At 67.1% G+C, this 110424-nt stretch carries 98 protein-coding genes, 3 tRNA genes and 1 pseudogene; 41 read left to right on the top strand and 61 right to left on the bottom strand.

The features are described from left to right. Positions 1-636: 6-phosphofructokinase (locus AC1DFE_RS12050; RefSeq protein WP_476906109.1), on the top strand; the 636-nt coding region annotated here is incomplete at its 5' end. Between the two features lie 181 nt (positions 637-817). Beyond that, positions 818-1534: a GNAT family N-acetyltransferase gene (locus AC1DFE_RS12055; protein ID WP_476906110.1), complete on the top strand. Its 717-nt coding sequence runs from the start codon at positions 818-820 to the stop codon at positions 1532-1534. Between the two features lie 12 nt (positions 1535-1546). Here the strand turns inward: AC1DFE_RS12055 and AC1DFE_RS12060 are convergent, their stop codons facing one another. The 6 genes from AC1DFE_RS12060 to AC1DFE_RS12085 all read right to left on the bottom strand — a co-directional run bounded on the left by AC1DFE_RS12060 (position 1547) and on the right by AC1DFE_RS12085 (position 7063). Beyond that, on the bottom strand, positions 1547-3067 hold the full coding sequence (locus AC1DFE_RS12060) for a DHA2 family efflux MFS transporter permease subunit (protein ID WP_476906111.1): 1521 nt from the start codon (positions 3065-3067) through the stop codon (positions 1547-1549). Positions 3068-3071: 4 nt separating this feature from the next. After that, on the bottom strand, positions 3072-3521 hold the full coding sequence (locus AC1DFE_RS12065) for an ankyrin repeat domain-containing protein (RefSeq protein ID WP_476906112.1): 450 nt from the start codon (positions 3519-3521) through the stop codon (positions 3072-3074). Continuing rightward, a complete protein-coding gene (gene ygfZ, locus AC1DFE_RS12070) occupies positions 3518-4603 on the bottom strand; it encodes a CAF17-like 4Fe-4S cluster assembly/insertion protein YgfZ (protein ID WP_476906113.1) in 1086 nt (361 codons plus the stop codon). Before ygfZ ends, AC1DFE_RS12065 begins: the two co-directional genes overlap by 4 nt. A gap of 41 nt (positions 4604-4644) precedes the next feature. After that, on the bottom strand, positions 4645-5367 hold the full coding sequence (locus AC1DFE_RS12075; protein WP_476906114.1) for a flavodoxin family protein: 723 nt from the start codon (positions 5365-5367) through the stop codon (positions 4645-4647). 106 nt (positions 5368-5473) lie between these two features. Beyond that, positions 5474-6106 carry a nitrobindin family protein gene (locus AC1DFE_RS12080; RefSeq protein ID WP_476906115.1) on the bottom strand — a complete coding sequence of 211 codons (633 nt, stop codon included), beginning with the start codon at positions 6104-6106 and terminating at the stop codon, positions 5474-5476. A 165-nt stretch (positions 6107-6271) separates the two neighbouring features. After that, positions 6272-7063, bottom strand: a complete 792-nt coding sequence (locus AC1DFE_RS12085) for a permease (RefSeq protein WP_476906116.1) — start codon at positions 7061-7063, stop codon at positions 6272-6274. A gap of 220 nt (positions 7064-7283) precedes the next feature. On the opposite strand from AC1DFE_RS12085, the gene AC1DFE_RS12090 reads away from it, so the two are divergent. The 4 genes from AC1DFE_RS12090 to AC1DFE_RS12105 all read left to right on the top strand — a co-directional run bounded on the left by AC1DFE_RS12090 (position 7284) and on the right by AC1DFE_RS12105 (position 12566). Continuing rightward, a complete protein-coding gene (locus tag AC1DFE_RS12090; protein ID WP_307104363.1) occupies positions 7284-7982 on the top strand; it encodes a winged helix-turn-helix transcriptional regulator in 699 nt (232 codons plus the stop codon). A 274-nt stretch (positions 7983-8256) separates the two neighbouring features. Next, a complete protein-coding gene (gene mshD / locus AC1DFE_RS12095; RefSeq protein WP_476906117.1) occupies positions 8257-9228 on the top strand; it encodes a mycothiol synthase in 972 nt (323 codons plus the stop codon). A 105-nt stretch (positions 9229-9333) separates the two neighbouring features. Continuing rightward, positions 9334-11583: an RNA degradosome polyphosphate kinase gene (locus AC1DFE_RS12100; protein WP_476906118.1), complete on the top strand. Its 2250-nt coding sequence runs from the start codon at positions 9334-9336 to the stop codon at positions 11581-11583. Between the two features lie 11 nt (positions 11584-11594). After that, on the top strand, positions 11595-12566 hold the full coding sequence (locus AC1DFE_RS12105) for an NUDIX hydrolase (protein WP_476906119.1): 972 nt from the start codon (positions 11595-11597) through the stop codon (positions 12564-12566). A 163-nt stretch (positions 12567-12729) separates the two neighbouring features. On the opposite strand, the gene AC1DFE_RS12110 is transcribed toward AC1DFE_RS12105, so the two are convergent. Next, a complete protein-coding gene (locus AC1DFE_RS12110) occupies positions 12730-12912 on the bottom strand; it encodes a hypothetical protein (protein ID WP_476906120.1) in 183 nt (60 codons plus the stop codon). A gap of 602 nt (positions 12913-13514) precedes the next feature. Between AC1DFE_RS12110 and AC1DFE_RS12115 the strand changes: the two genes are divergently transcribed. The 9 genes from AC1DFE_RS12115 (at position 13515) to asd (ending at position 19841) form a co-directional block, all read left to right on the top strand. Further along, positions 13515-14324 (top strand): hypothetical protein, encoded by an 810-nt coding sequence (locus AC1DFE_RS12115; protein WP_476906121.1) that lies wholly within the window; start codon positions 13515-13517, stop codon positions 14322-14324. Beyond that, the gene (locus tag AC1DFE_RS12120; protein ID WP_476906122.1) at positions 14321-14758 is read left to right on the top strand and encodes a GntR family transcriptional regulator; all 438 of its coding nucleotides are present in this window, start codon (positions 14321-14323) and stop codon (positions 14756-14758) included. Before AC1DFE_RS12115 ends, AC1DFE_RS12120 begins: the two co-directional genes overlap by 4 nt. A 9-nt stretch (positions 14759-14767) precedes the next feature. Then, entirely contained in the window at positions 14768-15571 is an 804-nt protein-coding gene (locus tag AC1DFE_RS12125) for a thymidylate synthase (protein WP_476906123.1), read from the top strand. Then, positions 15568-16152, top strand: coding sequence for a dihydrofolate reductase (locus AC1DFE_RS12130; RefSeq protein ID WP_476906124.1), 585 nt, complete (start codon positions 15568-15570; stop codon positions 16150-16152). The genes AC1DFE_RS12125 and AC1DFE_RS12130 overlap by 4 nt, the downstream gene beginning before the upstream one ends. A gap of 3 nt (positions 16153-16155) precedes the next feature. After that, a complete protein-coding gene (locus tag AC1DFE_RS12135; RefSeq protein WP_476906125.1) occupies positions 16156-16374 on the top strand; it encodes an NF038396 family protein in 219 nt (72 codons plus the stop codon). 117 nt (positions 16375-16491) lie between these two features. Further along, complete coding sequence (locus AC1DFE_RS12140) at positions 16492-17571, top strand: WXG100 family type VII secretion target (RefSeq protein ID WP_476906126.1); 1080 nt, start codon at positions 16492-16494, stop codon at positions 17569-17571. A gap of 9 nt (positions 17572-17580) precedes the next feature. After that, positions 17581-18228 carry a hypothetical protein gene (locus AC1DFE_RS12145; protein WP_476906127.1) on the top strand — a complete coding sequence of 216 codons (648 nt, stop codon included), beginning with the start codon at positions 17581-17583 and terminating at the stop codon, positions 18226-18228. Further along, positions 18221-18622: a hypothetical protein gene (locus AC1DFE_RS12150; protein WP_476906128.1), complete on the top strand. Its 402-nt coding sequence runs from the start codon at positions 18221-18223 to the stop codon at positions 18620-18622. Before AC1DFE_RS12145 ends, AC1DFE_RS12150 begins: the two co-directional genes overlap by 8 nt. Before the next feature lie 76 nt (positions 18623-18698). Continuing rightward, complete coding sequence (gene asd / locus AC1DFE_RS12155; protein WP_476906129.1) at positions 18699-19841, top strand: aspartate-semialdehyde dehydrogenase; 1143 nt, start codon at positions 18699-18701, stop codon at positions 19839-19841. 162 nt (positions 19842-20003) lie between these two features. Here asd and AC1DFE_RS12160 read toward each other — a convergent pair whose 3' ends face one another. The 7 genes and pseudogenes from AC1DFE_RS12160 to AC1DFE_RS12190 form a co-directional block, all read right to left on the bottom strand. Continuing rightward, a complete protein-coding gene (locus AC1DFE_RS12160; RefSeq protein ID WP_476906130.1) occupies positions 20004-21110 on the bottom strand; it encodes a winged helix DNA-binding domain-containing protein in 1107 nt (368 codons plus the stop codon). A gap of 45 nt (positions 21111-21155) precedes the next feature. Continuing rightward, positions 21156-22223 (bottom strand): UDP-N-acetylmuramate dehydrogenase, encoded by a 1068-nt coding sequence (locus AC1DFE_RS12165; RefSeq protein WP_476906131.1) that lies wholly within the window; start codon positions 22221-22223, stop codon positions 21156-21158. 127 nt (positions 22224-22350) lie between these two features. After that, on the bottom strand, positions 22351-22788 hold the full coding sequence (locus AC1DFE_RS12170; protein WP_476906132.1) for a MaoC family dehydratase: 438 nt from the start codon (positions 22786-22788) through the stop codon (positions 22351-22353). 2 nt (positions 22789-22790) lie between these two features. Then, entirely contained in the window at positions 22791-23252 is a 462-nt protein-coding gene (locus tag AC1DFE_RS12175) for an FAS1-like dehydratase domain-containing protein (protein WP_476906133.1), read from the bottom strand. A gap of 35 nt (positions 23253-23287) precedes the next feature. Next, complete coding sequence (locus AC1DFE_RS12180) at positions 23288-23512, bottom strand: DUF3188 domain-containing protein (RefSeq protein ID WP_476906134.1); 225 nt, start codon at positions 23510-23512, stop codon at positions 23288-23290. Positions 23513-23545: 33 nt separating this feature from the next. Further along, positions 23546-24486: pseudogene (locus AC1DFE_RS12185) on the bottom strand (DUF2797 domain-containing protein). A gap of 27 nt (positions 24487-24513) precedes the next feature. Then, the gene (locus tag AC1DFE_RS12190; RefSeq protein ID WP_476906135.1) at positions 24514-25377 is read right to left on the bottom strand and encodes an HpcH/HpaI aldolase/citrate lyase family protein; all 864 of its coding nucleotides are present in this window, start codon (positions 25375-25377) and stop codon (positions 24514-24516) included. A gap of 317 nt (positions 25378-25694) precedes the next feature. On the opposite strand from AC1DFE_RS12190, the gene AC1DFE_RS12195 reads away from it, so the two are divergent. Then, positions 25695-26732 carry an ABC transporter substrate-binding protein gene (locus AC1DFE_RS12195; RefSeq protein ID WP_476906136.1) on the top strand — a complete coding sequence of 346 codons (1038 nt, stop codon included), beginning with the start codon at positions 25695-25697 and terminating at the stop codon, positions 26730-26732. A 42-nt stretch (positions 26733-26774) separates the two neighbouring features. Then, positions 26775-27695 carry a TauD/TfdA dioxygenase family protein gene (locus tag AC1DFE_RS12200; protein ID WP_476906137.1) on the top strand — a complete coding sequence of 307 codons (921 nt, stop codon included), beginning with the start codon at positions 26775-26777 and terminating at the stop codon, positions 27693-27695. Positions 27696-27790: 95 nt separating this feature from the next. Here AC1DFE_RS12200 and AC1DFE_RS12205 read toward each other — a convergent pair whose 3' ends face one another. The 5 genes from AC1DFE_RS12205 to AC1DFE_RS12225 all read right to left on the bottom strand — a co-directional run bounded on the left by AC1DFE_RS12205 (position 27791) and on the right by AC1DFE_RS12225 (position 33797). After that, positions 27791-28756 (bottom strand): aldo/keto reductase, encoded by a 966-nt coding sequence (locus tag AC1DFE_RS12205; protein WP_476906138.1) that lies wholly within the window; start codon positions 28754-28756, stop codon positions 27791-27793. A gap of 125 nt (positions 28757-28881) precedes the next feature. Next, positions 28882-30591, bottom strand: a complete 1710-nt coding sequence (locus AC1DFE_RS12210; RefSeq protein WP_476906139.1) for a glycoside hydrolase family 13 protein — start codon at positions 30589-30591, stop codon at positions 28882-28884. Positions 30592-30643: 52 nt separating this feature from the next. Then, positions 30644-31537, bottom strand: a complete 894-nt coding sequence (locus AC1DFE_RS12215; protein ID WP_476906140.1) for a carbohydrate ABC transporter permease — start codon at positions 31535-31537, stop codon at positions 30644-30646. Next, positions 31537-32484, bottom strand: coding sequence for a carbohydrate ABC transporter permease (locus AC1DFE_RS12220; protein WP_476906141.1), 948 nt, complete (start codon positions 32482-32484; stop codon positions 31537-31539). Before AC1DFE_RS12220 ends, AC1DFE_RS12215 begins: the two co-directional genes overlap by 1 nt. Positions 32485-32507: 23 nt before the next feature. After that, complete coding sequence (locus AC1DFE_RS12225) at positions 32508-33797, bottom strand: ABC transporter substrate-binding protein (protein WP_476906142.1); 1290 nt, start codon at positions 33795-33797, stop codon at positions 32508-32510. 248 nt (positions 33798-34045) lie between these two features. Between AC1DFE_RS12225 and AC1DFE_RS12230 the strand changes: the two genes are divergently transcribed. Further along, positions 34046-35248: an ROK family protein gene (locus AC1DFE_RS12230; protein WP_476906143.1), complete on the top strand. Its 1203-nt coding sequence runs from the start codon at positions 34046-34048 to the stop codon at positions 35246-35248. A 39-nt stretch (positions 35249-35287) separates the two neighbouring features. Here AC1DFE_RS12230 and AC1DFE_RS12235 read toward each other — a convergent pair whose 3' ends face one another. The 3 genes from AC1DFE_RS12235 to AC1DFE_RS12245 all read right to left on the bottom strand — a co-directional run bounded on the left by AC1DFE_RS12235 (position 35288) and on the right by AC1DFE_RS12245 (position 38358). Beyond that, positions 35288-36859 carry a Na+/H+ antiporter gene (locus AC1DFE_RS12235; RefSeq protein WP_476906144.1) on the bottom strand — a complete coding sequence of 524 codons (1572 nt, stop codon included), beginning with the start codon at positions 36857-36859 and terminating at the stop codon, positions 35288-35290. Between the two features lie 239 nt (positions 36860-37098). Then, positions 37099-37758, bottom strand: a complete 660-nt coding sequence (locus tag AC1DFE_RS12240; protein WP_476906145.1) for an SDR family oxidoreductase — start codon at positions 37756-37758, stop codon at positions 37099-37101. A 36-nt stretch (positions 37759-37794) separates the two neighbouring features. Further along, on the bottom strand, positions 37795-38358 hold the full coding sequence (locus AC1DFE_RS12245) for a dihydrofolate reductase family protein (RefSeq protein ID WP_476906146.1): 564 nt from the start codon (positions 38356-38358) through the stop codon (positions 37795-37797). Between the two features lie 228 nt (positions 38359-38586). On the opposite strand from AC1DFE_RS12245, the gene AC1DFE_RS12250 reads away from it, so the two are divergent. After that, on the top strand, positions 38587-39402 hold the full coding sequence (locus tag AC1DFE_RS12250) for an HNH endonuclease family protein (RefSeq protein ID WP_476906147.1): 816 nt from the start codon (positions 38587-38589) through the stop codon (positions 39400-39402). Positions 39403-39606: 204 nt separating this feature from the next. On the opposite strand, the gene AC1DFE_RS12255 is transcribed toward AC1DFE_RS12250, so the two are convergent. The 4 genes from AC1DFE_RS12255 to AC1DFE_RS12270 all read right to left on the bottom strand — a co-directional run bounded on the left by AC1DFE_RS12255 (position 39607) and on the right by AC1DFE_RS12270 (position 43282). Beyond that, positions 39607-39680: transfer RNA gene (locus AC1DFE_RS12255), tRNA-Met, on the bottom strand. 61 nt (positions 39681-39741) lie between these two features. Further along, positions 39742-39813, bottom strand: a tRNA-Thr gene (locus tag AC1DFE_RS12260). 283 nt (positions 39814-40096) lie between these two features. Then, positions 40097-42220: a DEAD/DEAH box helicase gene (locus AC1DFE_RS12265; protein WP_476906148.1), complete on the bottom strand. Its 2124-nt coding sequence runs from the start codon at positions 42218-42220 to the stop codon at positions 40097-40099. A gap of 408 nt (positions 42221-42628) precedes the next feature. Continuing rightward, positions 42629-43282, bottom strand: coding sequence for an MOSC domain-containing protein (locus AC1DFE_RS12270; protein WP_476906149.1), 654 nt, complete (start codon positions 43280-43282; stop codon positions 42629-42631). A gap of 192 nt (positions 43283-43474) precedes the next feature. Here AC1DFE_RS12270 and AC1DFE_RS12275 point away from each other — a divergent pair, with 192 nt between their 5' ends. Genes AC1DFE_RS12275 through AC1DFE_RS12295 form a run of 5 tightly spaced genes read left to right on the top strand, consistent with a single transcriptional unit; the run spans position 43475 to position 48743 of the window. After that, positions 43475-44143: a Tat pathway signal protein gene (locus tag AC1DFE_RS12275; RefSeq protein WP_476906150.1), complete on the top strand. Its 669-nt coding sequence runs from the start codon at positions 43475-43477 to the stop codon at positions 44141-44143. A 2-nt stretch (positions 44144-44145) separates the two neighbouring features. Then, positions 44146-45366 carry a glutathionylspermidine synthase family protein gene (locus AC1DFE_RS12280; protein ID WP_476906151.1) on the top strand — a complete coding sequence of 407 codons (1221 nt, stop codon included), beginning with the start codon at positions 44146-44148 and terminating at the stop codon, positions 45364-45366. Continuing rightward, positions 45363-46886, top strand: coding sequence for an APC family permease (locus tag AC1DFE_RS12285; protein ID WP_476906152.1), 1524 nt, complete (start codon positions 45363-45365; stop codon positions 46884-46886). Before AC1DFE_RS12280 ends, AC1DFE_RS12285 begins: the two co-directional genes overlap by 4 nt. Before the next feature lie 56 nt (positions 46887-46942). Further along, positions 46943-48163: an acyl-CoA dehydrogenase family protein gene (locus tag AC1DFE_RS12290; RefSeq protein ID WP_476906153.1), complete on the top strand. Its 1221-nt coding sequence runs from the start codon at positions 46943-46945 to the stop codon at positions 48161-48163. A 52-nt stretch (positions 48164-48215) separates the two neighbouring features. After that, a complete protein-coding gene (locus tag AC1DFE_RS12295) occupies positions 48216-48743 on the top strand; it encodes a methyltransferase family protein (RefSeq protein WP_476906154.1) in 528 nt (175 codons plus the stop codon). A 79-nt stretch (positions 48744-48822) separates the two neighbouring features. Here AC1DFE_RS12295 and AC1DFE_RS12300 read toward each other — a convergent pair whose 3' ends face one another. The 7 genes from AC1DFE_RS12300 to AC1DFE_RS12330 all read right to left on the bottom strand — a co-directional run bounded on the left by AC1DFE_RS12300 (position 48823) and on the right by AC1DFE_RS12330 (position 57085). Further along, positions 48823-49566: an SDR family oxidoreductase gene (locus AC1DFE_RS12300; protein ID WP_476906155.1), complete on the bottom strand. Its 744-nt coding sequence runs from the start codon at positions 49564-49566 to the stop codon at positions 48823-48825. After that, the gene (locus AC1DFE_RS12305; protein ID WP_476906156.1) at positions 49563-50969 is read right to left on the bottom strand and encodes a glycosyltransferase 87 family protein; all 1407 of its coding nucleotides are present in this window, start codon (positions 50967-50969) and stop codon (positions 49563-49565) included. Before AC1DFE_RS12305 ends, AC1DFE_RS12300 begins: the two co-directional genes overlap by 4 nt. 90 nt (positions 50970-51059) lie before the next feature. Continuing rightward, positions 51060-52523 (bottom strand): MFS transporter, encoded by a 1464-nt coding sequence (locus AC1DFE_RS12310; RefSeq protein ID WP_476906157.1) that lies wholly within the window; start codon positions 52521-52523, stop codon positions 51060-51062. Continuing rightward, positions 52520-53068 (bottom strand): winged helix-turn-helix transcriptional regulator, encoded by a 549-nt coding sequence (locus tag AC1DFE_RS12315; protein WP_476906158.1) that lies wholly within the window; start codon positions 53066-53068, stop codon positions 52520-52522. Before AC1DFE_RS12315 ends, AC1DFE_RS12310 begins: the two co-directional genes overlap by 4 nt. A gap of 123 nt (positions 53069-53191) precedes the next feature. Next, complete coding sequence (locus AC1DFE_RS12320) at positions 53192-54526, bottom strand: glycosyltransferase 87 family protein (protein ID WP_476906159.1); 1335 nt, start codon at positions 54524-54526, stop codon at positions 53192-53194. After that, positions 54523-55686 (bottom strand): cystathionine gamma-synthase, encoded by a 1164-nt coding sequence (locus AC1DFE_RS12325; protein WP_476906160.1) that lies wholly within the window; start codon positions 55684-55686, stop codon positions 54523-54525. Before AC1DFE_RS12325 ends, AC1DFE_RS12320 begins: the two co-directional genes overlap by 4 nt. A gap of 13 nt (positions 55687-55699) precedes the next feature. Then, positions 55700-57085, bottom strand: coding sequence for a cystathionine beta-synthase (locus tag AC1DFE_RS12330; protein WP_476906161.1), 1386 nt, complete (start codon positions 57083-57085; stop codon positions 55700-55702). A 92-nt stretch (positions 57086-57177) separates the two neighbouring features. On the opposite strand from AC1DFE_RS12330, the gene AC1DFE_RS12335 reads away from it, so the two are divergent. Further along, a complete protein-coding gene (locus AC1DFE_RS12335; RefSeq protein WP_476906205.1) occupies positions 57178-58338 on the top strand; it encodes an SLC13 family permease in 1161 nt (386 codons plus the stop codon). Between the two features lie 126 nt (positions 58339-58464). Continuing rightward, on the top strand, positions 58465-58896 hold the full coding sequence (locus AC1DFE_RS12340; protein WP_476906162.1) for a VOC family protein: 432 nt from the start codon (positions 58465-58467) through the stop codon (positions 58894-58896). A gap of 12 nt (positions 58897-58908) precedes the next feature. Here the strand turns inward: AC1DFE_RS12340 and AC1DFE_RS12345 are convergent, their stop codons facing one another. Continuing rightward, positions 58909-59322 carry a VOC family protein gene (locus AC1DFE_RS12345; protein ID WP_476906163.1) on the bottom strand — a complete coding sequence of 138 codons (414 nt, stop codon included), beginning with the start codon at positions 59320-59322 and terminating at the stop codon, positions 58909-58911. A 152-nt stretch (positions 59323-59474) separates the two neighbouring features. Between AC1DFE_RS12345 and AC1DFE_RS12350 the strand changes: the two genes are divergently transcribed. Continuing rightward, on the top strand, positions 59475-60485 hold the full coding sequence (locus tag AC1DFE_RS12350) for a DNA-3-methyladenine glycosylase family protein (protein WP_476906164.1): 1011 nt from the start codon (positions 59475-59477) through the stop codon (positions 60483-60485). 78 nt (positions 60486-60563) lie between these two features. Here the strand turns inward: AC1DFE_RS12350 and AC1DFE_RS12355 are convergent, their stop codons facing one another. Next, positions 60564-61481: a hypothetical protein gene (locus AC1DFE_RS12355; RefSeq protein ID WP_476906165.1), complete on the bottom strand. Its 918-nt coding sequence runs from the start codon at positions 61479-61481 to the stop codon at positions 60564-60566. 149 nt (positions 61482-61630) lie between these two features. Continuing rightward, a complete protein-coding gene (locus tag AC1DFE_RS12360; RefSeq protein ID WP_476906166.1) occupies positions 61631-63304 on the bottom strand; it encodes an AMP-binding protein in 1674 nt (557 codons plus the stop codon). Positions 63305-63409: 105 nt separating this feature from the next. Between AC1DFE_RS12360 and AC1DFE_RS12365 the strand changes: the two genes are divergently transcribed. Further along, positions 63410-63688, top strand: coding sequence for a putative quinol monooxygenase (locus tag AC1DFE_RS12365; RefSeq protein ID WP_476906167.1), 279 nt, complete (start codon positions 63410-63412; stop codon positions 63686-63688). A 121-nt stretch (positions 63689-63809) separates the two neighbouring features. Here AC1DFE_RS12365 and trxA read toward each other — a convergent pair whose 3' ends face one another. Further along, a complete protein-coding gene (gene trxA / locus AC1DFE_RS12370) occupies positions 63810-64244 on the bottom strand; it encodes a thioredoxin (protein WP_476906168.1) in 435 nt (144 codons plus the stop codon). A 450-nt stretch (positions 64245-64694) separates the two neighbouring features. Between trxA and AC1DFE_RS12375 the strand changes: the two genes are divergently transcribed. Continuing rightward, positions 64695-65777: a LysM peptidoglycan-binding domain-containing protein gene (locus AC1DFE_RS12375; RefSeq protein ID WP_476906169.1), complete on the top strand. Its 1083-nt coding sequence runs from the start codon at positions 64695-64697 to the stop codon at positions 65775-65777. 69 nt (positions 65778-65846) lie between these two features. Here AC1DFE_RS12375 and AC1DFE_RS12380 read toward each other — a convergent pair. Both AC1DFE_RS12380 and AC1DFE_RS12385 read right to left on the bottom strand, forming a co-directional pair. Continuing rightward, positions 65847-65928, bottom strand: a tRNA-Tyr gene (locus AC1DFE_RS12380). Positions 65929-66046: 118 nt separating this feature from the next. Continuing rightward, positions 66047-66301 (bottom strand): hypothetical protein, encoded by a 255-nt coding sequence (locus tag AC1DFE_RS12385; protein WP_476906170.1) that lies wholly within the window; start codon positions 66299-66301, stop codon positions 66047-66049. Positions 66302-66501: 200 nt separating this feature from the next. On the opposite strand from AC1DFE_RS12385, the gene AC1DFE_RS12390 reads away from it, so the two are divergent. Then, positions 66502-66993, top strand: coding sequence for a YajQ family cyclic di-GMP-binding protein (locus tag AC1DFE_RS12390; protein ID WP_476906171.1), 492 nt, complete (start codon positions 66502-66504; stop codon positions 66991-66993). 298 nt (positions 66994-67291) lie between these two features. Here the strand turns inward: AC1DFE_RS12390 and htpX are convergent, their stop codons facing one another. Together htpX and AC1DFE_RS12400 are read right to left on the bottom strand one after the other, a co-directional pair. Continuing rightward, positions 67292-68161 carry a zinc metalloprotease HtpX gene (htpX, locus tag AC1DFE_RS12395; protein ID WP_476906172.1) on the bottom strand — a complete coding sequence of 290 codons (870 nt, stop codon included), beginning with the start codon at positions 68159-68161 and terminating at the stop codon, positions 67292-67294. 40 nt (positions 68162-68201) lie between these two features. Further along, positions 68202-69473, bottom strand: coding sequence for an MFS transporter (locus tag AC1DFE_RS12400; protein ID WP_476906173.1), 1272 nt, complete (start codon positions 69471-69473; stop codon positions 68202-68204). A gap of 76 nt (positions 69474-69549) precedes the next feature. Between AC1DFE_RS12400 and AC1DFE_RS12405 the strand changes: the two genes are divergently transcribed. The 3 genes from AC1DFE_RS12405 to AC1DFE_RS12415 all read left to right on the top strand — a co-directional run bounded on the left by AC1DFE_RS12405 (position 69550) and on the right by AC1DFE_RS12415 (position 72344). Next, positions 69550-70023, top strand: a complete 474-nt coding sequence (locus AC1DFE_RS12405; RefSeq protein ID WP_476906174.1) for a Fur family transcriptional regulator — start codon at positions 69550-69552, stop codon at positions 70021-70023. An 18-nt stretch (positions 70024-70041) separates the two neighbouring features. Beyond that, complete coding sequence (locus AC1DFE_RS12410) at positions 70042-71523, top strand: catalase (RefSeq protein ID WP_476906175.1); 1482 nt, start codon at positions 70042-70044, stop codon at positions 71521-71523. Positions 71524-71708: 185 nt separating this feature from the next. Next, positions 71709-72344, top strand: a complete 636-nt coding sequence (locus AC1DFE_RS12415; protein WP_476906176.1) for a DUF2461 domain-containing protein — start codon at positions 71709-71711, stop codon at positions 72342-72344. A gap of 39 nt (positions 72345-72383) precedes the next feature. Here the strand turns inward: AC1DFE_RS12415 and AC1DFE_RS12420 are convergent, their stop codons facing one another. The 8 genes from AC1DFE_RS12420 to AC1DFE_RS12455 form a co-directional block, all read right to left on the bottom strand. Beyond that, complete coding sequence (locus AC1DFE_RS12420) at positions 72384-73937, bottom strand: amino acid permease (RefSeq protein WP_476906177.1); 1554 nt, start codon at positions 73935-73937, stop codon at positions 72384-72386. A gap of 215 nt (positions 73938-74152) precedes the next feature. Next, entirely contained in the window at positions 74153-79519 is a 5367-nt protein-coding gene (locus AC1DFE_RS12425; RefSeq protein ID WP_476906178.1) for a peroxidase family protein, read from the bottom strand. 345 nt (positions 79520-79864) lie between these two features. After that, positions 79865-80299 carry a DUF779 domain-containing protein gene (locus tag AC1DFE_RS12430; RefSeq protein WP_476906179.1) on the bottom strand — a complete coding sequence of 145 codons (435 nt, stop codon included), beginning with the start codon at positions 80297-80299 and terminating at the stop codon, positions 79865-79867. Then, on the bottom strand, positions 80299-81321 hold the full coding sequence (adhP, locus tag AC1DFE_RS12435; protein ID WP_476906180.1) for an alcohol dehydrogenase AdhP: 1023 nt from the start codon (positions 81319-81321) through the stop codon (positions 80299-80301). Before adhP ends, AC1DFE_RS12430 begins: the two co-directional genes overlap by 1 nt. Before the next feature lie 219 nt (positions 81322-81540). Further along, complete coding sequence (gene exaC, locus AC1DFE_RS12440; protein ID WP_476906181.1) at positions 81541-83064, bottom strand: acetaldehyde dehydrogenase ExaC; 1524 nt, start codon at positions 83062-83064, stop codon at positions 81541-81543. A 208-nt stretch (positions 83065-83272) separates the two neighbouring features. Next, the gene (locus tag AC1DFE_RS12445; RefSeq protein ID WP_476906182.1) at positions 83273-84649 is read right to left on the bottom strand and encodes a GAF domain-containing protein; all 1377 of its coding nucleotides are present in this window, start codon (positions 84647-84649) and stop codon (positions 83273-83275) included. Positions 84650-84892: 243 nt separating this feature from the next. Then, positions 84893-86329 (bottom strand): FAD-dependent oxidoreductase, encoded by a 1437-nt coding sequence (locus AC1DFE_RS12450; RefSeq protein ID WP_476906183.1) that lies wholly within the window; start codon positions 86327-86329, stop codon positions 84893-84895. 174 nt (positions 86330-86503) lie between these two features. Next, positions 86504-87502 (bottom strand): DNA topoisomerase IB, encoded by a 999-nt coding sequence (locus AC1DFE_RS12455; RefSeq protein ID WP_476906184.1) that lies wholly within the window; start codon positions 87500-87502, stop codon positions 86504-86506. Positions 87503-87618: 116 nt separating this feature from the next. Between AC1DFE_RS12455 and rarD the strand changes: the two genes are divergently transcribed. Next, entirely contained in the window at positions 87619-88692 is a 1074-nt protein-coding gene (gene rarD, locus AC1DFE_RS12460; RefSeq protein ID WP_476906185.1) for an EamA family transporter RarD, read from the top strand. A gap of 85 nt (positions 88693-88777) precedes the next feature. On the opposite strand, the gene AC1DFE_RS12465 is transcribed toward rarD, so the two are convergent. From AC1DFE_RS12465 to AC1DFE_RS12475, 3 genes are all read right to left on the bottom strand, one after another. Next, positions 88778-89644 (bottom strand): universal stress protein, encoded by an 867-nt coding sequence (locus AC1DFE_RS12465; protein WP_476906186.1) that lies wholly within the window; start codon positions 89642-89644, stop codon positions 88778-88780. Positions 89645-89928: 284 nt separating this feature from the next. Continuing rightward, positions 89929-91284: a 4-aminobutyrate--2-oxoglutarate transaminase gene (gabT, locus tag AC1DFE_RS12470; protein ID WP_476906187.1), complete on the bottom strand. Its 1356-nt coding sequence runs from the start codon at positions 91282-91284 to the stop codon at positions 89929-89931. An 82-nt stretch (positions 91285-91366) separates the two neighbouring features. Then, positions 91367-92797, bottom strand: a complete 1431-nt coding sequence (locus tag AC1DFE_RS12475; protein ID WP_476906188.1) for an aminobutyraldehyde dehydrogenase — start codon at positions 92795-92797, stop codon at positions 91367-91369. Positions 92798-92938: 141 nt separating this feature from the next. Between AC1DFE_RS12475 and AC1DFE_RS12480 the strand changes: the two genes are divergently transcribed. Further along, complete coding sequence (locus AC1DFE_RS12480; protein ID WP_476906189.1) at positions 92939-94375, top strand: PucR family transcriptional regulator; 1437 nt, start codon at positions 92939-92941, stop codon at positions 94373-94375. A gap of 43 nt (positions 94376-94418) precedes the next feature. Here AC1DFE_RS12480 and AC1DFE_RS12485 read toward each other — a convergent pair whose 3' ends face one another. From AC1DFE_RS12485 to AC1DFE_RS12495, 3 genes are read right to left on the bottom strand one after another with little or no spacing between them, the layout of a single operon-like run. After that, positions 94419-95102, bottom strand: coding sequence for an alpha/beta fold hydrolase (locus AC1DFE_RS12485; RefSeq protein ID WP_476906190.1), 684 nt, complete (start codon positions 95100-95102; stop codon positions 94419-94421). Between the two features lie 3 nt (positions 95103-95105). After that, positions 95106-95555, bottom strand: coding sequence for a DUF1003 domain-containing protein (locus AC1DFE_RS12490; protein WP_476906191.1), 450 nt, complete (start codon positions 95553-95555; stop codon positions 95106-95108). A gap of 52 nt (positions 95556-95607) precedes the next feature. After that, positions 95608-97317 carry a CYTH and CHAD domain-containing protein gene (locus AC1DFE_RS12495; protein ID WP_476906192.1) on the bottom strand — a complete coding sequence of 570 codons (1710 nt, stop codon included), beginning with the start codon at positions 97315-97317 and terminating at the stop codon, positions 95608-95610. A gap of 142 nt (positions 97318-97459) precedes the next feature. Here AC1DFE_RS12495 and AC1DFE_RS12500 point away from each other — a divergent pair, with 142 nt between their 5' ends. Both AC1DFE_RS12500 and AC1DFE_RS12505 read left to right on the top strand, forming a co-directional pair. Beyond that, a complete protein-coding gene (locus tag AC1DFE_RS12500) occupies positions 97460-98710 on the top strand; it encodes an MFS transporter (protein WP_476906193.1) in 1251 nt (416 codons plus the stop codon). A gap of 6 nt (positions 98711-98716) precedes the next feature. Continuing rightward, positions 98717-99397, top strand: coding sequence for a FadR/GntR family transcriptional regulator (locus AC1DFE_RS12505; protein WP_476906194.1), 681 nt, complete (start codon positions 98717-98719; stop codon positions 99395-99397). A gap of 108 nt (positions 99398-99505) precedes the next feature. Here the strand turns inward: AC1DFE_RS12505 and AC1DFE_RS12510 are convergent, their stop codons facing one another. After that, a complete protein-coding gene (locus tag AC1DFE_RS12510) occupies positions 99506-100039 on the bottom strand; it encodes a hypothetical protein (RefSeq protein ID WP_476906195.1) in 534 nt (177 codons plus the stop codon). 167 nt (positions 100040-100206) lie between these two features. On the opposite strand from AC1DFE_RS12510, the gene AC1DFE_RS12515 reads away from it, so the two are divergent. The 3 genes from AC1DFE_RS12515 to AC1DFE_RS12525 all read left to right on the top strand — a co-directional run bounded on the left by AC1DFE_RS12515 (position 100207) and on the right by AC1DFE_RS12525 (position 102742). Continuing rightward, the gene (locus AC1DFE_RS12515) at positions 100207-100497 is read left to right on the top strand and encodes a hypothetical protein (RefSeq protein ID WP_476906196.1); all 291 of its coding nucleotides are present in this window, start codon (positions 100207-100209) and stop codon (positions 100495-100497) included. A 111-nt stretch (positions 100498-100608) separates the two neighbouring features. Then, complete coding sequence (locus tag AC1DFE_RS12520; protein ID WP_476906197.1) at positions 100609-101334, top strand: DUF1206 domain-containing protein; 726 nt, start codon at positions 100609-100611, stop codon at positions 101332-101334. 34 nt (positions 101335-101368) lie between these two features. Further along, positions 101369-102742: an SRPBCC family protein gene (locus tag AC1DFE_RS12525; protein WP_476906198.1), complete on the top strand. Its 1374-nt coding sequence runs from the start codon at positions 101369-101371 to the stop codon at positions 102740-102742. Positions 102743-102834: 92 nt separating this feature from the next. Here AC1DFE_RS12525 and AC1DFE_RS12530 read toward each other — a convergent pair whose 3' ends face one another. Together AC1DFE_RS12530 and cobA are read right to left on the bottom strand one after the other, a co-directional pair. Then, positions 102835-104301 (bottom strand): FAD-dependent oxidoreductase, encoded by a 1467-nt coding sequence (locus AC1DFE_RS12530; protein ID WP_476906199.1) that lies wholly within the window; start codon positions 104299-104301, stop codon positions 102835-102837. A gap of 101 nt (positions 104302-104402) precedes the next feature. Next, a complete protein-coding gene (cobA, locus tag AC1DFE_RS12535) occupies positions 104403-105674 on the bottom strand; it encodes a uroporphyrinogen-III C-methyltransferase (RefSeq protein WP_476906200.1) in 1272 nt (423 codons plus the stop codon). 277 nt (positions 105675-105951) lie between these two features. Here cobA and AC1DFE_RS12540 point away from each other — a divergent pair, with 277 nt between their 5' ends. Next, a complete protein-coding gene (locus tag AC1DFE_RS12540; protein ID WP_476906201.1) occupies positions 105952-108081 on the top strand; it encodes a hypothetical protein in 2130 nt (709 codons plus the stop codon). A gap of 66 nt (positions 108082-108147) precedes the next feature. Here AC1DFE_RS12540 and AC1DFE_RS12545 read toward each other — a convergent pair whose 3' ends face one another. The 3 genes from AC1DFE_RS12545 to AC1DFE_RS12555 all read right to left on the bottom strand — a co-directional run. Further along, positions 108148-109167 (bottom strand): ABC transporter permease, encoded by a 1020-nt coding sequence (locus tag AC1DFE_RS12545; protein WP_476906202.1) that lies wholly within the window; start codon positions 109165-109167, stop codon positions 108148-108150. Further along, positions 109157-109882: an ABC transporter ATP-binding protein gene (locus AC1DFE_RS12550; RefSeq protein ID WP_476906203.1), complete on the bottom strand. Its 726-nt coding sequence runs from the start codon at positions 109880-109882 to the stop codon at positions 109157-109159. Before AC1DFE_RS12550 ends, AC1DFE_RS12545 begins: the two co-directional genes overlap by 11 nt. Before the next feature lie 56 nt (positions 109883-109938). After that, positions 109939-110424 (bottom strand): ABC transporter substrate-binding protein (locus AC1DFE_RS12555; RefSeq protein WP_476906204.1); only part of this gene is annotated, 486 nt, incomplete at its 5' end.

A 110424-nucleotide genomic window follows, 5' to 3' on the forward strand; every position in this document is an offset into this window, starting at 1 on the left:
GACGCCACCGACTACACCTTCGGCTTCGACACGGCGGTGCAGATCGCTACTGAGGCAATCGACCGGCTCCGGACCACCGGCGAATCCCACCACCGCTGCATGATCGCCGAGGTCATGGGCCGCCACGTCGGCTGGATCGCCCTGCACGCAGGTATGGCCTCGGGCGCCCACGCCATCCTGATTCCTGAACAGAAGACCAGCATCGAGCAGATCACCAAATGGGTGACCGAGGCCCATGACCGTGGCCGCGCCCCGCTCGTCGTGGTGGCCGAAGGCTTCGTGCCGGAGCACATGGAATCACCGCACTCCGAGCGCGGCCTGGACACCTTCGGCCGGCCGCGGCTTGGCGGGATCGCAGACCAGCTGGCTCCGGAAATCGAAGCCCGGACCGGCATCGAGACCCGCGCCACCATCCTGGGCCACATCCAGCGCGGGGGTGTTCCTTCTGCCTATGACCGCGTGCTGGCCACCCGGCTGGGCATGGCCGCCGTCGACTCCGTGGTGGACGGCCGTTGGGGCACCATGGTGGCCCTCAAGGGAACGGACATCGAACACGTGGGCTTCGACGCTGCCCTAGGCAAGCTCAAGACCGTCCCGCAGCACCGCTACGACGAGGCCGCGGTCCTCTTCGGCTAAGCCTGCTCGGCTTCCCCGCTCCCTGTGTTCCAGCAGCGCGAACCGGCAGATAATGCCCTGTTTTCTTGTTTTTGAGGGCATTATCTGCCAGTTCGCGCTTTGTTACAGGGCCGCAGGTATCCGTCACTCGGGGCGGCGAGGGCTGGGCACGTGGGGCGGCGGGGATCGGTAGGCTGGGATCATGAGTCTTGACCCCGGATCCGCCGCCATCATCCAGCTTGCCTGGGCGCGCCGCCTGGAGCTCGACGACGGCGCTTTCGCCCGTGCGCTGGAAACCGGCGAGCGGATCACCAGGGTTGACGATTCCGCGCACTCGGTCGAGTTCGTGCGATTGTTCGGCAGTTCAGCCCTGGTGGGCCCGCAGTGGGCGCTGGACGCCGCGGCCGACATCGCTGATGAGGAGATGGCCCAGCACGTCACCCTGCTGACCATCACCCGCCAGCACGGCGGGCACGGCCAGGGCTCGGCGGCGCTCTTCTTCGCCGACGACCTGCCGCTGCTGCAGCTGGCCGAGGAGCTGACGGTCTCACACGGCAACCCGGAGGCCATCGAGCTGGAGGGCTTGTGCCCGCCCGACGATGTGAACGAGGTGGGCCTGTCCGACCTGGAGAACCGCTACACCATCATTCACGACGACGAGGGCCGGCGCGTGCCGGTGGCGTGCGGCGCCTACTCGGAATGGGAAGGAATCCTGGCCCACATGGGGGTTCTCGTGGCTCCCGAATGGCGCCGCCGCGGGCTGGGATCGCTGGCGGCGTCGGTGGCCGCCCACGAAGCCCTGGCCTCCGGCCTGACGCTGCAATGGCGCACCGACGTCAGCAACAAGGGCTCGCTGGCCACGGCACGCAGCCTCGGCTTTTCCACCGGCGGCATCCAGACTAGCGTGCTGCTCGGCTAGCGTGCTGCTCGGCTAGCGCGAAGTAGCCTCCGCGTCCTGGCCGGCGGCCGGACGCTGGCTGCCGCCCCAGCCCTGGACCGCCTTGGGCCGGGCGAAGAACAGGGCCACCGCGGCGCCCAGCACGATCACAGCTGCAGGCAGCATGATCGACTGGCCCATCGCCGTCGCGAAGCCGTCATGGAGGGCCGGCGGCAACTGGCCGCCGAAACCGCCGGCCTCACCGCCGCTCCCGGACGTTCCGCCGGGTGCCGCCGGAAGTTCGGCAGCGAGCCTGGACTGCATGAGGACGGCAATGGCGGCGCTGCCAAGGACGGCGCCGATCTGCCGCGTGGTGTTGTAGACGCCCGCGCCGGCTCCCGCCTGCCGCATCGGCAGGTTGCGGGTGGCGGTGGAGCTCAGCGGCGCCCAGATGCCTGCGTTCGCGAAGCCCAGCACGGCGCTCGGCAGCAGGAACAGCCACACGGGGGTGTCCGGATGCATGAGGGCAGAGTTCCAGAACAGTGCCACGGCCATCAGCAGCAATCCCGTGGACGTGATGTATTTGGGGTTGACCCGGTCGATGATCTTGCCCACCAGGGGCGCCAGGCCGCCGGAGATCAGCGCCATGGGCGCCATCATGAGGGCAGACTGTGTTGGGGTCATGTCCCGCACGATCTGGTAGTAGAAAATCAGCGGCAAGCTAAAGGCGGTGACGGTGAATCCCACGGTGGTGATCCCGATGTTCGCCAGCGAGAAGTTGCGGTCCCGAAAGAGGTCCAGCGGGAGCAGCGGCTCACCCTTGTTCGCCGCCTGCCAGCCGACAAAAAGCGCCAGCACCACGATTCCGCTGATGATCAGGCCCCATACCGTGACCGGCCCCGCGATGGTTCCCCAGTCGTATGTCTCGCCTTCCTGGATGCCGAACACCAGCAGGAAAAGCCCGGCGGCGCTGAGCACCACACCGGGCACGTCGAACTTGTGCGGGTGGGTGGTGAGGGACGGAACGAAGCGCCAGGCCAGGATGAAGCCCACGATCCCGACGGGCACGTTGATGAAGAAGATCCACTCCCAGCCAAGGCCGTCCACGAGCACGCCGCCCAGGATGGGTCCAACGAGCGTGGCCACCCCGGCAGTGGCACCCCACAGGCCCATGGCGGCGCCGCGGCCGTTCGGGGGGAAGATCCTGGTGATGACGGCCATGGTCTGCGGGGCCATCAGCGCTGCGCCGAGGCCCTGCAGGACGCGGGCGGCGATGAGCATCCCGACCGTGCCTGACAGCCCGCACCACAGCGAGGCGAGGGTGAACACCACGAGGCCGGAAAGGTAAAGCCGCTTCGGCCCGAACCTGTCGCCGAGCCTGCCGGTGATCAGCAGCGGCACCGCATAGGCCAGCAGATAGGCGCTGGTGACCCAGATAACGGCGTTGATGTCCGTATCCAGGCCCTCCATGATGCGCGGGTTGGCCACGGAAACGATCGTGGTGTCGATCAGGATCATGAAGAAGCCGATGACGAGGGACCAGAGTGCAGGCCAGGGCCTGTTGACGTTCTCCAAAACCTCAGCCCAACAATTCCAGGATGTCGGCGCGGGCGAACATCTGGGCGGCGGCACGCGCGGAGGGGGTGCCGGCGTCGGGATCTGCCCCCGCGTCGATCAGCACCCGGGCGACGTCCGAGTACCCCTTGAAGACGGCACCGGCCAGCGGGGTCTGTCCGCGGTCGTTCGCGGCGTTGGCGTCCCCGCCGTGGTGCAGGATCAGCTGCACGGTTTCGGCGTGGCCGTGGTAGGCGGCGAGCATGAGCAGCGAGTCACCGGCGGAGTTGGTCAGCGTGGCCGGCGCACCGGCGCTGAGGTAGCTGCGCAGCAGTTCGGCGTCACCATTGCGGGCGGCGTCGAAGAGCGTGTGTGCCAGGGCGAGGGTTTCCTCGTCGGGCTGCCCCGGTGTGGGCTGCTCCTGCGAAGCCGGCTGCTGCGAAGCGTTGGCTCCGGACGTGGTGGAGTCTGTCATTTGTGGGTCCCCCTCAGGAATCCTGTCTGCCTTCCGACGACCTGTCCGGCGTCGGGCGCCACGATCACTTCCTGCGCGGCTGTGTACGGTTCGTCCCCGTCCATAATCGTCAGTATTTCATCCGGGGCGACCGAACGCTTGATGACGGCCAGCGCGATGGGGCCCATCTCGTGGTGCTGCGCCACGGAGGTCACGGTACCCACTTTGCGCTCCCCCACCCGGACTTCGCTGCCGGGGGCCGGCATGGTGTGCTGGGAGCCGTCTAGCTGCAGGAACACGAGGCGCCGCGGCGGGTGGCCGAGGTTGTGCACGCGGGCAATCGTCTCCTGGCCCTTGTAGCAGCCCTTCGCCAGGTGCACCGCAGTCCGGAGCAGGTCCAGTTCGTGCGGAATGGTCTTGTCGTCCGTTTCGGCGCCGAGCCTCGGACGCCAGGCAGCCACGCGCAGGGCCTCGGCGGAGAGGACGCCGGCGAGCTTGCGGTCCCCCACCGTCTGCACAAGTTCGGGGGCCGGCACGAGGTACTCGAACCAGGGGCGTTCAGCGCCGGGGTGGGTGTCCTCGGGGACCACGGCGTAGGAGTAGCCGCCGGCCCCCACGTGCGGCCAGGGGTCCTGCCACACCAGCAGGGCTGACCATTCGGGCACAGCCTTGGTGGATCCCACCACAGCCCAGTCCGCGGAGACGTCCGCTACCTCAACCCGGAGCATGAACTTCATCCTGGTCAGCCACTCGGCCAGCGGACCCGCTTCGGCCGCCTCGACAATGAGCCAGGTGGTCCCGCCGTCGTCCACGACGCGCGCATCAAACTCGATGCGGCCCTGCACGCTCAGGAGCAGCAGCTCGCTGGACTCACGGGGCTGCAGATTGGTGACCTGCTGGGAGGACAGCGTGTTGAGCCAGCTGAGGCGGTCCGGTCCGGTGACCGTCACCACGCCGCGGTGGGAAAGATCAACGACGGCGGTTCCGGCCGCGAGGGCGCGCTGCTCCCGGAGCGGCTCGCCGTAGTGGGACGCGACGCCGGCGTCGGCGCCGCCCGCTTCAACGGCGCCAGGGCGCGACAACAGAGGGCTCTTGATAGTCATATGAAGGGGAACGTCCTTGGCTGGGAGGGTATTCCGGCCACCTAGCGGTACTCCGGGTTTTCGAAACCAAACTTGGTTCCGGCCTTCCATTCTTCCGGAAGGTTGCCGTAGGCGGGAATTCCGCCGGCGTCCTTGAGTGTCCGGGCCAGGTGCAGGAGGTTCCACGTCATGAACGTGGTGTTCCGGTTCGTGAAGTCGCTTTCCGGTCCGCCCGAGCCCTCGTCCAAATAGCTGGGCCCCGGCCCTACGGGACCGATCCAGCCGGCATCGGCCTGGGGCGGGATGGTGAAGCCGATGTGCTGCAGGCTGTAGAGGACGTTCATGGAGCAGTGCTTGATGCCGTCCTCATTGCCGGTGATCAGGCAGCCGCCCACCTTCGGATAGAAGGCCCACTGGCCCTTCCCGTTGAGCTGTCCCGAGTGGGCGTAGAGCCTCTCGATGAGCTTCTTGGTCTGCGAGGAGTTGTCCCCCAGCCAGATGGGCCCGGCCACCACCACGATGTCCGCTTCTTTTACGGCCGGGTAAAGCTCCGGCCACGCATCGGTTGCCCAGCCGTGCTCGCGCATGTCCGGATAGACGCCGCTGGCGATGTCATGGTCGACAGTCCGGATGACCTGGGTGGCCACACCCTGCTTCTCCATGATCAGCCGGCTCACCGTGATCAGGCCCTCGGTGTTGCTCTTCTCCGGCGAACGCTTGAGCGTGCCGTTGAAGTACACCGCCTTAAGGTCGCTGTAGTCAGCCGGGGGCTGGGATTCATCCATCGGTCACTCCATCGGTTGCTGTGGACTCAGGCTGTGAGACCTGAGGCCAAAGTAGCCGAAGGGAGCGCCGGCGAACAGAGGGTGTGGAACAGCAGGGTGGCGGCGGTCAGGAGACCTTTTTAAGAAAGGCCGAGGCGTGGGCTTCGAGGCCGTTGCCGGCCTCCGAGACCGTGCCGCTGACCGAGGGGCTGCCGGTGGCCACGTCCCAGCGCCACAGCAGGTTGCCGTCAACCAGTCCGAAGATCCGGGTGGCCGCGCTGTAGTCCTTGGAGTGGCTGCCGCGCATCACCATGTCGGTGCTGAGCTGGATCTGCGGCCCCTTGATCTGGCCGTAGTACAGCTCTGAAATGCCGCCCGGGTGGCTGATCGAAACCGAGATGTCGAAGCCGCCATCCTTGTTGCGGAGGACTTCGACCTCGTCGGCGCTTTTCAGCACGGGCACGATGTCCCCGGGAACCAGGCCGGGGCCGCTGTCGGCCTCCAGCTGTTTGCGCTCCAGAGCCCAAAATCCGGTCTCAACTGTGAGTGGCCGGAGCTTGGTGCCGTCCTCGTCGGTCAACCAGCTTTCCGCACGGTACTGCAGGTAGGGCAGACCGTTGTGGGTGAAGGAAACATGCTGCAGGAAGTGCTCTGAACTTTCATCACCGGCCCCGAGCCGGCCACGGCCTTCCCACTCGCCAATGAGCCAGGAGAGGGGAACCAGTTCGGGGGTCAGGTCTGTAGGAATCTCAATAGGCACAGCCGCTACCTCTCGAAACCGCTAAGCAGGGGTTCTACCGCTGTCCTTTGAACAGGCGGTAAACAACAAAACCGGCAAACCAGGCCATGGAAAGGCTGGCGACGCCGAGCAGGACAAGGAAGAAGATTTCAAATGCAAGTACGGACATGATGCCATCCTAACGCGTCAGGAGATGAGTAGTTTGTCTATGAAGTAGGCGAGCGAACCGACCGCCGCGATGGGCGCCAGACCCATTCCCAGGGCAGCCGGAAAGTTCAGCGGAGTGCCCCGGAGAGTCACCAGCCTGCGGAAACTGACCAGGACCGCGCCCACCACCACGCCGAACACCGCGGCGGGCAAAACCGCAATGTCGGAGAACACCAGGCCGGCAAGCGGCCCGGCGAGTCCGGCCAGGGTGATGCCGAGGGGCGCAATGATCCGGTCCGGCCAGCGGATGAGCCCGGTAAGCAATGCGACGGCGGCGCTGATGCCGGCCACCAGCACCATTTCCTTGACGCCGTTGAACCTCGCCCCGGCGATCCATCCCGAACCCAGGCAGGACAGGAGGACGCCCACGCAGCAGCCGAGCGTCGACTCGAGGCGCTGCGCCTGGCCGGTGCCGCGCACCAGCTGGACGAGGAAGACGGCGGTGACGCCCAGGGCGATGAAGCCGGGCGTCCAGTTGAGGTAGCCAGGGGCTGCGGCGAAGGCGGCGGCAACGGCCGAGCCGGCCCCTGACAGACCGATCACGGCGGCGAGGGTCTTCTTGGCCGGGATTTCCAGGTAATGCGGCCAGCCGACGCCGATGGCCAGCGCAATCAGTACGGCAACGGCGAGGAGGACGTCGGGGGTCCGGAAGACGCTGGCCACGAGCGTGGCCAGGCCAGCCAGGCCAACGATCCCGATGCTCCACGACTTCAGCGTCCGGCCTGCAGCAGCCGGAACACCCACGTCCGGAGCGGGCCCCGGCGTTCTCATTTCGGACTCTGCACTCAATCTGCTGCGACCTCATCCTGGCTGTGCCGTTGACGGGCAGGGCTCTGCCCCCTGACGGTTTCAATCCTGCCCTATGTGAACGCCATATGTCGTAAATAAGGCACGTGGGTGAGCCAGACCAGTATCCGTCCGGGGGCCGTTGGGTATACTCAAACATCAGCTCAGTCGCCCGACGATGCGCGGACAGCCCCATGGAGGAACAATGTCGCACATCCTGTTACTGACCAACAGCACCGGCTCATCGGTGGACATTCTGCCTGCCTTGGAGCTCCTGAACCACCGGGTGCATATCCTCCCCGCCGAGCCCACCGCACTGCTCGAGACAGACCCCTGCGACATCGTGCTCCTGGACGCGCGAAAAGACCTCGTCGGCGCCCGCTCCCTTACCCAACTCCTGAAGGCCACCGGCCTGAGCGCGCCGCTGGTGCTGATCCTCACAGAAGGCGGCATGGCCGCCGTCTCCTCCGCCTGGGCCGTCGACGACATCGTGCTCGACTCCGCCGGCCCCGCCGAAGTGGAGGCCCGGATCCGGCTGTCCGTTGCCCGTGCTGTACCGGAGCAGGAGGAGGCCCCCTCCGAGATCCGGGCTGCCGGCGTCGTCATTGACGAGGCGAGCTACACGGCGCGCGTCAACGGGGCAGCCCTGAACCTGACCTTCAAGGAATTCGAACTCCTGAAGTACCTGGCGCAGCACCCTGGCCGGGTATTCACCCGGCAGCAGCTCCTCACCGAGGTGTGGGGCTACGACTACTACGGCGGCACCAGGACCGTGGACGTGCACGTCCGGCGGCTCCGCGCCAAGCTGGGCGCAGACCACGAGAACCTCATCAGCACGGTGCGCAACGTCGGTTACCGGCTCACGCTGATTCGCCAGCAGGAGGACGAGCTCACCGAGGCCTAGGCCCCGGCGCCCTGGCCGCAAGGCCCCTGCCACAAGCGGAATTAGGCATCAGAAAATGCAGAACGGCCCGGCTCACCAGAGCCGGGCCGTTCTGCATCGAAACTGAATTCAGATAACTGAGTGGAGGACATACGGGTCGAACGTATCGAGGCCACCCCAGTGGTGGATCCCCCTCACAACTGCCATAAATGGCGGCTGAGGTAACGACTATACGGGGCGCCACGGCCTGTTCCAAATCGGGCATGCACGCGCGGCGTCCGTATAGCCTTACAGCATGAGTTCTGCGCACCCGGAGAAATGGCCCGTCCTTGTCATCAAGGGCGGTGTGGACGAAGAGCTGCTGCGGGACGTCGGGGCACTATTGGCGGCCGCGGAAGAGTCGGACGGCAATCCCCCCGTCTCCGAACAGACCCTCGTGACCATGCGCGCGGCGGACGCAGGGCCGCACACTCTGCTGACGCTTGCCCTCTACGCACCCGACGAGCAGTCAGACCCCGCCACGGCGCAGGACCTGGCCGGTTTCGCCGTGGTTGTCGAGGAACCGGACGGGACGGGTGTGGTGGAAATCGCAGTGCACCCCAGCTACCGGAACCAAGGCGTGGCGGACCGGCTAGTCGGCACGCTCAAGTCCTCCCGCGGACTGGAGGGGCTCAAGGCCTGGTCCCACGGAAACCACGAGGCGGCAGCGGACCTGGCCGCCCGGTACGGCTATGGCCCGGTACGGGAGCTGTGGAAGATGCGGCTCACCACCGCGGCCGCAGAGCTGCCCGACGCCGGCCTACCGGACGGTGTAACGCTGCGCGCCTTTGTGCCGGGCAAGGATGAGGACGCCTGGCTGGCGGCCAACCGGGAAGCCTTCGCGCACCACCCGGAGCAGGGGTCCCTGACCAGGGCCGACCTGCAGGCCCGGATGGACGAACCCTGGTTCGATCCCGCAGGCTTCCTGCTGGCCGAGGACCGGGACGGCCGGCTGCTCGGCTACCACTGGACCAAGGTGCATCCGCAGCACGGGCCCCACCCGGCCATCGGCGAAGTGTACGTCGTCGGCGTTACGCCCGCCGCCCAGGGCATGGGCCTGGGCAAGGCGCTGACCATCGCCGGGATCCGGCACCTCCAGCAGCAGGGCCTGCACGCCGTCATGCTGTACACCGATGCGGACAACACCCCGGCCGTCTCGCTATACCGCAGGCTGGGCTTCACGCGGTGGGATATGGACGTCATGTACGGACCGGTTGGGGAACGCTAATCCGGCTCCCTGACGCTTGGTCCGGCCGCCCCGAAATCTTCGGGTCCCGGACCCGTGAATGCTTGTAAGGTTGAAACTAAACCCGCCAGTACTCAAGGAGAGCGCATGCAACCGGAATCCGCCGGAACAGCCACGACCGAAATCAAGGCGGCCCCCGTGCGTGCCCGGTTCGGTTCCTCCGAAGTGCCGGCGTCCCGCGCCACGCAGGACCGGATCGACATCCCCGAGTTCGCCGCCATCCTGGAACCCGAAGGCGAGATCAGCCCGGACCGGTTCCTGGACCGCGAGCTGAGCTGGCTGGCGTTCAACGCCCGGGTCCTCGAACTTGCCGAAGATCCCGACCTGTACCTGCTGGAACGCGTCAACTTCCTCTCGATCTTCGCCTCCAACCTTGACGAGTTCTTCATGGTCCGCGTGGCCGGCCTGAAGCGCCGCATCGCCACCGGACTCGCCGTCCCCTCCCCCGCCGGGCTGAGCCCCGTCCAGGTCCTGGAACAAATCGGCGAGGCTGCCCACCGCCTGCAGCAGCGGCACGCCCAGGTCTACGCTGAGCAGATCAGGCCGGCCCTGGCCTATGAGCACATCCACCTCGTGCACTGGGACGAACTCGACGACGAAGCCCGGCACCGGCTCAGCGCCATGTTCGCGGAAAAGGTCTTCCCCATCCTCACCCCGCTGGCCGTGGACCCCGCCCACCCCTTCCCCTACATCTCGGGCCTTTCCCTGAACCTGGCCGTGGTGGTCCGGAACCCGGTCAGCGACAAGGAGCTTTTCGCCCGCGTCAAGGTGCCGGACCAGCTGCCCCGCCTGATCTCCGTTGACGGCCCCCGGGCCGGCTCGGTGCCCGGCCGCGTGGCCCGGTTCATCGCCCTCGAGGAAGTCATTGCCGTCCACCTGCACCAGCTCTTCGCCGGTATGGAAGTCCTGGAGCACCACACCTTCCGCGTAACCCGCAACGAGGACGTCGAGGTGGAGGAGGACGACGCCGAGAACCTCCTGCAGGCGCTCGAGAAGGAACTGCTGCGCCGCCGGTTCGGCCCGCCCGTCCGGCTGGAGGTCACCAACGACATCAACCCGAACATCCGGGCGCTGCTGATCCGTGAACTCGGCGTGGAGGAATCCGAGGTCTATTCCGTTCCGGCACCGCTGGACCTGCGCGGCCTGTCCGTGATCGGCAACATCGACCGCGCGGACCTGCACTACCCCAAACATGTGCCCCACACCTCCCGGTACCTGAATGAGTCCGAGACGTCCAAGGCCGCCAACGTGTTCGCCGCCATGCGCCGCCGCGACATCCTGCTGCACCACCCCTACGATTCCTTCTCCACGTCCGTGCAGGCATTCCTGGAACAGGCGGCGGCGGACCCCAAGGTGCAGGCAATCAAGCAGACCCTGTACCGCACCTCCGGTGACTCCCCCATCGTCGATGCCCTCATCGACGCCGCCGAGGCAGGCAAGCAGGTGCTGGCCCTCGTGGAGATCAAGGCCCGCTTCGACGAGCAGGCGAACATCTCCTGGGCCCGCAAGCTTGAGCAGGCCGGCGTCCACGTGGTCTACGGCATCGTGGGCCTGAAGACCCACTGCAAGCTCTCCCTGGTGGTCCGCCAGGAGGTGGACGGGTTGCGCCGCTACTGCCACATCGGCACCGGCAACTACCACCCGCGGACCGCGCGCTACTACGAGGACCTTGGGCTCCTGACCGCCAACGAGCAGGTGGGCGAGGACCTCTCCAAGCTGTTCAACCAGCTGTCCGGATACGCTCCGAAGTCGACGTTCAAGCGCCTCCTCGTGGCGCCCCGGTCCGTGCGTTCGGGACTGATCGACAGGATCGAAGCCGAAATCCGCAACGCCCGTGCAGGCATTTCCGCGCGCGTTCAGATCAAGGTCAACTCCATGGTGGATGAGTCCATCATCGATTCCCTGTACCGCGCTTCCCAGGCCGGCGTGAAGGTGGACGTCATTGTCCGCGGCATCTGCTCGCTGCGGCCCGGCATCCCCGGGCTGAGCGAGAACATTACGGTCCGCTCCATCCTCGGCCGGTTCCTTGAACACTCACGCGTGTTCGCGTTTGCAAACGGCGGCGACCCCGTGGTGTACATCGGTTCCGCAGACATGATGCACCGCAACCTGGACCGCCGCGTGGAGGCGCTGGTTCAGCTGTCCGGCGGCGAGGACACCTCCTACGTCCTGGATCTGATGCGCCGGTACATGGACCCGGAGACGTCCAGCTGGCACCTGGACAGCGACGGCGAGTGGACCCGGCACCACCTGGGGGAAGACGGCAGCAAGCTCGATGACGTCCAGTCATGGCTCCTGGCATCACGATCCCGGCAGCGCGCCGTCGTCCGGCGGTAGGAACCCGGCCTTTGAAGAGCAGCGACTCACCCATAGCGGATCAGACGGATCACCCGGGCGAGCCGGTCGCCGTCACGGCCGCCGGCGCCCTGCCTTGGCGCGTCAAGAAGGACCAGCTTGAAGTCCTCCTGATCCACCGGCCGCGCTACGACGACTGGTCATGGCCCAAGGGAAAGATTGACCCGGGCGAAACGGTGCCCGAGTGCGCAGTCCGCGAGGTGGACGAGGAGATCGGCCTCCGCGCGCCGCTGGGCATCCCGCTCCCGCCCATTCACTACCACGTCTCCGCCGGGCTGAAGATTGTGCACTACTGGGCCGTGGAGGTCACCGACAATTCCCTCCGGCCCGACGGCAAGGAAGTGGACAGCGTCATGTGGTGCTCGCCGGAGCGTGCGGCGGCGCTGCTGTCCAACCCGTCGGACCGGGCGCCGCTGGAGTACCTGGCCGCCGCGCATGCCCGCAGGGAACTGCACACCTGGCCCCTCCTCATCGTCCGCCATGCCAAGGCCAAACCGCGCTCGTCGTGGACCAAGGCAGAAGGCGAACGGCCCCTGGCCGCCACGGGCATCCGGCAGGCGCAGGCCGTGCACCGGCTGCTGAAGGCGTGGAAGCCGCTGCGCGTGGTCAGCAGCCCGTGGCTGCGCTGTGTGGCGACGATCGCCCCCTACGCGAAGTCCTCGGACGCCAAGGTAAAACTGGTGGATGCGCTGACGGAGCACCGGCATGCCCGCAACCCCAAAAAGACCGCTGCCGCGGTGGACGCCTTGTTCGACAAGCAGCGTGCGGTGGTGCTGTGCACTCACCGGCCGGCCCTGCCCACGGTGTTGGACCAGCTGGCCGGCTACATGAGCCCGCGGCTCAAGGGCCTGCTGCCGGTGGCCGACCCATACCTCGCCCCGGGCGAAATGATCATCTGCCACGTGGCCCATGGCAGCAAGAGCAGGATCGTCTCTGTGGAGCAGTTCAAGCCCTTCGACGACTGAGTCCGCCAGGAAGCTGCTGCACCTCCACCTTGACCGCGCCAGCTTTGTATCAATACTTGGTACAAAGCTGGCGCTTCAAGGGATCATTGGGGGATCTGATGCCGACACAGTTTTACCTGCCGCCCATGGCTCTGTTGGGGCCGCTGATCGCCGCGCTGGGCATTTACGGGCTGCTGCGCTGGCTGATCTGGGCGCCGGGCGGCGGCACCTCGCCGAAGTCGATTTCAGACCATGCGCTCTGGGTCGGCGTCATCGGCTGGCTGGCCAGCACGCTGCAGGGAGCAGCGAACGCCGGCATCATTCCCCTCAACCCCCAGACGCCGTCGCTGCAGCAACCGGCTGACATCCTGGAAACCCTGGCCTGGCCGGTGGCCGGCTGCCTCGGTGTCCACGCGCTGGGCCAACTCAGCTACCCGGGTCCCCGCGGTCCGCGGCGACTGGCAACCCTGTCCGTCCGGCGGGTCAGGGACTTCCTTCCACGGAAGCTCGCGTGGACCACGTTCGGCATTTTCGCCGCCTCGGCCGCGAGCATCGCCTGGGAGGCGATGCAACCGGCGTACCGTCCGTTGCCTTACGGTTCCCCCCACTACGGGGGACCCGGCTCCACGGTTGGCGGAGACGGGCGCATTGCCGGCACCGAGCTGGCGGCCTGCCTTGGCGCGGCGCTCCTGCTGCTGGCGGCCGGAACCACCCTGGTGCTGTGGCTGATTTCCCACCGCCGGCAGCTCGAAGCGCTGGACGCCGGCGACAACGTTCTCCTCCGCACGATTGCGATGAACCGTTTGCTGCGGACGGTCTCCACTGTCGCCGCGGGCCTGGCGGCCATTGCCTGCAACTACGCCACCCGCCCGGATCCCGCCGTCACCACCACATGGATCAACCCCGTCGGACTGTTGCCCGTGGTGTTGCTGTTCGTGATGTGGCTCTGGCAGCCGCCGCAGCTGGTCAGTGTACGTCCGCGCAAAGTCCCGCCGCAGGTCGGCGTCGTCCTCCGGCCGGAAAGGCATCCGGAACCTCCGCAGCGAGAAGCATCCCGCCGCTGCACTCACCGTGTCCCTCGGCGCCCTCCTCGGGCTCGCCGCGGTGGCGCCCGGGTTCGCCGTCCTGTTCCTTCTGGACTCCACCAATCCGGTCCGTGCCACCGTGATCTCGGCCGTGATGGCCGGCTGTGTCCTGCTGACCATCCTGGCCGGCGAACGGCTCCTCGAACGGAATTACGGTGCTTCCCCGGCCCGCCGCGGCTGGCCCGTCCGGCCGGTGGCACCTGCCCTCCTCACCGCCGCCGTCATTGGCCTCCTGCTGCTGGCGGTCGTGATGGTCATGACCGCCGTCGGAGAAGCGGCGCTTGGGTCCGGAACACCGGCGCTGCCGGGCTGGATCCCGACGGCGGTGGCAACGGCCGCCGTCGCCGTCACGGCTGTGCCCGCTACCCTAGCCGTGCGCCGGCGCCGCGGCATCCTCACCCCGGATGACGGACTGGACGCGGCGCTCCGCGCCGTCACCCTCAACAGGATCATGCGAATTCTTGCCGCCTTCCTGCTGGCACAGGCGGGCGGCCTGTTGATATCGGGGAACCGGACGTGGGGTGCCTTGCTCGGATCGCCGACAGTTCCGGCAGAAATGTGGGAAGGGACGGCGGCCGCCGCCGGGTACGTGCTGGTAGCAGCCGCGGTGGCGCTATCCCTGATTCGCGTGACCGCTTTCGGCCCGGGGGGCCTGCCCGCCGTTCGGCGCGCACCGGTGGACCCTGCGCAATGACAGCGGGCATTTCCGTGGACCTCGGCTCCCCCACTCCCCCGTACGAGCAAATCCGGCTGCAGATCAGCGCGCTGATCGCCGCGGGCGGGCTCACGGCCGGGACCCGGTTGCCGGCAGTCCGCCGCCTCGCGGCAGACCTGGGGCTTGCCGCCGGGACCGTCGCCAGAGCGTACAAGGAACTTGAGCAGTCCGGGCTGACTGAGACGCGGCGCCGGAACGGAACCGTCATCGTCGGGCTTCCGGCGTCCGGTGCCGCCGGTTCCGGTGCCGCCGGCTCCGGCGAGATCGCGGCGGAACTGGGTGCCGCCGTCGAACGTCTCATCCAGGCTGGCACCAACGCGGGCCTGCCCGATGAGGAGCTTCTGGCACTGCTCCGTGCTGGCCTGCAGCGGCGCCGCGGCCTGCCTTCGGGCTCGCCGACGAGCTCCGACTAGACTGGACCCGTGAGCATCCCAACGCCCTATGAAGACCTTTTGCGCGACGTCATGGCCAACGGCACGCACAAATCAGACCGCACCGGCACCGGCACCAGCAGCGTTTTCGGCCGCCAAATTCGCTTTGATCTGGGCGAAAGCTTCCCGCTGATCACCACCAAGCGGGTGCACTTCAAGTCCGTTGCCGTCGAACTGCTGTGGTTCCTCCGCGGCGACACCAACGTCAAGTGGATGCAGGACCAGGGCGTCACCATCTGGAACGAATGGGCGGACGCCGACGGTGAACTCGGGCCGGTCTACGGCGTGCAGTGGCGCAGCTGGCCCACACCGGACGGGGGCCACATCGACCAGATCGCCGAGCTCGTGGACAGCCTGAAGTCGAACCCGGACTCGCGCAGGCACATCGTCTCGGCTTGGAACGTGAGCGAGCTCAAGGACATGGCACTCCCGCCTTGCCACGCGTTCTTCCAGTTCTACGTGGCCGACGGCAAGCTCTCCTGCCAGCTGTACCAGCGCTCCGCGGACATGTTCCTCGGGGTGCCGTTCAACATCGCTTCCTACTCACTCCTGACCTGCATGCTCGCCCAGCAGGCCGGCCTCGAGCCCGGCGAATTCGTCTGGACCGGCGGGGACGTGCACATCTACGAAAATCACATGGACCAGGTCCTGAAGCAGCTGGAGCGGGAACCGTACGAATACCCGCAGCTGAAGATCACCCGCAAGCCGGAGTCGATCTTCGACTACACGCTGGACGACTTCGAAGTGGTGGGCTACCGGCACCACCCCACGATCAAGGCGCCGATCGCCGTATGAACACGGAGGGCACTATGGACGGGCAGGCTTTCAGCGAGGACATCGCCGCAGGGATGACCGGAATCGGACTCGTGTGGGCCCAGACGCCTGCCGGGGTCATCGGCAAGGACGGCGACATGCCGTGGAACCTGCCCGAGGACCTGTTGCACTTCACCAGGGTCACCACGGGCCATCCCGTCATCATGGGCCGCAAGACCTGGCTGTCCTTCCCGGAAAAGTACCGTCCGCTGCCCAACCGGACCAACATCGTCATCACCCGGCAGGAAAACTGGGGCAGCTCGCCCGAGGCGGAGGGCGCCGTCGTGGTTAAATCCCTCGATGACGCCCTGCTGGAATCCCAGTTCGCCCCAGGCTGCGAAGCAGTATGGATCCTCGGCGGTGGCGAAATTTTCAAGGAGTCCACCGGCCTGGCCAACGTCGCTGTGGTCACCACGATCGACGTGGACGCCGACGGCGACACGTACGCCCCGGAGCTCGGCGACGGCTGGGTGGCCGGCACTTCCGTGCCCTCCGACGGCTGGCTGACGGGAGCCAACGGCACCCGCTACCGGTTCACCAAATGGAACCGCTCGGAAGGTTAGAAGATGCTGCGTAAACCCGAAACCCTCTTCGTGCTCGGCTACATGCTGCTGCCGCTGTTTGCCCTGCTGTCCGCGATTGTTGGCCTGACCATGATCCTGGGCGGCAACAAGATCGCCGGCATCATCGTGCTGGTGGTAGTGACGCAGGTGTTCACCTTCGGTGCCTTCTTTGCCCTGCGCGCCCGCAAGACCGCGATGCTGGAGGAGCCCCGCCGCCAGTAGCGTCAGCATGGGGAGTGCTGCCCATCGCGGCGGTCTGGCGTCCGAACTAGAGTGATGGCTGGACTTAGCAGCAACCGGCTCCGCGCGGTCGGTCAGGATTTGGGGGGATGAGCCGCAGTGACAGGTAATTTGTGGGGCGCCGACGTCACGCAGCTTCGCACTCTTGCGCAGCAGTTCGGCAAGGTCTCCGACACCCTGCTGCAGACGTCATCGCAACTGACGAACCAGATCAACAACAACCCTTCCTGGACGGGCAACGACGCCACCCAGTTCCGCTCCGACTGGAACGGCAACCACCGGGCGCTCATCCAGCAGACGGCGCGCGTCCTCAAGGACGAATCGCGCAAGCTGCTGGACAACGCCAACGAGCAGGAGAAGGCCAGCGACGCTTCCCCGGGCTCCGCCGGCGGTCCCGTCACCCTTGGCGATCCCGGCGGATCGCTGGCCGGCGTACTGGGCGGGGTGCTGCTCGGGGGCGTCGGCGCGCTCAAGGCTGGCATGACCATCCAGAAGTTCATCAAGGCCCCGCTCACCCTGGCCAAGCACGTCGGCCAGTACGGCTGGGTGCTGAAGAACCAGCGGGCCGATTTCATCAAGTCGTTTCTGCAGGGGCGCCACCGCATTGGTGGCGCTGGCTTTGCTGCTCACAGGCTGCTCGGAAACTCTGCCCTGGACGACCTGCTGAAGGGGTCTGCATCCGCTCATCGCGGGCTCGGGGTGATCGACAAGGCTTCCGACATCGCGTCACTGAAGAACCTGAACAAGCACGTTGGCATTCTTTCCAGGTTGGGCCCTGTCCTGGAAGAGAAGCCTTGGCTCGGCGCCGGCACCAAGCTCGAATGGCTGGGCAAGTCGGGCCTCGCACGCGGACTTGGCTGGGCTGGCGTCGGCTTCAGCGCCTACGACTCCGTGAAGAGCTTTTCTGAGGGTGACATCAAGGGCGGCCTGGGCGGCGCGCTAAAGACTGGCCTTGGCGTGGGATGTTTCATGCCGCCTCCGGCCGGGACTGTATGCCAGGTGGCCAGCGTCGGCATTGCTGTGTACGAGAATTGGGACACCATCAGCAGCGTCGGAAAGAATATCGGCGAGGGAGTGGTCAATGCCGTGAAGGATCCCGGAAAGTTCGTCAGCGACTCGAAGGATACGTTGGTTGATGCAGGTAAGTCCGTGGGCAAGTTCCTCGGATTCGGCGGCTAGGAGAGAAGCATGACTGTTCAGGACCCAACCCAGCAGGAGCCGCGCCTCGGCGTCGACGTCATCGGTTTCGGCGTGGGCGAGTTTGCCTATTTGCTCAACGTTTTCGAGGGCCCGGCCCGCGACCGTTCCGTCAGCGTTTTCCGTGCAGAAGAGATGGTCGACGACGTCACCCTGTCCACCGCAGGTGCATCGTCACTGCTGGCACGGGACCTGGCCGCTGTTGATGACGACGGCGATCTGGGCGTGAAAGGCGTGGCTGCTGCCGTCGCCACTGCGCTGGGCCACGCTATCCGGTGGACTGAGATCTCCCTCCTGACCAGCGAAACGATGGACAACGTGGCGCTGCTGGAAGCTCCTGGGGTTTCCCTGATGCTCCAGCCACGGCTCCTGGGCACCTGGTTCGTCTTTGCCCAGGATCCGGAAATCAGTTCAGCGGAAGCGACCTTGCGCGTTGTGCACCAGCACGTCGAGCAAAAACAAGGCGGTTCCGCGTACCTCGTTTTCAAGACCCTGACTTCAGAGCAGCACCTGCTGATCCGCCGCGAGGCCGACACGTGGTCCACCGGCATTCCGGACTTTGACAACGACAAGGTGGCCGAGACCGCTGGCGTTGACGACGCCGGTTTGCTCGCCGCGATTGAAGATGCCCGTGGCTAGGCACAGCGAAGGAATTCCGCAGGACCCCAACTATGCGCCTTCCGCGCCTCCCGCGGAGCAGCTGATGTATCGGAGGGCAGCAAACGGGGACATGGTGGGCTACTCGCGCGCCGAATACGGAGTGCGCAAGGACGACGGCGGAGGCCTTGTCAAGCCCGTCAACAGCTCCGGAGGCCTGCTCTTCCTCGCCGTCCTGGTGACCATCTGCTTCGGCGGGATGCTGTACGGCCTCGTCCAGATCGCCATCACGGGCCAGTGGCACATTCTGGGCGAAACCTGGTGGATGTTCCTGTTGATCCTTATCCCCCTCTTCGCCGGCTGGTCCGGCTACTTCAGGGAGCGCCGGGCCGAGAAGCTGCGCAAAGCCCGGAGCCTTCCACGGCCCGTCGACTGAGGTCTTTTCACCCCGTGTGGCAGTGGCGGTGACGTAACCGACTGCGGCCTGCCAAATCCAAAGATAAACTGGCTCAATGACTACAGCAGCTACTCCGTCCGTTGGACTGGTCGGTTGGCGCGGCATGGTCGGCTCCGTCCTGATGCAGCGCATGCAGGACGAGGGCGACTTCGCCAGCATCAACCCGGTATTTTTCTCCACCTCAAACGCAGGAGGTGCCGCCCCGGCTATTGCCGGTGCTGCCGCGGGCGCGGCCGGCAAGCTCGAGGACGCCTTCGACGTCGAGACCCTGGCCAAGCTGCCGATTATCGTCACCGCCCAGGGCGGCGACTACACCAAGCAGGTCCACGGCGAGCTGCGCAGCCGGGGCTGGGACGGCCTCTGGATCGACGCCGCCTCCACCTTGCGCATGAACGACGACTCCATCATCGTCCTTGACCCCATAAACCGCGACGTCATCGACAAGGGCATCGCCAACGGCGTCAAGGACTTCATCGGCGGCAACTGCACCGTCTCCTGCATGCTCATGGGCCTCGGCGGCCTCTTCAAGAACGGCCTCGTCGAGTGGGGCACGTCCATGACCTACCAGGCCGCCTCCGGCGGCGGCGCGCGGCACATGCGCGAGCTGCTCACCCAGTTCGGCACGCTCAACGCCGAGGTCAGCACGGAACTGAACGACCCGGCGTCGGCCATTCTGGACATCGACCGCAAGGTGCTGGCCCACCAGCGCAACGGCGTCGACGCCACCCAGTTTGGTGTGCCGTTGGCCGGTTCCCTGATCCCGTGGATCGACGCCGACCTCGGCAACGGCCAGTCCAAGGAAGAGTGGAAGGCCGGTGTCGAGACCAACAAAATCCTCGGCACCTCGGACGAGAACCACGTGATCATGGATGGCCTCTGCGTGCGGATCGGGGCCATGCGCTCGCACTCGCAGGCGCTCACCCTGAAGCTGCGTGAGGACCTGTCTGTTGCCGAGATCGAAAAGCTGCTCGACGAGGACAACGAATGGGCCAAGGTGGTGCCCAACAACAAGGAAGCTTCGATGGCCGACCTGACCCCCGTGGCAGCCTCCGGCACCCTGACCATCCCGGTGGGGCGCATCCGCAAGCTCGAGATGGGCCCGCAGTACATCAGCGCCTTCACGGTCGGCGACCAGCTCCTCTGGGGCGCCGCCGAGCCGCTGCGCCGCATGCTCAACATCGCCACCGGCACGCTGTAGCCAGCTTCGCGTCACTCGACCGGCTCTGCCCCACACGACCGGCCCTCCCCGCACGACCGGCCCCCGGGCCGTCACGCGGGGCAGGGCCGGTTTTGTGTCTGCCCGGGTGAACGTGCCCGGGGACGGTCGCCCCTGGGCGGTCTGCGGCCAGGACGGGGACGGTCAGGACGCTAGGAACCGCTCGTACCGTTCGGCTGCGCGGCGGAAACCCGCCGTGGCCGCCGGGCCCAGGGGCTTCGCATCGTCGAACGGAAAAGGTACGACGGCGGCCGCCCGCCCGCTCCCCAGCCTCGCCCAGGTGCCGGTCACCTCGCCGCCGGCCACGATGGCCTTCTTGAACACCCCGTTGCCGCCGGGGACGATTTTCTGCGCGTGCTCGGCAGGCAGCACGATGCTGCGGTCCGTGTAGCCGAGGACGAACTCATCGAACCCCGGAAGGGCGAGAACCGCGCGCTGCCCGGGCACGCCGCCGTCCAGCAGAGCCGCGGTCTCCGGTGACAGCCAGTACTGCGTTCCGTCATGGGCCAGTTCCACGAGCTCGCCGCTCACCGCAGGCAGGGCCGTCCGCACCTCGGTCAGCGGAATGCTGGACCACCAGGCGAAGTCGCGCAGCGTGGCCGGTCCGTGGCCGCGCAGGTACCTCAGCAGCAGCTCTGCGATGCCCTCCTCACGGGCCAGGTCCCGTGAGCACGTGATCCAGCGGTCGAATGCAACGAACTTCTGCTGGTTGCCCTCCAGCGGTCCGGGCACCAGTGAGGCGCTCTGGCACAGCATCCACAGAAGGTGGATCCCGCGCTGGGCCTTGGTGGCCTGCCCGGCCGCTTCGTAGGCCGCGAAAAGCTCCTCCCGGCTGGCGGCCCGTCCGCCGTCTACCAGGCCGAGGGCTGTCTCCCGGGCCGCCTCCACGTCGCTACCGGTGATTTCCAGTTGCCGGTGCCGGCCGGCCGTGCCCTGGACCATCCGGTCTGTGGTGATGTTCAGGATCCAGCGCAGATCCTCGGGAGCCAGCAGGTGCAGCGTGCCCCGCATGGGCCACGAGCGGACCACGGCCCGGTCATCCAAGGCCCGGCGGACGTCGCTGAGGCCCGCGCCAGGAACCCGGGCGCCCGCAGCCCACAGAGCCGACTGCAGATCCTGGGCCTGCATCGCGGTCATCGCTCGGACGGCCTCCGGCACGCCGTTGAACCCTGGTCCCAGCAGCCCCTGCGATGCCAGCCTCAGCCGGCCCATCACCTTGAGTGAAACCCGGGTCCTCACAGCAGCTGCCATGAACCCATCCTAGGGCGCCGGCAACGCAGCAGGCGCCCGCAACCGCTAGAGCGCGAGCCCGATCAGGAGAGGTTCAGGGTGCAGTTCAATGCCAAAACGCCCGACGACGCCGGCACGCACCTCGCGTGCGATCGCCACCATGTCGGCGGCGCTGGCCGACCCGCGGTTGGTGATGGCCAGTGTGTGCTTGGTGGACAGCGAGGCCCGGCCGCCGGAGACGCTCCCGTTCTCCAGCCCAAAGCCCTTGCCGAAACCGGCGTGGTCGATCAGCCAGGCCGCGGACAGCTTAACCTGCCCGTCGGCACCGCCCGGGTACCTGGGTGCGGATTCGGGTAGCCCTGACGCCACCTCGGAGGGCACGATCGGGTTCGTGAAGAACGAACCCGTGGAATACGTGTCGCGGTCCGCCGGGTCCAGCACCATGCCCTTTGAGGCGCGCAGCCGCAGAACCTCCCGGCGCACGTCGTTGGAGTACGCACGCGCACCCTGTTCGACGCCCAGGACCCGCGCCAGCTCCGCATAGCGGATGGGAGCGCTCATGCGGCCCAGCGGCAGCTGGAATTCGACCGTCAGCACAACGTAGCGCGGAGAGCCGTTGACCGTGGTCTGCTTGAGGATCGAATCCCTGTACCCGAACTTCAGTTCCGAGCTGGTGAAGGTTTTCACGGCGTTGCGCTCCCGGTCCCAGGTGCGCACCGCGGCGATGGTCTGTGAGACGTCCGAGCCGTAGGCGCCAACGTTCTGCACAGGGGTGGCACCGGTGGCTCCCGGGATCCCGGACAGCGCCTCAATCCCCGACCAGGCGTGCAGCACTGCGTGCTTCACGAGCTCATCCCAGTTGTGGCCCGCCTGGACCACCACGGACACGCCGCCGCAGGAGTCCTCGGCGTTGACGCTGAACCCCTCCGAGGCAATCTTCACGACGGTTCCGGGGAACCCGTCGTCGGAAATCAGCAGGTTGGAGCCGCCGCCAATGATCAGCAGCTGCTCCCCGGCCGAGTCCGCGGCACGCACCGCCTCGATGATCTCGGCCTCGGTGCGGGCCTCGACGTAGTCGCCGGCGGGACCGCCGACGGCGGCCGTGGTCAGATCGGAAAGCATTGGAGGGGTCACCAGTCCAGCCTAGGGGAAGTCAGGGAAGCGGGGGAAAGTCGGGGAAGCCTTCGGGCCGCCGGGGACAGCCGGCGCCACAACGTGACGTCCGTGCCCGGACAGCGGCGGAACTCAAAGCAGCATCACGTCAGGCCAGCCGGACGAGGGCCTGCGCCTTCATGAGTACCTTCTGTCCGTCGAACACCACGGTGAGGTCCACGCGCGCGGTGCGCGCCTCGGCATCCAGCGCGCCGACGGCGCCGCTGACGTCGATCACCGCACCGGCGTTGCCGGTTCCCGTGGTGTCGGTGACCAGCACCGGCTTGGTGAAGCGGGTCTGGTAGTCGACGACGGCGGCCGGGTCACCGGCCCAGTCGCTCACCAGCTGCACGGCGGCACCCATGGTGAACATGCCGTGGGCGATGACGCCGGGAAGTTCGACGCCCGTGGCAAAGGCCTCGTTCCAGTGGATGGGGTTGAAGTCGCCCGACGCGCCGGCGTACTTGACCAGGTCCTGCCGGGTCACCTCGATGCTGCGGCTGCCGATGTCCTGGCCAACGCTGAGTTCTTCGAATGTGGGGCTCATGGCTACTGTCCCTCTCCGCGGACCAGAATGGATGACTTGGTGGTGGAAACCGGCTGCCGCGCGTCCCCATCCGTCAGGGCGAAAATCTCGCTGCGCGTGGTAATCATGGCGCCGCCGCCCATGGCACGCACGCCGTCGACGTGCAGTTCGGCCACGAGCCGGTCGCCGGCAAAGATGGGGCGGTGGTGGGTAAAGCGCTGGTCGGCGTGGACCACGCGGGAGAAGTCGATGCCAGCCTCCGGATCCTCCACCAGCCGGGCGTCGGCGCGCTGCGCGATGATGATCGCAAACGTGGGCGGTGCCACGAGGTCGGGGTGGCCCAGGCCCTGTGCGGCGTCAACGTCGAAGTGGGCGGGGTGGGTGGCCTTGACGGCGCGGGCGAACTCACGGATCTTCTCGCGGCCGACGTCATACACCTCTGCGGCAGGGTAGCTTCGTCCCTGCAGGTCCGGATTGATAGTCATGGGTTCAAGCCTATCGGGGCCGGCGTGCGGGTCTCCTACTTGGGGATGTTCTTCCGGACACTTTGGCCGCGGACCACCATTCCCACCATGTGCAGCACCAGGCCCAGGCCGATCACCGGCAGGGACCCGATCATCAGCCCCTGGTTGGCGGTGACGTTGCCTGCGATATTGAGGATGAGACCCACTGCGATGAGGCCCATCGCGGCGAAGACGAGGATTTTGTAGGATTTGGGCGCGGTGGCCCAGAATTGTTGCAGCACTGGGCCAGTTTACCCAGCCAACGCTGTGCCCCCTCAGAAAAGGGCTTCCTGCACCGCCGGCACCTCCGAGCTGTACTCCCCCGGTTCCACCAGCCGCCCCTTCAGCAGCCCGAGATTCACCACGAAGTCCAGCTCCGAACCGTCCAGCCCGGCCAGTCCGTGGCTGCCGCACAGTGCATGGAGGGTGAAGCCGTGGCGTCCGCCGTCCATCCCGTGCGGGTACGTGTGCCGGGCAGCGGCCGCACATAACGCCGCGGCCTGCGCCGGACGGATCCATTGCTCATCCACAAGGGCAAATCCCCCGACGGCGGTGCCCGCCAGGAGCGTCCGGACGTCCTCCGCCCGGCGCCGGTTGAGGAGGTCAAGTTCGACGCCGGGCAGCGGCTCCGTCAGGGCGGCAGCCTTGGCCGCGCCCCGCACCTGCTGGACAAGCCCCGCTTCGCTCGTGGCCAGGTCCTCCAGGACACGCACCACCCGCCCGTCCTCCGCCAGGGCGACGTAGCGGGCAACCACCGCCCCTGCTCTGCCAGCCGGTTCCATTTGCGCGGCTGCGAGGCGGTGCCGATCTTGCTGGTGCCGTTGGCGAACGTGGCGACGTAGAGCCAGTGCGGCTGCATGAGATAGTCCCGCAGGCCTGCCGGGACGCGTCCGCCGCGGTGGAAGTCGTGGATCAGCCTGGTGTCGTCGGCCAGCTGGCAGGGCTCACACTGGGTGCCCCGCACGGCACGGGCAGCGGCCGGGCAGGTGACGTGCCGGCGCTCGGTGGCGGAGAAAACCTTGGTGTGGCCGAGGCAGTGCTTGCCGCTCTCCGCCACCTGGAACCCGAGGCGGGCACCGGCGTCGAGCGTCACCGCACTGAACCCGCCGGCAAGGTGCTGGAGGCGCAGAACCGGCCGGCCGCCGTCGGACGCCGCGGAAACGGGCGGCGGCCCATCCCAAAAGACCCCGTGCACCAGATAGCGGGTATCGGTCACGGGGCCTCCTGTTAATGCTGGTGCCGCTTACAGGGCGGGCTGCACGCCAAACGCTACCGCGAGCTTCATGATCTTCTCTGCGCGGCCGAGGCGGGGCAGGTCGGAGCCGTCACGGATGACCCGGCCGTTGGCCTCGAAATCGGCCATGAAGTCGGTGGCCCAGGCAACATCCGACGGCGTGGGGCTGATGACCTCGTTGATGACGCTGGTCTGGTCGATGGCCAGGCAGAGCTTTCCGGTCATGCCCATCATTACCGTGACGCCGGTCTGCTCGCGCAGGATCGGGTGGTTGGTGCCCACCGTCGGTCCGTCGATGGGGCCCGGCAGGTTGCCCACCCGGCTGGCCACGACGAGCTTGGCGCGCGGGTAGGCCATGGCCTCCTGGGTGTTGGCCATTCCGGTGTCGCGGCGGAAGTCGCCGGAGCCGAAGGCCAGGCGGAACGCACCCTGGGCCTTGGCGATGTGGTTGGCCTCCTCGATGCCGAGCGCGGATTCCACGAGCGGGATGACGGGCGTCTTGCCGTCCATGCGGTGGAAGGACTCGGTGACCTGGTCCGCGGACTCCGTCTTGGCCAGCATGACGCCGAGCAGCCCCGGCGTGCCGCGCAGGCCCGCGAGGTCGTCAGCCCAGAACTTGCTGGTGGCGTCGTTGATGCGCACCCAGGCCTGGCCGCCGGCGGAGAGCCAGTTCACGACGTTCTCGCGGGCGGCGTCCTTCTGCGAGGGGTCCACGGCGTCTTCGATGTCCAGGATGATCGAGTCCGCGCGGGACACGGCGGACTGGTCGAACAGCTCGGTTTTCATTGCGTTGACAAGCAGCCACGAGCGGGCGATCTCGGCGGGGATATTGCGTTCGTGCCGGGTGATCTCGGCTGTGGATGAAGACGTCATGGTTCTACCGTATCGGGCGCGCACCCATGTACGCGACGCAGATCGGCCCTGCCGGGCAGACCAATACGAACAAAAGCCACAGTGTAACGCCTTTCGCAGGGATCTTTGCTGCCGCATGTCACGGGGAAACACCGGCCGCAACGGGGCGCCTCATGTCCCGCTGTTGCGCCGTGTTTCCGCGGATTTCCAACGGTTTCCCGACGTGACCCGGGCACTTTTCTGCTTCGTCCGAGTGCGCTTACATCGATCCATCGGCCGTTGCTGCGGCCGGATCGAACGTGGCGGACCAGCCAACCAACCCCTGAAGGAACCCCCCAATGAAACGACACCTGACCATCCTGAGTGCTGCGGCCGCCGTCGTCATCGCCCTGACGGTGTCCGGCTGCGGCGGGAGCGCCGCCGGCGATGACGCAGCCGGCACCGGAACTCCCGGCGCCAATGAGGTCAAGGAGCTCCGCTACCAGGGCTGGGCCAACAGCGTAACGCTCCCCGAGCTGGCACAGGACCTCGGCTACCTGGGCGACGTCAAGCTGAACTGGGTGGGCAACACCATCAGCGGCCCGCAGGACATCCAGTCCGCAGCTACCGGCCAGACCGATTTCGGCGGCGCGTTCGCCGGCGCCGTGGTGAAGCTCGTGGAGGCGGGAGCTCCGGTGAAGGCCGTCATCAACTACTACGGCGAGGACAGCAAGACCTTCAACGGCTTCTACGTGAAGGGAGACAGCCCCATCAGGACGGCCCGCGACTTCATCGGCAAGAAGATCGCCGTCAACACCCTCGGCGCGCACTCCGAGGCGGTCATCAACACCTACCTCCGCAAGAACGGCCTGAGCGCTGACGAGATCAAGCAGGTGCAGCTCGTGGTGGTTCCCCCGAACGACACCGAGGAGGCCATCCGCCGCGGCCAGGTGGATGCCGGCGCGCTGGGCGGCATCCTGCAGGACAAGGCCGTCGCCAACGGCGGGCTGCGGTCCGTCTTCAGTGACTTCGACCTGTTCGGCTCGTTTGCCGGCGGACCCTACGTCTTCCGGGACGACTTCATCGCCCAGAACCCCAACACGGTCCGGACGTTCACCACGGGCGTGGCCAAGGCCATCGACTGGGAGCGCGCCACGCCCCGCAAGGATGTCATCGCCCGGCTCACCAAGATTTTGAAGGACCGGGGCCGCAACGAGAACCCCGCGGCCCTGCAGTACTGGAAGAGCGTCGGTGTGCCCGCCAAGGGCGAGATCAAGGACGAGGACTTCACCCGCTGGGAGGAGTACCTGAAGTCCGCCGGCATCATCAAGTCCGGCCTGGACACCAAGAAGCTGTACACCAACGAGTTCAACGGACTCCTGACCGATTCAAAGTAAGCCCGATCCAAAGTAACCGCAGCACGAAGTGAGGAAAGAACGATGACTGTCACTACCGAAACAAAGCTCGAATTCTCCAAGCTGGGCTCACGCATCGGCGCCGAGATCCGCGGCCTGGACCTCAGCGGCGACCTGCCCGCACAGACCGTTGCACAGATCCGTGCGGCCCTCAACGAGCACAAGGCCCTTGTGTTCCGCGAAGCCAACATCCTCTCCGACGAGGCCCAGGTGAAGTTCGCCAACCACTTCGGCCCGCTCACCAAGGCGCACCCCACGGTTGCCTCGGTCGAGGGCGAGGAGAACGTCCTGCCGGTGGACAGCGAAAACGGTTCGGCCAACAACTGGCACACCGACGTCACGTTTGTGGTCAACCCGCCGCAGGCGTCCACACTGCGCAGCATCGACCTGCCGGCCTACGGCGGCGAGACGCTGATCGCCTCCTCCGCCGGCGCCTACAGCGACCTGCCGGAGGAGCTGCGGAACTTCGCCGACACCCTGTGGGCCATCCACACCAACGATTACGACTACTCGGTGCCGAAGAACCTGGAGCACGCCAACGCCGAGGAGCGCCGCAAGGAGTTCACCAGGCTCAAGTTCGAGACGGCCCACCCTGTGGTGCGCGTCCACCCGCTGACCGGCGAGCGCGGACTGTTCATTGGCGGCTTCGCGCAGCGCCTGCGGATCGTGGGTCTGTCCAACACCGAATCCAGGGACATCATCCGCCTGCTCCAGGCGTATGTGACCCGTCCCGAGAACGTGGTCCGCGTGAACTGGGAGCCCAACCAGCTGGTGCTCTTCGACAACCGGATCACCCAGCACTACGCCCCGGACAACTACGACGGCCAGCCGCGCAAGCTCAACCGCGTCACCATCGCAGGGGACATCCCCGTGGGTGTGGACGGCAAGCAGAGCCAGGTCCTGAAGGGTGATGCCTCCACGTACTCGGAGATCGCCCCGCTCTAAGTCTTTCGCCCGTCCCAGGCTGTGCGGGCCCAAGTAGGTCGCAGCAGACGGCGTTCTGAGCACTCAGAACACCGTCAGCTGCGACCTACTTGGGTTTAAGGGATGTTGCTGCCCCGGGCCGTGACCCAGAGCCGGTACCACTCAGCCCGGGTCATGGCCTTAGCAGCCCGGGCGGCCCCGGCGCAGGCACGTATCCTGTCCGGGTTGGCCGTGCCGATGACCGGCGCGATCCCGGCCGGATGCTTCATCAGCCATCCCAGCAGCACGGCCTCGGCGGTGGTGTCCTTCTCCCGGGCCATTTCGGCCAGCAGGGCGGCGGTGGCGCTCTCGGCCGGCGTGGGCCGCTCGGGCGGGTTGCCGGTGTAGTGGCCGCGGGCTAGGGCACCGTAGGCCTGCACGGTGATTCCCTGCCGTGAACAGTACTCCAGCGTCCCGTGCGGAAAGCTGTAGTTGTGGGCATCGGGATGGTTCACCAGCACGGTGCTTTCCAGCCAGTCGCGCTTGAGCAGGCTCAGTTCCAGCTGGTTGGCCACCACCGGGGTCTCGAGGCTGTCCTGCAGGAATTCGATCTGGGCCGCGGACATGTTGGACACGCCCAGCGCCCGCGCCTTGCCTTCCGCCATCAGCTTCCCGACGGCGGCCGCCACCTCCGCGGGGTCCATCAGGGGATCCGGGCGGTGCAGCAGGAGGATGTCCACGTAGTCGGTGCGCAGGCGCTCAAGGCTCCCGTTCACGCGCTCGATGATGGCGTCCGGGCTGAGGTCGTAGTGGGTTTCCAGCCCCCGCTCATTCAGCCGGATGCCGCACTTGGTCTGCAGCTGGATGCGCTCCCGCAACCCGCTGGTGCCGGCCAGCACCTCCCCGAACACGGCCTCGGCTTTTCCGTGCCGGTAGATGTCGGCGTGGTCGAACAGCGTGACGCCGATGTCCAGCGCCGCGTCGATGGCCTCAGCCGCGGTTTCGACGTCGGCGATTTCGTGCGGTTCTGCCGACCAGTCCCCGCCCAGGCCCATGCAGCCGTAGAGCAGCCGGCCGTATGGTGCTGATGTCTGTTCAGTCATGGCATCACTCTTTCACTTGTTCCGGGCCCGGCACAGAGGCCCCGGCAGCCGGGTGTTTAACGAGCCGCTGGCGGCCCCCGGTCCAATCAGACCAAGGGCCGCCAGCAGACGGTATTCAGTGAGGATCAGCGCAGCCAGGCCGTGGCGTTGGCCGGCAGCTTGCCGCCTTCCAGCGGCGCGCTGCTCACCAGCACCGTGCCGGCGGGAAGGTCGACGGCGGCGTCCCCGAAGTTGGTCACTGCCTGCCAGCCGCCGGGGCGGCTGAAATGCAGGACCTCCGGGTTTCCGGTTTCGATCCATTCCAGCTCCTCGGCCGCCTGCAGCTCGCGGCGCAGTTTCAGTGCCGTGCGGTAGAGCTCGAGCGTCGAGCACTGGTCGCCGTCCTGCGCCTCGACGGCGTAGCTGCTGAACCAGCGGGGCTGCGGCAGGTGCGCGCCGCCGTCACCGAACCCGAAGGACGCCCCTTCCACGGACCACGGCAGCGGCACGCGGCAACCGTCGCGGCCCACTTCCACTCCCCTGTTGCGGAAGAAGGACGGGTCCTGGCGTTCGGCCTCCGGGATGTCCGCCACTTCCTGCAGGCCCAGTTCCTCGCCCTGGTACAGGTAGGCGGAGCCTGGAAGTGCCAGCATGAGGAGCGTTGCGGCGCGGGCCCGGCGCTGGCCGAGCTCTACGTCGAGGTCCTCCTCCGGTCCGCCGGCCAGCAGCCAGTCTTTGCCGTCCTGGCCCTTGGCGTGCTTGCCCTTGGCGCCCTTGGGCAGGCCATAGCGGGTGGCGTGCCGGACGACGTCGTGGTTGGAGAACACCCAGGTGGAGGAGGCGCCGGTGGCGGCCGCCTCAGCCAGGTTGCGGGTGATGATCTCGTGGAACTCCTCGGCGTCGAAGTCGGCCTGCAGGAGGTCGAAGTTGAACGCCTGGCCCAGGCCCTCGGGGCTGGCGTAGCGGGCACGGCGGGTGGCGTGCACCCAGGCCTCGGCGACGGCGGTGCGCGGCGGGTTGTACTCGTTGAAAACCTCGCGCCACTCGGCATAGACCTCGTGGACCTCGTCGCGGTCCCAGAACGGGTGCGACCCGTCGTCGAACCCGTCCGTGCCTGTGTTGGCGGCGCTCAGCTCAAGCTTGGAGAGCAGCGGCTCGGTGAGGTCCTTGGTGAGGGCGTGCGCCACGTCAACGCGGAAGCCGTCCACGCCGCGGTCCGACCAGAACCGCAGCGTCTTGAGGAAGTCGTCGCGGATTTCCCGGTTGGCCCAGTTCAGGTCCGGCTGCTCCTTGGCAAAAATGTGCATGTACCACTGGCCGGGCGTGCCGTCCGGTTCGGTGATGCGCTCCCAGGCGGGGCCCCCGAAGACGGAGTCCCAGTCCGACGGCGGGAACTCACCGTTGGGGCCCTTGCCGTCCCGGAAGATGTAGCGGTCCCGGGCCGGGGAGCCCTTCGGTGAGGCGAGGGCTTCCTTGAACCATTCGTGCCGGTCCGAGGAGTGGTTGGGGACGATGTCAGCGATCAGCTTGATTCCGGCGGCGTGGAGGGTTGCGGCCATCTCGTCGAAGTCCTCCAGCGTGCCGAGCTTCGGGTCCACGTTGCGGTAGTCATCCACGTCGTAGCCGCCGTCGGCGAGGGCCGAAGGGTAGAACGGGCTAAGCCAGACGGCGTCGATTCCGAGCGTCTTCAGGTACGGGACCTTGGCCGTGATGCCCTTGATGTCGCCCAGGCCGTCACCGTTCGAGTCGGAAAAGCTGCGGGGGTAGATCTGGTAGACGGACGCCTGGCGCCACCAGTTCGGATCGGCCAGGCGGTCGGAATCGGAAAGGGTTGCCAGCGTGGCGGTGGTGGACAAGGGATGATCCTTTTCTTGTGGTTGGGGTTGTTGCTGGACTGGTTTGATGGGTCTACTTGACGGCCCCGCGCATGACTCCGGACAGTACCCAACGCTGGGCCAGGATGTAAACCACCAGGGTGGGTGCCATGGCCATGAGGTAGGACGCGAATGCGAGGCTGTAGTTGGTGTTGAACTCTCCCTGGAAGAGCATCTGCACCACGGGAAGGGTCTGCAGGGCGGGATCGGCGATCATCATCTGCGGCAGCAGGAAGTCGTTCCATGAGCCGAGGAAGGCGAAGATGCCCACGGTGGCGTTCATGGGGGCCAGCAGCGGGAAGATGATCGTGCGGAACACCTGCCAGGTGGTGGCGCCGTCGAGCCTCGCTGATTCCTCAAGCTCCACCGGAATGGATCGGACGAAGGCGATGTACAGCAGCGTGTTGAACGAGATGCCGCCCAGCACGTGCAGGAACACCACGCCGCCCGGGTTGTCCAGGCCGAGGAGGGCCGTCTGCTTGATGAGGGGCAGGATGATCACCGGGAACGGGATGAACATCGCAGAGAGAAGGTACACGAACGAGCCGCGGAAAAATCTCCGGTTCCAGTTCCTGGCGATGGCGTAGGCCACCAGCGAGCTGCAGGCCAGCGATCCCATGACGCTGAGCACCGTGACGAACGCCGTCGACATGAAGGCCCGCGGAAAGTTCGTCGCCACGTAGGCGGCGCCGAAGTTCTCCCAGTTCACCGGGCTGGGCCATTCCAGTCCCGTGCCGGTTCCGATCTGGCCCGCGGACTTCAGGGCCATGGCCACGGTGAAGTACAGCGGGAGCAGCACGGTCAGCGAGGCCACGAGCATCAGCGCAGTGAGCCACCAGTTGACCTTGTAACCCTCCCTGCCGGATTTGCGGGTCCTGCCCGCTGCAGCCGTACGGTTCACTGGCTTGGAAAGTGTGGGTGCTGTCATTAGAGAGAAACCCCCCGGCGCTGGATGAGGCGCAACTGGATGACGGAGATCAGCAGGGTGATCAGGAAGTAGATGACCGCGTTCGCCATCTGGTAGGAGTAGTCCCCGCCGGTGAAGCCGGAGAAGATGCGCATGGCCACGGACTGGGTGGCCATGCCGGGGCCGCCGCCGGTGAGGCCCACGATAATTTCGTAGATACCGAGGAACCCCTTGAAGCCGAGGATCACGTTGATGACGAGGTACCCCAGGATGAGCGGCAGCGTCAGGCTCGCGAACTGCCGGAAGCTGCCGGCGCCGTCGAGGTCCGCGGCTTCATACACCTCGGAGGGGACGCTCTGCAGCCCGGCCAGGTAGATGATGGTGGCGCCCGGAGCCGCCTGCCAGACGGTGACCAGCACGATCGCAATCCATGCGTAGTTTTCGTTGGCCAGGATGCTCGTGGCCAGCGGCGTCACGCCGAGGCTGTCCGCCAGCACGGGCAGGGTGTTGGAGAACAGGTAGTTGAACACGAAGGACACCACCAGGGCCGAGAGCACCATGGGGATGAAGAAGACGGTACGGATGCCGGTGCGCCACTTGATTTTGGCGTTCAGTCCGAGGGCGATTGCGAGTGCAACGATGTTGACCACCACGGTGGTGGTCAGGGCGAAGACGAACGTGAAGATGTAGGACTGCAGGATGGCCGGGTCCCGGAAGATGTTGATGTAGTTGGACAGTCCAATGAACTTCCAGTCCCCGTACCCGGCGTAGTTCGTCAGGCTGAAGAACACGCCCACCAGGGCCGGCAGGGTGATGAAAAAGGCGAACAGTGCCAGGACCGGCACCACCATCCAGTAGTACACGGGGTCGATACGGCCCCTGGCACGGACGGTGCGCAGCGGGCCCTTCGGGGGAACGGTCGAAGCGGTAGCCGGGGCTGCCTGCGCCGACTCTGAAGTTGTAGTCATGGGGGCTCCTGGAGTTGGGCGGGTCAGACCGTGGTGCGCTCGGCGACCCGGCGCCATTCGTCGTCGAGGGCGGTAAGGAACTGCTGGCCGTTCTTGCCGTACACGAAGGACTGGATGTAGTTGTACAGCGGTACCGACGGCGGAAAGTAGGTGGTGGCCCCCTGGTAGTACCGCCCCTCCCGCACGGAGGCGGCGAGGCCAGTGATCTGGGGATTCTCGACGGCGGGTGCTTCCTTGAGCGGTGAGAACGCCGCGTTTTTCCCGTTGTAGGCGTCCACCACCGAGGGGTCCAGCAGGTAGCTGACGAACCGCCGTGCCGCCGCCATGTTCGGGGTGTTGCGCGTGATGGACAGGGCCATGTCCACATTGACCCGGGCCTTGGTGTCCGCGGGGTTGTTGGTGACGGGCAGCGGGAAGCTGCCGAGCCTGACGTTCTTGTTCGCGGCCTCAAGCTGGGACAGCGCCCACGGGCCCTGCAGGTACATGGCCCCCTGCCCCTTGGCGAACGCGGCGTTGCCGTCCGCGTAGTTCCTGCTCGTGGCGCCATTCTGAGAGAATGCCGCCAGCTCAAGCATCTTGGGCAGGACCGGGCCGAAGTTGCTGGTGAACGACTCCTTGGCGTCTTCCGTGACGGCGGCTCCTCGGGCGGCGAGCCTCGCGAAAAAGACGCCCACGTCCAGCGAGCCCCCCGCGAGGTAGTCGAACATGCCCTGTCCGAGGGTCCAGCTGTCCTTGAAGGTGCCGTAGATGGGCGTGATGCCGGCAGCCTTGAACGTCTCGCAGGCCGCGACGAACTCGTCCCACGTGGCCGGAACCTGCACGCCCTCCGCCTCGAAGATGTCCCGGTTGTAGATGACCCCGGCGGCGGCCAGGGAGAACGGGAGGGCACTGGTTTCGTGTCCCTTGTACTGGCCCCAGGAGCTGACCAGGTCCTGCACCTTGGGGTCGATCGTGGCTGCCTCGGGAAGGTCCGAGAGGTCCGCGAATACGCCCTTGCGGACGAAGTCGGCCGTGGCCTGCGCGAAGCCGCGGGTCACGACATCGGGTGGGTCGTTGCGGACCAGGCCCGGAACAAAGTTGCCCTCGTTGAAGTCCTGGATGACGCGGATGTCCGGGTTGAGCACCTCGAAGTCCTTGATCACCTGGTTGAAGTAGGTCACCACCTCGGGCTTGTTTTGCATGAAGCGCAGTGTGGTGACGCCGTTCTGGCTGCTGTGCACGGAACCGCAGCCTGCCAGCGGGAAAACAGCTGCTGCACCTGCGAGCCCAGCGGCCCTGAACAGGGCGCGGCGGCTGAGCGGGGTTGCGCTCACGGCGCGGTGGCCGGTGCGGGGAACTGGCAGCCGGCAGTCCGGGCAGCTCGGGCCGGGCATTGCCGGCTACGGAGGGGGCGGTGCTTCGAAGGGCTGTTCACAGTTGCTCCTTTGCAAAAGGCTGAGGCAAAAGCTGGAAGGAAAATCCACGGGGCCGGCGGCCGTCCGGTCCACAAGAGGGGTTTATATGGAATCTAAATTTAATTCCTCAAGTATTATGTGGGGCAAAGCACAAGGAGGTCAACACCATGTCCGAGATGACGGCGGCAACGCCCCAACTGCTCCGCCGCGTGAGCGCCGGAGCGGTCCTGGATTTCATGCGCGCCTCCGGCGCGGTGACCGTTACCGAGGTCATCCAGGCCACCGGCCTGACCCGGGCCACCGCCATTTCCGTGTGCGAGGACCTCATGCAGCGCGGGTGGATCACGGAGCTGGAGAACCAGCGCGCCTTTGGCGGATACCAGAAGGGACGCCCCGCCCGGCGGTTCGAACTCAACGAGCGGGCGGGCTACGTCCTGGGCATGGACGTGGGCTTCTCCAAGGCCACCGTGGTGGTCTCCGATCTTCGTGGCAAGGCGCTCGGACGGGCCAGCCAGCCGTTTGAGATTGCGGACATCTCCGCCGAGGAACGCGTCGGGGTCATTGACCGGGCCGCCATGATGGCGCTGCACAGCGTGGAGGCCTCCCCTGACGCAGTGCTGGCCGTGTGCGCCGGCATCGCAGCACCGGTGGACCGGAAGGGCAACGTCCTGGCATCACAGCAGTTCTGGGGACTGTTCGACGTCGGCCTGAAGTCTGCGCTGCACGAGCTGCACGGGTGGACCGTCCTGCTCGAGAACGACGCCAACCTCGCCGCCCTCGGCGACCGGTGGCGGGGCGCGGCGGCGGGCGTGGACGACGTCGTCGTAATCCTGGCGAGTGAACGCTTCGGTTCCGGCGTCATCGAAGGCGGCCGCCTGCTGCACGGCAGCGGCGGCGGCGCGGGTGAGCTCGCGTACCTGGACCTGGTGGAAGGCGTGGGTGACACGTTCGGCATCGCGACGCTGGCGCGCGTCTGGGCTGCGGAGACCCTGGCGGGCGCCGCAGAGACGTCCCTCCGCGACTACGCGGCCACGGGGGCCGAAGCCGAGCATGTCTTTGCCGCCGCGGCCGCCGGGGACGCGGCGGCACTGAAGATCCTGGACCGGCTTGCCGAGAGGATGGCGCGGGTGATCGGCTCGATGGCCACCATGATCAACCCCGAGCTCGTGGTGATCGGCGGGGCCGTTGCCAACTCGGCGGGGGTCCTGCTCGAGCCCATCGCGGCCCGCCTGCCGGAATTCACGGCCACCCCGCCGAGGGTGGCGGTCTCGCCACTGGGCGACGCCATCGTCACCGTGGGCGCGGTCCGGCGGGCCCTCGACTACGTGGAGACGAACACCCTGGACCTGGAGCTCAACGTCCCGGCCTAACCCAAAGACAAGCGCATGTTCCCTACTCCGGCATGATCCCTATTCCGGCATGATCATGGTCCGCAGGTCGAGCTGGCGGAGCACCCTGTCCGCAACCTCGGGGTCCATATCCGGCTCGCTGCGGGCCGCGACCACTTCCTGCCGCGCGGCGTCCAGCGCAATGGTCTGGACCGTGATGGCCAGTTCCCTGCCCCGCTCGCGCTTCTCGGCCAGGCTCTCGTTCCGCAGGCTGCCGTCCAGCAGTTCGGCATGGAGCCGCGTCATCTTCTCCTTGACCAGGGCCACCTTCTCCGGCGGCAGCTCCTTCACGAGCTCGTTGCCCTTCAGCGCCGCCACGGCGGCCGCCTGCGCACGGCGGGCCAGCAGCCGGGCCGCATCGCGTTCCTCCGTACCGTCCTGGGATGCGTCCAGGACCCGCATCAGCCAGGGCAGCGTCAACCCCGGCAGCACCAGGGTGGCAAGCAGCACCGCACATGCCGTGACCAGCACCTGGTCACGGGCCGGGAACGGCGAGCCGTCCGCGAGCGCAGTCGGGAGGGCCAGCGCCAGGGCCAACGTGGCCAGGCCACGCATGCCGCACCACGTCAGGATCAGGACTTCCTTCGCGGAGGTCGGCTGCAGCAGGTTCTTCCGTTTGCGTGCGGAAACGGCCAGCAGTCCCAGCCAGCCGAACCGTACTGCGAACACCAGGACGCAGACCACGACGGCGGTTCCCACCATTCCAAAGATCGCAGAACCTTCCGTCCGGACCACGTCCTGGATCTCGAGCCCCACGAGCCCAAAGGCAAGCCCCGTCACCAGAAGCTCCACCACATCCCAGAACGCCGTGCGGGTCACCCGCTCGGCGGCGTCCTGCGGGCGGGTGTGCCGCTGCATCTCCAGGGCGGTGACCACGACGGCGATCACGCCGGAGGCGTGGAATTCCTCCGCGAGGATGTAGGCGGCAAAGGGCACCACCAGGGTCACGGCGCTGCGCGCCACCATGGAGGCCACCAGCCGGGTGATCAGCGACGTCAGCCAGCCCATGGCAATGCCGACCACGACGGCAAGTGCCGCCCCCACGATGAACTTGAGGACGACGTCGGGCCCTATCCTTGTGCCCCCAACGGCGGCGGCAACGGCCGCCTGGAAGATGACAATAGCGGCGGCGTCGTTGAAGAGGCCCTCGCTCTGCAGCACCGTAATCAGACGCCGGGGCATGTGCACGCGGCCGGCAACCGACTCCACCGCAACCGGGTCCGGCGGGGCCACCATGGCTCCGAGCGCGATGGCGGCGGGGACACCAATCCCGGGAATCATGATCCACGCTGCCCCGGCGACCACCGCGGTGGAAATCACCACCAGGGCCACAGCAAGCATGATGAGCGTGCGCCACCGGACCCGGAAGACGGCCCAGGAGCTCCGCTGGGCCGTGGCGAACAGCAGCGGCGGCAGGAAGATCGGCAGGATCAGCTCCGGCGGAATCTGGATATCCGGGAATCCCGGGATGAATGTCAGCGCCACGGCCAGGAGCAGCATCAGGACCGGATAGGGCAGCCGCAGCCGGTCCCCCAGACCCACGGCCACCACGGTGGCGAGCAACAGTCCAATGATGAGTGCCAACTGGTCCATGTGCCCACTTTCCCCGGAGTGCGCCGCGCCCCGATAGAGGGCGGCCGTGCCTTTCAACCCTACCGGGAACACTCCGGCCCTACGCCTGCCCAACGCTGCTGCCGCCCGGCCCGCCCGGAACGGCGCGAACGTACGCTTGCGGCCCTAAAGGGCCCCACTTTTGGGGCGCCAGGTGTCCGTTCGCGCTGCACCGTTCGCGCTGGGTCGCTTCTGCTGTGCGCACCGGATCGCTCGGCCGGCTACGGCAGGGTTTCCAGCGCGGCCGCTACAGGTTGGGTGCCGTCGCGGAATTCGATGGTCCGGCCGGCGGTTCCCGGCAGGTCCAGCACCGCGGCGGCAGCAATGGCCACGTTGCCGCGTGAGGTCTGCGTACCGGCAGAGGTGTCTTCGGGGTTCACATCGATCAGCCCGTTCCCCGGCCCCTCGGTCAGGGCGCCCGGCCCCAGGATGGTCCATTCGAGTTTGGTGCCCCTGAGGTACCCGTCGGCGGCGGCCTTGGCTTCGGCGTACGCGTGAAAGCTGTGCCCCTCGGGGACCCCGTGGTCCGGGCCGGCACCAAAGTAGGACACCATCACATAGCGCCCGACGCCGGCCTCCGCGGCCGCGTCCATCGAACGGATGGCGGCGTCCCGGTCCACCGCGTACGTGCGGGCCGGGTTCCCTCCCCCGGCGCCGGCTGACCAGACCACGGCGTCGTGGTTCCGGAGCGCGGCGGCGATTTCCGCCGTCGTCGAGTTTTCAACGTCAAGGACCGACGGCGAGGCGCCGGTGGCGGCGACGTCCGCCGCATGGTCCGGGTTGCGGATGAAGGACGTAACGCTGTGCCCCTGTTCCGTGAGGAGGGCGGACAGTTGCAGGGCCACCTTGCCGTGGCCGCCGATGATGGCGATGCGGGTCATGCCCCCATTGTGTCGTAAACCTGTGCCGCAGGCGCGTCATCCTGTCCGGTTGGCGTAGCGGAGGAAGACCGTGCCGTTGCCGAACCGGCGCTCCTCAAGGAGCTCAAGCCGGAACCGGACGTCATCCGGGAGGAAGCTCTTGCCACCGCCCACGGCCACAGGGGAGAGGAACATCTGGAATTCGTCCACCAGCCCCGCCCGGATGGCCGCCCCGGCAAGGTCGGCGCCGCCGATCGCCAGGTCCCGGCCGGCGCCTGCCTTGAGCCGTCCGACGGCGTCGGCGCTGAACTCCCGCTCGATCCGGGTCCGGGCGGTGCTCACCTCCTTCAGGGTGCGGGAGAAGACCACCTTGTCCGTTGCCTTCCAGAGGTCCGCGAAGTCCCGGATGTACGCGGGAATCTCGCCGAAGACCTCCGGATGCTCCCAGGCGGCCATCACCTCGTACATCCGGCGGCCGAGCAGGTGAGTTCCCGCCGGCCGCATCAGCTCGTTGACGAAGGAATGCACCTCGGCGTCCGGCTCGGCCCAGTCGAAGTTGCCGTCCCGGTCCGCAATGTACCCGTCGAGTGACATGAGTCCGGAGTAGATCAGTCTGGCCATGCCGGCTCCTCTTGTCCGCCTGCCTGTCTCTGGCTGCCTGTGCAGTCCGACCTTAGGGTCATGCCGCCCGGAAAACAACGGTTCCGCTCGTTTCGCAATGCTTTCGCAGGGTAGCCACAGGATTGCGTCAAGAGCTCATCAAGGACCCGGTTCCCCCGTATTCCGGCTGACATGCTGGTTGACGCATCAAGCACTACATACCGTTCCGGGAACCACCATGGGGGAATCATGCCGCTAGGCACGCTCAATCACACACGCCTGTCCAAGCCGGCTGGGCCGCGCAAACAGGCTGGGCAGTTTAGACAGGCTGGGCAGTTCAAACAGGCCCGGCAGTTCAAACAGGCCCGACGCCGGGCGGCTGCCATCGCTGCGTCCGTCACGTCCGGCCTTTGGGTCCGGCCGCTGTCCGCCGCCGGCCTGGCTGCCGGGCTGCTGCTCACCGGGCTGGCCGTGCCCGCCGAGGCTGCCACGTACTATTCCGCCCCGCTCCGGACCGCCACCCGCTCCCTCACCGTGGCACCGGAGAACAACGCCGGCTACGACAGGTCCCGCTACTTCGGCACCTGGCTGGACACCAACCGTGACTGCCAGAACACCCGGGCCGAAGTCCTGCTGCAGGAGGCGAAGGCCACCGCGACGTACACCACCGCGCGCCGGTGCACCGTGCGCACGTCCCGCTGGGTCACCCGGTGGGACAACCGCACGCACTACGCGGCGTCGGAGGTGGAGATCGACCACACCGTTCCCGTCCACGAGGCGTGGGGCTCCGGTGCCCGCTACTGGTCGCAGGCGCGCCGCGTAGCGTTCTACAACGACCTTGGCGACGGCCGGTCCCTGAACGCGCAGACGGCGGCGCTGAACTCCGCCAAGCAGGCCAAGGGCCCGGAGGCCTGGATGCCACCGGCGAACAGGTGCGAGTACATCGGCAACTGGATCGCGGTGAAGATCCGCTGGGGCCTGCGGGTTGACAGCGCCGAGAAGGCGGCCTTGATCCGCTATGCGGACTCCTGCCCGAACGTGCGCATCAGCGTCACCAGGGCTTAGACGAAAGCGGGTCACGGAGCGAGTCGAAGACGGAACCAGCCCAAGATGGGGCTCTTTGACACGGGACACGCCCGCCGCCGTCGTAACCAACGACGGCGACTCCCCCAAAGTGCCCCATCACGGCTTAGCCCCATGACGACCAGGGGGCCCTCACCGAAAACAAAAGCAGGCCAGGGGCTGAATGCCTCTGGCCTGCTGTTTCCGTAGCGGTGGGGAGGCTCGATCTCCCGACCTCACGATTATGAGTCGTGCGCTCTAACCAACTGAGCTACACCGCCACGAATGAGAAAAACCTGTGTCAAGCCGGTCAAAACCGCCTTGACACAGGCCCTCATTCCGAGCCCCCCACCGGAATCGATCCGGTGACCTCGTTCTTACCAAGAACGCGCTCTACCACTGAGCTAGGGGGGCAACGAGTAAATACTCTACCCGAAGATTTCGCACTCAACAAATCGACGGCGGAAGGGGGTTCGCTGGGCCGGAAAAGCCCGGAAATTCGGGCCTGGTGCGGGGCCGCGCGCACCCTCCGGGCGCCTTCCAGAGGAAGATTGGAACAGAGACGTGACGAAGCGAACACACCGCACACATGGACCGACATTAAATGGGAACGGGCCGGCTGATCAGCCGGCCCGTTCCTAGGTGGATGTGGAATTCACCGCGACGTCATCCATCGCGCGATCCGCCGAAAAGTGGGTTACCACTTGCCCTTGCGGTTGAAGTCGCGGTGGCCGCCCTCGCCGCCGTGGCGCGGCTTCCGTGCGCCGTTGCCGTGACCGCCGAAGCGGGAATCGCTCGCCTGGCCACGGTCTTCCGAGCCGAAGCTGCGCTCGGAACGGTCGCTGTACGCGCGGCCGCCGCGGTCAGCGGAGGAACGCTCGCCGTCGTTCTTGCGGAACTCCTTCTTGAAGCCGCCGCCGCCCTTGAAGTTGCCGCCGCGGCCGCCGCCCTGGTAGCCACCACGGTCCCCGCGGTCGCCGGAGGGCTTGCGGCCGTTGTCGAGCTCAAGGTGGATCAGCTCGCCGCCGATCCTGGTGCGTGACAGTGCCTTCAGCTGGTCGGGGCTCAGGTCTGCGGGCAGCTCCACCAGCGAGTGGTCGGAGCGGATGTCAATGCCGCCGATCTGCGACGACGAAATGCCGCCTTCGTTGGCAATGGCGCCCACGATGGAACCCGGCATGACGCGCTGGCGGCGTCCGACGGCGATCCGGTACGTGGCGTTGCCTTCGGTCAGTGCACGGGTCGGGCCGCGGGAACCGAAGCCGTCCTTGGACCGTTCGCGCTTCTGGAACTCCGGAGCAGCAGGCAGTTCCTTGACCAGCAGCGGCTGGCCGCCCTGCGCCATGACCGCCAGGGCCGCGGCGATTTCTGCCGCCGGCACGTTGTGCTCTTCCTCGTAGGAGGCGATGAGGTCGCGGAATGCCGCCACATCCTCAGACGCAAGCGTCTCGGTGATCTTGTCAGCGAACTTGCCCAGGCGCAGGGTGTTGACGGTTTCAGCGGTGGGCAGGTGCATCTGCTCCACCGGCTGGCGCGTGGCCTTCTCAATGGAACGCAGCAGGTACTTCTCGCGCGGCGTCATGAACAGGATCGCGTCGCCGGAACGGCCGGCACGGCCGGTGCGGCCGATGCGGTGCACGTACGACTCGGTGTCGTGCGGGATGTCGTAGTTGACCACGTGACTGATGCGCTCGACGTCGAGGCCGCGGGCGGCGACGTCGGTGGCAACCAGGATGTCGATGCGGCCTTCCTTGAGCGCGTCAACGGTGCGTTCGCGCTGCTGCTGCGGGATGTCGCCGTTGATGGCGGCAGCCTGGAAGCCACGGGCGCGCAGCTTGTCGGCGAGGTCCTCGGTGGCCATCTTGGTGCGAACGAACGCGATGACGCCGTCGAACTCTTCGACCTCGAGGATGCGGGTCATGGCATCGAGCTTGTGCGGGCCCATGACCTGCAGGTAGCGCTGGCGGGTGTTCGCGCCGGTGGTGGTCTTGGACTTCACCGAGATCTCGGCCGGGTTGTTCAGGTACTGCTTGGACATCCGGCGGATCTGGCTGGGCATGGTGGCGGAGAACAGTGCCACCTGGCGATCCGACGGGGTCTGCTGGAAGATCTGCTCTACGTCTTCAGCGAAGCCCATGCGGAGCATTTCGTCGGCCTCGTCCAGCACCAGGTACTGGAGCTCGGACAGATCCAGGGAGCCCTTGGCAATGTGGTCGATCACTCGGCCGGGAGTACCGACAACAACCTGGGCGCCGCGGCGCAGGCCGGAGAGCTGGGGGCCGTAGGCGGAGCCGCCGTAGACGGGGAGGACGGTGAAGTCATCGATGTGCTTGGCGTACGAGGTGAAGGCCTCGGCAACCTGGAGCGCCAGCTCGCGGGTCGGGGCAAGAACCAGGGCCTGCGTCTTGCGGGACGGGCCGTTGAGGTCGTGGAGCTCGGCCAGGCGGGACAGTGCCGGTACTGCGAATGCTGCAGTCTTACCGGTGCCGGTCTGGGCGAGGCCCACGACGTCGCGGCCTTCAAGCAGCAGCGGGATGGTTGCTGCCTGGATCGGGGAAGGCTTTTCGTAGCCGACGTCCTGCAGGGCGGCCAGCACGCGGCCGTCGATGCCGAGATCGGCGAACTTCACGCCTTCTTCATCATCTTCCTCGGCCTTGGCAGCGGGGGCTTCAGCGGGGGCTGCCGCCTCGGCATGCTCGACAGCGGGGGTCTCAGCGGGCTCGGCTGCGGGGACAGCAGCCTCGGTGAACTCAACCTTGGCGGTGCCGGCGGCCGCGTCCGCGGCTTCGGTGATGTTGGCGTCGTCGTGATTTTCGGGCATAGGGAGATATTCCTCATCCATAGGGGGCCAGGCGGCACAACCCGAGGTGAGCGGAGCCGCAGTACTTGTGCCGTGGGCGCCGGGCAAACATTGACCGGCCGGTCACGTAGAAGTCCGGCGCTTTCGCAATCCCGTGGCAGGACTTCACACTGCATCTCTTGGCTGCTATCCCAGCAGTCTGTACAGCGTTTTCTTCAGCCGGCTCTCCCTATGAAACTGCCCGCATCACATTTGCGGGCCCCAACACTTGCCAGTCCTGCCTCAAAAATTGGGCAGGAATAAGGGATTTCCGGAGTGGGGGATATTTCAAGTGTAGGGCATGACGCCGCGTGCTGGCGAACTGAGGGGCTGGCAGGGGCGGTGAGCTTGCGCACACGCGGCATATCTGCCCCGGTTTCAGCCTGCGTATTACCGGTCCACGCGGCGGAGCAGCTTCTCGAAGCGCTCGTGGTACTCGGGCTGCAGACGGATCTCGCCGTCGGCCTCGGCGTCGCGCAGCGCCTCCATGGCATCGACGTCGGGCTCGCTGAACCAGCGGCCGATTGTCACACCATGCTTCGGAACGAAGAGGCGGTGGATGTGGTCGCCGGCCTGCACGGACCCGGTTTTGATGACGCGCAGATAAGCGCCCACCCGGCCTTCCTCCGTGAAGCGCTTGACCCACTGGGCCTCGTCCATGCGCCGTTGGAAGGTGGCACACGGAACACGCGGCGAGGTGACCTCCACCTCCACATCCAGCCCGATCCGCCAGCGTTCACCGATGACGGCGCCCGTGGTGTCGATCCCTGCCACGCGGAGGTTCTCACCGAAGATCCCCGGCGGCAGCTCGCGCTGCAGCTCCCCGGTCCAGTAGTCGGCGTCAGCCTGGGAATAAGCGTAGAGCGCCTGGTCCTCTCCCCCGTGGTGGATGCGGCTTGCCTGGATGTCACCGTGCAACCCGAGTTTGTGTACCTTCACCGGACCGTCCACGGGACGCTTGTCGATGGCGGTGACGCCCACGCTTCCCTCATCCGGAAGGAGCTGGTGGACCCGGCAAACGGCAAGAACAGTGGCTGTGTGCATGGCAATAGTCTAGGTTCTCGGCCTGACCAGCGCCTTGGTGCTTCCAGTGGACCCTGGTGAGCGGATTATTATTCACCGCAGGACCCTCCAGCCACTAGGCTTGCTGCAGTATTCCGGCTGGACGGACAGCCGGTTCCACCGGCCGCGGCCAAGCGTTCCGGCCGCCAACAGCATGAAGCAGCAGGGGGAACGATGGACCCGGAGAAGGACCCGAGCGATGACGCTGACCGGGACCGGAGCCACGACATGTCCGGCGGGGACCACCAGTCCGGTGGGCCGGCCAAGCCGCCGCCGTGGCAGGTGCCCAAGCCTGAGCTCCACCCCGAGCTGCTGAACCCCGGCACCCCGGGACAGGAACGCCAGGGAAAACCGGGCAGGGGAAAGCCCCGTCCCGAAAGCCACAACCAGCCCGGGTTCCCGGAATCCAGCCCCGTCTTCGATCCGTTCGCCCGTGACCGCGAGCGCGATGCAGCAGCCCGCAAGAAGCGGTCACAGCGCCGCACGGTGGTGGTGGGCCTCGGCGTCACGGCGCTCCTGGCTGGCACCATCACGGCGATCGTGGCCAGCAATGAACAGGACCCTGACTACGCGCAGGTCTGCTTCAACGGGGAAACCGGCGAGCGCGTCGAGGACACCCAGTGCAACAGCTCGGCCGGGCGCGGCGGTGCCCTCTATGCCTGGTACTTCTATGCGCGCGGCGCCAGCGTTCCGGGCATTGGCCAGAACAGGACGGCCTACCCGAACTTCACCAGGACGGTGCCGCAGCGTGCCAGGACGTCCACGGGCTACAGCAGCAAGGGCGGCACGGTCAGCAGGGGCGGCTTCGGCAGCAGCTCCAAGGGCGGAAGCACAGGAGGCTAGGCGTGAAGCGGTTACTCTCGGAGCCCCGGCCGGACTGGAAGCAGAAGATCGAGGAGCAGGGCCTGGTGTTCTCCACCACCACCCTGCCCGGCGGCAAGAAGATCGAGTACTGGAACGAGGCCGCCTACTACGAATTCACCATGGACGAGGTGGAGGCGCTGGAGGTCACGGCCGAGGACATGCACAGGATGTGCCTGGAAGCCGCGAAGTTCCTCGCCACGGGGGCCATGGGCCCCATCGGCATCGGTCCGCAGGCCCTCGAGCTGGCGGCCGAGTCGCTGCAGGCCGCGGACATGGACATCTACGGCCGCTTCGACTTCATCTATGACGGCCAGGGCGGCGCCGCCAAGATGCTGGAGTACAACGCGGACACGCCCACCGGACTGATCGAGGCGGCCGTGGCCCAGTGGTTCTGGCTGCAGGACGTCTTCCCGGAGAAGGACCAGTGGAACGGCATCCACGAGGCGCTGATCCGGCAGTGGAAGAAGCTGCAGTACCGCACCGGGATGAGCACCCTGCACGTGGCCCACTCCGAGGCGGAGGAGTCGGGCGAGGACTGGATGACCGCCGCCTACATGCGCGACGTGGCCAGCCAGGCCGGGTGGACCACCATCGGGATCAACATGTCGGACATCGGCTGGGACCCGAGCCTCTTGCGCTTTGTGGACCTGGACAACTTCATGATCAGCACCATCTTCAAGCTCTACCCCTGGGAGCTGATGATGAAGGAGCCGTTCGGCCACCGACTTCTGCAGCGCGCGCACAATCCCCGCTGGGTGGAGCCGGCCTGGAAAATGCTGCTGTCCAACAAGGCGCTCCTGGCCGCCTTGTGGCACCTCTACCCAGACCACCCGAACTTGCTGCCCGCCTACCTCAACGATCCAGGCCCGCTGCGGGAGTGGGTGGCCAAGCCGCTGCACGGCCGCGAAGGCGACAACATCCGGATCCACGCGGAGGGCATCAGCCTGGAGAAGCCGGGCGGGTACGGCCGCGAGGGCTGGTGCTACCAGCAGTACCATTCCCTCCCCGATTTCGACGGCAACCATCCGGTCCTGGGCCTGTGGGTGGTGGACGGCGAGTCGGTGGGCTGCGGCATCCGTGAATCCGACGGGCCGGTCACCGACTATTTCTGCCGCTTCGTCCCGAACACCATTGACGCGCCGGCGCCGCTGAGCGTCCAGGCGGCACAGGCCAACGCGAACAAGGCAGGTATTGCTTTATGAGAACCCGAACGACGACGGCGGCCGGCGGCGCCGGGGGCCAGTCAGGCGGTGCCGTCCCCGGCAAGGGGTTGCGCGCCGGGATCTTGGACCTCGGCGACTCGGTGATGCTGGGCCTTGCCTCCACGGCTCCGGTGTACTCGCTGGCCGCGACGCTGGGGCTGATCGTGGCCGTCAACGGGAACTACACCCCGCTGATCCTGGTCCTGGCCTTCATTCCCGTCCTGTTCATCGCCTACGCGTTCCGCGAGCTCAACAGCGCCATGCCGGACTGCGGCACCACGTTCATCTGGGCCCGCCGCGCCTTTGGCCCGTGGGCGGGGTGGCTGGGCGGCTGGGGCGTGGCCCTGGCCGGCGTCGTGGTCCTGGCCAACCTGGCGCAGGTGGCCGGCCAGTACCTCTGGCTTCTCATCGGCGACGGGTCCGTGGCGGGGAACAAGGTGGTGGTGACCGCCACCGGCGTCGTTTTCATCGCCTTCATGACCCTCGTCAATTACCGCGGGATCCGGCTGGGTGAGCACGTCCAGCGGACCCTGACGTACGTGCAGTACATCTCGCTGGGGATCTTCGCCGTGGCCATCATCGCCAGGATCGCGGGCCTGACCGGCGGAGCGCCGGCGGGCCAGCCGTTCGACGTCGAATGGTTCAACCCGGCCGGGGCATTCGCGGATCCCGGCGCGGTGGTCCACGGCATCCTGCTGGCCCTGTTCATCTACTGGGGCTGGGACACCTGCCTGGCCGTGAACGAGGAAACCGAAAACCCGGCCACCACCCCGGGCCGCGGCGCGGTGATCTCGGCCTTCGTGCTGGTGGCCATCTACGTGTCGGTGGCGCTGCTGGTGATGATGTACGCGTCTGTGGGGACGGAGGGAATCGGGCTGGCCAACGCCGACAACCAGGACGACGTGTTCCTGGCGATGAAGGACGTGGTGCTGGGTCCGTGGGGCTGGCTGATCGTGGTGGCAGTGCTGGCGTCCGTGCTGTCCTCCACCCAGACCACCATCCTGCCCACCGCACGCGGCACCTTGTCCATGGGCGTGCACCGGGCCCTGCCGCCCAGGTTCGGCGAGGTCCACGAGCGCAACCAGACCCCGGGATTTTCCACCCAGATCATGGGCGCCGCCGCGACTGTGTACTACGTGGCCATGAGCTTCCTCAGCGATAACCTGCTGTCCGATTCCATCAGCTCCATCAGCCTGTTCATCGCGTTCTACTACGCCCTCACCGGCTTTGCCTGCGCCTGGTACTTCCGGGACACCCTGCGTGCATCGGCCCGCAACCTGTGGTTCCGCGGAATCCTCCCCTTGCTCGGGGCCATGCTGCTCACCGCGGCCTTCTTCATCTCGGCTGCGCAGATGTGGGATCCGGCCTACGGGAACACGCAGATCTTCGGCGTCGGCGGGGCGTTCGTTAGCGGCGTGGTGCTGCTGGCCCTGGGCGTGGTGCTGGCAGCGGTCTGCCGGTTCCTGCCGTCAACCCGCGGGTACTTCCTGGGCGGGACGCGGGTGCGCGCCGACCGGTAGGCACGGGCACGGGCACGGGCACGGGCACGGAGGAGTGAGGCACGTAGGATGCTGCCATGAGCAACGACGCCCTTGATCCTGCGGAAGCCACGGCCGAGTACGGACTCCCGGACCCTTCGGATGTCCTGGCGCTGGATTCCCTGCTGACCACCGATGAGCTGGCCCTCCGGCAGCGGGTCAGGGACTTTACCGACCAGCAGATCCGCCCGGAGATCGCCGACTGGTACGACCAGGGCGTCTTCCCCCTGCACCTGCCCGCGCAGCTGGGCGAGCTGGGCGTCCTGGGGATGCATCTGGAGGGCTACGGTTGCCCCGGCCGGTCCGCCGTCGAATACGGCCTGGCCGCCATGGAGCTGGAGGCTGGCGATTCCGGAATCCGGACATTTGTCTCGGTGCAGGGTTCGCTGGCGATGACCGCCATCCACAAGTGGGGCTCGGAAGACCAGAAGCAGGAGTGGCTCCCCCGGATGGCCGCCGGCGAGGTGATCGGCTGTTTCGCGCTGACCGAGCCGACGGCGGGCTCCGACCCGTCGTCGATGACCACCACGGCGCAGCGGGACGGGACCGGCGAGGACGCCGGCTGGGTTCTGGACGGCGCCAAGCGCTGGATCGGGCTCGCCTCCGTGGCCGACGTCCTGGTGGTCTGGGCGAAGACCGACGACGGCATCCGCGGCTTCCTCGTGCCCGCCGGCACGGCGGGCCTCACGGCCACGCCGATCGGCCGGAAACTGTCCATGCGGGCCTCGATCCAGTGCGATGTGACGTTCGACGGCGTCCGGCTGGGTCCGGAGGCACTGTTGCCGGGTGCCCGGGGACTGAGCGGACCGTTCAGCTGCCTCAATGAGGCCCGGTACGGCATCGCCTGGGGTGCCATGGGCGCGGCCCGCGATTCCTATGAGTCGGCGCTGCGGTATTCGATGGAGCGCCTCCAGTTCGGCAAGCCGCTGGCCGGCTACCAGCTGACGCAGCAGAAGCTCGTGAACATGCTCCTCGAGGTGCAGAAGGGTACCATGCTCGCCCTGCATCTGGGCCGGCTCAAGGACAGCGGGCAGCTCCGCCCAGAACAGATCTCGCTGGCCAAGCTGAACAACGTCCGGGAGGCCATCAAGGTGGCTCGCGAAGCCAGGACCATCCTGGGCGGCAACGGCATCACGCTGGACTATCCGCCGCTGCGGCACGCCGCCAACCTCGAATCGGTGCGCACCTACGAAGGGACGGACGAGGTGCACACCCTGGTCCTCGGCCAGCACATCACAGGCCTTCCGGCGTTCCGCTGAGCGCTGGTTGGGCCTCTTGTCCCCGCACGCGCCACGGTCCAAACTGGCCAACATGACACACTCGGCACACACTGCACGCGAGAGGAAACGGGCCGCCGTCGGAACTGCGGTGTTCGCCCTGGCCCCGGCGACTGTTGCGGGCCTGGTCCCGTGGCTGCTGACCCGCTGGGAGGTGCAGCGCCCGGCGCCCGGCGGTGCCGTGGCCCAGGTGGCCGGCGCGCTCCTCGTGGGTGCGGGTGCGTCGGTTATCGCAAACTCGTTCGTGCGGTTCGCCGTTGAAGGCGTGGGGACGCCGGCGCCTTTCGCGCCGCCGAAGCATCTGGTGGTCAGCGGACTGTACCGCCACGTCCGGAACCCCATGTATGTGTCCATTGCCGCCGCCGTCACCGGCCAGGCCCTGCTCCTGGGCCAGCCGAAACTGTTCGGCTACGCCGCGTTGGGGGCAATCCCCGTCGCGGCCTTCGTCATGTTCTATGAGGAGCCCACACTGACGGACAAATTCGGGGCGGAGTACGAGGAGTACAAGAGGAACGTTCCCCGCTGGCTGCCGCGGATAACTCCGTGGTGGCCGGACCGCTGATGCTGCGGCGGGGCGGCCACTGATGCCCGGCCGGCCGCGGGCCGGGCCACCAAAGAGTTCGGACGGTGCGCCAAAAGCGTCAGGCCGAGAACCCGCCGTCGGCCTTAATGAGCTGCCCGGAGACCCAGCGGCCTGCAGGGGACAGCAGGAAAGCCACGGTCCCCGCCACGTCGGCCGGGGTGCCCAGCCTGCCGCCGGGCTGGTGCCTGGCCAGCTCTTCGCGGAGCTGGCCGTCCATCCATCCGGTGTCCACAGGCCCGGGGTTGAGCACATTGGCGCTGATGCCCAGCGGTCCAAATTCACGCGCCGCGGCGACCACAATCCGGTCCAGCGCCCCCTTGGACGCCCCGTACGGCAGGTTGAACGCTGTGTGATCGCTGGTCAGCGCGACGATCGCGCCGCCGTCGTCGGCTGCCTGCTGCGCGAAGGCGCGGATCAGCTGCCAGCTGGCCCTGGTGTTCACGGCGAAGTGCCGCTCGAAACTTTCAAGGGTGGTGTCCAGAATGCCCGAGTCCACGGATTCGGCATGGCTGAGCACCATCCCCTGCAAGGGGCCTGCCTGCGCGGCCACCTCTGCCATCAGCCGCTCCACGGCACCGGGATCCTGAAAGTTGGCGGGCAGCGCCACCACCTTGGATCCGATGGCCTCCAGTTCGGAGGTAAGCCGGCCGACGTCGTCCGGCTGTATTCCCCAGGGCATGCGGGCGTCGTAGTCCTGCCAGTAGGTCAGGACCAGGTCCCAGCCGTCGGCGGCCAGCTGGCGGGCGATCCCCGCGCCGATTCCGGCGAGCCGCCCGGCGCCGGTCACCAGTACTGTGCTCATTGCGCCAGGTCCGCCACGGCACCGCGCCGAAGGGCAACGAGCCAGCACACCATGATGGCCAGCGCACAGAAAACTCCGGCGCTGGATGCCATGATCCACAGAACCGGCGTCTGAAGGTCAAGGTTTCCGGCGCCCAGGGCCGTGCCGATGGTCTTGGGCGAGAACAGGAAAACAAGGGTGGACACCCCCAGGACAGCACCCATCAGCCCGCGTTGCAGCCGGTGCCGCAGAGGGGTTTCGCGCAGCGTCCAGGCGAACGCCGGAAGAACTGCCGCCATCCAGACCCAGTGGTGGGACCACGAGACCGGGCTGATCAGAAGCATGGTGAGTGCGGCGGCGGAAATCGCCACCACCCTGGCGCCCTGGCTGCTGGCGACCCTGATGAGGGCGGCGCCCAGACCCACAACCAGCAGGCTCAGGACCAGCCAGGGTGCATTCACTGCGTCCGCCGGCACGCCGAAGTGAAGCAGCGCACCCTTAATGGAAAGGTTGTCCACGTAGCCGGCGCCGCCGATCCGGGACGTGTCGGGAAGGATCTCGAGCCAGAAGCTGAGGGATTCGGCCGGGCGGAGCAGCCAGCCGAGCAGCACGGTGAACGCGAAGCCGGCGCACATGTTCAGCAGTCCGCGCCAATCCTTGCGCACCAGGAAGTACAGGCCGAAGACCAGGGGCGTCAGCTTGATCCCGGCCGCCACGCCCACCAGGAAGCCACTGCCGGGCAGACCATTGCGCCAGCGCGGGCTCCGGGTCAGCAGGTCCGCCATCATCAGCCCCAGCAGCAGGATGTTGATCTGGCCGAAGGCTAGGGTTTCACGCCACGGCCCCAGATTCAGGACGGCAAGGAGCAGCACCACCGCGCCGAGCCGGTTGCGTGCGGACCGGAGGGTTGGCGAAGCAAAGGTGCCTCGCCAGCTGGGCTTGCTGTTCCAGTAGCGGACGCAGAGCGCCGCCACCCAGGCGGCCACAGCCACACCGGCGGCGTTGAAGAGCAGCAGCGCGGAGGCCTGCGGCAGTTTCGCGAGCAGGCTGAAAAGCAGCGCCGCGAAAGGCGGATAGGTGAACGGCAGTTCCGGGCCGCCGGCCCACTTCACGGTGGGTTGGTAAAGGCCCGACGGCGCCACGCCGGCTTCGTCGAGGATCTTGCCGCCGTACCAGTAGACGCTGAAGTCCAGGCCCTTCTCGCCCCAGGCATCCAGCCGGGACGCGATGAAAATGGCTGCAGCGAGTACGGCCAGAAAGACAACCAGTTCGACGGCGGCCAGTGCGGGCCGGCGCCGGCGGAGCTGCTGGCCGGAAGGCGGCAGCTGGCCGGAAGGCGGCAGCGGTTCGGAGACCTGATCCGGACCCTGTCCGTGCTTTGCGGCGGCTCTCTCGTTCTTTGTTCGGGCCGTAAGCAGTGCCATGTCAGTGTCCCCCAGCTGTAGTCCGGCAATGTGCGCCTCCGGGACGCGTACCGCGTTCTGCCGCAAGAGCGGCGCCCGAGGGCGCCCCGCTTAGTCTACTGAAGCCGTAGCCACCGCTGCGGGCCGCCTTCTTCCCGCGTCTCTGCGGATGGTGGCACTGATCACCGCGGCGATGGTGCACATCGCGGCGGCGCCGAACCATGCATAGGTGTACTGGCCGGTGGCGTCCCGGATGGCTCCGGCGGCCAGGGCTGCCGCGGCGGCGCCCAGCTGGTGCGCAGCGAAGACCCAGCCGAACACCACGCTGCCGTCGGCGCCGAACACCTGGCGGCAAATCGCGGCAGTGGGCGGAACCGTGGCCACCCAGTCCAGGCCATAGATCACCACGAACACGAGCATGCTGGGCTGGACCGACGAGCCCAGCAGCAGCGGGAGCACCAGGAGCCCGATCCCCCTGAACTGGTAGTAGACGGCCAGCAGGATCCGGGGGTTGAACCGGTCGGTCAGCCAGCCGGAGGCGATGGTGCCCACGATGTCGAAGATCCCGACGACGGCGAGCAGGCCGGCCGCGGTGGTTTCGGGCATGCCGTGGTCGTGGGCGGACGGGATGAAGTGGGTGCCGATCAGCCCATTCGTGGTGGCGCCGCAAATGGCGAACCCGGCGGCGAGAGCCCAGAACGTGCGGTTCCTGCTGGCGCTGCGGAGCACCTGCAGTGCCCGGACCGCGGCGTTGCGGCTGGGTTCAGGGGCTTCCCCGGCACCGGCGTTCCCGTTCGCTGCCCCGGCAGGGACCGGCTCCGGCTTCCCGCAGGCCGCGCCGGACGGTTCCTCGGCGCCATAAGGCAACGCCCCGACGTCGGCCGGTGAGTTTTTCAGGAACTTCAGCACCAGCGGAACCACGGCCAGGGCCCCGGCGGCGATGAGCAGCGAGGCCTGGCGCCAGCCCGGGTCCTGGGCGAGCACCGCGATGAACGGCAGGAAAACCAGCTGCCCGGCGGCGCTGCCGGCGGTGAGGATGCCGATCACCAGGCCGCGGCTTTTGGTGAACCACGTGTTGGCGATGGTCGCCGCGAACACCAGCGCCATGGAGCCTGTGCCAAGGCCGATGAGCAGGCCCCATGTGAGGAGGATTTGCCAGGACTGGTTGACCAGCACGGTCAGGGCGCTGCCGGCGCCGATCAGCCCGAGCGCGACGGCGGTGACGGCCCGGACGCCGAACCGCTCCATGAGCGCTGCGGCGAAGGGGGCCGTGAGGCCGAAGAGCACCAGGTTGATGCTCACCGCTGCCGACAGCACAGTGGTGGACCAGCCGAACTCCTGCTGCAGCGGCACCATGAGCACGCCGGGCGCGGCACGGAACCCGGCCGCCCCCACGAGGGCGAGGAACGCCACGGCCGCCACGGCCCAGGCGGGATGCAGGCGGCGCCGTTTCTCCGGCCCCTGCCCTTCCTTCTTCGCCCCGTCCTCTGGAGTTTTTGTCCAGATATCGTCCTCTAATGGCCCCTCGGGGCGCGACATCTGCACAAAAACTCCGGGGTCTTCGGGGGTGGTCATGCCGCTGTTCCTTCTTCTCCGCCGCCTTGAACGCGGTTGGTCGGTTTCTCGGTTCGCTGGGGCGCCATTGCCAGCGGGAGCGGCTCATCGCTGCGGGTCAGGCTGTGCCAGCTGGTGTTCTCCGCGGTGAGCCGCTCACCGCATTCGGTGCAGGTGTCCGCCGAGCCCGTGCGCTGCCCGCAGCTGGCGTGGACAACGTACATGTGGGCCTGCTCCGACGGCGCCTGCAGATGCTTTTCGGACCAAATAACGACGGCGTTGAGCACCGGCAGGGCGTCCTCGCCTTTGGCGGTGAGGACGTATTCCTGGCGGGTGCGGCCGCCGTCCTCGTAGGCCTGTTTGGCCAGCAGGCCGGACTCCACCAGCGCGGAAAGCCGCCGGGTGAGGACCGAGTCGGCCACTTGGAGGCGCGCCTTCATCGCGTCGAAGCGGCCGTTGCCGAAGAAGACCTCGCGGAGGACCAGCATGCCCCAGGGGTCGCCGAAGATGTCCAGGCCACGGGCCATGCTGCAGTTGCGCTGGGACCAGTCGGAGCGGAGAGCCATGAGGAGACACTAGCTGACTTTCTTGAAGAAAGCTAGAGCTGTCAGGGGGCTGGTCGAAGTGGCAGAACACGGCAGTGTTTCCCGGAAACACTGCCGCGAAAAGCCATATCGCGGAGGACCCGCTTAGCGGCGCGGGGAGATGCCTGTCCTCGAGGGCCGGTACGCCGCAGCCCAGTACACCAGCAGCGCCACGCCGCAGATCACGCCCAGGCTGGAGACCATCAGCGGCCACTGCGTCCGCGGGTTCACCCCCCACAGCTCGGCGCCGGCCGCCATCGCGAGGTCCTTCGGCGCGAGGTAGAAGGCCACGGCCGAGGCCGCCACCACCAGCCAGCCGGCCAGCCGCATCAAGCCGGTCCGAGAGGGAACACGGTGCATCGCGAAGGCCATGGACGGCAGCGCCACCGCGATCCACACCCAGTGATGCGACCAGGAAACGGGGCTCACCATAAGCATGAGCACTGCGGTCGCGGACACCGCCACGAAGTTTTCCTCCACGGCCACCGCCCACCTGATCACCAGCGCAGTGAGCCCGGCCAGGGCCAGCGCCAGCACCAGCCACAGCAGGCTGGTGAGTCCCGAGTCCGGCAGTCCGAAGTGGAGCAGCAGCCCCTTCAGCGACAGGTTGTCCACATAGCCCGGATCGCCGATGCGCCCGGTGTTGGGCAGGATCTTGGTCCAGAACGTCACCGACGCCAGGGGCAGGGCGGCCCAGGCCGCGGCGATGGAGCCGAGGAAGCCAACGGCCATCCAGCCCAGGGCTTTGAAGTCGCGGCGGATTAGGAAGTAGAGACCAAAAGCGAGCGGTGTCAGCTTGATGCCGGCGGCGACGCCGATCAGCAGGCCCGCAGGCCAGCGGATCTCACCCGCCCGGCTTTTTCCGTGCAGCGCGAAGTCGGTCAGGATCAGGCCCATCAGGATGATGTTGATCTGCCCGAACACGAAGGTGTCCCGCCACGGCCCCAGCAGCACGATGGCCCCGGTCCCGGCGAGGGCCACGGTCCGGAACCGCCAGTCCGCCAGGGCGTCCCGCCAGCGGGTCATCCCGAAATAATGCCGGGCGAGCCAGGCGGACACCACGGCGGCCCCGCCCAGCGCCGCCCAAATGAAGAGCTGCCCGCTTTGGGCCAGGCTCATGGTGGCCAGGCCGGCGAACAGCAGCGCGGCAAACGGCGGATAGGTGAACGGCAGGCCGTCCCGGGGCGCGTACAGCTCGTTGATGCCGGCCTCGCCGGTCTGAAGCACCTTGGTGCCGCCGTAGTAGTAGACCTCGAAGTCGTTCATGACCGGGGCATACTCCGCGTACAGCCACATCAGGGCGAGGACGACGGCGGCAGCGCCCCCCGCCGTCGCGAGCCAGCCGAGGACGCGCCGACGCGCTGCAGTCCGGCGGGAGCCCTTACCGCTGCCGGTCTCCTGCCGGGTGGCCTCTTCCTGCGTCTTAGGGGAGGCCGTCACTGGATGAACGTGAAGGCTTGCTCAAGATCCGCGATGAGGTCCTCGACGTCCTCAATGCCGCAGGAGAGCCGGATCAGGTTCACCGGAACGGCCAGCTCGGTACCTTTGACCGAGGCGTGCGTCATCTCGGAGGGGTAGTTCATCAGCGACTCGATGCCGCCCAGCGATTCCGCCAGGGTGAAGACCGACGTCGATTCGGCCACCTTCCGCGCAGCAGCCTCGCCGCCCTTGAACTGCACCGAGATCATGCCGCCGAACTTCTTCATCTGCTTCTTGGCAAGCTCGTGGCCCGGGTGCGAGGGCAGGCCCGGGTACAGGACCGCCTCCACCTCGGGGCGTTCCAGGAGCCATTCGGCCACGGCCTGGGCGTTGTCGCTGTGCCGGTCCATGCGGACACCCAGGGTCTTCAGTCCCCTGGTGGTGAGGAACGCGTCCATCGGGCCGGAGACGGCGCCCACGGCGAACTGCACGAAGCCGATCTTCTCGGCCAGGGCGGCGTCCTTGACCACGATGGCCCCGCCCACCACGTCGGAGTGGCCGCCGATGTACTTGGTGGTGGAGTGGACCACGACGTCGGCACCGAGGTCCAGCGGGGTCTGCAGGTAGGGCGACGCGAAGGTGTTATCGACGATCAGGAGGGCCCCGGCGTCGTGCGCCACCTTGGCGAGCGCCTCAATGTCGGTGATCTTCATCATCGGGTTGGACGGTGTCTCCACCCAGACGAAGCGGGTCTTGTTGGCGGCGACCGCCGCCTCAACCGCGGCGAGGTCAGACATGTCCACGGGGGTGTTGCCGATCCCCCAGTCGCCCAGCACGCGGCTGATCAGCCGGTAGGTGCCGCCGTAGGCGTCGTTGCCGAGCACGATGTGGTCGCCGGGCCGCATCAGGGCACGGATCAAGGAATCCTCGGCCGCGAGACCCGAGCTGAAGGAGTAGGCGTGGGTACCGCGTTCGAGGGCAGCGAGCTGTTCCTGCAGGGCGTCCCGGGTGGGGTTGCCGCCGCGGCCGTACTCGTAGCCGTCCCGCAGCCCGCCGATGCCGTCCTGGGCATATGTCGAGCTGAAGTGCAGGGGCGGAACTACGGCGCCGGTGCGCGGCTCGAAGGCCTGGCCGGCGTGCACGGCGCGGGTGTTGAATCCTTGGTTCTCAGAGACAGACATGGTGCTCCTTCGATCAGTTGCTGAGGTAGGCGAGGAGGTCGTGGCGGGTCAGGATGCCTATGGGCGCGCCGACGAACGTCACCATCACGGTGTCGACGTCGGAGAGCAGTTCGCGGGCGGCGGAGATGGTTTCGAGCGAGCCGATCACCGGCAGTTTCTCCCCCATGTGCTCGGCGATCTTGTCCGTCAGCCTGGCCTCGCCGCGGAACAGCTTGGCGGTGAGGGTCCGTTCGTCGACGGCCCCGAGCACTTCGCCCATCACCACGGGCGGCTCCGCGGAGAGGACCGGGATGTGGCTGACGCCGAACTCATTCATGATGGTGATGACGTCGCGGACGGTTTCGTTCGGGTGGATGTGCACCAGGTCCGGCAGTTCGCCCGTCTTGAACTTGATGACCTCGCCCACGGACGCCTCCTCGCCGCCGGAGAGGAAGCCGTACGAGCGCATCCACTGGTCGTTGAAGATCTTGGCGAGATAGCCGCGGCCGGAGTCTGGCAGGATCACCACCACCACCGCGTCCTCGGGGAGGTCCCGGGCGGTGCGCAGGGCGGCCACCACGGCCATGCCGGAGGAGCCGCCCACCAGCAGGCCCTCCTCGCGGGCAAGCCGCCGGGTCATGGCGAACGAGTCGGCGTCGCTGACGGCGAGGACCTGGTCCGGGACCGACTTGTCGTAGTTGGCGGGCCACATGTCCTCGCCCACGCCCTCCACGAAGTACGGGCGCCCGGTGCCGCCTGAGTAGACAGAGCCTTCGGGGTCGGCCCCGATAATCCTGACCCGGCCGCCGTCGGACTCCGGACGGTCCGCCGACACCTCCTTGAGGTAGCGGCCGGTGCCGGTGATGGTGCCGCCGGTGCCGGCGCCGATGACGCAGTGCGTCACTTTGCCGTCGGTGTCCCGCCAGATCTCGGGGCCGGTGGTCTCGTAGTGGCTCAGCGGCGCGGCGGGGTTGGAAAACTGGTCCGGCTTGTACGCGCCGGGGGTCTCGGTGACCAGGCGGTCTGACACGCCGTAGTAGCTCTGCGGGCTGTCGGGTTCGACGGCGGTGGGCGTCACTACCACTTCGGCGCCGTAGGCCGCCAGGACCGCGCGCTTGTCCTCGCCCACCTTGTCCGGGACCACGAAAATGCACTTGTAGCCCTTTTGCTGGGCCACCAGGGCCAGACCGACGCCGGTGTTCCCGGAGGTGGGTTCGATGATGGTGCCGCCGGGCTTGAGCTTGCCGTCGCGCTCGGCTTCCTCGACCATCTTCGCCGCAATGCGGTCCTTGATGGATCCGCCAGGGTTCACGTATTCCAGCTTCACGAGGACGGTGGCTTTGATGCCCTCCGTGACGTGGTTCAGCTTGATGAGCGGGGTGTTGCCGATGAGGTCCAGGACTGACTGGGCGTACTTCATGGGTACCAACTTACCGTCTTGGGCTCGCTGGCAGTCCCAGGGGCTTTCGGTGCGAAGATTGGGCGGTGGCGCGCCTGCGAATACCGAAGAATATGCGGAGCTACCTGCTGCCGGGCTCCATGCTGCTTGCCGGGGGCGGCTGCCTTGCCGGCGGCCTTCTGCCATGGCCCGCGTTCGGGGAGTTGGCGGGGCGCACGGTCCCTGTCCTCGCCTTCGTGGTGGCAATGACCGTTGTCACGGAACTGGTTGACGATGCGGGGCTGTTCCGTGTGGTGACGGACCGCATTTCGGCGCTGGGCCGGGGCAGCGTCTTCCTGCTGTGGCTCTTTGTCCTTGGCCTGTCCTCCGTGGCCACGGCTTTTCTGTCGCTCGACACCACTGCGGTGCTGGTGACCCCCGTGGTGGTGCTGCTCGCCGTCCACGCGAAGATCCCGCCCCTGCCGTTCGCCTTGAGCACCGTCTGGCTGGCCAACACGGCGTCCCTGTTCCTGCCGGTCTCCAACCTCACGAACCTGTTGGCGCAGTCGAAAATGTCTCTGAGCCCGCTGGGATTCGCCAGGCTGATGTGGGCGCCCGCCGCCGTCGGCGTGGTGGTGCCGGCGCTGCTGCTGTGGCTCGCGTTCCACCGTGACCTTCGTGGCCGGTACGGGCCGCAGCCGGCCCATACGGCAGGGGACCGGATGCTGCTCCGGGCATCGGCCGGCACGCTGCTGGTGCTGTTTCCGGCGCTGGTTTCCGGTGTTCCCGTCGCGGTTCCTGCTGCCCTCGCGGCAGGGTTCCTGGTGGCCATGTTCCTGTGGCGGCGGCCGGCAGCCCTTCGCTGGTCGATGCTGCCATGGCGCCCGCTGATGCTGACCGCCGGGCTGTTCATGGTGGTTGAGACCCTGCACTCGCATGGCCTCACCGAAGCGCTGGCCCCCGCCGCCGGGACGGGCCAGACGTTCCCGGACCTGCTGCGCCTCGCAGCGCTGGGCGCCGGCTCGGCCAACATCGCCAACAACCTCCCCGCCTACCTGGCCCTGGAGCCTGCGACCGGATCGCCGCTGCGGCTGGGCGCACTCCTGATCGGGGTGAACCTCGGTCCGCTCATATCGCCGTGGGCGTCGCTCGCCACGCTCCTGTGGCACGAGCGGCTGCAGACCCTCAACCTGCGCGTGCGCTGGGGCGGCTTCGCGGTGGCCGGCGTGGTGGCCGTTGTCGTGGCGCTTCCCTTGGCGGTCCTGGCGCTCTGGCTGGGGAACGGGATGCCGTGACCGCCCGCCTTGCCGTTGCCGCGGCACTCGCCGAAGTACTAGCCAAGGCCTGCCCGGGCAGGGCAAGCTGGCATCGGCACCCAAGCCCGGGCGCCGAACTTCAGTGCCGTTGAAAGGAACCGTGACTTGGACTGGACCCTCGAAGTGGTTGTGCTGCCCGTAAGTGACATTGGGAAGGCTGTGGAGTTCTACCGGGACAAGGTCGGCTTCAATCTGGACCACGACACGCAGAACGAGCACATGCACGTGGTCCAGCTGACGCCTCCGGGTTCGGGGTGTTCCATCGTGATCGGTGACCTGCCGTCGCACAACGAGATGGCGCCTGGCTCCATGCGGGGCCTGCAGCTCGTGGTTGCGGATGCGCAGGCGGCGCGCGACGAGCTGCTCAGCCGAGGGGTGGAGGCGAGCGAGATCACCGTTTTCGACGAGCGGGACGGCGGCACCTTTTTCGGGTTCAGCGACCCGGACGGCAACACCTGGGCCGTGCAGGAACTGCGGATCCGCGGCCAGAAACCGCTGATCCCGGTGGAGGGCCGCGGCCGTTTCGGGGCGGAGTAGGTCAGCGGGCTCCTAACCTTGGCCGGCACCGGCACCGGCGGCGTCGGCCGGGAGGTTCTCCCAGAGCCCCAGGATGTTGCCCTCGGTGTCCTTGAAGTAGGCGTAGTGCCCCATGCCCGGGATGGTCGCCTTGGGCTTCACCACGGAACCTCCCAGCTGCTCAACTGTCCGCAGCGTCGCATCGATGTCCTCGACGTCCACGGTGATGACCGGCGTGGTCAGCTCCCCTTCCCTGGCCATCATGCCGCCGTTGATGGCACCCGGCCCGGTGGGCCTGCCGGTCTTTTCGTCCATCGGCGTGGTAATCACCACGTTGTAGTCCATTTCCGGCATGGGGTCGATCCGCCAGCCGAGGGCCTGGTTGTAGAAGTTTCTCGCGCGGTCCTGGTCGTCCGCGGGGATTTCGAAATGCACCACTCCACCCATTGCGATCTCCTACAACTCGAAGGAAGGGACGCGGCGGACCCGCGCCACACTGCGGATTGTAGTCCTGCGGCGGGCGCGGTTTAAGGGCCCTCGGAAAGCCCGCCGCCCGCCCCGGCGGCAGGTTTGTCAGTGCGGCGTGGGACGATGATTACATGACCATTGCTGACGCCCCTGCCCGGCTGGCAGCCGCGGCGGACGCGTCCCTCAGGTGGTTTCCGGGCGGCCCGTACAACCTGCAGCGGACCCTGGGCATCCTGATGCGCGGCAACGGCGACCCCTCCTTCTCCTCGCGGCCGGACGGGCTGTGGATGGCGTTCACGACGCCGGATGGCCCCGTCACGCTGCGGCTCACGGAGGCGGATGAACGCGCCGGTGACCTGCCCGGTGACCTGGCAGCAGGCGGCCCGTGCATCGATGCCCAGGCCTGGGGTCCCGGGTCCGGCGCCGCCCTCGCAGGCGTTCCCCGGCTCCTCGGCGCCGATGACGACTGGTCGGCGTTTGACGAGCTTTCCTTCTCGGCAACACTCCCCCGCATGGTCCGTGAGGCCCGACGCCGGAACCCCGACGTCCGTCTCCCGTCCACCGGGCGGATGGTCGATTCGCTCGTGCCCACAATCCTGGAGCAGAAGGTCACCGTCGTCGAGGCGCGGCGGGCTTTCCGGTACCTCATGTACCGCCATGGCACGCCCGCCCCCGGCACCGGTACCGCCGCACCGGCCGGACTGCTGGTCCGGCCCACCGCCGAGGGATGGCTCCGCATTCCTTCCTGGGAGTGGCACAAGGCGGGAGTCGGCCCGCAGCGGTCGGCGACCGTGATGCGCGCCCTGCGCTCCGCCGTCGCGCTTGAACGGCTGGCTTCCCTCCCGGCTGCGGATGCAGCCGCCAAGATGCATACCATCCCTGGAATCGGCGTGTGGACGGCCGCCGAGGTGGTCCAGCGGACGCACGGCTGCCCCGACTCCATCGCGGTGGGTGACTATCATCTGGCCGCGTACGTCGGCGCCGCGCTGACCGGACGGCGGACGGACGACGCCGGCATGCTGGCGCTGCTGGAACCGTGGAGGGGACACCGGCAGCGGGTGGTCCGCATGCTCGGCCTGAGCGGCTTCCGGAAACCCACCTTCGGTCCCCGGATGACCATCCAGGACCACCGCGGACACTGACCCCGCCTAACTGCAACGCGGGGTCACTTCGCGCCCAATGAAGCGCCTCCACCGGGCGATATCTGACCCCGCGTTGCCCTAGGCCGCGCGGCGTTTCGCACCTTTGACCCGGCTGATCACGCCCCGGAATCCCTCATCCATATCGTCGGCGTTCACCTTGAAGTAGGACCACCCTGCACTAGTAAACGCTTCGTCGCGCCGGTTATCGCGGGACTGCTGTTCACGCGAAAGGTGATGCTCGCCGTCGTACTGCAGTGCGATCCGGAAACGCCGGTACCCGAGGTCGGCAGTTGGTGACCAGGGACCTTGGGGGTCCAGGCGCACCTGCAGTTCCGGCTCCGGCATGTGCGCATCCAACATCGCAATCCTAAGGAAAGTTTCAGGGTAGGAATCGGCCCCCACTCTCATTTCGTCCAGCGCCAGCCTTGCCTTCTCCACACCCTTCATGTTGGGGTGCTGCCGGATGAGCAGGCGCAGCCCCTCCTTGTAGGCATACGGCGCCGAGCGGCCTTCGAACTGAGGCCTCGGCATCCGGATCAGCTGGTCCCCCATGGCCACGACGTACTTCAGGGGTAGCGCGGCTGCGAGGTCGAGCCAGGTTCGGGGCGGCACGGAGATGGGAATACCGCCGCACTCCCCGATTTCGCCCGGAATCACACGGACGCGGTGACCGGTCACTCCGGCGCGCCGCACCCGTGGCAGCTCGTGCGGTTTGCTGAGGTGAACGGGCTCCCCCTCCATCCATGGCGGCAGCCCCAGCAGCGTGAGCTCGGCTGCTGTCTGATGCGACACCCAGGCCCCTGGCGTTGCCGCTGCCAGCACCCGGGCCCGTCCGTGCAGGTCGAGGAACCGCCCCTCCGGCAGATAGATGAGACGTCCGCCGTCGGACAGGTCTTTGGCGCGGAGCCGTTTCTCCGTCACCCCGAGCGCCCGCGATTCGTACACGGTAAACGGCAATTGGTGAAGGGTGTCCGGGAGGGGGGTCGGGCGGGCCATGGGAACTATTCTTGCGGTCTGCCGGGTCGTTTGGGAGTTATCCACAGCCCCAATGCCGGAGACAGCGACGCGGGGTCAGATATCGCCCAATCGGGGCCTCCCACCGGGCGATATCTGACCCCGCGTTGCTTTAGAAGCCCGTTCGCGCCTCAGAGGCCCAGCCGGGCGATGGCCTCCTCGCGCATCTCCACCTTGCGGATCTTCCCGGACACGGTCATGGGGAAGCTGTCGCGGACCTCGATGTAGCGGGGCACCTTGTAGTGCGCGAGCTTCCCGCGGCAGAACTCCGCCACCTCCGCCGCATCCAACGGTGCCGCTCCGGCCTTCAGGATGATGCAGGCCATGAGTTCCTCGCCGTAATTGGCATCCGGCACACCGATCACTTGCACGTCCTGTATGGAGGGGTGCATATAGAGGAACTCCTCGATCTCGCGCGGGTAGATGTTCTCGCCGCCGCGGATCACCATGTCCTTCATCCGGCCCTCAATCACCACGTACCCCTCGGGGTCCATTCGCGCCAGGTCGCCGGTGTGCATCCAGCCCTCGGCATCGATGGCCTCGGCCGTCTTCTCAGGCTGGTTCCAGTACCCCTCCATGACGGCGTAGCCGCGGGTACACAGTTCACCGATCTCGCCACGCTCCAGGACTTCCCCGGCCAGGTCCACGATCTTGCTTTCCAGCCGCGGCATGGTCCGCCCCACGGTTTCCGTCCGCTGCTGCAGCGTGTCCCCGTCGCGGGTCATGGTGGACACCGGCGACGTCTCGGTCATGCCGTAGCAGATGGCCACGTCCTTCATGTTCATCTCGGAAATCACGCGGTTCATCACCTCGATGGGGCACAGCGAACCGGCCATCACCCCGGTGCGGAGCGTGGACAGGTCATAGGAGGCGAAGTCGGGCAGCGCGAGTTCGGCGATGAACATGGTGGGAACCCCGTACAGGGAGGTTCCGCCGAAATCCTGTACGGCCTCCAGCGCGGCGGCCGCCGTGAACCCTCGTCCCGGAATGATCGTCGCCGCACCGTGGCTCAGCGCGTTCAGGTTGCCGATCACCATCCCGAAGCAGTGGTAGAACGGCACCGGAATCACCACGCGGTCATGTTCGGTGTAGCCCAGCAGTTCGCCGATGGAGTACCCGTTGTTAAGGATGTTGTGGTGCGTGAGCGTGGCTCCCTTGGGGAAGCCGGTGGTTCCGGAAGTGTACTGCAGGTTGATCGGATCGTGCGGATCGAGTCCGGCCATCCGTGCTTTCAGCTCGGAATGCCCGACGGCGTCCGCCCGCTTCAGCAGCTCAGCGAACGTCAGTTCCTGCTCATCCAAAGGGACGCCGGCGTCGAGTCCTTCCATATCGAGGTCCGGCAGGAAGACGAGCTCGCGGAGGTCCGGGCATCCCGCGAGCGCCTGGCGGGCCATCCCCACGTAGTCGCTGGTCCGGTCCGAGGGCGCCGTGACAAGCATCCGCATGCCGTTTTGCTTCACCACGAACTCCAGCTCGTGACTGCGGTAGGAAGGGTTCACGTTGACGAGGATGGCCCCGATCTTCGCGGTGGCGTACTGCAGGATGGTCCACTCCGCGCAGTTCGGGCTCCAGATGCCGATCCGTTCTCCCTTGGCGACGCCCAGGGCGAGGAGCGCGCGGGCCAGACGGTCGACGTCGTCGTTCAGTTTGGTGTAGCTCCAGCGGCGGGCGTCCGCCCCTGGCACCGCGGCGGCCTCGATCAGCGCGTCATGCAGCGGGAACTGCGCCACCACGCGCTCGAAATTCTGGCCGATGGTTTCCTCGAGCAGGGGGACGTCTGCGTCCCCGGCGGTATAAGCGCGCATGATGGCAACCTATCAACTGGCCCGGCACTAGAGAAGCGGTACGGCCGGCCCGTCCGGTTGTAACAAGGTCCGGGCACGCGGGTTGGGGCCGGTATTGTGAAATCCATGAGTGCACCCATCGACCTGCAGGCCACCTTCATCCCCAACGACGGCGAGTTCTTCCGAGTGAAGCTCGCACTGGAAATCGCCATTGACGAGGTGGTCAGCGAGCCCGGCTGCATCCGGTACGAGCTCACGGAGGCGACGGAGGAGAAGCTGGTCCTCACCGAACGGTGGGAGTCGGAAGAAGCCCTTGATGCACACTCCAAGGGAATTGCCCTGCAGGACCTGAATGAATCCCTCAGCGCCCTCCTGGCCGAACCTGCCCAGGTGGAACGCCTCTAGTCCCCCCAACAACAAAGAACAGAGCGGCGGGCCAGAACAAACAACGCGGGGTCGCTTAGCGCCCAATACCGAAGGGTTATTGGGCGCTAAGTGACCCCGCGTGGCTGTTTAAACCGCGCGCTTAGAAGTCGGGGATCTGTGAGCCGTCCTGGGGGCCGGCAGCCTTGCCGCTGTTTCCCGCCGCCGCGGCAGCCTCGGCCCGGGAACGGGCCACATGGGCGTGGACTTCCTCCATGTCGAGGGCCTTGACGGCGTCGATGACCTGCTCGAGCTGCGGGGCGGGCAGCGCGCCGGGCTGTGAGAAGACCAGCACCTTCTCGCGGAACACCATCAGCGTGGGGATCGAGGAGATGCCCGCCTCCGCTGCCAGCTGCTGCTCGGCTTCGGTGTCCACCTTCGCGAAGACGACGTCCGGGTGCTTCTCCGACGCCGCAGAGTACGTGGGTGCGAACTGGCGGCAGGGGCCACACCATTCAGCCCAGAAGTCCACCAGGACAATGTCGTTGCCCTCGATGGTCGATGCGAACTGTTCACCTGTGATGTCAACGGTAGCCATGGTTCAACCGTACGCGAGCCGTGTCCGTAAGTCCCGCGGCCCGAAGCCTTGTTCGCTTCCCGCGTCACCGGGAATATTCTGCTCCAGCCGTGTGCCGCTCAGGCCCGGCTGCTGGACCCACGCGCCCGGGGCCATCCTCAGTGCACGCGCTGCACTGTCCTATGGCGCTGCACTGTCCTATATGGCGGCGCACTGACCCATATAGGGGAAAACAAGTGCCCGCTCCCGGAAAAACAGGTATTCCCTACTCGTGCAGTGCCTGTGCGGGCTCCCTACACTCGAATCAGGCTGGGGCCGGCGCGCTAGCGAGCAGCGTGCATCACTCATGAATAGCGGTCATGCGCCCCATATGCCGTGCTTCCGCCCCGCGGGCCCGAGCGCCTCCTGTGTCTGCGCGTCACCGTCCGACGCGCATCCGGACACCGCCTGCGCACGAATCAAAGGTCCGCCATGAACCATCAGGAGACGCCAGATCCCCAGATCACCTCTGGCCACGAAAACGATCCGCAGCGCGTGCCGTCGGCGCCTCCGAACTTCAGCAGCCCGAACCGGGCCGGCCGGCACCGTCCGCTGGCCGGAAAGCCGGCCCGGGTGCTGCTCATTTCGGCAGCGGTGTCCGCCGCCCTGCTGGCGGCGTCGGCGGGCGTCAGCGCGCTGGTGGCGTCCGACGGCGGCAGCCCGGCTGCCGCCGTAAGCCAACCGGCCGCCGTCGAACAGTCGCCCGCCCCGACGCCGGCGGTAGCTGTGGCGGCAGCCCCGGCTCCGGCCGCCAGCGCACCGGCCAAGGCGCTGGCGGCAGCACCCGCCACCAGGGCGCAAGCCAAAGCACCCGCGAAGGTGGCCGCCAAGACCGTTGCCAAGCAGCCAGCGAAGGTGACCGTCAAGGCACCAACAGCAGCCAAGGCCCCAGCCAAGGCGCCCGCAGCGAAAACGGCAACCGTCAGCAAGGTTGCACCGGCCCCTGCGCAGCCCACCACGTACAGGGTGGCCGCCGGCGACACAGTGAGCTCCATTGCGGCGCGCTTCAACGTCAGCACCGGCGGCGTGCTGAGTGCCAACGGTCTTGGACCCAGCTCCGTCATCGTTCCCGGCCAGACCCTCAGGCTCAGCGGACCCGCGGTGCCCGTGGCCGTACAGGCTCCGGCGGCAGTCCCGGCGCCCGCGCCGGCTCCCGCCCCGGCTGCAGTTCCTGCTCCGGCTCCGGCTGTCCGGACCATCTACGTGGCTGGCGCCGGCGGCCAGGCGATGGTGGACAGCTGCATTGGCCCCATCCATTTCACGCCCACCGACGGCTACTCGCTCTTCATCACCGAGCACGACTTCTGCGGCGGCTGGGCCCGGTTCTCGGGCATCAGTGTCGGTGAACGGGTGGACATTCCGGGCTACGGCTCCTACACGGTCTCGGCCCGCAGCCAGGTTCCGAACCCCGGCACCACGAACGATGTGGCGGCGGTGTTCGGCGGGTTCCCCCGGGCAGTCCTGCAGACCTGCATTCCGGGCACCACCCAGATGCTGGTCATTGCGCTGAACTGACCGGGCCGCCCCAAAGCGGAGAAAACAAAAGACCTCCGGAACCAGTAGGTTCCGGAGGTCTTTCAAATGTGGCAGATGAGGGATTCGAACCCCCGTAGGCGTTGCCAGCTGATTTACAGTCAGCCCCCTTTGGCCGCTCGGGTAATCTGCCGAACTTCAAAAGAAGATCACCCCGGCCGGTGTTTCCATCAACCGCGGGCAAGACAACCTTACAGAACTTCTGCCGAAGAATAAAATCGGGGATCTGCAGGCCCAAAAAGCCCGGAAAATCAGGCTTCGCCGAGGATCCGGCCTGCCAGCTTGGCCTCGAACCGCAGCGCCTGCTCCTCGGTGATCTGGTTGAGCTGCACTGCCCGCTGCAGATCTGCCTGCACGCCTTCAAGGCGGGTGGAGGCGTCGGCGACGGGGCTGAGAATGATGGATGCAGCCACGGCCGCGGCGGCCACGGATGAGGCGGCGGTGGCGATGGTTCCGGCGGCTGCGGCGGTGGACTTGGTGACGTAGCGGACGGCCTTATGGGTCATTGCATTCCTTCCGGAGCGGCTTCCAACTGCTACAACTCTGGATGCCGAAACTTCGTTCCCGCCATGACTCGGCTATGAGTGAACTGTGAATGCCGCCCAGCTTCACATCACCGCCATCCGTACTACGCTGGAATCCAGATATCAACACCCTGCCCGGAGCCTCACAGCCCGGGCGACGCAGGCACCAGCAAAGGAGAGTCATGGCAGGCGAGTCCACATTCGACGTCGTAAGCAAGGTAGACAAGCAGGAGGTGGCCAACGCGCTGAACCAGGCGCAGAAGGAACTCGCCCAGCGTTACGACTTCAAGGGCGTCGGAGCCGAGGTCGACTTCAGCGGCGAGAAGATCCTGATGAAGGCGAATTCCGAGGAACGCGTGCTGGCCGTACTGGACGTGCTGCAGTCCAAGCTCATCCGCCGCGGCATCTCGCTAAAGTCCCTGGACACCGGCGAGCCCTACGCGTCCGGCAAGGAATACCGGTTGGAGGCCTCCATCAAGGAAGGCATCGCGCAGGACCTCGCCAAGAAGATCAACAAGCTGATCCGCGACGAGGGCCCCAAGTCCGTCAAGTCCCAGATCCAGGGCGATGAACTCCGCGTCACATCCAAGTCCCGCGACGACCTGCAGGCCACCATGGCACTGCTGAAGGACTTCGACGAGGCCGACCTTCAGTTCGTGAACTTCCGCAGCTAGGAAGCGTAAACGGGCCGGGGACTCGCCACTGCGCGGGTCCCCGGCCCTTTTGCTCGTCCGGCGCGCCGGACTTTGGGACGTGGGGCGAGGACAGGACGTGGATTTCGCGGTCACCCCTGAGCCGTGGGACGGCGACGACGGGGCCATGCTCCGCAGCATGCAACGGGCCGAACTGGATGCCCGTTACGGCAGCGACGACCGCATTTCCGCTCGCTACGGGTATTCCCGGCCGCTCCAGGCGTTGTGCGCGTCGCAGGGTGCGGCGCGTGTCGCGGAGCGGGAAGTACGACGTCGGCGCTCAGCTGAGCGGCCGGCCCGCCATCCGTTCCAGTCGGTTGATGCGGTCCTGCATCGGCGGGTGCGTCGCGAAGAGCTTGCTGAGCCCGCCGCCGCGGAACGGGTTCGCGATCATCAGGTGCGAGGCGTTGACCAGCCGCTGGTCCTGCGGCAGCGGCGCGGCCTGGACGCCCTGGTGGATCTTGCGCAGGGCGGAGGCGAGCGCCAGCGGATCGCCGGTGAGCTGCGAACCGTCCTCGTCGGCGTCGTACTCCCGGGTGCGCGAGATGGCCACCTGGATCAGCGACGCCGCCAGCGGCGCCAGCAGCGCCATGGCGATGAGAGCCAGCGGGTTCGAGTTGCGCCGTTCCCCGCCGCCAAAGAACAGCAGCATCTGCCCTACCGAGGTGATGACGCCAGCCACCGCCGCGGCCACTGACGAGGTCAGGATGTCGCGGTTGTAGACGTGCATGAGCTCGTGTCCAAGGACGCCCCGGAGTTCCCGGGGGGTGAGCAGCTGCAGGATCCCCTCCGTGCAGCAGACGGCCGCATTCTGCGGGTTCCGCCCGGTGGCGAAGGCATTGGGCGCCATCGTGGGCGAGACGTAGATCCGCGGCACGGGCTGGTTGGCGCGGGCGGAGAGCTCCCGGACGATCTGGTACAACTGCGGGGCCTGGGCTTCGGAGACGGGGTAGGCCTGCATGGACCGGAGCGCGATCTTGTCGCTGTTCCAGTAGCCGTAGGCCGTGGTTCCGACGCCGATCAGCGCCATGACCAGAATCGGGGCGGAGCTGCGGGTGTTGGCGGCAATGAGGGCGCCCAGGCCCAGCAGGATCGCCCACAGCACGCCGAACAGGGCCGCGGTTTTCAGCCCGTTGTTGTGATTGTGCACTTTAGCCTCCACAGCTCGGAAGTCGGAACCGGCCCCGCCGCTACGGAACCGGGTTCCGCGCGTCGTACTTGAGGAAGCCGGATTCCCACCGCGCCACCGTCCAGGCCACCACGATGCACAGGACGCCACCAACCAGCAGAACCCAGCCCTCACTAAGAATTTTAGTGCCGCCACCGGCCAGCATGTCGCCCAGCCGCGGACCTCCGGCCACCACCACAATGAAGACGCCCTGCAGCCGGCCGCGCAGGTGGTCCGGTGTCGCAGCCTGCAGGATGGTGGTGCGGAACACGGCGCTCACCGAGTCCGCGATTCCCGCCAGGGCGCAACATAGCGCGGCCGGAATCAGCCAGAACGTCACGCCGCCGGAGCCGGACCGTCCGGCCAGGACCACCACGAGGCCGAACGCCGCAAAGGAGCCACCCCAGCCCATGACGGACCACACCACCGCGGTCCCCTGCCGCCGCACCGCGCCGAGGGGCCCGGAAAAGAGGCCGGCAAGGAAGGCTCCCACCGCGACGGAGGCCAGCAGGATACCCACCGTGGCTTCCCCGCCGCCGATCATGAGGGCGCCCACGGCCGGCAGCAGTGCCCGCGGCTGGGCGAGGATCATGGCGATGAGGTCGATGATGAACGTCATCCGCAGGTTGGGCCGGGTCCCCAGGAACCGGAAGCCCTCCACGACGGACCGCATCCCGGCCCGCCCCGCTTCCTCGCCGGGCGGCATGGGCGGAAGCTTCAGCAGGGCCCAGAAGGCAAAGATGAAACTGACGACGTCCAGGGTGTAGGTCCAGCCGAAGCCGACGCTGGCCACCAGGACACCGGCGAGCAGCGGACCCGCCGTCATGGACAGGCCAATGGTGATCATGCTGAGTGCATTGGCGGCCGGCAGGAGCTCTTTCCGCAGCAGGGCGGGAATGATGGCGCTGCGGGCCGGCTGATTAATCGCCTGGGCACCGCTTTGCACGGCCACCAGCCCGTACAGCAGCCACACATTGCCCACCTCCAGCCAGGCCTGCAGGGCCAGGCCGCCGGTGGTCAGCCACAGTACTGCGGACGAAAGAAGCGCCACCGTACGGCGGTCGTGGGAGTCGGCGATGGACCCGCCCAGCAGGCCACCCAGCACCAGCGGCACCAGGGCAAAGATGCTGAGCAGCCCGACGTACAGGCTGTCGTGGGTCAGCCGGTATACCTCCAGGCCGACCGCCACGAGGGTGAGCTGGCTGCCCACATTGGAGACCGCCGACCCTAGCCACAGCCGCCGGAAATCAGTGCTCTCGCGCAGCGGGGTGATATCAGCCAGAAGTTTTCCCACCCGGCAACTCTAGCCTCAGCAGGAACTTAGCCTCGCCTTATTGTGATCTAGTCAAAATAAGTGTTTCAATGGAGTCATGACCGACCACCCGGAAAGCCACGAAACATGGGCCGCGGCCCTGCGTGCCCACGGCCGCCGGGTGACCAAGCAGCGGCTGGCAGTGCTGGCCGCCGTCGAGCATCACCCGCACTCCCCGGCGGAAAACATCCTCGCGGCCGCCCGCGAGGAACTGCCGGAACTGACGGCGCAGTCCGTGTACGTGGTGCTGGGTGACCTGACGGACCTGCAGATGCTGCGCAGGTTCGAACCTCCGCATTCCCCGGCGCTGTATGAGACGCGGGTGGGCGACAACCACCACCACGCGATCTGCATCAGCTGCGGGCGGGTGGAGGACGTCGACTGCGCTGTCGGCCATGCCCCGTGCCTGACCCCGCACTGGAGCGAGGATTCCCACCCCATGACGATCCAGATCGCGGATGTCATGTATCAGGGGATCTGCAGCGAGTGCCAGCAGGCCCAAAAACTTCCTGCAAACGTAAATGACAAGTAACAAAGAAATAGGAGAACAATGACTGCCATTTCCACGACCCAGTCAGGTGCCCCGGTTACATCCGACGCCCATTCCAAGGCTGTCGGCGCTGACGGCGCGATCATCCTCACGGACCACTACCTGGTGGAGAAGCTCGCCCAGTTCAACCGCGAGCGGGTTCCGGAGCGCGTGGTGCACGCCAAGGGCGGCGGCGCATTCGGCACGTTCAAGGCCACCGAGGACATCTCCAAGTACACCAAGGCCGCGTTCCTGCAGCCCGGTGCCGAGACCGAGATGCTGATCCGCTTCTCCTCCGTTGCGGGCGAGAACGGTTCCCCGGACACCTGGCGCGACCCGCGCGGTTTCGCGGTGAAGTTCTACACCTCCGAGGGCAACTACGACCTCGTGGGCAACAACACCCCGGTGTTCTTCATCCGCGACGGCATCAAGTTCCCGGACTTCATCCACTCCCAGAAGCGCCTGCCCGGCACGCACCTGCGCGACGCCGACATGCAGTGGGACTTCTGGACCCTGTCCCCCGAGTCCGCACACCAGGTCACCTGGCTGATGGGTGACCGCGGCCTGCCCGCCTCCTGGCGTGAAATGCAGGGCTACGGCTCACACACCTACCAGTGGATCAACGCCGAGGGCGAGCGGTTCTGGGTCAAGTACCACTTCAAGTCCAACCAGGGCGTCAACTCGATCACCGGCGAAGAGGCCGAGGCACTGGCCGGCTCCGACGCGGATTTCTACATCCGCGACCTCTCCGAGAACATCGCCGCCGGGAACTTCCCGTCCTGGGACCTGCACGTTCAGGTCATGCCGTACGAGGACGCCAAGACCTACCGGTTCAACCCGTTCGACCTGACCAAGGTCTGGCCGCACGCGGACTACCCGCTGATCAAGGTCGGCACCATGGAGCTGAACCGGAACCCGGAGAACTATTTCGCGCAGATCGAACAGGCCACCTTCGCGCCGTCGAACTTCGTTCCCGGCATTGCCGCGTCCCCGGACAAGATGCTCCAGGCCCGGATCTTCTCCTACGCCGACGCTCACCGCTACCGCGTGGGCACCAACCACGCCCAGATCCCGGTGAACCAGCCCAAGAACCAGGTCAACAACTACAGCCAGGACGGCGCGGGACGCTTCCTGTACAACGCTCCTTCGGTTCCGGTCTACGCACCGAACACGTTCGGTGGCCCGGCTGCTGTTGATCCGGATGTTGTCGGTGGCGGCTGGGAGAACGACGGCGAGCTGACGCACGCCGCGCACTCCCTGCACGCCGAGGACGGCGACTTCGTTCAGGCCGGTGCGCTGTACCGCGAGGTCTACAACGACGCCGAGAAGGCCCGCTTCCTGGACACCGTCACCGGTGCCGTGGGCGGCGTGAAGCGCGCCGACATTAAGGAACGCGCCATCCAGTACTGGACCAACGTCGACGCCGAACTCGGCGCCAAGCTCCGCGCCAACCTCGGCGCAGCACCGCTCTCCGACGCCGAAGCCGCCAACAAGATCGGCTAGCAGCACCGGATACCAACAGGAACCCCGCCACGGCACAGCCGCGGCGGGGTTCCCTGTGTCTGGGGGTGCATCCGTCCGACGCGACGTGCGCAAAGATACCCATATGTAGGTCCCGGCAGCGCCTGTTATCCACATGGGAGGCTGCGCCCATGGCCGGGCCGGGGCGGAGTCCTTAGGCTTCAACCATGAGCACATTCGAGGGCATCCCCGCCGCCGCAACCAAGTTTTACGCGGAGCTGGAGGAGAACAACAACCGCGACTGGTGGCAGGCCCATACCGAGGTGTACCAGGAAGCGGTGAAAGGTCCGTTCCAGGCGCTCCTCGCCGACCTTGAGCCACGCTTTGGTCCGGGCAAAATTTTCCGGCCCAACCGTGACGTCCGCTTCTCCCCGGACAAGTCGCCCTACAAAACCGCCCAGGGCGCTTTCGCCTCCTATCAGGAAGGCGTGGGTTACTACCTCCAGATCAGCGCCGACGGCCTGCTGGTTGGCGGCGGCTACCACTCGCATTCACCCGCGCAGCTGGTCCGCTACCGGAATTCGGTGGACGCAGGAAACACCGGCGAACAGCTGCAGCACATCGTCGATGCCGTCTCGGACGCCGGCTTCGCCATCGAAGGCGAAAAGCTGAAAACGGTGCCGCGGGGCTTCTCCAAGGACCATCCCCGGGCCGAGCTGCTCAAGCATAAGTCGCTCTCCGCCGGCGTTTCCCTGGGCGAGCCCGAATGGATGGGATCCCCGGACGCGGAACGCGAGATTGCCGCCCTTTGGGAGCAGCTCCGCCCGCTGGTGGACTGGGTGGGACGGCACGCCGCCCCATGACGCCGCCATCAGCGGGCGGTTACGCCGGACTTGACCGGGTTAGACCCTGGTGAGTGCGTCCTTGTCGTCGTCCCGGTCATCGAGGCCGCCCGTTCGGCCGTCCACCGCGGCTTTCGCCGCGGCGAACTTCTCGTTGAGGCGGGAGTGCCGCTGTCCGTGGGCGAAGTAGATGGCAACGCCCACCACCAGCCAGATGCCGAAGAAGATCCAGGTCTCCACGGCGAGGTTGGTCATCAGGTACAGGCACAGCACCGCGGACAGGACGGGAATGACCTTGCCGAACGGCACACGGAAGGCCGGCTTTAGGTCGGGCCGCTTCTTGCGCAGCACGATGATGCCCAGGCTGACCATGACGAAGGCGGACAGGGTGCCGATGTTGATCATTTCCTCGAGCAGGTCCACGTTGGTGAGTCCGGCAACCAGGGCTACGGCGGCGCCGCAAATGATCTGCAGGCGGACCGGCGTCGAACGCTTTTCGCTGGTCTTGGACAGGGAGCGCGGCAGCAGGCCGTCGCGGCTCATGGCCAGCACCACGCGGGCCAGGCCCATGAGCAGCACCATGATCACGGTGGTCAGGCCCACGAGGGAACCAAAGGCGATGACTTTCGCGGCATCGGTGTTGCCAACAGCCTCGAAGGCTGTGGTGAGCGTGGGGCTCTCAGCCTCGGCGAGCTGTGTGTAGGAGACCATGCCGGTCAGGGCTAGGGACACCAGGATGTACAGCAGCGTCACCAGGGCCAGGCCGCCGAAGATGCCCCGGGGCAGGGTCTTCTGCGGGTTCTTGACCTCTTCCGCGGAGGTGGCCACCACGTCGAAGCCGATGAAGGCGAAGAACACCAGCGCGGCGCCGGCGAAGATGCCCATGGTGCCGTACTGGGCGGGGGCGGCACCGGTGAGGAAGCCAAAGAAGGACTGCTTCAGGACGTCGGCGGCACCGGCGTTGGCCGTCGGTTCGGAGGCCGGGACGAAGGGGGTGTAGTTGGAGAGCTTCACGTAGCTGAAGCCCACGATGATCACGAAGACCACCACCGCGATCTTGATCAGCGTGAAGATGTTGCCCACGCGGGCGGACAGCTTGGTTCCAAGCACCAGCAGGACGGTGAAGATGGCGACGATGAGGAAGGCGCCCCAGTACAGGTCAATCCCGCCGAGCGAGATGGCTGGCGGTATTTCCACGCCCATGAGGGCGAAGACCTTGCTGAGGTAGATGCCCCAGTACTTGGCGATCACCGCGGCCGCGGTGAAGAGCTCCAGGATGAGGTTCCAGCCGATAATCCAGGCCAGAATCTCGCCCATGGTGGCGTAGGTGAAAACGTAGGCGGAGCCGGCCACCGGGATGGCAGTGGCGAATTCGGCGTAGCACATGATCGCCAGGGCACAGGTGACGGCGGCGACCAGGAAAGAGATGGTGACGGCGGGGCCGGCGAAGTTCGCAGCAGCCTTGGCGCCCACGGAGAAGATGCCGGCGCCGACGGCGACGGCCACTCCCATGATCATCAGGTCCCAGGTGCTCAGGGAGCGCTTCAGCTTGCGTCCGGGTTCATCGGCGTCGGCTATTGACTGCTCGATGGATTTGGTCCGGAAAAGGTTCATTGGAAGTCCACAGTCCTGATAGGGGATGGAAACAGACCTATCAAGTGTAGTGTCCATCCAGTGGACGGCCACATTTGTCCCGAATACTGAGACGGCCGGCATGCAAAACCACGCCCGGCCCTCCTCCGCTGCTGCTGCGCGGTGTGGTGGAGGGCCGGGCGTGGTCCGCAGAAGGTTGGCTGGCGGCCTTGCGGGCCGCCAGCCCTCCCGATGGATTACGAGGCCGAACCTGTAGTGAACGTCCACGGCCCGGAGGTGGTCGGGTTTCCTGCGAGGTCCCGGACAGAAACAGCCATTGTGTATGTCCGGTTGGCCAGCAGCGTCACAGACGGATTCAATGTCGCTGTCCTGGTGGCTGCGTTGTACGTCACCACGGCCGGGATGACGCTGGCACCGAGCCTCAGGACGACCGTCCCCGACGTGGGCGTGGCAATCGGTTCGCTGAACCTGACGGTCACGTTTGCCGTCCGCCGTACACCCACTGCACGGTTCGCAGGCGTCGCCGCGGCCACGGTGGGAGCCGGCCCGGTGGTGAACTGCCAGCCGGATGCTGCCAGCGAGTTGCCGGCCGTGTCGCGGATGGACGAGAACGCCATGTTGTATGTCCGGTCGGCCAGCAGTGTGGCGTTGGGGTTCACCGTCACAGTCCTCGTGGCGTTGTTGTATGTGACTGAGGCGGGAATCGGAGCAGCGCTGCCGTTGAGCCGGAGAACAACCGTTCCGGCGCTCACGTTCGCTACCGGTTCGCTGAAAGTCGCCGTGATGTTTGCCGTCTGGCTAACGGACCTGGCGCCCGAGGCGGGCGTCCTGGCGGTGATCGTCGGTGCCACGAACTCTGTCCGCGGTGTGGCGAGGGCGCTACGTGCCGAAGCCGCTCCCGTGCCCGCCGAGTTGATCGCCGAGACATCGAACGTGTAGCCGGTGCCGTTGATCAGTCCGGTGATCACTGTGTTCGTCACGTTGCCGACGGTAACTTCGCGGGTCGGCGTGGCAGCCGCTCCAACGAAGACGCGAACCCGGTACTGCGTGACGGCCGCGGCGTTGGCGACTGCCGCGGGGGCGGTCCACCTCACCGTGACCTGCGCGTTGCCCGCCGTTGCCGTGCCGATGGCCGGTGCGCCCGCGAAGACGGGTGCTGCCGGGACCGCCGCGTTGGACAGTGCGGAGAACACGCTGGCGCCGAGGGCATTCACTGCCTGTACCTGGAACCGGAACGTCTGGCCGTTGGTCAGGCCCGTCACCACCAGGCTGGTGGTGCCGGCGTCGGCGGTGCGGAGCGCGCCAACCTGGGTTCCTGCCGCGTTGAGGACGCGGACGTTGAAGCCCGTGGCGGTTGCGCCTGCTGCCGGCGTGAAGTTGACCGTTGCCTGTCCGTTGCCGGCGATGGCTGCGCCGATGACGGGGGCCGCGGGAGCAACGCTGTCGGAGAACAGGAGGCGTTCGATGTTCCGCAGCGTGTCAGTGCCGTCGGTGCCGCCGTTGTGGACCACCGTCGTGACGGAGCCCGGGGAGCCGAGCTGGCCGGTACCGCCGGTGGTGGTCACGGTGTAGTTGGCTTCGACGTCGGAGAACACTGCCGAGTCCGTTCCGCCGGCGGCGGAGAGGAGTTCGCGGACGGCCACGATGTTGCCCGGATCCACGGTGCCGGCGAAGACGGCCTCCTGCAGGGTCTGGCCGGTCAGGTTGCCGGCGCCGTCGCGCAGGTACTTGGCCGTCATGCCCGTGGCGCTGCCGATCTCGGTGCCGGAAGCGTCGCGGACGCTGAGCCGGACGTTGAGGTAGCGGTCGCCGTCGATGATGTCATCGGCGCCGCGGCCCTCCAGGGTGTCACTGCCGCCGCCGCCGAGGAGGATGTTGCCATCGCCCCACACGTGCGTGCCGCTGAGAACCGGGCAGTCCTTGGAAGCCGAGGCTGCCACAACGTCGGCCAGCGGAGTGGGCAGCGTCGGGATCAGCTGGTTCAGGCCGGCAATGCGGTCCACACCGTTCTGGTCCAGGACGCTGCAGCCGATGAAGCCTGCGCCGCCGACCTGGCTGGGAACGATGTCGTCGCCCCGCAGCTTGTCGTCCAGCGGGCCGCCGGAGAGCGCCTCCACTTCGTTGTACCGGTCACGGACGCCCACCTGGAGAATGTCCAAAGGCAGGATGGGCAGATCCAGGTCTGCATCCTGCGGCTGCGGATCGGCCAGGCCGATCTCCCAGTCGTACCCGGACGCTCCCGCGACCTTTTCGACGCCGGGACCTGCAAGGCCGATGTCGTCGCCGCCTTCCATGTCGTAGTCGTCATCGCCGCCCTGCCCGATCAGGACGTCGTTGCCGGGCCTCTGCGAGTCGTCCAGGAAGAACAGGTTGCTCGAGTCGCCGATCAGGAGGTCAGGCTGGTCGCCACCTTCCTCCCAGTCATCCCCGCCGTCACCGAAGACCGCGTCCAGGCCCTGGCCGGCGATGATGAAGTCGTCGCCTTCGCCGGAGAACGTCTCGTTGGAGTTGGCGCCGCCGTTCATGAAGTCCTTGCCGTCCCCGCCCATGAGGATATCCAGGCCCGGACCGCCGTCGATAGCATCGTTGCCCGGGCCGCCCTTGAGGACGTCATCACCGATGAGGTCGGTGATGATGTCGTTTCCTTCGCCGCCGAGCGGGATGTCGGAACCGGAGCCGCCTTCAATGACGTCATTTCCTTCACCACCCCAGAAGGTGTCATTGTCGTTGCCGCCGCGGACCCGGTCTGCGCCCGGGGTGCCGTTGTAGACGCTCTGGCCGTTGATGCCGGAAGGGTCAACACTGTTGAACGCCCGGTACTGGATGGTTCCGTCAGGCTGGCGGATCAGCAGTGCCGTCTCGTTGCAGTCCGATGCGGGATCGTCCGCGACCGTGTTGCCCGAGGCCGTGAAGCCCGCCTGGGTGCCGGCCAGATTGCCCAGCTGGAACTTGCAGTCGGCGGTGGCGAACGCGTCAGCCTTGAGGGTGTGGACGTTCGTGTTCCGCATCATCATCTCGGCGAAGGAGTTACCTTCGAGGGATGCCCGCAGGTTCATGCCGGGAGTGCGTGCCAGGTAGTACAGCCGGTCGCCGTTCTGCAGGTCCGTGAGCTGGTTCTCAAAGACGTAGTTGAACGTGGAGCCGAGCAGACCGCCGAACGGGGTGGTCATCTCTGCCAGGCCGCCCACCCACAGGTCGATGTTGTCCACACCGGTCCGGGAGTTGACGCCGTCGTTGGCCCAGGCATCCGTGCTGTTCATGAAGGCTGCCGCATCCGCGGGAGCAACGTCACCGGCGAGGGCATCCGCGCTCACGAGCAGCCGGGCGGCTTCCCGCTTGGCAGCCACAGTGGTCGCGGAGGTGATGGACGGGTGCTGGCCATAGGCTGCCACGAAGTTGATCAGCGACTTCGGGTGCTTGATGTTCTCGCCAAAGTCCACCCAGCTCTTGTAGGGGGTCAGCGCGCCGTCGTTCGTGGACGCGAACAGCTCGCGGCGGAGGACGTTGAGCGGCGGAATGCCTTCAGACCGGGCCCGTGTCATGTTGATCGTGGCGAGGTCGAGCGGGAGGCCCAGAAGGTTGTTCCGCAGCGTGTCGGTCACGAACTCGTCGAGCTCGTTGCCGGTCTGGTCGGACATGCCCATGATGATGCTTCCTGCGGCCTGCTCGGAGGTGAGCTGGCCTGCAGAGCCGCCGTTCGTGTAGGCAGGCGGGTTCAGGAAGCCGTTCAGCAGCGAGATGTCGTTCCGGGATCCGTCCTCGTTGACGCGGTCGATCGTTTCGGTCAGCATCGAGTGGCCGAAGCGGTAGACCGCGTGGGCAAACTCAGCCTTGACTGCCGGGTTGATGTCCGTCTGCGTGAAGGCGAACGGCTCGAACGGGTTGATGGCCGGCTGGATCTTGCGGGCAAACTCCTCGAAGACCAGGTGCTGGTATTCCATCTCCGTGACGAAGCGTGCGGCCTGGAACAGGCGCTCGCCGTTCCACCCGCCGGCGCCGAGGGCTGACTTCCACTCGGCCAGCGCAGCCACGCCCGTGGAGGTGGAGTCGTTGGTGAGGGTGTTCTTGATGTCATCAATGAGTCGGTCGTGCTCGGAGTGGAAGATCTGGTGGATCGCGGTCAGGCCGATGTTCTCGTTGACACGTCCGTCACCGGCTGCGAAGTGCATGTCCAGGATTTCGTTGTCGTACTGATTCACACAGCCGGCTGGGAAACCGGGCTGGGCGCAGGGCACCAGGGCCGGGGTCACCACGTTGTCCGGGTCCGGCGTGAAGCCGGGGTTCGGGACGGCGTTGTTGGCGATGTCCGTCAGGAACGGGGTGTCAAAGTGCTTGACATTGGCCGGCACTGCCACCGGGGCTGCCGTGTTGCCTTCCACCAGGCCGGTGTCCGTCACGTACTGCGGCAGGCCGCGGGCGGGGCCCGGGATGAACTTGCCGTAGGCGTCGGCGGCGACCATCGGGATGTCGAGCACGTCCTTGTCCGTCAGCTGCAGGCCAAGCATCGTGGCTGCCTGCTGCTTGACCGTGGCCCAGGTGGCCATGCCGCCCGCGGTGGGTCCGGCGGGGCCGCCGAGGAGCTTGCCGGTGGAGACCGGACGTCCCGCCGTGTTGTTCACGTACTCGCGCACGAAGACCTGGTGGGCGGGGTGGGACGTGTAGGTCTGGCTCTGGTCGACCCAGGGTGAGTCCGTGTTGTTCGCGTCCTGGACGTCGTCCGCGGTGCCGAACGTGTTGTCCGGGCCGGCCTGGTTCTTGCCCCGGGTCAGCACCATGAAGCGCAGGTTCGGGTCGAGGTCGTCAACGGTGTTGAACTGGTGGTCCGGTCCAGCGACGAGCGGATCGTCTGCCTTCAGCGGCACGAAGACCGTGCCGCCGCCCTTGACCGTCTGGTCCACGCCGTGGTCGAAGAACTGGCCGAAGAGGGTGAACATCGAGTTGTAGGGTGGCGAAAGCCCGACGTCGGTGGTCACGTTCGGGATGAACAGCGTCTCGTGGGACGGGACACAGCCGGCCGGTACACCTGCCACCGCCGGGTTCACAGTGTTGTCCGGGTCGGTGGTGCAGGGAACAACGCCCTCGTTGCCCTGGGTCCGGACCGGGAACCCGGCCGCGTTGACGGCAGCGGGGTTGGTGGAGGTCTGGTCAACGATGAGGTTGCTGATGACACGCGGCTGCGAGTCGAAGACGCTGCCCGACTTCTGCGCGTAACTGGTCGGCGTCGGCGGACCGAACGTCGATCCGGCCTCCGCGTCACGGAAGGACTTCGAACCCAGCCGCGGGAAAGGCTGGTCAGCAGCGCCGAAGGTTTCCTGGCCCGGCTGCAGGTTGTTGCAGCTGCCGTCCACCGTCCGCAGACCGTAGGACAGCAGCGGGCTTGCCAGCTGGTTGGGGCCGCTGCCCACCAGCGCGCCACAGGGGCCGGTAGCCGAGGTGGTATTGGCCACGTGGGCCTCGGCGATCTTGATCTGCTTGAGGATAAAGGACAGATCCGAAGGGGTTACGGTGAAGCCTTCGCCAACCACGGCGGTGGCCACCTGCGCGCCCACAACGGGCAGGCCGAAGGCCAGGGGCAGCGCCAGCGTCGTTGCTGCTGCTACCAAACGGAATGGAGCGGAGGCCTTGCTCCGCCCGCGGTGACGGGGTCGATTTGTTGATGGTTTATTGGCGCCGGCCGCAGATAGCTCTGCCGGACCGGCCACCTTTCGCGCTAGGAATTTCATGGCACAACCTGCCGCTAGGAGGGATGTAACCGTGCCATCGTCTGTTGGCCTGCCCGTGAAAACCTTGTGGATACGGCCGAAGCGGAGCTCTTTTCCCTGTTGAGCCACCCAAATTGGGGGTTTTCATACGGCGTATTAACAGGCAACACACAGGCGGGGCCACTAAATTGTGGCCCCGCCTGTGCAATATGAAACGTGGAACTCCAGTGAAGCACCCCCGCCGGCTTACACCGGCCAGTCCATGAGTGTGGACCGGATCCGAAAGCGTTTGCCTTCCGGCGCCTCGACGGAAAATCCGCTCCCCCGGCCCTGCACCACATCCACCGTCAGGTGGGTATGGCTCCAGTAGCCGAACTGTTCCCTTGACATCCAGAACTCCAGCGGCTGGCCGCCGTCGTCCACGGCACCCGGCGGGCCGCCGTCGGCCGCGGCGAGGTCAAACCGCCCCAGCAGCACATCCGATTCTCCCGTGAGGAACTCCCCTGCCGGATAACACATGGGCGCGGAACCGTCGCAGCAGCCACCGGACTGGTGGAACATGAGCGGGCCGTGCTGCGTCCAGAGCTTCCGCAGCAGCAGAAGCGCCTCGGCGGTGAGCGCCACCCGGGAGAAGTCCTCCCCGGGCACTGTCACAGCGGCGTCCAGCCTGGTGCGGGGCATCAGAACCTCAGCACCACACGGCCGTCGATCTTCGCGTGCTTCATCTCGTCGAAGACCGCGTTGACTTCCGAGAGTTCCCGCGTGGACACGGTGGGGTGGATCTTGCCCTGGGCGTAGAAGTCCAGCGCTTCCTCCAGGTCCTGCCGGGTTCCCACGATGGAGCCGCGGACGGTGAGCCCCTTGAGCACGATCTCGAAGATCGGTGCAGGGAAGTCGCCCGGCGGCAGGCCGTTGAACACGATCGTGCCGCCGCGGCGGGCCATGCCGATGGCTTGGCCGAACGCGGACGGGTGCACCGCCGTGACCAGCACTCCGTGGCATCCTCCGGTTTCACGCTGGATGACTTCGGCGGGATCCTCCTGGAGCGCGTTGACGGTGAGTTCGGCGCCGTGCTTCCTGGCCAGGGCGAGCTTGTCGTCCGCGATGTCGACGGCGGCCACCCGCAGGCCCATGGCCACGGCGTACTGGACCGCGATGTGCCCGAGCCCGCCGATGCCGGAGATGGTGACCCACTCCCCTGGCTTGGCCTCGGTCATCTTCAGTCCCTTGTAGACGGTGACGCCGGCACAGAGCACCGGGGCAACCTCCACGGGGTCGGAGCCGGCAGGAATCCGCGCGGCAAACCGGCTGTCCACCAGCATGTACTCGCCGAAAGAGCCGTCCACACTATAACCGGCGTTCTGCTGGGCCTCGCACAGCGTTTCCCAGCCGGTGCGGCAGTACTGGCAGTCGCCGCAGGCGGACCAGAGCCAGGCGTTGCCCACCAAGTCGCCGACGGCGAGGTCGGTGACTCCTTCACCGAGGGCCACCACCTCGCCGACGCCTTCGTGGCCGGGTACAAAGGGCGGCGACGGCTTGACCGGCCAGTCCCCCGCGGCGGCGTGGAGGTCGGTGTGGCAGACACCGCTGGTGATCACCTTGACCAGCGCCTGTCCGCGGCCCGGCACGGGAACGGGGATGTCCTGGATCTGGAGGTCCTTGGCGAACTCGGATACTACGGCTGCTTGCATTGTCGTCGTCATTGGCGAAATCCTTGCGTCGTTGAAGCGATGTTTCGAGTGGTGCGGGAGGGGTGCTGCTGCCTTCCTGAGGGGTGGCCAGGGCGGTTCTTCCGCCGCGGTGCGGGCGGGAAGCATGGTGCGGGCGGGGACGGATGGAGCTGATCCGCCCCCGCCCGGGCTGGGGGCGCCTGGAGTGGGGCGCGAGGGCCCCGGCGTGGCGACGGAGTCGCCGGCTCGGCCCTAGAAGAAGCCGAGCTTGTTTTCGCTGTAACTGACCAGGAGGTTCTTGGTCTGCTGGTAGTGGTCCAGCATCATGGCGTGGTTCTCGCGTCCGATGCCGGAGGACTTGTAGCCGCCGAACGCGGCGCCGGCCGGGTAGGCGTGGTAGTTGTTGACCCAGACGCGCCCGGCCTGGATCTCCCGGCCTGCCCGGTACGCGACGTTGCCGTTGCGGGACCAGACGCCGGCGCCGAGGCCATAGAGGGTGTCGTTGGCGATGCCCATGGCGTCGTTGTAGTCGCTGAAGCGGGCCACGGACACCACGGGGCCGAAGATCTCCTCCTGGAAGATGCGCATCCGGTTGTGTCCTTCGAAGATCGTGGGCTGGACGTAGTAGCCGCCGGCGAGGTCGCCGGACAGTTCAGCGCGGGCGCCGCCGGTGAGTGCCTTGGCGCCCTCCTGCTTTCCGATGTCGATGTAGGAGAGGATCTTCTCCAGCTGGTCGTTGGAGGCCTGCGCGCCGATCTGGGTTTCGGTGTCCAGTGGGTTGCCCTGGATGATCTTCTCGGTCCGGGCCAGGGCATCGGCCATGAAGGAGTCATAGATGCCCTCCTGGACCAGGGCGCGGGACGGGCAGGTGCAGACTTCGCCCTGGTTGAACGCAAACAGCGCGAACCCTTCCAGTGCCTTGTCGTAGAACGCGTCGTTGGAGTCGGCGACGTCGTTGAAGAAGATGTTCGGGCTCTTGCCGCCGAGTTCCAGCGTCACGGGGATCAGGTTGTTGGAGGCGTACTGGCTGATCAGCCTGCCGGTGGTGGTCTCGCCGGTGAAGGCGATCTTGCGGATCCGCGGGCTGGAGGCCAGGGGCTTGCCCGCCTCGACGCCGAAGCCGTTGACCACGTTGACCACGCCTGCCGGCAGCAGGTCGCTGAGCAGTTCCATCAAAACCAGGATGGACGTCGGCGTCTGTTCCGCGGGTTTGAGGACGACGGCGTTGCCCGCCGCGAGCGCTGGCGCCAGCTTCCAGACGGCCATCAGGATGGGAAAGTTCCAGGGGATGATCTGGCCCACGACGCCGAGCGGCTCGTGGAAGTGGTACGCCGTGGTGTCGTCGTCGAGCTGCGACAGCCTGCCCTCTTGAGCCCGTACAGCGGAGGCGAAGTAGCGGAAGTGGTCGGCCGCCAGAGGGATGTCCGCGTTCAGGGTTTCGCGGACGGGCTTGCCGTTGTCCCACGATTCGGCGACAGCCAGCATTTCGAGGTTCTCGTCGATCCGGTCGGCAATCTTGTTCAGGATGGCGGCGCGCTCGGCGACGGAGGTCTTGCCCCAGGAGGGGGCCACCTTGTGGGCGGCGTCGAGTGCCAGTTCGATGTCCTCGGCAGTACCGCGGGCCACCTCGCAGAACGGTTTGCCGGTGACCGGGGTGATGTTCTCGAAGTACTGGCCCTTCACGGGTGCAACCCACTCGCCGCCGATCCAGTTCTCGTAGCGGTCCTTGAACGTGACCTTCGAACCTTCGGTGCCTGGCTGTGCGTAAACGGTCATTGCTAGCTCCTTTGCTGTGCAACACGGAGGCGATTTGTCATGGTGATCGCCGATGCATCGAGCCTAGGAGCGGGCAGGTTGCAGCCAGGTTGCAATAAAGTGACCCGGGTCACGAGGGTTGATTGGGTGAGGGTGGGCCCACGCCTGCCGGGTTCCCTGGCCGAGCTTGCGAGGTTAGGGAGCAGCAAGGTTAGGGAGCAGGTGGGGATTAGGCGCGCAGTTCGGTTTCCAGCCGCTCCAGATCGGCGACGACGGCGGCCCGCTTGGGCGAGCGCGGCGGCAGGAGCTTCAGCGCGGCGCGGCGGACGTCGACGTCGTCCGCGGCCTCCGCCAGTTCGGCGTACTTGAGCAGCGACTCGGCGCTGCCGTCCGTCAGGACAGCCTCGCGCAGCAGTGCGGACACCCGGTTCCGGAGCTCGACGACGCCGGGCGCCTCCGAGCGGGGGAGGACGGCGCCGCGGTAGATGTCCAGGGCGATCCGGTGGGCGCCGCGCTGCAGGCAGGTGAGCACCTGGCTGCTGTCCGGCAGGAGATCGATCGACAGCCTGTACGGCCTGGACTCAGGCACCGCGGCGGGGTTCAGCTGCTGCAGGACCTTCCGGAGGCGTACCATCTCGGCCCGCAGGGTGACCGTGGACCCGTCCCCAAGGTACAGGAGGACGCTCAGTTCCTCGGCGCTGAGGCCGTCCGGGCGCGTGCTGAGCAGGGCCAGGATCTCGCTGTGCCGGGCGGACAGCACCAGGCTCCGGCCCTCGATGCTGAGCAGGGCCTGGTCGCGGCCCAGCAGCTGCAGGCTGTTGCGGTACAGGCTGCCTTCCCGCGCAGTACCGCCGGCCGCCCCGGATCCGACGTGCCGCCGTCGTGCCTTAACGCGTTCCTGGGCAGCTGCGAGCTGTAGGCGTTCGATGCGCAACTGCGCCTGGGCCGCCGCCACGGTGGCCTCCACGAGGGAGAGCGTGTGCGGCGCGACGGCCGCCTCCGTGCCCGTGATGTCCACGACCCCCAGCAGCGCGCCGGAGTCGGGGTCCTGGAACGGCACCGCCGTGCAGCTCCACGGGTGGACGGACCGTTTGTAGTGCTCGGCGCCGGAAATCTGGATGCCGCGGCCCAGGGCGAGCGCCGTCCCGGGGGCGCTGGTCCCCACAGTGGCCTCCGACCAGTCGGCGCCGGGAACGAACATCATGCCCTCGGCCCGGCTGCGCGCGCCGGGATCACCTTCCACCCAGAGGAGGCGGCCCACCTCGTCGCCGACCGCAACCAGCAGGCCGCTGTCATGGCTGGGCCGGATGAGGAGCTTCTGGATCACAGGCATGATGGCAGCCAAGGGGTGCTGGCGCCGGTATTCCTCCAGCTGGTCCGCGGCAATGGCCAGCGGGGCCTCGGGGTTATCGGGGTTGGCCCGCAACTTGGCGGACCGCTGCCATGATTCGCGGATCAGGCGGCGCAGGCCGGGAATCTCTTCGGCATCGGGGAACGCTTCGCTCTGCACATGGCTGTCCAGGAATTCATGGCCGGCCAGGGCGCGGCGCTGCACCAGCACCGAATCCTCGGTTCCGGGTGCCGTCGGCTGGATCAGGTTCTTCATCGAACTCCCACTCGCCCAAACGCTTGCCCGCGACAGTCTAGTCCAGCAACCCGGCCCGCAATAGGGGGCGGCCAGCGGGGCGGAGGAGCCGCCGTCGTGCTCCTCGCGCCCGAGTTTTTGTCCAGATAACGCGCGTTGAAACGTGCCAAACGGCCATTATCTGGACAAAAACTCGTCACCCAAGGGGCTGCTTCGTCGCGGGTCCCGCAGCCTGGGTGGTGGTGGGCGCTTCGGGGGTGGCTGTCAGGCGCGGGAGATCTGGATCATCTCCTCGCGCGGCACCACCTTGATGCGTTCGCGCACGACGCCGTCGACTGCGGCCGCCGATTCATTCCACGACGCGCCGAGTGCGGCCTCGTAGGCGTTCAGCTTGTTCCAGCCTTCCCACGTGGTGTACTCGATGCCGCGCTCCTCGAGCAGATCGATGATCGCCTGCGGGTCCGGGTTCTGCGCCGGCGGCAGGGTGAGCCTGTCCTCGAGGAGGAAGCCGATGGTCTCCAGGGCGTCGCCCTTCGTGTGCCCGATCAGGCCGACCGGCCCGCGCTTGATCCAGCCCGTGGTGTAGATGCCGGGGACGGGGTTGCCGTCAGCATCGAGGACCCGGCCGCCCTCGTTGGGGATGACCCCGCGCTTCGCGTCGTACTCCAGTTCGTCCAGCGCGGAGCCGTGGTAGCCGATGGCCCGGTAGACGGCCTGCACCGGGTAGTCGATGAACTCGCCGGTCCCCTTGACGTTGCCGGTGCCGTCCAGCTGCATGCGCTCAAACTTGATGCCGGCAACCTTGCCGGACCCGCCGTCGTCGTATATCTCGACCGGGCTGTGCAGGAAGTGCAGGTGCAGGCGGCGGGAGGACGGCTGTTCAGCCTCGGCGTGCTCCTCGACCAGCCAGTTGGTCATGGTGTTCACCATGGTCTTGGTCTGGTTGTTGCTCCGGATCGCGTCGTCGGAGGCCTCGTCGAATTCGAAGTCCTCCGGGTACAGCACGATGTCGACGTCGCGGGCGTGGCTGAGTTCGCGCAGCTCCAGCGGGGTGAACTTCACCTGGGCGGGGCCGCGGCGGCCGAAGACATGCACGTCGGTGACCGGCGAGTTCTTCAGGCCCTGGTAGACGTTGTCGGGGATCTCGGTGACCAGGAGTTCGTCGGCGTGCTTCACCAGCATCCGCGCCACGTCGAGGGCCACGTTGCCGTTGCCGATGACCGCAATTTCCTTGGCGTCGAGCGGCCATTCCCGCGGGACGTCCGGGTGCCCGTCGTACCAGGACACGAAGTCGGCGGCGCCATAGGAGCCGTCGAGGCCGATGCCGGGGACCTCCATCTCGGCGTCCTTGATGGCGCCGGTGGAGAAGATGACGGCGTCGTAGAAGGCGCGGAAGTCGTGCAGCGTGAGGTCGCGGCCGTAGGTGACGTTGCCCAGGAACCGGATGTCACCGCGGTCCAGGACCTTGTGCAGGGCGTTGACGATGCCCTTGATGCGCGGGTGGTCAGGGGCCACGCCGTAGCGGATCAGGCCGTAGGGGGCCGGGTAAGCCTCGAAGAGGTCGATGCTGACCTCAAAGTCGCCGTCCTTGACCTCGTTGGACTTGGTCAGGATGTCCGCGGCGTAGACGCCGGCGGGTCCGGCGCCGACGATCGCGACGCGGAGCGGGCGCTTGGCCGTGGATTCAGCTGTGTTGGACACCGTAAGCCCTTCCGGAACGGGAGACCACGCCCCATCGGCGCGCAGTTTTCAATTCTAATTGTCCGTTCGGCCGCCGCCCTACCCGTGACGGCGCACGGCGGTCCGTGGCGTGCCGGGTCCCGGGACGTGCGCTCTGGGACGCGGCCGTCGCCACCGCCCCCGCGACCTCTCCCGTCAGCCGCTCTTCCGCAGCGGCACCACGTCACCCTCGCGGTACAGCAGCGCCCGCAGCTCCGACTCCGCCGAATCGAGCCGCTTGGGATCGATGGTCTCCCCGGCGGCGAAGTGGTCCAGCACCCGGGGGTCCACGTAGCTCTTGCGCGCGATCGACGGCGTGTTCCCCAGCACCGCCGCCGCCTCCATCATGGCCACGCTGATGGCACGCTTCCGTTTTCCCTCCGTTTTCTGCGGCCCGCTCCGGGCAAGGCTGACGGCGGCCGCGGTGGTGCCGCGCAGGGTCCGGAAATCCTTCGCGGTGAAGTCATCGCCGGTGCGTTCCTTCACATAGGCGTTGATGTCGGCACTGGTGACGGGGTGCCACGTCCGGCCATTCTTATAGGCCAGCAGCCGCGCATTGGCGCCGCGCCGTTTCAGCGTCCGGGCCAGCGCGGCAAGGTCCGGGTCCGCGATGAGGGACTCCCAGGTTTTTCCGCTTTTGGCGGGGAAACTGAGATGCAGGCAGTCCTTGCGGACGTGGACGTGGGCGCAGAGCAGGGTGGCAAGACCATGGCTGCCGTTTTCGTTGGTGTACCGCTCCGACCCCACCCGCAGGGAGCCCGTGTCCAGCATTCTGAAAGCGGCGGCCAAAACGCGCTGGCGGGTGACGCCGTCGGACCTCAAATCCAAGGTGACCAGCCGGCGGGCGGTGGGCAGCGATTCGGCGAGCTGGAGCGCGCGGTCGAATTTCACCCGGTCTTTCCGTTCCCGCCACTCCGGGTGGTAGATGTACTGCCGGCGGCCCACGGCGTCCAGCCCCGTGGCCTGGATGTGCCCGTTGTCGAAGGGCGCTATCCACACGTCCGTCCAGGCGGGTGGAATGCCGATGCTCTCCAGCCGGTCCCGGACCGGCCCGGGCGGAAGCGTGGAGCCGTCCAGGTCCCTGTAGCTGAACCCGGTACCGGCCCGCACGCGCCGGTAGCCGCGGCCGGAGGCGTTGCTGTGGCGGAGCCTCATGGTGCCGCTGCCCTGCGCTGAGTCGTACCCATAATGGAAAGCCTACTGACTAATTCATGGCTGTAGGCAACTTTTTGGTTCGGGCCAAACGGAATACTGCTCCTTAAGATGATGTTATGGACCTTGTGCCTACCCCCGACGGATCCGTCTCCTCCGCTGTTCCGGCTGCCACTTCACCCGGCGCCGCGCCCTCGGGCGTGACCAGCCCCGGGGCACCGCAGCCCGGGAAGGCCGGGACACCCGGGGGGCCCAAGGCGGTGGACAAGGAGACGACGGCGGGAGTCCTGTTCGGCGTCGGCGCTTACGGCCTGTGGGGGCTGCTTCCGCTCTACTTCTTCGTTTTGCAGCCGGCGGGTGCCGTGGAAATCGTGGCCAACCGGGTGGTGTGGTCGCTGATTTTCTGCGCCCTCCTGATCACGGTGACCCGGGCGTGGCGCGTGTTGGGCGCTGCCCTGCGGAACCGCTCGGTGCTCGGAACTCTGGCGGGCGCGGCCGGCCTCATCGCGGTGAACTGGCTGACGTACACGTACGGTGTCACCACCGGGCAGGCGGTCGAGGCCTCCCTTGGCTACTTCATCAACCCGCTCGTGTCAGTGCTCCTCGGCGTGTTCGTCCTGAAGGAGACGCTCCGGCCGCTGCAGTGGGCCGCCGTCGGAATCGGTTTCATCGCCGTCGGGGTGTTGACCGTGTCCTATGGGAAACTGCCGTGGATTGCCCTGACCCTGGCCGTCAGTTTCGGGCTGTACGGGTTCGTGAAGAAGCGGGTGGGGCCGCGTGCCGACGCCGTCACCAGCCTCACCGTGGAGACGATCGTCCTCACTCCCCTGGCCGCGGCCACCATGATTTTCCTCGCGGTGAGCGGCAATGCCTCGCTGACGGCGCACGGCCCCGGGCACTTCTGGCTGCTCCTGGCATCCGGCGTCATCACGGCCGTGCCGCTGGTGTTCTTCGGCGCCTCCGCCCGCCGGCTGCCCATGACCACCATCGGGCTGCTGCAGTACTTCGCGCCGGTGCTGCAGTTCATCGTGGCACTGGTGGTGTTCCGCGAGGCCATGACGGTGGACCGGTGGATCGGCTTCGGCGTCGTGTGGCTCGCCCTGCTGGTGCTCACGGTGGACATGCTGGCCGCAACTCGCAAGAGCTCGGCGGCCAAGCGGCTCGCGCGCAGGGAAGCGCAGGCGGGCACTTAAGCCCGCAGGCGCAGCGCGAGCAGACACTGAAGCCCCTTCGCGAGGGGCCCCGAATGTCCGTTCGCGCTCGGAAGTTCAGGATGGATCAGGGGGCCGAGTCCGCGCGGTCATGGTCGCGCGGCACAACAACCATCGGCACCGGCAGGGCCCGCAATACCTTGTTGGCGGTGCTCCCGAGGAACATCCGGTTCTTTTCGGCCAGGCGCGAGGAGCCCACAATGAGGATCTCGCCGTCGTCCCATTCGAGCCCGTCGATGGCTTCCTCAATGGAACGGCCATGGGCGACGGCGACGCTGACCTCGTGACCGGCGGGCACCTTCCCCGAAGCTGCCGTCAGGACGGTGTTCGCGTGGATGTGCGCGGCGTTGATGGCCTCCCCCGCGTCCCCGGCGGCGTCGAGTTCCACGAGCGACACCAGCCGCAGCGGCACGCCGCGCCTCTTGGCAGCCCTGATGCCGGTTTCGATTGCAGCCTCGGCGCCCGCACGTTGCCCGACGGCCAGCGTCAGACGGGTGACGGGTGCCGTCCGCTGATAGCCGCGCGGCGCGAGAGCCACCGGGACCGGCGATGCATGCAGCAGTGCATTGGCCACGCTGCCCACCGTGTAGCGCTTGAACAGGCCCGCGCTGGCGGCGCCCACGGCAATGAGTCCGGCTTCGAATTCCACCGCCGCCTCGATGAGCCCGGCCGCGAAGGAATCGGCCTCGCGGACATGGAATTTCGCGGGCAACCCTTCCGGAACCAAGGCGAGGCCCTCCCGTTCGGCCGTCAGCACCTCCTGCTCCGCGGCGCTGATCCGGCTGCCCTCCGGGTTCAGGGCCACATACGGAGTGCCCGGCTTCACCACATAGACCAGGTCCAGTTCGGCGCCCTGCGCCAGGGCCAGCGATGTGGCCAAAGCGACGGCGTCCGCGCCCCGCTCGGTAGGTGTGTAACCGACTACGTATCGCATGCGAAACCCCTCTTTGGGTAGTGCAGACCGATGCCCGGCTCCCGGCGGCGCCCTGGCCTGCGGCGTGAAGTGCAGTGGTGAGGACGACTCTACCGCGGCGCTACCGCCGGTGGGCGGGAACACGGCGGAGAGTGCGACGGCGGCAACGACGACGGCGGGCCGGGCACCTTTGGTACCCGGCCCGCCGTCGTCGTACGGCCTCAAAGCGCGAACTGGCAGCTACTGCCCTGTTCCTGGCGTTTAGAGGGCATGACCTGCCGGTTCGCGCAGAAGAAGCGGTGGAACTACGCGCTTGCCTTGATGGCCGCGGCCAGGACTTCCAGGCCGTCCAGCAGCAGCTCGTCGCTGATCACCAGCGGCGGCAGCAGGCGGATGACATTGCCGTACGTTCCACAGGTGAGGATGATGACGCCTTCCTTAAGGCAGGCGGCGGCAACGGCCTTGGTGAGCTCCGGGTTCGGTTCCTTCGAGCCGGCCTGGACCAGTTCAATGGCGAGCATGGCGCCGCGGCCGCGGATGTCGCCGATCACCGAGACCTCAGCTGCGAGCTCGCGCAGCTTGCCGAAGGACAGTTCCTCGATGTGCTTGGCACGGGCGTTGAGGTGGTACTCCTGCATGGAGCCGATGGAGGCCAGCGCGGCGGCGCATGCCACCGGGTTGCCGCCGTAGGTGCCGCCGAGGCCGCCGGCGTGGACTGCGTCCAGCAGGTCCGCGCGGCCGGTGATGGCGGACAGCGGCATGCCGCCGGCGATGCCCTTGGCCATGGTGATGATGTCCGGAACGATGCCTTCGTGGTCCACGGCGAACCATTCGCCGGTGCGGCAGAAGCCGGACTGGACCTCGTCCGCGATGAACACGATGCCCTTTTCCTTGGCCCAGGCGGACAGCGCCGGCAGGAAGCCCTCGGCCGGAACGATGAAGCCGCCCTCGCCCTGGATCGGTTCGATGATGATCGCGGCCACCTGGTCGCCGCCGATCTGCTTTTCGATCGCGGTGATGGCGCGCTTGGCGGCCTCGGCACCGGTGATCTCCGGGTTCTCCTCGCGGAACGGGTAGCTCATGGGCATGCGGTAGACCTCGGGCGCGAACGGGCCGAAGTTGGTCTTGTACGGCATGGCCTTGGCGGTCAGCGCCATGGTCAGGTTGGTGCGGCCGTGGTAGGCGTGGTCAAAGGCGACGACGGCGTCCCGGCCGGTGGCCAGGCGAGCCACCTTGATGGCGTTTTCCACGGCTTCGGCGCCGGAGTTGAACAGGACCGTGCGCTTCTCGTGGGTCCCCGGGGTGAGCCGGTTCAGCTGCTCGGCGACCGCGACGTAGCCCTCGTAGGGGGTGACCATGAAGCAGGTGTGGGTAAAGTGCTCCACGGCCTCCTTCACGGCACCGACGACGGCGGGATCGGACGCTCCGACGCTGGTCACCGCGATGCCCGAGCCGAGGTCGATGAAGGCGTTGCCGTCAACGTCGTGGATGATGCCGCCGTCGGCGTCTGCGACGTAAACCGGGACGCTGGAGGCAACACCGGCGGCGACCACTGCCTTACGGCGTTCGGTCAGGGCGACGGACTTGGGGCCCGGGAAGTCCGCCTGGACGCGGCGCTTCTGCTCGAGGCGGTAGGTGATTTCGTTGGCGGTGGTGGTCATGGCGTTTCTTTCTTTACTGATTGGGGCCACGCCGGCCGGGTTCCCTGGCCGAAGCGGAGCGAGGTTAGGGCGCCGGTGGGGACTAGGCATCAAGGGCGGACATGACGTGCTTGATGCGCGTGTAGTCCTCGACGCCGTACATGGAGAGGTCCTTGCCGTAGCCGGACTGTTTGAAGCCGCCGTGGGGCATTTCGGCGGTGAGGAGAATGTGCGTGTTGATCCAGACTGCACCAAAGTCGAGGTCGCGGCTCAGCCGCATGGCCGTGCCGTGGTCGCTGGTCCAGACGCTGGACGCCAAGGCGTATTCGACGTCGTTGGCCAGGTCCACGGCTTCCTGTTCGGTGCTGAACTTCTGCACGGTGATGACGGGGCCGAAGGTTTCCTTCTGCACGATGTCGTCCGCCTGCTTGGCGCCGGTGATGATGGTGGGCTCGAAGAAGAACCCCTTCTCGCCGGCGCGGTGGCCGCCGGTCTCAATCCGGCAGTGCGCGGGCAGCGAGTCCACCACGGAGCTGACTGCCTTGAAGTGGTTGACGTTGTTCAGCGGTCCGAAGTAATTGTCTTCGTCGTTCTGGGAGCCTGTGTGCAGGGTCTTGGTGTGTTCCACCATGGCTGCCACGACGTCGTCGTGCACGGAGTCCTCCACCAGGACACGGGTGATGGCCGTGCAGTCCTGGCCGGCGTTGAAGAATGCAAACTCGGCGATGGCCGCGGCGCTCTTCTTGATGTCGGCGTCCTTGAAGACGATGGCCGGGGCCTTGCCGCCCAGTTCCAGGTGGGCGCGCTTGAGGCCCTTCGCCGCGCCCGCGGCGACGGCGATGCCGGCGCGGACGGACCCGGTGATGGACACGAGGCCCGGGACCTTGTGTTCCACCATCAAAGCGCCGGTTTCGCCGGTGCCGAGGATGACGTTCAGGACGCCGGCCGGCAGGATGTCCGCGGCCAGGCGCGCCAGGACCAGGGTGGATTCGGGCGTCGTGTCCGACGGCTTGAGGACCACGGTGTTGCCGGCGGCGAGCGCGGGGCCGATCTTCCAGATGGCCATCAGGAACGGGTAGTTCCACGGCGCCACCTGGGCCACGACGCCGATCGGCTCGCGCCGGACAAAGGAGGTGTGGCCTTCGAAGTATTCTCCGGCGGACTTGCCTTCGAGGATGCGGGCGGCACCTGCGAAGAAGCGCAGCTGGTCGGCGCCTGCGGCCACTTCCTCGGACGCGATCAGCGAACGGACCTGTCCGGTGTTGCGGTGCTGCGCGTCGACAATTTCGTCGCTGTTGGCCTCGATGGCATCGGCGAGCTTGAGCAGCATGAGCTGCCGCTGGCCGGGGGTCACGTGCTTCCAGCTCTTGAAGGCGTCCTTGGCGGCGGCCATGGCGGCGTCGACGTCTGCCTCTACGGATACGGGCGATTTGGCCACCACGTCGCCGGTCACGGGGTTCACGATGTCCAGCAGGCCTGTGCCGGCAGGCGTGACGAACTCGCCGTTGATGAAGTTCTGCAAGGTTTGAACCACGGTGTACAACCTCTTTCGTCCTGAATGTGTGATGCGGCTGACTCGAGCCTATTCCAGCCCGACACCGCGGGGAATAGCCACCTGCACACCCTTGAAGCAAGCCTTTAGTGCGATCGGCCAGCCTCCCGCTACCCTTGTCCCATGGCAATTTCCCTCGCGGCGCTGCTGGCCGTGCAGTCTCTGGGACTCAAGAAATCCAGCCTCGCAGAGACCACCTCGCACCAGGACATCCGCTGGGTCGCGGTCACCGAACTGGAGGACCCGCAGCGCTTCCTCAACGGCGGCGAACTGGTGCTGACCACCGGGCTGCGGATGAAGAGTGCACCGGAACAGCGCCGCTTTGTCCGCCAGGTCCAGCGCGCCGGCGCCGTGGGCATCGGGTTCGGCGTGGGGCTCTCGCACGACGCCGTTCCGCCGGCTTTGGTCGCGGAGGCGAACCGCTGGGGACTGCCGGTGGTCGAGGTGCCGTACGGCACCCCGTTCATCGCGATCAGTAAGCTCGTGGCTGACGCGCAGTCCGCGGACCATTACGCGAAGCTCGAGCGGCTCATTGCCGGGCACCAGATTCTGGCCCGCGCGCTGCTGACCGGCGGCGGGCTGGCCGAACTCCTGCGGCACCTTGGCGGCATGCTCCGCACCGAGATAGCGCTCTCCCAGTTCACGGCCCAGCTGTACAACAGCGGCAGCGAACCGCCGTCCGCCGATTCCTGGACCACGTACCCCATCCCCACCGGCCGCCGCGATGCGTGCACGCTCTGGGTGAAGCAGCCGTTCGAGGATTCCGGCATCATCGGCTACGCGCAAAACCTCATCAGCGTGGAGCTCAACAACATGGTAAAACAGCGCCAGGCCGAACGGGCGCTGTGCGGGCAGGTTCTCGAGGACGTTATCCACGGGACCCTGGACCCCAGCGAGGCGCAGCGCCGCCTGGCCGGGACGGGCATCAACAGCACGCGCAAGAACGTGGTGATTTTGGCCGGCTCCGAGGCGCACCACAAGCAGCTGGTCAGCTCCTCACTGCCGCAGGCCCTGGAGAACGCGGTGACCGCCGTCGTCGGAAAGGACCTGGTGACGGTGGTGGCCGACGACGGACGCGGCGCCACAGCGATGGCCAGGAGCCTCAGCGACCACCTCGCCGAGGCCGGCATCCACGCGACCATCGGCATCGGCGGCGCCTACACCAAGCCCAACGGCCTGCGCTGGAGCTACTTCGAGGCGCGCGACGCCGCCAGCCACGGGCTGCCGGTGAACGAGCCCGAACGGCTGAGCCTGACCTCCCTGCTCCTGGCGAGCGAGGACGTGCCGCTTTCTGACATGGCGAACGAATCGCTGGACCCGCTCCGGAGCTTCGATGCCGCCCACGGCGCCGAACTGATCGCCACACTGGAGAGCTACCTGAACAACAACGGCTCCGTTGCCGCCGTCGCCGAGGCCCTCACCCTGCACCGGAACACCGTCCGCTACCGGCTGGCGCAGATCACCGAGCTCACCGGGTACGACCCCTCCGTCACCGCGGACCGGGTGCAGCTGTGGCTCGCCCTGGCGGTGGCCCGGCTCGGGGCGCGGCACGCCGGCTGAACCGGCTGAGCCGGCTGAGCCCGCTCGGGGCGGTCACCGCCCGTCAAAGGGCCTCGCGGGCAAAGCCATCCAGCCGAAGTGCGAGTTCAGCAGGGTTGCTCAATGCGACCAGGTGTCCGCCCTGGATTTCGTCAATGCCAAGGCCGAGCCGGGCCCGGACCACGCGGCGTTGAAAGTCCACCGGGAAGAAGCGGTCATCGCGGCCAATCAGCACCTTTGTCGGCACGTCGGGCCACCGGTCGATCCCGCAGGGCTGCCCGAACGGCGTGCCCGATGGAGCGCGTTGCTCGCCGGCGCCCGCGGCAACTACCTCCGCGGGAACGTCGTGGAGGAAGTGCACGCGTTCATCAAAATCGCCGCTGCGTCCGTTCAGCCTGTCGTTGAGCTCGAGTGCCTGAGGCTGGCCGGTGGCGTCCCACCACTCGCCGGGCGTCTCACCGGGAAGAGGGACCATCGGATTGAGCAGGACAATCAGCTCCACCGGTACCCGCCACGCGACAACCGGGACCGTAAAGGCGCCCAGGGATTGGCCCACGAGAACCACGTTGCGGAGATCACCGATGGCCGCGACCACGGTGTCGGCGTAGTCGGGCAGTCCCAGACGGGAGTCGTCCTCGCGGATATCGACCGCAATGGCGCGGTGCCCCAGCCGTTCCAGTTCCGGAACCAGCCGATGCCAATACCAGCCTGCTCCCCCGGCGCCCGGGGCAAGGACGAAAGTGGCCATTTGTCAGCCTGTGCTTCCGTGAGGGTTGTCCTTGGCATCTCCGGGGTTTGAGCTGCTGCGCATAGCCCGTAGCTCCCGGAGCAGCTCCAACTGCTGCCTGTTGATGGTCATCAGTTGTTCGATTTGTTCTTCGGCACGGACGTCCGTTTCGAAGTCGTGCTGGGCCATCGCCGATGCGATGGCGTCCTGCCGTTTTGCAGCAATCAGCAGGATCGCGCCCTGCAAACCGGCCAGCATGGACAGGAAAAGATTGAGCAGAATGTAGGGATAGGGGTCCCACGCCCGCCCTGCGAGCACGTAGGAATTCACCATGGCCCACAGCCCCATGAATGCGATGAAAAACCCCACGAACGTCCAGCTGCCCATGCCGTTGCGAAGCCCGTCAGCCGCTCTCTCGCCGGCGCTCAGGGAGGCCTTATGCCGCCTGTGCCAGGTATCTCTGGTCTCGCTCATGGGGCCAGAATAAGCCTCTGCTTCCGTAATGCGGGATAACTCTCGGGCTTCGCTATCCCAGCCCGCGCCGAATGAGTTTCCGGGACTTCCGGTGGGCCTTGCGGTACTTGGCTTCGGCTTTGGCGGCGCTCTTCTGCTCCCGTTGCAGGAGCGAACCGTAGGCTGCGGCCACCGGCTCCGGCAGGTCTGGGCCGCCGGCGAGTTTCCCCAGGAAGACCCGCGCCATCACGCTGTCATGGTGGTCACCGAGGATCTTCTGCTGCTTGTGCGCGGCCTTGGCGAGCCGTGCCGCGCGCTTGCCGAAGACGGGGTCGACAGTCTCGGCCGCGTGACGCAGCCGCTTGGCATCCTTCCGCACCTGGTGCAGCGCCGTTTCCTGCGCCGTGGGCTCTTTGAGCTCCATGCCCGGCTTTTCGCCGGCTCCGTCCTTTGCCCGCGACGCCGCCTTGTGGGCGCGGCGCAGCCGTTTGGCCGACCTGCCCACAAGCTTGCGGGCGGCCTTGCCCGCAGGCGCCGACGCGGCTGGCCGCACGGGCGGGTGGTCACGGAAGTCCTCGAGGTCGTCAAGGAGACGGAAGTAGCGGTCGGTCAGGAGCACCTCCTGCGTCTTGCGGTAGCCGGCGTCCAGCCTGATGCCCAACTCCCGCTCGACGCGCCGTTGCACGTCGTCGGCCGCCTCCCCCTGAGGGAGCTTGCCGGCATTCGTGCGCAGCCGGTCCAGCATGACTTCGGCGTCCCGCGGCGTGCCGAGAATCCGGCCCAGCCACTTGAGCTCGTCGCGCAGCCTGCCCACCGCACCGCCGCTGTAAAGCTTCCCGTAGACCGCGAGGGCAGACCGCACCCGGCGCGTGGCCGAGCGCATCGCATGGACCGCATCCGGCTCCTCCAGCCGCACGCGGCCGTCATTGGCCAGGAGCTCGCTGATCTGCTGCGCCAGGTAGGAACTGACGACGGCGGACGCCGGCCACTTCTTGCCGGGTTTCCCTGCGCCGGGCTGCTTTACGCTGCCTTCGGTTGCGGCCGGGCCTTCAGTTCCTGCCGGGCCGAACGCTTCCGTGCCTTGAACTTCCGCTCCCTGCGCTGCCGGCTGCACCTCCCCCAGTACGCGCCGGAGCTTGGACTCGTGGGCTGACGGCCTGGCGCCGGCCGCAGCCAGGACCGATGCGGCCGCTGCAAACACCCCGGGCTGGCCGTGAACCAGTTCGAGTTCCCACTCGCGCCAGTGCTGCTTTTGACCGGCGGACCCATCTGCCGGGTTCCGTCCCGCCCCTTGAAGAAGCTCGGCGTCGACGGTGTCGTCGGCGAAGTCTGCGAGGTGCACGCCGTCGTCCCCGTACAGGGCATGGGTGGTGCGCCGCGTGTTCAGCCTGGCCACGGGCACGGGGTCCGATCCCCGGAGGTAGGCGTGCAGGTAGGCAAGCAGCTCGTCGGGAACGACGTCGGCCTGGCCCAGCGGAGCGTGGATCTCCCGGCGCGCCCCCGGCGTTTCCGACGACGCGGAGGCGTCCCCGGCCTCGGCCCCGGCCCCGGCCTCGGGTGGCAGTTTCACCTGCCAGCCGGCATCGGCACCGCCGCTGCGGCGCCGCAGGGTGATGCGGCGGGAGGCAAGGACCAGGTCCTCTGTGTCAAAATAGACGGCCTCCAGTTCAGCCTGGTGGGGATCGCCCACGCGGCCCACCCCGGGTATGGCGGCGAGGTCGGGCAGCGCTGCGGCGGCGTCGACGTCGTACTTTTTCTCCGTTTCAAGGCCTTCGGCGGTCATGGCCGGACGGCGTCCTTTCCCTTTGGCGGGATCCTGCTCGTGATGCGCTTGCTGGCCTGAGTCTATGCCCGGGCCGGAAGGGCCCGCGAGAGCTTCCCCACAAAACTCTAGACATCAAACGTCAAACGTCTAACGTTGAGGGATGGCGACCACCTCCTCAGCACCTACAGCCACGGCCACCTGCACACCAAAGCCGCGCGCCGCCGTCGTCGCCGGCGTCATTGCCCTGGTCCTCATCGGCCTGAACCTGCGGGCCGGCATCACCGGCGCGTCGGCCCTGCTGCACGACCTGCAGCAGGTACTGGGCTACGGGCCGCTGGTCGCCTCGCTCATTCCGTCCATTCCCACGCTGTGCTTCGCGGTGGCCGGGGCCGCAACGTCATGGCTGACCGGGAAGCTCGGCGTCGAGAAGGCCATCCTGCTGTCGCTCGGCCTGCTGGCGGCCGGACTGCTGGTCCGAGGCATTCCCACCACCGGCATGCTGGTGGTGGGAACGGTCGTGGGCATGTCCGGGCTGGCCGTCTGCAATGTCTCCATGCCGTCCTTCATCCGCGAGCACTTCGCCGCGCGCACCTCGCTGATGACCGCGGTCTACACGGTGACCATGACCAGCGGCGCCACCGTCATGGCCGTGGTGGTTGTCCCCCTGTCCCAGGCGCTGGGGTCGCCGTCGGCCGGGCTGGGTTCCATCGGAATCCTCGCCCTGTCCGCCTTCCTGGGCTTCCTCCCGGTCACCTTGCACGCCCACCGCAACGCTGTCCGGAAAGCCGCCGGACACATCTCCCCGTGGCCGCTGCTGCGCACCAAGACCGGGCTGCTGCTCACCGGCATCTTTACCCTGCAGGCACTGCTCGCCTATGCGCTGCTGAGCTGGTTCCCCTACATGCTCACCACAATGGGCCTCAGCGCCACCGACAGCGCCCTCATGTTCGGCGTCATGCAGCTCGTCTCGGTGCCGGCCGGCATGACCCTGATCGCCATCGGTTCCCGGCCACGGATGCTGCGCCCGGCCGTCTACATGGCCACCCTCACTATGACGGCCGGCATTGCCGCGCTCCTCTTTTTCCCCGTTTCGCTGGCCGTCGTCCCCGCGGTGCTGCTGGGCTTCGGCCTGGGCATTTTCCCCCTGGTCATGGTGATCATCAGCCGCAGCGGCAGGAACACCGCGGAAACCACGGCACTGTCCACGCTGGCGCAGTCCACCGGGTATCTGCTGGCCACCGTCGGACCATTCGGCATGGGCCTGCTGCACAGCACCACGGGCAACTGGACGCTGCCGCTGGCGCTGCTCCTGGTCATCGCCGTGGTGCAGATCGTCGTGGCACACCTGCTCAGCAGCGTCCGCGCCACTGGAGTGAGCGCCTCCACCAACGCTGCCGGAATGAAAGAATAGGACGCCATGACCCTGAGCACGTCGCACCGGCTGCCACTGGCGGACGAAGTCACCGCCAAGCTCCGCGGGATGATCCAGACAGGCGAGTGGCCGCTGCAGCAGCGCATCCCGTCCGAAACCGAGCTCATGACCGGGCTGGGCGTGTCCCGTGGGACGCTCCGGGAAGCTGTCAAGGCGCTGGCCCACAGCGGGATGTTAGAGGTCCGCCGGGGCGACGGAACCTACGTCCGCGCCACCAGCGAAATCTCCGGAGCCGCGCGCCGGCTATACAAGGAACACACGGACGAACACGTCCTCGAGGTCCGTGTGGGGCTGGACACCCAGGCGGCCCGCCTCGCGGCCAGGAATGCAACGGCCGACGACGTCGCCGCCCTGCGCGCGCTGCTCACCGAGCGTGAGGACGCCTGGAACGCCGAAGACTACGCCCGCTGGGCCCGTGCTGACTGGGGCTTCCACGAGTGGGTGGCGCAGGCTTCCGGGAACCCGCTCCTGCACGAGCTGTATGTCAGCTTCGGCGACGTGTTCCACAACGACCTGCTGAAGCAACACCGGCGCCCCGGATTCAACGGCCTTCCGCACGCGGGCCACGGCGATCTTGTGGACGCCGTCGAAGCGCACGACGGCGATGCGGCCGTGGCCAGCGTGCACCGGAACCTCAACTCCTGCGCGGAGTGGCTGCGGGAGTAACGGGCTTTCGCCGGCCGCTTCGCCCCACCAGGGCGATCCGCGCCCGACGGCGGCCGGGCACTTGGGTGCCCGGCCGCCGTCGGGCGTTACTTGCCTTGACGGGTACCGTCAGCGCAGGCCCTTAAAGACATTCTTGGGCCGCTGCATCTCGCCGTGCTTGGCGCCAAGGACGATGACCCAGGCGGCAAAGGCCGGGATAGTCCACTGCAGCACCTTCAACTGCTTCTGCGCCGACTGCAGCTTGGCCGAAGACCCGGGCCGGGGCTCGGTGGCGCCCTCGGCACCCTCTTGGGCCAGCTTGTCCACCTTCTTCCCCAGAACGCCTGCGTACAGGGTGACCGCTGCTCCCGCCACCGTGACGGCCGTCTTGTAGACGGTGTCCGCAGCCACGCCCTCCTGCTTGGCGATCCGCTCCTTGTTTTCCAGCGCAATGAACAGGTCCGCCACCAGGTGGGTTGCGAAGGCTGCCGTCTGGACCGGAGCCCATTTCATCCAGCCGCGGCTCGAGAGGCGCGTGCGCTCGGCCGGGTCCTTCGCCTCGGCGGTGGCCCCATTGAGGCCGACCGCACCCATCAGCGAGCCGCCAAACCAAGCCGCAGCCGTGAGGTCATGAACAGACCGTGCAAAAAGATTTCCAGCCATGATGTCCTTCCTAATACGAGAGGTTCAATCCGGAACAGTGGCTCCCGCGGACCCTGCGTTCAGGTGCCCGCGAGCCGTACCAAAGACCTGGTCCCCACATGGTAAGCACACTTACTAACGTTACGGTAGCCCGTAATATCAACAGGTCTGTGCGTAAAATCAACGCCATGGGATCAACAGGAACGCTGTTCGGCTGGGCATTCGGCGACTCCGAACGCGAGGACGACCAGGCATACGTGGACGGGCTGAAGCGCGAGGCGCTGGCCAACGCAACGCAGGCCGCCAAGAGCAAGGGCTTCGATGTGGAATCGGCGTCGGAAGTATTCACCGTCCTCAGCGCCGGTGACGCCCTCGTCGACATCGACACGGCACCCGACGACCTCGTGGTGCGCTGCACGGTAAAGCTCGTGGGTGAGGGTGCCGAGCGCATCCACGCCGAAGGGCCGATGAACGGCTAACCGGAGGGCACCACGGACAAGGACTCGACGATCAGCGAGGCGGCCGACGCCGCGGAGGCTGTTTCGAACACCAAAGCGCTCGACGTCGTCGCGCGTTCAGGTTTTGCTGTGATGGCTTTGCTGCACATCATTCTCGGCGGAATCGCAATTGCCCTGGCCCTGGGGCACCCCGGGGAAGCCGAGCCCACAGGCGCCATCGAGCAGCTGTCCGCCAATCCCTGGGGTCCCGCCGTCATGTGGGCCTGCCTCATCGCGTGTGCCGGGCTCGCCCTCTGGCAGCTAAGCGAGGCCACACTCCGGGCCCGCCACCTGCCGCGCAAGGAACGGATCGGGAAGCTGATCTCCTCCGGCTTCCTCGCGGTCGCCTACGGCAGCGTCGGGTTCAGTTTCGGCGGCTTTGCGGTTGGGCTCCGCGGCGATTCCGGCGAGTCCACGCGGGACGTGAGCGCGGCCCTGCTCAGCAACCCCTTCGGCGCGGTGATCCTCAGCGCCCTTGGCCTGACCGTCATCGGCGTGGGTATCTACTTTGTGGTAAAGGGCTTCCGTCGTGGCTTCAAGGAGGAGCTCTTCCACTTTGACGGCACGCGCCGGGGCAGGATCATCGATTCCCTCGGTGTGACCGGCCATGTAGCCAAAGGGATCGCGCTGTTCCTTTCCGGGCTGCTCTTCGCCATCGCCGCCGCCAAGCACACCCCCGAAGAGTCGACCGGCCTCGACGGCAGCCTGAAGGCCCTGCGCGACCACGAGTACGGGCCTTACCTGCTGTTTGCCATCGGCGCAGGCTTCATTTGCTACGGCATCTTCGCCCTGGTCCGGTCCAGGTTCGGGAGGATGTAGCCATGGGAAGGGTCCAGTCATGGGAGAGCGACACATGAGTAAACGATTCAGCGGGGATCCGGGCGGGGCGCCACATCGGGCGCCCAACCGGGCGGCCGAGTTCGCCGGGCGCGGTTTTGCCGCGGCGTTCCGGGCCATCAAGGCTGTGCGCCCTGTCCGCCCCATTCATCCGCGGGGCATCAGCCTGGTAGGGGAACTGACCCTCACCGGCGCCGCGGGCCGCGCATCAGCGGGCCTTCCGGCATCCAGCGGAATCAGCTGGCTCGACGACGCCGGCACGCGCCAGCTGCGCGGGCGCTTCTCCCGTTCGGTCGGCCTTCCTGAGTCGCTGCCGGACATACTGGGCCTGGCGCTGCGGGTCGCGTCCGGGGCTTCCGGTGCCAGCGGCAGCGGTGTCATCGCCGACGGCGACATCGGAGCCGACGGCGACAGTGCCGACGTCGGGGATGCCCACGTCGGGGATGTCCTGTTCGCCTCGACCGGCTGGGGCGTCCCTGGCCGCTTCGTGCTGCTGCCCAAGCTGGATGTTGCCACGGCCAGGTTCACCACGCTCATGCCGTACAAGGGTGGCGACGGCCCGGTCCTGCTGGGGCTGCGCACGCTGTCCCTGCCCGGGCGTGCGACCGGCCGGGCAGACACCGGGGGGAACTTCAAAGAGTCGCTGGCCACGGGAGCCTGGACCCTTGCGCTGTTCTACGCCAAGCCGGCAGGCCGTTGGGTTCAGGCGGGCGTGCTGCATCTGAGGGCGGCTCCCGACAACGCGGACACGGCCATCCGTTTCGACCCCTTGAAGCACCCGCTGCCCGGCGCGGGGACGTACCCCTGGGCCCGCCGGCTCCGGGAGCGTTCGTACCGCGTGGCCCGGCGCCCCGCTCGCCGCATCATTGGCGCCCCGGAGCCCGCCGGGTTCACAGCCGCATATCCCAACTCCCCCGGCCGCCGGAGTTCGGCCGACGAAAGGAACACCATGTCAACCGTCACGCAGGTCGTCAATTCACCCGCATCGGCAGTCTGGAAGGTGATAGCGGACGGCTGGCTCTATTCCGGCTGGGTGGTCGGTGCCTCGAGGATCCGCTCCGTGGACGGGCACTGGCCTGAGGTCGGCGCCCAGCTCCACCACTCCGTGGGCGCCTGGCCTCTGCTCATCAATGATTCGACCAAGGTGACGGCGGCCGATCCGGGGAGGCAGCTGGAAATGATCGCGCGCGGCTGGCCGATCGGCGAGGCCAAAGTGATCATCACCCTTGAGGACCTGGGCGGGCAGTGCCGGGTCACGATGACCGAGGACGCGGTCCGCGGTCCCGGCCTCGCGGTGCCCAAGGCCCTCCGCGATCCGATCATCACGGTGCGGAACCGGGAAACCCTGCAGCGCCTCGAGCTCATGGCCGCCGGCGGCGCTGGAGCTTAAAGCAACGCGGGGTCACTTAGCGCCCAATTTTCCATCAGGAATGGGCGCTAAGTGACCCCGCGTTGCTGTTTAGACTCGCGTTGGTGTCAGAGCTAGACGCTTGCGGCAATCCCGTCGCGGGAGATGGAGACCATGTCCTCGCGCGGCACCACCTTGATGCGCTCACGCACAACCTCAACGCCGTGCGAGCCGCCGGCAGCGGTGGCCTCGGCGCCCAGGGCGAGTTCGTGCGCGTCCAGTGCCAGCCAGCCTTCCCACGTGGTGAATTCCACGCCGCGACTTTCGAGCAGGTCGACGACGGCGCTGGCAGCGGGTGCCTCGGCAACCGGCAGGTTTTCGCGGTCTTCCAGCAGGAAGGTCACGGTCTCGAGGGCATCGCCCTTCGTGTGGCCGATCAGGCCGACCGGTCCGCGCTTGATCCAGCCGGTGGCGTAGATGCCCGGGACGTGCTCGCCAGAGGCGTCCAGGACGCGGCCGCCGGCGTTCGGGACGACGCCCTTCTTGTGGTCGAACTCGATCTCGGGCAGAGCGGAACCGAAGTAGCCGATGGCGCGGTAGACGGCCTGGACCGGGTAATCGATGTACTCGCCGGTGCCACGGGCGTTGCCCGTACCGTCGAGTTCGGTGCGTTCAAACTTCATGCCGCTGACGCGCCCGGGGTTCTCGGCGTCGTCGTAAATTTCCACCGGGCTGTGCAGGAAGTGCAGGTGCAGGCGGCGGGAGGCTTTGAGCTCGGAGACGTCCTCGGGCTGCTCGGCGATCCAGTTGGTAAGCGTTCCGACCATGGTCTTGGTCTGGTTGTTGCTCTGGATCTGGCGGTCAGATTCCTCGTCGAACTCGAAGTCCTCCGGGTACAGGATGATGTCCACGTCCTTGGAGTGGGACAACTCGCGCAGCTCCAGCGGGGTGAACTTGACCTGGGCGGGGCCGCGGCGGCCAAAGACGTGGACGTCGGTGACCGGCGATGCCTTCAGGCCGGCGTAGACGTTGTCCGGGATCTCGGAGACCAGGAGATCGTCGGCGTGCTTGGAGAGGACGCGGGCCACGTCGAGGGCGACGTTGCCGTTGCCGATGACGGCGACCTCCTTGGCATCCAGCGGCCATTCGCGGGCGACGTCCGGGTGTCCGTCGTACCAGGAGACGAAGTCGGCGCCGCCGAAGGAGCCCTCGAGTTCGATGCCCGGGATGTTCAGGTCGGCGTCCTTGATGGCGCCGGTGGCGAAGATGACGGCGTCGTAGTGCGCCTGCAGGTCCTCGATGGAGAGGTCGGTGCCGTAGTCGACGTTGCCGAAGAAGCGGATGTCGCCACGGTCCAGGACCTTGTGCAGGGCGTTGACGATGCCCTTGATGCGCGGGTGGTCCGGGGCCACGCCGTAGCGGATCAAGCCGTAGGGTGCCGGGTAGCGGTCAAAAAGATCGATGCTCACGGTCAGCTCGCCGCTCTTGACGGCCTCGCTCTTGGTGAGGATGTCCGCGGCGTAAACGCCGGCCGGGCCGGATCCGATGACGGCCACGCGCAAGGGGCGGGCAGCGGTTCCTACGGTGGTGCTGGTTGACACGGCTGTGTTCCTTTTCTTCGGTCCCGCCCAGCTGACTCGCAGTTGTTGTCGTTTTGAGGGCTCATAACGACAACAACTGCTAGCCAGTTGGGACTCGGGGGCTAGGGGGTGAGAACGCGGGTTGTGCTTGTGCGGGGTCTGTTGGGGCTGGTGGTGCTGTAGTCAGCGGTTTTGAAGTGCGACGGCGCGAACGGGCTGACGCGGACAACGTCACCGATGACGATCACTGCAGGATTGGCGACGCCGGCGGCCTCGGCCTGGTCGGCAATGGTGCTGAGGGTGCCGATGGTGACGCGCTGGTCCGGCAGGTAGCCGTTTTCCACAATACCAACTGGTGTGTCACCGGGCAGACCGGCCCTGCCGAGGGCGGACGCGGATTCACGCAACTGTCCCACGCCCATGAGGAGCACCACGGTGTGGTCGGCACGGGCCGGAACCTCGGAGAGTTCCTCGTGGCCCGTGACCACGCTGAAGCCTTTCGCCAGGCCGCGGTGCGTGACCGGAATGCCTGCTGCTGCCGGGACGGAGATCGCGGATGTCACGCCGGAAACCACTTCAACCTCGACGCCGTGCCGGCGGCAGAATTCTGCCTCCTCGCCGCCGCGGCCCAGGACGTAGGGGTCCCCGCCCTTGAGTCGGACCACGCGGTGGCCCTGCAGTGCCTCTTCGACGAGGATTCGGTTGATCTCGGCCTGCGGCACGGGGTGGTGGCCGGGGGTCTTGCCGACCTCGATGACCCGGACGTCCGGGGCAAGTTCGTTGAGCAGTTCTCGGGGGCCGAGGCGGTCGGCAACCACGACGTCGGCCTGGCCGAGCAGCCGGCGGCCGCGGACGGTGATGAGGCCGCTGTCGCCCGGTCCGCCGCCCACGAGGGCGACCGATCCGCGGTGGGCACGGCGGCGGCGCAGCGGCAGGTCGCCGGATTCCAGTGCGGTGGCGACGGCGTCGCGCAGGGCCATGGCCCGGCGCGGGTCTCCCCCGGCGTTGACGGCGATCTTGACATCGTCCACTTCCGCGACGGCGGGCGTCCAGGCGGCGGAGGACTCGTGGTCGGAGGCGTTGACGCACCAGACGCGCTGCGCTTCGGCGTCGGAAGCTACGGCCGTGTCCACGGCGGGATCTCCGGTGGCGGTCTGAACGAACCACACGCCGTCGACGTCGTCCGAGCGGTAGGTGCGCGGTTCCCAGGTGAGCAGGCCGGCGTCGGCGAGTTCGCGGAGCGCGGCGGTGGCGTCGGGGGCTACCACGGTGACGCGGGCGCCTGCGTCGAGCAGGCCCTTCGCGCGGCGCGCAGCAACGCGTCCGCCGCCCACCACCAGCACGGGGCGGCCGAGGAGGCGCAGCGCCGTGGGGTAAATGTCCTGAATTGCCATGGATCAACGGTAGGGCTGTGTTACGGGCCCAACCAACGGCGCGGAAACACCAGTTCACGCAAGGTAACGCTGCGTCACATTGCGACAAGTCCCCCGGGGCCGTCTGGCACGGCGCTGACGGAGCGGAATTGTCTGTGGCGAGCCCTACAATAACTCCGATCGGGATTCACCGATCGGTCTCAACATGGGGGAAGGACACTAGTTGTCTCTGCACGAAAAAGTCCGTACGCGGACGCGCCCTGGTCTTCTGACCAGGAGCATTGCCACAGCCGGCAGCATGGCGTTGCTTGCCGGCCTCCTGATGGCCCCGGCAGCACAGGCGCTGCCGATGGAAACGGGCACAATCACGGAGCCCGCACCGGCTCCGGCCGACCCGGCCCCGACTGCCCCGGATCCCGCTCCGACCGACCCGGCTCCTGCGGATCCGGCTCCGTCCGACCCAGCTCCTGCGGATCCGGCTCCGTCAGGCGAGCCGTCGGCGGAGGCTACGCCGACCGAAACGGCACCCGCCGAAGTGACGCCGGCGGAAACATTGCCTGCCGAAGTGACACCAGCCGCTCCCGCAAACGTCGCCCTTCCGCTAATTGAGGGTGACGCCGTCGTCGGCGGCACCCTCACCTCCACCGGCGGAGAGTGGACCGGCGCCGGCTGGCTCCAGTACAGCTGGATCATCGACGGAGCGCCGGTCCAGACCGCCGGTCACGCAGTCGGCGAAGCCGATGTCCTGAACATCGTTCCGTCCATGGCCGGCAAGAGCGTCCAGCTCACCGTCGTGGCGTCGTCGGACGCACAGTCTCCCGGAACCGATGCATCAGCCGCGGCCGTCACCGTTCGCGCAGCCGCCTTCACGGGGGTTGCCTGGAGCAACGCGGTGACCGGCAGGCCTGCCGTCGGGCAGGTGCTGTCTTTGAACGCTCCGCAATGGGACGGCACGGTTGACCAGGCGGCAGTGACCTACCAGTGGTTCCGCGGCACCTTGGCCATCGCGTCGGCCACAACCTCCCGCTACACGGTCACAGCCACCGATGTCGGACAGAAACTGTGGGCCAAGGTGACCCTCTCCGCACCCGGCTTCACTTCGGTGGAACTCTCCTCCGTCCAGGTCACCGGCGTTTCCGCGACCTTCGCCACCGCGCCCGTGCCCACCGTCAGTGGAACCGCCCGTGTGGGCCAGGTGCAGACGGCGAACGCTGGAACGTGGGCTCCCGGCGGTGCTGTGCTGTCCTACCAGTGGTATCGCGGAACAGCGGCGATCACGGGCGCAGTCGGCCGCACCTACACCACGTCCTCGGCCGACTACGGCAAGGCCCTCAAGGTTCGGGTTCGGGCAACCAAGGCCGGCTACGTAACCGTGGACCGCTTCTCCGCAGCACGCACCATTGCGGCCGGGACGATTGTTGCCACCAAGGCCTTGAGCGTCGTGGGAACCCACAGGTACGGCTACACGGTGAAGGTGTCCCAGGGCTGGCCTGCCGGCACCACGATCAGGTACCAGTGGTACAGGAACGGCGTAGCGGTCAGGGGCGGTACCGGATACGCGCTGTACTTCAACCCCAGCTACATCGGCTCACGGGTGTACGTGAAGGTCACGGTCTCCAAACCCGGCTACACAACACGGTCGGTCACCACCGGCGCAGTCACCGTCGGCAGGGCACTCATCACCCTGAAGACGGCGCCGAGGATCACCGGCGGCACGTCGCTGGGCTCGACACTGACCGCCAACGTCGGCACCTACTCCCCCGCGCCGTCGGCCTACGCGTACCAGTGGTACCGCAACGGTGCCGCCATCTCCGGCGCGCGCTACCGCACCTACCGCCTCACCGCCGCGGACAATGGCCGCTCCATCACGGTCCGCGTATCCGCCAGCCTGATCTACTCGGACACCAGGGTGACGATGAGCCTGGCACTGAAGCTGCCGGTCTGGGCCGTGACGGTTCTTCGAGGTGACGGCACGTACCGGGTGGGAACGCAGATCAAGCCGGGGCTGTACAAGTCCACTGGGGGCTCCTTCTGCTACTGGGCGCGGCTCAGCGGGTTCTCGGGAAACGTCAGTGACATCAACGCGAACGACATCGTCTCAGGAGTGACCTACGTGCAGATCCTTCCTGGTGACGTTGGCTTCGAAAGCGATGGCTGTGGAGCTTGGACCACTGTCCCGTCAACTGCGGCAAGGGCCACGAGCATCACCAGGGACGGGACCTACCGGGTAGGGATCGACATCCTGCCGGGAACGTACTACGGATTCGCTTCGGGGGACTTCTGTTACTGGGAAACCTTGAGCGGCTTTTCCGGAACCTTTGACGAAATCTATGACAACGACATCCCCTCTGGGTGGATCGCTGTCACCATCCCGTCTTGGGCAAAGGGCTTCGAAGTCCATGGCTGCGGGACGCTGACCCGCGGCTGACATTGGTTAGCAGAAAGCCCGACGGCGGGAGTCGCCGTCGGGCTTTCAGCTTCAGTACAGAGGTGCTTAGCGGGTGCTGCCTGCCAGGAGGCCGCGGCGCTGGAGCAGGCGCTTCTCGATGGGCGCGAACACCAGCAGCTCGATCAGGATGCCGACGGCCAGAATCAGGAGGATCGCGGACATCACGATGGTCATGTCGGCGAGGTCGCGGCCCTGGTTCAGCATCGAGCCGAGGCCGAAGCCGATGGTGCCGCCCACTGCGATGATTTCCGCGGCCATGAGTGAACGCCAGGAGAAAGCCCAGCCCTGCTTGAGGCCGCTGAGGTAACCCGGGAGTGCCGCGGGCAGGATGATCTGCACGGCCATCTGCAGCCGCGACGCGCCCAGGACAGTGCCCACGCTGCGGTACTGCGGCGGGATCTGGTCCACGCCGGAAATCAGGCCGTTGATGATCGACGGGATAGCGCCCATGAACACCACGAAGTACACCGTGGCGTCGGTGAGGCCGAACCAGATGATGGCGGCCGGCACCCAGGCCACCGACGGCAGAACCTGCAGGCCCGAAATCAGCGGACCGAACGCCCTGCGCAGCGGGGCCACCTGGGCCAGGAGCAGCCCGACCGGCGTGGCAATCGCAACGCTGATGAGGAAGCCCAGGAGCCCGCGCTGCAGCGACGTCCAGATGGCCTCCTGCAGCGAACCCTCGGCCCACAACGTGCCGAACTGCTCCAGCACATCCATGGGGCCGGGTACCTGATCGCGGCGCTTGAGGCCCAGGGAGACGTAGAACTGCCAGATGATGATCAGCACCACGACGGCGGCGACCGGCAGCAGGATCCGGCTCCAGTCGACCCGGGACTTGCGGACAGCGTCCGACTGCAGCGAGTCGAGGCCGGATTCCAGTTCGCGCAGGTCGGCCGAGCCGGTCGAGGACCGGGTCAGCGCGGCGTGGACCTTCTCGGCGGCATTGGTTGAGCGTGGCGAAGCCGGGGCCTCCGCAGGCTCAACCTGGGAGGACTCAGGCTCGAGCAGCGGGGACTCGGTCGTCTCAGGCGACTCCGCCACGGGAGATGAGTTACTTGGCATGGCGGCGGATCTCCTCTCGCAGCCGGGCGGTGATGACCCCGGTCAGCTGTCCGGCAAGACCGGCGTCGGTACGGTGTTCTTCGGTGACTTCCCATTCCTGCACCACGCGGCCGGGCCGGGAGGACAGCAGCAGGACACGCTGGCCCAGTCGGACCGCCTCGCGGACGTTGTGGGTCACAAAGACGATGGTGCGCCCGGTTTCCTTCCAGATGCGCTCAAGTTCGTCGTGCAGCAGGTCGCGGGTGATGGCGTCCAGCGCCGCGAACGGCTCGTCCATGAGGAGCAGCTGGCGGTCCTGCGCGAGCGAGCGTGCCAGGGCCACGCGCTGGCGCATGCCGCCGGACAGCTCGTGCGGGCGCCGGTCTGCGGCCTCGGCCAGGTGGACCAGGTCCAGCAGTTCAGCGGCCTTGACGCGCCGCTCTGCTTTGCCGACGCCGCGCAGCTTCAGAGCCAGCTCCACGTTTTCGCGCGCGGTGAGCCACGGGAACAGGGCAGAGTCCTGGAACATGAAGGCGGCACCGTCGCTGGGCACCTCGAGAGCGCCCGACGTCGGGAGCTCCAGTCCCGCCATGATGTTCAGCAGGGTGGATTTGCCGCAGCCGGACGCACCGAGGAGGGCGACGAACTCGCCCTTGCCGATGACGGCGTTGACGTCGTCCAGCACCGGGGCGCCTTCGCCGAAGCGCTTGCCCAGGTTCTCCAGTACGACTGGCATGGTCCCGTCCTTTGTTCGTGGTGCGTTAAATGCGGCGGTGCAGATGCGGGGCAGCGCTAGTCCTGGCCCAGCCCTGCAGCGGTGGTTTTTTCCGTGGCCACTGAATTCAGCGCGCGGAGGTCGAAGAGGCCGTTAAGGTCGGCCTGCTTGGTTGTGCCGGCGTCCACGCCGTCCTGCAGCAGCTTTTTATACGTTCCCGCCAGCGGGTCCACCGTGAACACGATGTTCTTCAGCGAACGGTCGATGACGTTCCGCGCCAGTGCCTTGCCAGCGTCCTGTTTGAGGGCCGCATTGACGACGACGGCCTTCTCGGCGGACGGGGTGTCGTTGAGCCACTTCACGGCCTCGACGTGGCCCTTGAGCAGGGCTTCCACGGTCTGCGGATGCTCCGCGGCGAACTTCTTGTTCACGATCAGGATGGTGGTGGGGAACTCCCCTGGCTTGCCGGTCAGCGACCCGTCCCACAGGTCCTTCTCATCCACCAGGACCTTCGCGCCGGCCTGGAGCACCAAACGGGAGGCCCACGGCTCGGGCAACCATGC

The sequence above is a fragment of the Arthrobacter sp. 05T423 genome (assembly GCF_056396245.1).

What these genes read in the sequence shown, in the direction of transcription:
- AC1DFE_RS12055 (WP_476906110.1), top strand. Translation starts at nt 818, where the DNA reads ATGAGTCTTGACCCCGGATCCGCCGCCATCATCCAGCTTGCCTGGGCG.
- AC1DFE_RS12065 (WP_476906112.1), bottom strand. Translation starts at nt 3,521, where the DNA reads ATGACAGACTCCACCACGTCCGGAGCCAACGCTTCGCAGCAGCCGGCT.
- ygfZ (WP_476906113.1), bottom strand. Translation starts at nt 4,603, where the DNA reads ATGACTATCAAGAGCCCTCTGTTGTCGCGCCCTGGCGCCGTTGAAGCG.
- AC1DFE_RS12075 (WP_476906114.1), bottom strand. Translation starts at nt 5,367, where the DNA reads ATGGATGAATCCCAGCCCCCGGCTGACTACAGCGACCTTAAGGCGGTG.
- AC1DFE_RS12085 (WP_476906116.1), bottom strand. Translation starts at nt 7,063, where the DNA reads ATGAGAACGCCGGGGCCCGCTCCGGACGTGGGTGTTCCGGCTGCTGCA.
- AC1DFE_RS12090 (WP_307104363.1), top strand. Translation starts at nt 7,284, where the DNA reads ATGTCGCACATCCTGTTACTGACCAACAGCACCGGCTCATCGGTGGAC.
- mshD (WP_476906117.1), top strand. Translation starts at nt 8,257, where the DNA reads ATGAGTTCTGCGCACCCGGAGAAATGGCCCGTCCTTGTCATCAAGGGC.
- AC1DFE_RS12100 (WP_476906118.1), top strand. Translation starts at nt 9,334, where the DNA reads ATGCAACCGGAATCCGCCGGAACAGCCACGACCGAAATCAAGGCGGCC.
- AC1DFE_RS12110 (WP_476906120.1), bottom strand. Translation starts at nt 12,912, where the DNA reads ATGTCAGCCGGTTGCTGCAGCGACGGCGTCTGGGGGTTGAGGGGAATG.
- AC1DFE_RS12120 (WP_476906122.1), top strand. Translation starts at nt 14,321, where the DNA reads ATGACAGCGGGCATTTCCGTGGACCTCGGCTCCCCCACTCCCCCGTAC.
- AC1DFE_RS12130 (WP_476906124.1), top strand. Translation starts at nt 15,568, where the DNA reads ATGAACACGGAGGGCACTATGGACGGGCAGGCTTTCAGCGAGGACATC.
- AC1DFE_RS12135 (WP_476906125.1), top strand. Translation starts at nt 16,156, where the DNA reads ATGCTGCGTAAACCCGAAACCCTCTTCGTGCTCGGCTACATGCTGCTG.
- AC1DFE_RS12145 (WP_476906127.1), top strand. Translation starts at nt 17,581, where the DNA reads ATGACTGTTCAGGACCCAACCCAGCAGGAGCCGCGCCTCGGCGTCGAC.
- asd (WP_476906129.1), top strand. Translation starts at nt 18,699, where the DNA reads ATGACTACAGCAGCTACTCCGTCCGTTGGACTGGTCGGTTGGCGCGGC.
- AC1DFE_RS12160 (WP_476906130.1), bottom strand. Translation starts at nt 21,110, where the DNA reads ATGGCAGCTGCTGTGAGGACCCGGGTTTCACTCAAGGTGATGGGCCGG.
- AC1DFE_RS12170 (WP_476906132.1), bottom strand. Translation starts at nt 22,788, where the DNA reads ATGAGCCCCACATTCGAAGAACTCAGCGTTGGCCAGGACATCGGCAGC.
- AC1DFE_RS12175 (WP_476906133.1), bottom strand. Translation starts at nt 23,252, where the DNA reads ATGACTATCAATCCGGACCTGCAGGGACGAAGCTACCCTGCCGCAGAG.
- AC1DFE_RS12190 (WP_476906135.1), bottom strand. Translation starts at nt 25,377, where the DNA reads ATGACGTCTTCATCCACAGCCGAGATCACCCGGCACGAACGCAATATC.
- AC1DFE_RS12195 (WP_476906136.1), top strand. Translation starts at nt 25,695, where the DNA reads ATGAAACGACACCTGACCATCCTGAGTGCTGCGGCCGCCGTCGTCATC.
- AC1DFE_RS12200 (WP_476906137.1), top strand. Translation starts at nt 26,775, where the DNA reads ATGACTGTCACTACCGAAACAAAGCTCGAATTCTCCAAGCTGGGCTCA.
- AC1DFE_RS12205 (WP_476906138.1), bottom strand. Translation starts at nt 28,756, where the DNA reads ATGACTGAACAGACATCAGCACCATACGGCCGGCTGCTCTACGGCTGC.
- AC1DFE_RS12215 (WP_476906140.1), bottom strand. Translation starts at nt 31,537, where the DNA reads ATGACAGCACCCACACTTTCCAAGCCAGTGAACCGTACGGCTGCAGCG.
- AC1DFE_RS12220 (WP_476906141.1), bottom strand. Translation starts at nt 32,484, where the DNA reads ATGACTACAACTTCAGAGTCGGCGCAGGCAGCCCCGGCTACCGCTTCG.
- AC1DFE_RS12230 (WP_476906143.1), top strand. Translation starts at nt 34,046, where the DNA reads ATGTCCGAGATGACGGCGGCAACGCCCCAACTGCTCCGCCGCGTGAGC.
- AC1DFE_RS12235 (WP_476906144.1), bottom strand. Translation starts at nt 36,859, where the DNA reads ATGGACCAGTTGGCACTCATCATTGGACTGTTGCTCGCCACCGTGGTG.
- AC1DFE_RS12240 (WP_476906145.1), bottom strand. Translation starts at nt 37,758, where the DNA reads ATGACCCGCATCGCCATCATCGGCGGCCACGGCAAGGTGGCCCTGCAA.
- AC1DFE_RS12245 (WP_476906146.1), bottom strand. Translation starts at nt 38,358, where the DNA reads ATGGCCAGACTGATCTACTCCGGACTCATGTCACTCGACGGGTACATT.
- AC1DFE_RS12250 (WP_476906147.1), top strand. Translation starts at nt 38,587, where the DNA reads ATGCCGCTAGGCACGCTCAATCACACACGCCTGTCCAAGCCGGCTGGG.
- AC1DFE_RS12265 (WP_476906148.1), bottom strand. Translation starts at nt 42,220, where the DNA reads ATGCCCGAAAATCACGACGACGCCAACATCACCGAAGCCGCGGACGCG.
- AC1DFE_RS12270 (WP_476906149.1), bottom strand. Translation starts at nt 43,282, where the DNA reads ATGCACACAGCCACTGTTCTTGCCGTTTGCCGGGTCCACCAGCTCCTT.
- AC1DFE_RS12275 (WP_476906150.1), top strand. Translation starts at nt 43,475, where the DNA reads ATGGACCCGGAGAAGGACCCGAGCGATGACGCTGACCGGGACCGGAGC.
- AC1DFE_RS12285 (WP_476906152.1), top strand. Translation starts at nt 45,363, where the DNA reads ATGAGAACCCGAACGACGACGGCGGCCGGCGGCGCCGGGGGCCAGTCA.
- AC1DFE_RS12290 (WP_476906153.1), top strand. Translation starts at nt 46,943, where the DNA reads ATGAGCAACGACGCCCTTGATCCTGCGGAAGCCACGGCCGAGTACGGA.
- AC1DFE_RS12295 (WP_476906154.1), top strand. Translation starts at nt 48,216, where the DNA reads ATGACACACTCGGCACACACTGCACGCGAGAGGAAACGGGCCGCCGTC.
- AC1DFE_RS12300 (WP_476906155.1), bottom strand. Translation starts at nt 49,566, where the DNA reads ATGAGCACAGTACTGGTGACCGGCGCCGGGCGGCTCGCCGGAATCGGC.
- AC1DFE_RS12305 (WP_476906156.1), bottom strand. Translation starts at nt 50,969, where the DNA reads ATGGCACTGCTTACGGCCCGAACAAAGAACGAGAGAGCCGCCGCAAAG.
- AC1DFE_RS12310 (WP_476906157.1), bottom strand. Translation starts at nt 52,523, where the DNA reads ATGACCACCCCCGAAGACCCCGGAGTTTTTGTGCAGATGTCGCGCCCC.
- AC1DFE_RS12315 (WP_476906158.1), bottom strand. Translation starts at nt 53,068, where the DNA reads ATGGCTCTCCGCTCCGACTGGTCCCAGCGCAACTGCAGCATGGCCCGT.
- AC1DFE_RS12325 (WP_476906160.1), bottom strand. Translation starts at nt 55,686, where the DNA reads ATGTCTGTCTCTGAGAACCAAGGATTCAACACCCGCGCCGTGCACGCC.
- AC1DFE_RS12330 (WP_476906161.1), bottom strand. Translation starts at nt 57,085, where the DNA reads ATGAAGTACGCCCAGTCAGTCCTGGACCTCATCGGCAACACCCCGCTC.
- AC1DFE_RS12335 (WP_476906205.1), top strand. Translation starts at nt 57,178, where the DNA reads ATGCGGAGCTACCTGCTGCCGGGCTCCATGCTGCTTGCCGGGGGCGGC.
- AC1DFE_RS12345 (WP_476906163.1), bottom strand. Translation starts at nt 59,322, where the DNA reads ATGGGTGGAGTGGTGCATTTCGAAATCCCCGCGGACGACCAGGACCGC.
- AC1DFE_RS12350 (WP_476906164.1), top strand. Translation starts at nt 59,475, where the DNA reads ATGACCATTGCTGACGCCCCTGCCCGGCTGGCAGCCGCGGCGGACGCG.
- AC1DFE_RS12355 (WP_476906165.1), bottom strand. Translation starts at nt 61,481, where the DNA reads ATGGCCCGCCCGACCCCCCTCCCGGACACCCTTCACCAATTGCCGTTT.
- AC1DFE_RS12360 (WP_476906166.1), bottom strand. Translation starts at nt 63,304, where the DNA reads ATGCGCGCTTATACCGCCGGGGACGCAGACGTCCCCCTGCTCGAGGAA.
- AC1DFE_RS12365 (WP_476906167.1), top strand. Translation starts at nt 63,410, where the DNA reads ATGAGTGCACCCATCGACCTGCAGGCCACCTTCATCCCCAACGACGGC.
- trxA (WP_476906168.1), bottom strand. Translation starts at nt 64,244, where the DNA reads ATGGCTACCGTTGACATCACAGGTGAACAGTTCGCATCGACCATCGAG.
- AC1DFE_RS12375 (WP_476906169.1), top strand. Translation starts at nt 64,695, where the DNA reads ATGAACCATCAGGAGACGCCAGATCCCCAGATCACCTCTGGCCACGAA.
- AC1DFE_RS12385 (WP_476906170.1), bottom strand. Translation starts at nt 66,301, where the DNA reads ATGACCCATAAGGCCGTCCGCTACGTCACCAAGTCCACCGCCGCAGCC.
- AC1DFE_RS12390 (WP_476906171.1), top strand. Translation starts at nt 66,502, where the DNA reads ATGGCAGGCGAGTCCACATTCGACGTCGTAAGCAAGGTAGACAAGCAG.
- AC1DFE_RS12405 (WP_476906174.1), top strand. Translation starts at nt 69,550, where the DNA reads ATGACCGACCACCCGGAAAGCCACGAAACATGGGCCGCGGCCCTGCGT.
- AC1DFE_RS12410 (WP_476906175.1), top strand. Translation starts at nt 70,042, where the DNA reads ATGACTGCCATTTCCACGACCCAGTCAGGTGCCCCGGTTACATCCGAC.
- AC1DFE_RS12415 (WP_476906176.1), top strand. Translation starts at nt 71,709, where the DNA reads ATGAGCACATTCGAGGGCATCCCCGCCGCCGCAACCAAGTTTTACGCG.
- AC1DFE_RS12420 (WP_476906177.1), bottom strand. Translation starts at nt 73,937, where the DNA reads ATGAACCTTTTCCGGACCAAATCCATCGAGCAGTCAATAGCCGACGCC.
- AC1DFE_RS12430 (WP_476906179.1), bottom strand. Translation starts at nt 80,299, where the DNA reads ATGCCCCGCACCAGGCTGGACGCCGCTGTGACAGTGCCCGGGGAGGAC.
- adhP (WP_476906180.1), bottom strand. Translation starts at nt 81,321, where the DNA reads ATGACGACGACAATGCAAGCAGCCGTAGTATCCGAGTTCGCCAAGGAC.
- exaC (WP_476906181.1), bottom strand. Translation starts at nt 83,064, where the DNA reads ATGACCGTTTACGCACAGCCAGGCACCGAAGGTTCGAAGGTCACGTTC.
- AC1DFE_RS12445 (WP_476906182.1), bottom strand. Translation starts at nt 84,649, where the DNA reads ATGAAGAACCTGATCCAGCCGACGGCACCCGGAACCGAGGATTCGGTG.
- AC1DFE_RS12455 (WP_476906184.1), bottom strand. Translation starts at nt 87,502, where the DNA reads ATGAGGCTCCGCCACAGCAACGCCTCCGGCCGCGGCTACCGGCGCGTG.
- rarD (WP_476906185.1), top strand. Translation starts at nt 87,619, where the DNA reads ATGGACCTTGTGCCTACCCCCGACGGATCCGTCTCCTCCGCTGTTCCG.
- AC1DFE_RS12465 (WP_476906186.1), bottom strand. Translation starts at nt 89,644, where the DNA reads ATGCGATACGTAGTCGGTTACACACCTACCGAGCGGGGCGCGGACGCC.
- gabT (WP_476906187.1), bottom strand. Translation starts at nt 91,284, where the DNA reads ATGACCACCACCGCCAACGAAATCACCTACCGCCTCGAGCAGAAGCGC.
- AC1DFE_RS12480 (WP_476906189.1), top strand. Translation starts at nt 92,939, where the DNA reads ATGGCAATTTCCCTCGCGGCGCTGCTGGCCGTGCAGTCTCTGGGACTC.
- AC1DFE_RS12485 (WP_476906190.1), bottom strand. Translation starts at nt 95,102, where the DNA reads ATGGCCACTTTCGTCCTTGCCCCGGGCGCCGGGGGAGCAGGCTGGTAT.
- AC1DFE_RS12490 (WP_476906191.1), bottom strand. Translation starts at nt 95,555, where the DNA reads ATGAGCGAGACCAGAGATACCTGGCACAGGCGGCATAAGGCCTCCCTG.
- AC1DFE_RS12495 (WP_476906192.1), bottom strand. Translation starts at nt 97,317, where the DNA reads ATGACCGCCGAAGGCCTTGAAACGGAGAAAAAGTACGACGTCGACGCC.
- AC1DFE_RS12500 (WP_476906193.1), top strand. Translation starts at nt 97,460, where the DNA reads ATGGCGACCACCTCCTCAGCACCTACAGCCACGGCCACCTGCACACCA.
- AC1DFE_RS12505 (WP_476906194.1), top strand. Translation starts at nt 98,717, where the DNA reads ATGACCCTGAGCACGTCGCACCGGCTGCCACTGGCGGACGAAGTCACC.
- AC1DFE_RS12510 (WP_476906195.1), bottom strand. Translation starts at nt 100,039, where the DNA reads ATGGCTGGAAATCTTTTTGCACGGTCTGTTCATGACCTCACGGCTGCG.
- AC1DFE_RS12515 (WP_476906196.1), top strand. Translation starts at nt 100,207, where the DNA reads ATGGGATCAACAGGAACGCTGTTCGGCTGGGCATTCGGCGACTCCGAA.
- AC1DFE_RS12520 (WP_476906197.1), top strand. Translation starts at nt 100,609, where the DNA reads ATGGCTTTGCTGCACATCATTCTCGGCGGAATCGCAATTGCCCTGGCC.
- AC1DFE_RS12525 (WP_476906198.1), top strand. Translation starts at nt 101,369, where the DNA reads ATGAGTAAACGATTCAGCGGGGATCCGGGCGGGGCGCCACATCGGGCG.
- cobA (WP_476906200.1), bottom strand. Translation starts at nt 105,674, where the DNA reads ATGGCAATTCAGGACATTTACCCCACGGCGCTGCGCCTCCTCGGCCGC.
- AC1DFE_RS12540 (WP_476906201.1), top strand. Translation starts at nt 105,952, where the DNA reads ATGGCGTTGCTTGCCGGCCTCCTGATGGCCCCGGCAGCACAGGCGCTG.
- AC1DFE_RS12545 (WP_476906202.1), bottom strand. Translation starts at nt 109,167, where the DNA reads ATGCCAAGTAACTCATCTCCCGTGGCGGAGTCGCCTGAGACGACCGAG.
- AC1DFE_RS12550 (WP_476906203.1), bottom strand. Translation starts at nt 109,882, where the DNA reads ATGCCAGTCGTACTGGAGAACCTGGGCAAGCGCTTCGGCGAAGGCGCC.